The 112770-nt window shown below is 58.1% G+C and carries 113 protein-coding genes, 1 pseudogene and 1 riboswitch (2 of these 115 cut by a window edge); of the genes and pseudogenes, 57 read left to right on the forward strand and 57 right to left on the reverse strand.

All coding sequences use genetic code 11. From position 1 onward, the window contains the following. The 13 genes from hisD to VRY85_RS01170 form a co-directional block, all read right to left on the reverse strand. A protein-coding gene (gene hisD / locus VRY85_RS01110; protein WP_414596751.1) for a histidinol dehydrogenase crosses the window boundary here: on the reverse strand, positions 1 to 284 show its 5' end (the start). The gene continues 1033 nt to the left of window position 1, outside the view; only the first 284 of its 1317 coding nucleotides appear in the window; its start codon is at positions 282 to 284; the stop codon falls past the left edge of the window. Between the two features lie 115 nt (positions 285 to 399). Continuing rightward, positions 400 to 1065: an ATP phosphoribosyltransferase gene (gene hisG / locus VRY85_RS01115; protein ID WP_414596911.1), complete on the reverse strand. Its 666-nt coding sequence runs from the start codon at positions 1063 to 1065 to the stop codon at positions 400 to 402. A gap of 5 nt (positions 1066 to 1070) precedes the next feature. Further along, entirely contained in the window at positions 1071 to 2333 is a 1263-nt protein-coding gene (gene murA / locus VRY85_RS01120; protein ID WP_414596752.1) for a UDP-N-acetylglucosamine 1-carboxyvinyltransferase, read from the reverse strand. Beyond that, entirely contained in the window at positions 2326 to 2577 is a 252-nt protein-coding gene (locus VRY85_RS01125; RefSeq protein WP_414596753.1) for a BolA family protein, read from the reverse strand. The genes murA and VRY85_RS01125 overlap by 8 nt, the downstream gene beginning before the upstream one ends. Before the next feature lie 3 nt (positions 2578 to 2580). Then, positions 2581 to 3375 (reverse strand): ABC transporter permease, encoded by a 795-nt coding sequence (locus tag VRY85_RS01130; RefSeq protein ID WP_414596754.1) that lies wholly within the window; start codon positions 3373 to 3375, stop codon positions 2581 to 2583. Next, complete coding sequence (locus VRY85_RS01135) at positions 3372 to 4160, reverse strand: ABC transporter ATP-binding protein (protein ID WP_414596755.1); 789 nt, start codon at positions 4158 to 4160, stop codon at positions 3372 to 3374. The genes VRY85_RS01130 and VRY85_RS01135 overlap by 4 nt, the downstream gene beginning before the upstream one ends. A 198-nt stretch (positions 4161 to 4358) precedes the next feature. Beyond that, positions 4359 to 4940 carry a phospholipid-binding protein MlaC gene (locus tag VRY85_RS01140; RefSeq protein WP_414596912.1) on the reverse strand — a complete coding sequence of 194 codons (582 nt, stop codon included), beginning with the start codon at positions 4938 to 4940 and terminating at the stop codon, positions 4359 to 4361. 136 nt (positions 4941 to 5076) lie between these two features. Beyond that, positions 5077 to 5883 carry a VacJ family lipoprotein gene (locus tag VRY85_RS01145; protein WP_414596756.1) on the reverse strand — a complete coding sequence of 269 codons (807 nt, stop codon included), beginning with the start codon at positions 5881 to 5883 and terminating at the stop codon, positions 5077 to 5079. 3 nt (positions 5884 to 5886) lie between these two features. Next, positions 5887 to 6348 carry an outer membrane lipid asymmetry maintenance protein MlaD gene (gene mlaD / locus VRY85_RS01150; RefSeq protein WP_414596757.1) on the reverse strand — a complete coding sequence of 154 codons (462 nt, stop codon included), beginning with the start codon at positions 6346 to 6348 and terminating at the stop codon, positions 5887 to 5889. Between the two features lie 20 nt (positions 6349 to 6368). After that, entirely contained in the window at positions 6369 to 7154 is a 786-nt protein-coding gene (gene mlaE / locus VRY85_RS01155; RefSeq protein WP_414596758.1) for a lipid asymmetry maintenance ABC transporter permease subunit MlaE, read from the reverse strand. Continuing rightward, entirely contained in the window at positions 7151 to 7981 is an 831-nt protein-coding gene (locus VRY85_RS01160) for an ABC transporter ATP-binding protein (RefSeq protein ID WP_414596759.1), read from the reverse strand. The genes mlaE and VRY85_RS01160 overlap by 4 nt, the downstream gene beginning before the upstream one ends. Positions 7982 to 8093: 112 nt before the next feature. After that, positions 8094 to 8756, reverse strand: coding sequence for a thiaminase II (gene tenA / locus VRY85_RS01165; protein WP_414596760.1), 663 nt, complete (start codon positions 8754 to 8756; stop codon positions 8094 to 8096). A gap of 86 nt (positions 8757 to 8842) precedes the next feature. Continuing rightward, complete coding sequence (locus tag VRY85_RS01170; protein WP_414596761.1) at positions 8843 to 9727, reverse strand: DMT family transporter; 885 nt, start codon at positions 9725 to 9727, stop codon at positions 8843 to 8845. Between the two features lie 87 nt (positions 9728 to 9814). Between VRY85_RS01170 and gabD the strand changes: the two genes are divergently transcribed. Next, entirely contained in the window at positions 9815 to 11266 is a 1452-nt protein-coding gene (gabD, locus tag VRY85_RS01175) for an NADP-dependent succinate-semialdehyde dehydrogenase (RefSeq protein ID WP_414596762.1), read from the forward strand. Here the strand turns inward: gabD and pgi are convergent. Both pgi and infA read right to left on the reverse strand, forming a co-directional pair. After that, positions 11241 to 12815: a glucose-6-phosphate isomerase gene (gene pgi / locus VRY85_RS01180; RefSeq protein WP_414596913.1), complete on the reverse strand. Its 1575-nt coding sequence runs from the start codon at positions 12813 to 12815 to the stop codon at positions 11241 to 11243. The genes gabD and pgi overlap by 26 nt on opposite strands. 91 nt (positions 12816 to 12906) lie before the next feature. Beyond that, the gene (gene infA, locus VRY85_RS01185) at positions 12907 to 13167 is read right to left on the reverse strand and encodes a translation initiation factor IF-1 (RefSeq protein ID WP_414596763.1); all 261 of its coding nucleotides are present in this window, start codon (positions 13165 to 13167) and stop codon (positions 12907 to 12909) included. 420 nt (positions 13168 to 13587) lie between these two features. On the opposite strand from infA, the gene rfbB reads away from it, so the two are divergent. Then, positions 13588 to 14652, forward strand: a complete 1065-nt coding sequence (rfbB, locus tag VRY85_RS01190; protein WP_414596764.1) for a dTDP-glucose 4,6-dehydratase — start codon at positions 13588 to 13590, stop codon at positions 14650 to 14652. Positions 14653 to 14723: 71 nt separating this feature from the next. Here the strand turns inward: rfbB and VRY85_RS01195 are convergent, their stop codons facing one another. Continuing rightward, positions 14724 to 14915, reverse strand: a complete 192-nt coding sequence (locus VRY85_RS01195; protein WP_414596765.1) for a YjfB family protein — start codon at positions 14913 to 14915, stop codon at positions 14724 to 14726. A gap of 87 nt (positions 14916 to 15002) precedes the next feature. Here VRY85_RS01195 and VRY85_RS01200 point away from each other — a divergent pair, with 87 nt between their 5' ends. From VRY85_RS01200 to VRY85_RS01210, 3 genes are all read left to right on the forward strand, one after another. Then, the gene (locus tag VRY85_RS01200; protein WP_414596766.1) at positions 15003 to 15851 is read left to right on the forward strand and encodes a universal stress protein; all 849 of its coding nucleotides are present in this window, start codon (positions 15003 to 15005) and stop codon (positions 15849 to 15851) included. Between the two features lie 158 nt (positions 15852 to 16009). Further along, positions 16010 to 16615 carry an HdeD family acid-resistance protein gene (locus VRY85_RS01205; RefSeq protein WP_414596767.1) on the forward strand — a complete coding sequence of 202 codons (606 nt, stop codon included), beginning with the start codon at positions 16010 to 16012 and terminating at the stop codon, positions 16613 to 16615. A gap of 229 nt (positions 16616 to 16844) precedes the next feature. Further along, the gene (locus VRY85_RS01210; protein WP_414596768.1) at positions 16845 to 19730 is read left to right on the forward strand and encodes an EAL domain-containing protein; all 2886 of its coding nucleotides are present in this window, start codon (positions 16845 to 16847) and stop codon (positions 19728 to 19730) included. On the opposite strand, the gene VRY85_RS01215 is transcribed toward VRY85_RS01210, so the two are convergent. Then, the gene (locus VRY85_RS01215) at positions 19723 to 20343 is read right to left on the reverse strand and encodes an SCO family protein (RefSeq protein ID WP_414596769.1); all 621 of its coding nucleotides are present in this window, start codon (positions 20341 to 20343) and stop codon (positions 19723 to 19725) included. The two genes, VRY85_RS01210 and VRY85_RS01215, sit on opposite strands and share 8 nt — an antisense overlap. 150 nt (positions 20344 to 20493) lie before the next feature. On the opposite strand from VRY85_RS01215, the gene VRY85_RS01220 reads away from it, so the two are divergent. From VRY85_RS01220 to VRY85_RS01230, 3 genes are all read left to right on the forward strand, one after another. After that, positions 20494 to 20697 (forward strand): SlyX family protein, encoded by a 204-nt coding sequence (locus VRY85_RS01220; RefSeq protein ID WP_414596770.1) that lies wholly within the window; start codon positions 20494 to 20496, stop codon positions 20695 to 20697. Between the two features lie 38 nt (positions 20698 to 20735). Then, positions 20736 to 22133, forward strand: coding sequence for an MFS transporter (locus VRY85_RS01225; RefSeq protein ID WP_414596771.1), 1398 nt, complete (start codon positions 20736 to 20738; stop codon positions 22131 to 22133). Between the two features lie 78 nt (positions 22134 to 22211). Continuing rightward, complete coding sequence (locus VRY85_RS01230) at positions 22212 to 23186, forward strand: LysR family transcriptional regulator (protein WP_414596772.1); 975 nt, start codon at positions 22212 to 22214, stop codon at positions 23184 to 23186. A 42-nt stretch (positions 23187 to 23228) separates the two neighbouring features. On the opposite strand, the gene VRY85_RS01235 is transcribed toward VRY85_RS01230, so the two are convergent. Continuing rightward, complete coding sequence (locus tag VRY85_RS01235; protein ID WP_414596773.1) at positions 23229 to 24146, reverse strand: Bug family tripartite tricarboxylate transporter substrate binding protein; 918 nt, start codon at positions 24144 to 24146, stop codon at positions 23229 to 23231. 197 nt (positions 24147 to 24343) lie between these two features. Here VRY85_RS01235 and VRY85_RS01240 point away from each other — a divergent pair, with 197 nt between their 5' ends. The 5 genes from VRY85_RS01240 to VRY85_RS01260 all read left to right on the forward strand — a co-directional run bounded on the left by VRY85_RS01240 (position 24344) and on the right by VRY85_RS01260 (position 31629). Then, the gene (locus VRY85_RS01240) at positions 24344 to 25705 is read left to right on the forward strand and encodes a DNA recombination protein RmuC (protein ID WP_414596774.1); all 1362 of its coding nucleotides are present in this window, start codon (positions 24344 to 24346) and stop codon (positions 25703 to 25705) included. Between the two features lie 28 nt (positions 25706 to 25733). Next, positions 25734 to 26642, forward strand: a complete 909-nt coding sequence (locus VRY85_RS01245) for a ZIP family metal transporter (RefSeq protein ID WP_414596775.1) — start codon at positions 25734 to 25736, stop codon at positions 26640 to 26642. A 201-nt stretch (positions 26643 to 26843) separates the two neighbouring features. After that, positions 26844 to 27842 carry a TAXI family TRAP transporter solute-binding subunit gene (locus VRY85_RS01250; RefSeq protein WP_414596776.1) on the forward strand — a complete coding sequence of 333 codons (999 nt, stop codon included), beginning with the start codon at positions 26844 to 26846 and terminating at the stop codon, positions 27840 to 27842. A 205-nt stretch (positions 27843 to 28047) separates the two neighbouring features. Beyond that, positions 28048 to 30696 (forward strand): TRAP transporter permease, encoded by a 2649-nt coding sequence (locus VRY85_RS01255; protein ID WP_414596777.1) that lies wholly within the window; start codon positions 28048 to 28050, stop codon positions 30694 to 30696. Next, entirely contained in the window at positions 30697 to 31629 is a 933-nt protein-coding gene (locus VRY85_RS01260) for a pseudouridine synthase (RefSeq protein WP_414596778.1), read from the forward strand. 31 nt (positions 31630 to 31660) lie between these two features. On the opposite strand, the gene VRY85_RS01265 is transcribed toward VRY85_RS01260, so the two are convergent. Beyond that, on the reverse strand, positions 31661 to 33157 hold the full coding sequence (locus VRY85_RS01265) for an RNA polymerase factor sigma-54 (protein WP_414596779.1): 1497 nt from the start codon (positions 33155 to 33157) through the stop codon (positions 31661 to 31663). A 339-nt stretch (positions 33158 to 33496) separates the two neighbouring features. On the opposite strand from VRY85_RS01265, the gene VRY85_RS01270 reads away from it, so the two are divergent. The 3 genes from VRY85_RS01270 to VRY85_RS01280 all read left to right on the forward strand — a co-directional run bounded on the left by VRY85_RS01270 (position 33497) and on the right by VRY85_RS01280 (position 36411). Next, entirely contained in the window at positions 33497 to 33856 is a 360-nt protein-coding gene (locus tag VRY85_RS01270; protein ID WP_414596780.1) for a hypothetical protein, read from the forward strand. A gap of 138 nt (positions 33857 to 33994) precedes the next feature. Next, positions 33995 to 35353: a sigma-54-dependent transcriptional regulator gene (locus VRY85_RS01275; RefSeq protein WP_414596781.1), complete on the forward strand. Its 1359-nt coding sequence runs from the start codon at positions 33995 to 33997 to the stop codon at positions 35351 to 35353. 122 nt (positions 35354 to 35475) lie between these two features. Next, on the forward strand, positions 35476 to 36411 hold the full coding sequence (locus VRY85_RS01280) for a glycosyltransferase family 2 protein (protein WP_414596782.1): 936 nt from the start codon (positions 35476 to 35478) through the stop codon (positions 36409 to 36411). Here the strand turns inward: VRY85_RS01280 and VRY85_RS01285 are convergent. The 3 genes from VRY85_RS01285 to VRY85_RS01295 form a co-directional block, all read right to left on the reverse strand. After that, positions 36405 to 36617, reverse strand: coding sequence for a hypothetical protein (locus VRY85_RS01285; protein ID WP_414596783.1), 213 nt, complete (start codon positions 36615 to 36617; stop codon positions 36405 to 36407). The two genes, VRY85_RS01280 and VRY85_RS01285, sit on opposite strands and share 7 nt — an antisense overlap. A 126-nt stretch (positions 36618 to 36743) precedes the next feature. Then, complete coding sequence (locus tag VRY85_RS01290; RefSeq protein ID WP_414596784.1) at positions 36744 to 38036, reverse strand: Glu/Leu/Phe/Val family dehydrogenase; 1293 nt, start codon at positions 38034 to 38036, stop codon at positions 36744 to 36746. 100 nt (positions 38037 to 38136) lie between these two features. After that, complete coding sequence (locus tag VRY85_RS01295; RefSeq protein WP_414596785.1) at positions 38137 to 38814, reverse strand: Crp/Fnr family transcriptional regulator; 678 nt, start codon at positions 38812 to 38814, stop codon at positions 38137 to 38139. 183 nt (positions 38815 to 38997) lie between these two features. Here VRY85_RS01295 and VRY85_RS01300 point away from each other — a divergent pair, with 183 nt between their 5' ends. The 7 genes from VRY85_RS01300 (at position 38998) to VRY85_RS01330 (ending at position 47480) form a co-directional block, all read left to right on the forward strand. Continuing rightward, complete coding sequence (locus VRY85_RS01300; RefSeq protein ID WP_414596786.1) at positions 38998 to 40971, forward strand: AMP-dependent synthetase/ligase; 1974 nt, start codon at positions 38998 to 39000, stop codon at positions 40969 to 40971. Between the two features lie 2 nt (positions 40972 to 40973). Beyond that, positions 40974 to 41768 (forward strand): ABC transporter ATP-binding protein, encoded by a 795-nt coding sequence (locus tag VRY85_RS01305; RefSeq protein ID WP_414596787.1) that lies wholly within the window; start codon positions 40974 to 40976, stop codon positions 41766 to 41768. 11 nt (positions 41769 to 41779) lie between these two features. Then, a complete protein-coding gene (locus VRY85_RS01310) occupies positions 41780 to 42709 on the forward strand; it encodes a branched-chain amino acid ABC transporter permease (RefSeq protein WP_414596788.1) in 930 nt (309 codons plus the stop codon). Positions 42710 to 42735: 26 nt separating this feature from the next. Beyond that, the gene (locus VRY85_RS01315) at positions 42736 to 43800 is read left to right on the forward strand and encodes a branched-chain amino acid ABC transporter permease (protein WP_414596789.1); all 1065 of its coding nucleotides are present in this window, start codon (positions 42736 to 42738) and stop codon (positions 43798 to 43800) included. 95 nt (positions 43801 to 43895) lie between these two features. Continuing rightward, complete coding sequence (locus VRY85_RS01320; protein ID WP_414596790.1) at positions 43896 to 45227, forward strand: ABC transporter substrate-binding protein; 1332 nt, start codon at positions 43896 to 43898, stop codon at positions 45225 to 45227. A gap of 133 nt (positions 45228 to 45360) precedes the next feature. Then, positions 45361 to 46194 (forward strand): ABC transporter ATP-binding protein, encoded by an 834-nt coding sequence (locus tag VRY85_RS01325; RefSeq protein ID WP_414596791.1) that lies wholly within the window; start codon positions 45361 to 45363, stop codon positions 46192 to 46194. An 11-nt stretch (positions 46195 to 46205) separates the two neighbouring features. Beyond that, on the forward strand, positions 46206 to 47480 hold the full coding sequence (locus VRY85_RS01330; RefSeq protein ID WP_414596792.1) for a phenylacetate--CoA ligase family protein: 1275 nt from the start codon (positions 46206 to 46208) through the stop codon (positions 47478 to 47480). Positions 47481 to 47597: 117 nt separating this feature from the next. Here VRY85_RS01330 and VRY85_RS01335 read toward each other — a convergent pair whose 3' ends face one another. The 3 genes from VRY85_RS01335 to VRY85_RS01345 form a co-directional block, all read right to left on the reverse strand. After that, on the reverse strand, positions 47598 to 47762 hold the full coding sequence (locus tag VRY85_RS01335; protein ID WP_414596793.1) for a hypothetical protein: 165 nt from the start codon (positions 47760 to 47762) through the stop codon (positions 47598 to 47600). Between the two features lie 13 nt (positions 47763 to 47775). Continuing rightward, a complete protein-coding gene (locus VRY85_RS01340) occupies positions 47776 to 48864 on the reverse strand; it encodes a YeeE/YedE family protein (RefSeq protein ID WP_414596794.1) in 1089 nt (362 codons plus the stop codon). Between the two features lie 92 nt (positions 48865 to 48956). Beyond that, entirely contained in the window at positions 48957 to 49901 is a 945-nt protein-coding gene (locus tag VRY85_RS01345; RefSeq protein ID WP_414596795.1) for a sulfurtransferase, read from the reverse strand. Positions 49902 to 50177: 276 nt separating this feature from the next. Here VRY85_RS01345 and VRY85_RS01350 point away from each other — a divergent pair, with 276 nt between their 5' ends. Beyond that, a complete protein-coding gene (locus VRY85_RS01350; RefSeq protein WP_414596796.1) occupies positions 50178 to 51197 on the forward strand; it encodes an amino acid ABC transporter substrate-binding protein in 1020 nt (339 codons plus the stop codon). A 63-nt stretch (positions 51198 to 51260) separates the two neighbouring features. Here VRY85_RS01350 and VRY85_RS01355 read toward each other — a convergent pair whose 3' ends face one another. The 3 genes from VRY85_RS01355 to dprA form a co-directional block, all read right to left on the reverse strand. Next, positions 51261 to 51737 (reverse strand): hypothetical protein, encoded by a 477-nt coding sequence (locus VRY85_RS01355; protein ID WP_414596797.1) that lies wholly within the window; start codon positions 51735 to 51737, stop codon positions 51261 to 51263. An 11-nt stretch (positions 51738 to 51748) separates the two neighbouring features. Beyond that, positions 51749 to 52657: a hydroxymethylglutaryl-CoA lyase gene (locus VRY85_RS01360; protein WP_414596798.1), complete on the reverse strand. Its 909-nt coding sequence runs from the start codon at positions 52655 to 52657 to the stop codon at positions 51749 to 51751. A gap of 94 nt (positions 52658 to 52751) precedes the next feature. After that, positions 52752 to 53996, reverse strand: coding sequence for a DNA-processing protein DprA (gene dprA, locus VRY85_RS01365; protein WP_414596799.1), 1245 nt, complete (start codon positions 53994 to 53996; stop codon positions 52752 to 52754). 116 nt (positions 53997 to 54112) lie between these two features. Between dprA and def the strand changes: the two genes are divergently transcribed. From def to VRY85_RS01395, 6 genes are all read left to right on the forward strand, one after another. Then, on the forward strand, positions 54113 to 54625 hold the full coding sequence (gene def / locus VRY85_RS01370; protein WP_414596800.1) for a peptide deformylase: 513 nt from the start codon (positions 54113 to 54115) through the stop codon (positions 54623 to 54625). Between the two features lie 4 nt (positions 54626 to 54629). Further along, on the forward strand, positions 54630 to 55571 hold the full coding sequence (gene fmt, locus VRY85_RS01375) for a methionyl-tRNA formyltransferase (protein WP_414596801.1): 942 nt from the start codon (positions 54630 to 54632) through the stop codon (positions 55569 to 55571). A gap of 91 nt (positions 55572 to 55662) precedes the next feature. Continuing rightward, entirely contained in the window at positions 55663 to 56211 is a 549-nt protein-coding gene (locus VRY85_RS01380) for a gamma carbonic anhydrase family protein (RefSeq protein ID WP_414596802.1), read from the forward strand. Continuing rightward, a complete protein-coding gene (locus VRY85_RS01385) occupies positions 56204 to 57142 on the forward strand; it encodes a DMT family transporter (protein ID WP_414596803.1) in 939 nt (312 codons plus the stop codon). Before VRY85_RS01380 ends, VRY85_RS01385 begins: the two co-directional genes overlap by 8 nt. A gap of 29 nt (positions 57143 to 57171) precedes the next feature. Beyond that, complete coding sequence (waaC, locus tag VRY85_RS01390) at positions 57172 to 58185, forward strand: lipopolysaccharide heptosyltransferase I (protein WP_414596804.1); 1014 nt, start codon at positions 57172 to 57174, stop codon at positions 58183 to 58185. Positions 58186 to 58200: 15 nt separating this feature from the next. Then, the gene (locus VRY85_RS01395; protein ID WP_414596805.1) at positions 58201 to 59526 is read left to right on the forward strand and encodes a 3-deoxy-D-manno-octulosonic acid transferase; all 1326 of its coding nucleotides are present in this window, start codon (positions 58201 to 58203) and stop codon (positions 59524 to 59526) included. Here the strand turns inward: VRY85_RS01395 and galU are convergent, their stop codons facing one another. Then, entirely contained in the window at positions 59527 to 60363 is an 837-nt protein-coding gene (gene galU / locus VRY85_RS01400; protein ID WP_414596806.1) for a UTP--glucose-1-phosphate uridylyltransferase GalU, read from the reverse strand. It abuts the gene before it with no gap. Positions 60364 to 60528: 165 nt separating this feature from the next. Between galU and VRY85_RS01405 the strand changes: the two genes are divergently transcribed. Beyond that, entirely contained in the window at positions 60529 to 60714 is a 186-nt protein-coding gene (locus tag VRY85_RS01405) for a hypothetical protein (RefSeq protein ID WP_414596807.1), read from the forward strand. A 13-nt stretch (positions 60715 to 60727) separates the two neighbouring features. Here the strand turns inward: VRY85_RS01405 and VRY85_RS01410 are convergent, their stop codons facing one another. Further along, positions 60728 to 61576, reverse strand: a complete 849-nt coding sequence (locus tag VRY85_RS01410; RefSeq protein ID WP_414596808.1) for a type III pantothenate kinase — start codon at positions 61574 to 61576, stop codon at positions 60728 to 60730. Continuing rightward, entirely contained in the window at positions 61573 to 62394 is an 822-nt protein-coding gene (locus VRY85_RS01415) for a biotin--[acetyl-CoA-carboxylase] ligase (protein WP_414596809.1), read from the reverse strand. The genes VRY85_RS01410 and VRY85_RS01415 overlap by 4 nt, the downstream gene beginning before the upstream one ends. Before the next feature lie 99 nt (positions 62395 to 62493). Between VRY85_RS01415 and VRY85_RS01420 the strand changes: the two genes are divergently transcribed. The 11 genes from VRY85_RS01420 (at position 62494) to VRY85_RS01470 (ending at position 72184) form a co-directional block, all read left to right on the forward strand. Beyond that, positions 62494 to 63138: an alpha/beta hydrolase gene (locus VRY85_RS01420; protein ID WP_414596810.1), complete on the forward strand. Its 645-nt coding sequence runs from the start codon at positions 62494 to 62496 to the stop codon at positions 63136 to 63138. A gap of 182 nt (positions 63139 to 63320) precedes the next feature. Continuing rightward, positions 63321 to 64523, forward strand: coding sequence for a D-alanyl-D-alanine carboxypeptidase family protein (locus VRY85_RS01425; RefSeq protein ID WP_414596811.1), 1203 nt, complete (start codon positions 63321 to 63323; stop codon positions 64521 to 64523). Positions 64524 to 64534: 11 nt separating this feature from the next. Further along, the gene (locus VRY85_RS01430) at positions 64535 to 65398 is read left to right on the forward strand and encodes a D-amino acid aminotransferase (RefSeq protein WP_414596812.1); all 864 of its coding nucleotides are present in this window, start codon (positions 64535 to 64537) and stop codon (positions 65396 to 65398) included. 1 nt (position 65399) lies between these two features. Then, the gene (locus tag VRY85_RS01435) at positions 65400 to 65675 is read left to right on the forward strand and encodes a DUF493 family protein (RefSeq protein WP_414596813.1); all 276 of its coding nucleotides are present in this window, start codon (positions 65400 to 65402) and stop codon (positions 65673 to 65675) included. A 7-nt stretch (positions 65676 to 65682) separates the two neighbouring features. Next, positions 65683 to 66330 (forward strand): lipoyl(octanoyl) transferase LipB, encoded by a 648-nt coding sequence (lipB, locus tag VRY85_RS01440; RefSeq protein WP_414596814.1) that lies wholly within the window; start codon positions 65683 to 65685, stop codon positions 66328 to 66330. Between the two features lie 12 nt (positions 66331 to 66342). Then, a complete protein-coding gene (locus VRY85_RS01445; RefSeq protein WP_414596815.1) occupies positions 66343 to 67128 on the forward strand; it encodes an enoyl-CoA hydratase in 786 nt (261 codons plus the stop codon). A 73-nt stretch (positions 67129 to 67201) separates the two neighbouring features. Beyond that, a complete protein-coding gene (gene lipA, locus VRY85_RS01450; protein ID WP_414596816.1) occupies positions 67202 to 68209 on the forward strand; it encodes a lipoyl synthase in 1008 nt (335 codons plus the stop codon). A 107-nt stretch (positions 68210 to 68316) separates the two neighbouring features. Continuing rightward, on the forward strand, positions 68317 to 69450 hold the full coding sequence (locus tag VRY85_RS01455) for a Re/Si-specific NAD(P)(+) transhydrogenase subunit alpha (RefSeq protein WP_414596817.1): 1134 nt from the start codon (positions 68317 to 68319) through the stop codon (positions 69448 to 69450). A 44-nt stretch (positions 69451 to 69494) separates the two neighbouring features. Continuing rightward, on the forward strand, positions 69495 to 69818 hold the full coding sequence (locus tag VRY85_RS01460; protein WP_414596818.1) for an NAD(P) transhydrogenase subunit alpha: 324 nt from the start codon (positions 69495 to 69497) through the stop codon (positions 69816 to 69818). Further along, positions 69815 to 71236 carry an NAD(P)(+) transhydrogenase (Re/Si-specific) subunit beta gene (locus VRY85_RS01465; protein WP_414596819.1) on the forward strand — a complete coding sequence of 474 codons (1422 nt, stop codon included), beginning with the start codon at positions 69815 to 69817 and terminating at the stop codon, positions 71234 to 71236. Before VRY85_RS01460 ends, VRY85_RS01465 begins: the two co-directional genes overlap by 4 nt. A gap of 117 nt (positions 71237 to 71353) precedes the next feature. Beyond that, positions 71354 to 72184, forward strand: coding sequence for an SUMF1/EgtB/PvdO family nonheme iron enzyme (locus tag VRY85_RS01470; RefSeq protein ID WP_414596820.1), 831 nt, complete (start codon positions 71354 to 71356; stop codon positions 72182 to 72184). A 2-nt stretch (positions 72185 to 72186) separates the two neighbouring features. Here the strand turns inward: VRY85_RS01470 and VRY85_RS01475 are convergent, their stop codons facing one another. Then, positions 72187 to 72966: a Crp/Fnr family transcriptional regulator gene (locus VRY85_RS01475; RefSeq protein WP_414596821.1), complete on the reverse strand. Its 780-nt coding sequence runs from the start codon at positions 72964 to 72966 to the stop codon at positions 72187 to 72189. A gap of 202 nt (positions 72967 to 73168) precedes the next feature. On the opposite strand from VRY85_RS01475, the gene VRY85_RS01480 reads away from it, so the two are divergent. Together VRY85_RS01480 and VRY85_RS01485 are read left to right on the forward strand one after the other, a co-directional pair. After that, positions 73169 to 73498: a c-type cytochrome gene (locus VRY85_RS01480; RefSeq protein WP_414596822.1), complete on the forward strand. Its 330-nt coding sequence runs from the start codon at positions 73169 to 73171 to the stop codon at positions 73496 to 73498. 204 nt (positions 73499 to 73702) lie between these two features. Beyond that, positions 73703 to 74563: an N-formylglutamate amidohydrolase gene (locus tag VRY85_RS01485; RefSeq protein WP_414596823.1), complete on the forward strand. Its 861-nt coding sequence runs from the start codon at positions 73703 to 73705 to the stop codon at positions 74561 to 74563. Here VRY85_RS01485 and VRY85_RS01490 read toward each other — a convergent pair. After that, entirely contained in the window at positions 74544 to 75449 is a 906-nt protein-coding gene (locus VRY85_RS01490; RefSeq protein ID WP_414596824.1) for a MurR/RpiR family transcriptional regulator, read from the reverse strand. The two genes, VRY85_RS01485 and VRY85_RS01490, sit on opposite strands and share 20 nt — an antisense overlap. A gap of 101 nt (positions 75450 to 75550) precedes the next feature. Between VRY85_RS01490 and VRY85_RS01495 the strand changes: the two genes are divergently transcribed. After that, complete coding sequence (locus VRY85_RS01495; RefSeq protein ID WP_414596825.1) at positions 75551 to 76876, forward strand: aspartate aminotransferase family protein; 1326 nt, start codon at positions 75551 to 75553, stop codon at positions 76874 to 76876. Between the two features lie 135 nt (positions 76877 to 77011). On the opposite strand, the gene VRY85_RS01500 is transcribed toward VRY85_RS01495, so the two are convergent. Together VRY85_RS01500 and VRY85_RS01505 are read right to left on the reverse strand one after the other, a co-directional pair. Beyond that, a complete protein-coding gene (locus VRY85_RS01500; protein WP_414596826.1) occupies positions 77012 to 77467 on the reverse strand; it encodes a hypothetical protein in 456 nt (151 codons plus the stop codon). Between the two features lie 2 nt (positions 77468 to 77469). After that, a complete protein-coding gene (locus tag VRY85_RS01505) occupies positions 77470 to 78039 on the reverse strand; it encodes a cob(I)yrinic acid a,c-diamide adenosyltransferase (RefSeq protein WP_414596827.1) in 570 nt (189 codons plus the stop codon). Positions 78040 to 78133: 94 nt separating this feature from the next. On the opposite strand from VRY85_RS01505, the gene VRY85_RS01510 reads away from it, so the two are divergent. Further along, positions 78134 to 78433: a copper-binding protein gene (locus VRY85_RS01510; RefSeq protein ID WP_414596828.1), complete on the forward strand. Its 300-nt coding sequence runs from the start codon at positions 78134 to 78136 to the stop codon at positions 78431 to 78433. Positions 78434 to 78436: 3 nt separating this feature from the next. Here VRY85_RS01510 and hslU read toward each other — a convergent pair whose 3' ends face one another. The 5 genes from hslU to VRY85_RS01535 form a co-directional block, all read right to left on the reverse strand. After that, positions 78437 to 79768, reverse strand: coding sequence for an ATP-dependent protease ATPase subunit HslU (gene hslU / locus VRY85_RS01515; protein ID WP_414596914.1), 1332 nt, complete (start codon positions 79766 to 79768; stop codon positions 78437 to 78439). A 35-nt stretch (positions 79769 to 79803) separates the two neighbouring features. Continuing rightward, the gene (hslV, locus tag VRY85_RS01520; protein WP_414596829.1) at positions 79804 to 80337 is read right to left on the reverse strand and encodes an ATP-dependent protease subunit HslV; all 534 of its coding nucleotides are present in this window, start codon (positions 80335 to 80337) and stop codon (positions 79804 to 79806) included. 108 nt (positions 80338 to 80445) lie between these two features. Further along, entirely contained in the window at positions 80446 to 80889 is a 444-nt protein-coding gene (gene dksA, locus VRY85_RS01525) for an RNA polymerase-binding protein DksA (protein ID WP_414596830.1), read from the reverse strand. A 66-nt stretch (positions 80890 to 80955) separates the two neighbouring features. Then, positions 80956 to 82053, reverse strand: coding sequence for a CobW family GTP-binding protein (locus VRY85_RS01530; RefSeq protein WP_414596831.1), 1098 nt, complete (start codon positions 82051 to 82053; stop codon positions 80956 to 80958). A gap of 53 nt (positions 82054 to 82106) precedes the next feature. Next, complete coding sequence (locus tag VRY85_RS01535; RefSeq protein WP_414596832.1) at positions 82107 to 82595, reverse strand: Fur family transcriptional regulator; 489 nt, start codon at positions 82593 to 82595, stop codon at positions 82107 to 82109. 222 nt (positions 82596 to 82817) lie between these two features. Here VRY85_RS01535 and VRY85_RS01540 point away from each other — a divergent pair, with 222 nt between their 5' ends. The 3 genes from VRY85_RS01540 to VRY85_RS01550 are packed head-to-tail and all read left to right on the forward strand — an operon-like array spanning position 82818 to position 85452. After that, positions 82818 to 83558 (forward strand): metal ABC transporter ATP-binding protein, encoded by a 741-nt coding sequence (locus VRY85_RS01540; RefSeq protein WP_414596833.1) that lies wholly within the window; start codon positions 82818 to 82820, stop codon positions 83556 to 83558. Continuing rightward, the gene (locus VRY85_RS01545; RefSeq protein ID WP_414596834.1) at positions 83555 to 84454 is read left to right on the forward strand and encodes a metal ABC transporter permease; all 900 of its coding nucleotides are present in this window, start codon (positions 83555 to 83557) and stop codon (positions 84452 to 84454) included. The genes VRY85_RS01540 and VRY85_RS01545 overlap by 4 nt, the downstream gene beginning before the upstream one ends. After that, entirely contained in the window at positions 84454 to 85452 is a 999-nt protein-coding gene (locus VRY85_RS01550) for a metal ABC transporter substrate-binding protein (RefSeq protein WP_414596835.1), read from the forward strand. Before VRY85_RS01545 ends, VRY85_RS01550 begins: the two co-directional genes overlap by 1 nt. A gap of 20 nt (positions 85453 to 85472) precedes the next feature. Here the strand turns inward: VRY85_RS01550 and xerC are convergent, their stop codons facing one another. The 4 genes from xerC to VRY85_RS01570 all read right to left on the reverse strand — a co-directional run bounded on the left by xerC (position 85473) and on the right by VRY85_RS01570 (position 88994). Beyond that, entirely contained in the window at positions 85473 to 86432 is a 960-nt protein-coding gene (xerC, locus tag VRY85_RS01555; RefSeq protein WP_414596836.1) for a tyrosine recombinase XerC, read from the reverse strand. 2 nt (positions 86433 to 86434) lie between these two features. After that, positions 86435 to 87112, reverse strand: a complete 678-nt coding sequence (locus VRY85_RS01560) for a DUF484 family protein (RefSeq protein ID WP_414596837.1) — start codon at positions 87110 to 87112, stop codon at positions 86435 to 86437. A gap of 101 nt (positions 87113 to 87213) precedes the next feature. After that, the gene (locus VRY85_RS01565) at positions 87214 to 88104 is read right to left on the reverse strand and encodes a lysophospholipid acyltransferase family protein (RefSeq protein WP_414596838.1); all 891 of its coding nucleotides are present in this window, start codon (positions 88102 to 88104) and stop codon (positions 87214 to 87216) included. Further along, a complete protein-coding gene (locus VRY85_RS01570) occupies positions 88101 to 88994 on the reverse strand; it encodes a lysophospholipid acyltransferase family protein (RefSeq protein WP_414596915.1) in 894 nt (297 codons plus the stop codon). The genes VRY85_RS01565 and VRY85_RS01570 overlap by 4 nt, the downstream gene beginning before the upstream one ends. Before the next feature lie 195 nt (positions 88995 to 89189). Between VRY85_RS01570 and metK the strand changes: the two genes are divergently transcribed. The 4 genes from metK (at position 89190) to metF (ending at position 93126) form a co-directional block, all read left to right on the forward strand. Then, on the forward strand, positions 89190 to 90356 hold the full coding sequence (gene metK / locus VRY85_RS01575) for a methionine adenosyltransferase (protein ID WP_414596839.1): 1167 nt from the start codon (positions 89190 to 89192) through the stop codon (positions 90354 to 90356). A gap of 17 nt (positions 90357 to 90373) precedes the next feature. Continuing rightward, positions 90374 to 90454: riboswitch (S-adenosyl-L-homocysteine riboswitch) on the forward strand. 71 nt (positions 90455 to 90525) lie between these two features. Beyond that, entirely contained in the window at positions 90526 to 91944 is a 1419-nt protein-coding gene (gene ahcY, locus VRY85_RS01580) for an adenosylhomocysteinase (protein WP_414596840.1), read from the forward strand. 7 nt (positions 91945 to 91951) lie between these two features. After that, positions 91952 to 92290 (forward strand): phage holin family protein, encoded by a 339-nt coding sequence (locus tag VRY85_RS01585; protein ID WP_414596841.1) that lies wholly within the window; start codon positions 91952 to 91954, stop codon positions 92288 to 92290. After that, positions 92287 to 93126 (forward strand): methylenetetrahydrofolate reductase [NAD(P)H], encoded by an 840-nt coding sequence (metF, locus tag VRY85_RS01590; protein WP_414596842.1) that lies wholly within the window; start codon positions 92287 to 92289, stop codon positions 93124 to 93126. The genes VRY85_RS01585 and metF overlap by 4 nt, the downstream gene beginning before the upstream one ends. A gap of 102 nt (positions 93127 to 93228) precedes the next feature. Here the strand turns inward: metF and VRY85_RS01595 are convergent, their stop codons facing one another. Beyond that, positions 93229 to 93858 carry a 5-formyltetrahydrofolate cyclo-ligase gene (locus tag VRY85_RS01595; RefSeq protein ID WP_414596843.1) on the reverse strand — a complete coding sequence of 210 codons (630 nt, stop codon included), beginning with the start codon at positions 93856 to 93858 and terminating at the stop codon, positions 93229 to 93231. A 27-nt stretch (positions 93859 to 93885) separates the two neighbouring features. Here VRY85_RS01595 and VRY85_RS01600 point away from each other — a divergent pair, with 27 nt between their 5' ends. Beyond that, positions 93886 to 96015 carry a transglycosylase SLT domain-containing protein gene (locus VRY85_RS01600; RefSeq protein WP_414596844.1) on the forward strand — a complete coding sequence of 710 codons (2130 nt, stop codon included), beginning with the start codon at positions 93886 to 93888 and terminating at the stop codon, positions 96013 to 96015. Next, positions 96012 to 97103, forward strand: a complete 1092-nt coding sequence (locus VRY85_RS01605) for a CCA tRNA nucleotidyltransferase (protein WP_414596845.1) — start codon at positions 96012 to 96014, stop codon at positions 97101 to 97103. The genes VRY85_RS01600 and VRY85_RS01605 overlap by 4 nt, the downstream gene beginning before the upstream one ends. Positions 97104 to 97107: 4 nt before the next feature. Here the strand turns inward: VRY85_RS01605 and VRY85_RS01610 are convergent, their stop codons facing one another. The 9 genes and pseudogenes from VRY85_RS01610 to VRY85_RS01650 all read right to left on the reverse strand — a co-directional run bounded on the left by VRY85_RS01610 (position 97108) and on the right by VRY85_RS01650 (position 105737). Next, positions 97108 to 98325, reverse strand: coding sequence for a class I SAM-dependent methyltransferase (locus tag VRY85_RS01610; RefSeq protein WP_414596846.1), 1218 nt, complete (start codon positions 98323 to 98325; stop codon positions 97108 to 97110). Beyond that, positions 98322 to 98525: a hypothetical protein gene (locus VRY85_RS01615; RefSeq protein ID WP_414596847.1), complete on the reverse strand. Its 204-nt coding sequence runs from the start codon at positions 98523 to 98525 to the stop codon at positions 98322 to 98324. Before VRY85_RS01615 ends, VRY85_RS01610 begins: the two co-directional genes overlap by 4 nt. Before the next feature lie 288 nt (positions 98526 to 98813). Continuing rightward, positions 98814 to 100313 (reverse strand): DEAD/DEAH box helicase, encoded by a 1500-nt coding sequence (locus tag VRY85_RS01620; protein ID WP_414596848.1) that lies wholly within the window; start codon positions 100311 to 100313, stop codon positions 98814 to 98816. Between the two features lie 274 nt (positions 100314 to 100587). Beyond that, entirely contained in the window at positions 100588 to 101334 is a 747-nt protein-coding gene (locus VRY85_RS01625; protein WP_414596916.1) for a uracil-DNA glycosylase, read from the reverse strand. Positions 101335 to 101544: 210 nt separating this feature from the next. Next, a pseudogene (locus VRY85_RS01630) lies at positions 101545 to 101832 on the reverse strand (HIT family protein); the annotation flags it as partial. Continuing rightward, positions 101829 to 103322, reverse strand: a complete 1494-nt coding sequence (gene pap / locus VRY85_RS01635; protein ID WP_414596849.1) for a polyphosphate:AMP phosphotransferase — start codon at positions 103320 to 103322, stop codon at positions 101829 to 101831. The gene pap and the pseudogene VRY85_RS01630, both read right to left, overlap by 4 nt. A gap of 12 nt (positions 103323 to 103334) precedes the next feature. Further along, on the reverse strand, positions 103335 to 104126 hold the full coding sequence (gene trpC, locus VRY85_RS01640; protein WP_414596850.1) for an indole-3-glycerol phosphate synthase TrpC: 792 nt from the start codon (positions 104124 to 104126) through the stop codon (positions 103335 to 103337). Further along, entirely contained in the window at positions 104123 to 105154 is a 1032-nt protein-coding gene (gene trpD, locus VRY85_RS01645; RefSeq protein ID WP_414596851.1) for an anthranilate phosphoribosyltransferase, read from the reverse strand. The genes trpC and trpD overlap by 4 nt, the downstream gene beginning before the upstream one ends. A gap of 10 nt (positions 105155 to 105164) precedes the next feature. Next, the gene (locus VRY85_RS01650; RefSeq protein ID WP_414596852.1) at positions 105165 to 105737 is read right to left on the reverse strand and encodes an anthranilate synthase component II; all 573 of its coding nucleotides are present in this window, start codon (positions 105735 to 105737) and stop codon (positions 105165 to 105167) included. Between the two features lie 559 nt (positions 105738 to 106296). Here VRY85_RS01650 and VRY85_RS01655 point away from each other — a divergent pair. Next, the gene (locus VRY85_RS01655; RefSeq protein ID WP_414596853.1) at positions 106297 to 107457 is read left to right on the forward strand and encodes a multidrug effflux MFS transporter; all 1161 of its coding nucleotides are present in this window, start codon (positions 106297 to 106299) and stop codon (positions 107455 to 107457) included. Between the two features lie 44 nt (positions 107458 to 107501). On the opposite strand, the gene trpE is transcribed toward VRY85_RS01655, so the two are convergent. Both trpE and VRY85_RS01665 read right to left on the reverse strand, forming a co-directional pair. Further along, the gene (gene trpE / locus VRY85_RS01660) at positions 107502 to 109022 is read right to left on the reverse strand and encodes an anthranilate synthase component I (protein ID WP_414596854.1); all 1521 of its coding nucleotides are present in this window, start codon (positions 109020 to 109022) and stop codon (positions 107502 to 107504) included. A 280-nt stretch (positions 109023 to 109302) separates the two neighbouring features. Continuing rightward, a complete protein-coding gene (locus VRY85_RS01665; RefSeq protein WP_414596855.1) occupies positions 109303 to 109980 on the reverse strand; it encodes a phosphoglycolate phosphatase in 678 nt (225 codons plus the stop codon). A gap of 433 nt (positions 109981 to 110413) precedes the next feature. Here VRY85_RS01665 and VRY85_RS01670 point away from each other — a divergent pair, with 433 nt between their 5' ends. After that, positions 110414 to 112159, forward strand: coding sequence for a GGDEF domain-containing protein (locus VRY85_RS01670; RefSeq protein ID WP_414596856.1), 1746 nt, complete (start codon positions 110414 to 110416; stop codon positions 112157 to 112159). A 40-nt stretch (positions 112160 to 112199) separates the two neighbouring features. Here VRY85_RS01670 and rpe read toward each other — a convergent pair whose 3' ends face one another. Further along, a protein-coding gene (gene rpe, locus VRY85_RS01675) for a ribulose-phosphate 3-epimerase (RefSeq protein WP_414596857.1) crosses the window boundary here: on the reverse strand, positions 112200 to 112770 show its 3' portion. It continues 128 nt past the right edge of the window; 571 of the gene's 699 nt are visible here — the last part of the coding sequence; its start codon lies off the right edge, out of view — the gene reads right to left on this strand; it ends in the stop codon at positions 112200 to 112202.

The raw sequence follows: 112770 nt of genomic DNA on the forward strand, positions 1-112770 counted from the left end.
GCAGCGGCTTCGAGCGCTGCGCGTTGGTCTTGCGGCAGCTTGTCCAGAGCGGCCAGCCATTCGCTGCGGTCAATTTCCAGGGCGGCGACCGACTCCGCTTCGACGCGATCGAAGCGCCGCGTATATTCAAGCAAGGCGGCGTCACCCTCTTGCTGGACGCGCAAGAGAATTTCTGCGGTGGCGCGCTCTATGGATTCATCCTGCGAGGCATCATAGGCCAGCAGACGGCGCAGTACCGACTGGAAGTCAGCGGCGGAGGTATCGAGGCGATGAATGGACAGCATGGGCGTACAGTGCAGTTTAAGCAGATGGCAAGTGGGCTTGCAGTATTACAGTGTATCCTGTATTAAGCTTTGCTTCTTGCCGGATGCACCATGCTTTCCGTATTTGTGGTTAGCTTCAAGCGCCCGATGCCTGCGCAAAGGTGTTAAGCAAAGGGCGTAGTTCTGCGCCGCGAGTCTTGAGTGCGGCTTGGTTGACGATGAGGCGCGAAGAAATATGCGCGACATCTTCCACTGCCACCAAGTTGTTGGCTTTCAGGGTATTACCGGTGGAAACCAGGTCGACAATCGCATCGGCCAAGCCTACCAGCGGGGCGAGTTCCATAGAACCATAGAGTTTGATGATGTCTACGTGAACGCCTTTCTGGGCGAAATGCTCGCGTGCAGCCCGGACGTATTTAGTAGCGATACGCAGGCGCGAACCCTGGCGTACGGCGGCATGGTAGTCAAAGTTTTCGCGTACCGCGACACATAAGCGGCAGCGGGCAATGTTCAAGTCTACCGGCTGGTACAGGCCGCGGGAGTGTGTGTCGGCATGCTCATAGAGCACGTCGCGCCCCGCAATCCCGAAGTCCGCAGCGCCATATTGCACATACGTGGGGACATCGGTGGCCCTGACAATAATAATGCGCAGATCGGGCCTTGAAGTATCCAGAATCAGTTTGCGAGAGGTCTCCGGGTCGTCTTTGACTTCTACGCCAGCAGCTTCCAGCAAGGGCAGGGTTTCTTCAAAAATGCGCCCTTTTGATAGCGCGAGCGTCAGGGGTTGTGGGGTGCTGGTGATGCTCATCAGGCGTTTCCAGAAAGACGTTCAATGTCCGCGCCCAGGGCGCGCAGTTTTTCTTCCATACGTTCGTAGCCACGATCCAGATGGTAGATACGATCAACCACGGTTTCGCCTTCGGCAGCCAAGCCGGCAATCACCAGACTGGCGGAGGCACGCAGATCGGTGGCCATCACCGTGGCGCCCGACAAACGTGGTACGCCGGTGACGACTGCAGTGTCGCCTTCCACATCAATGCGGGCACCCATGCGCGAAAGCTCGGGTGCATGCATGTAGCGATTCTCAAAAATGGTTTCGACAATGACCGATGTGCCGTCAGCAAGGGTATTCAAAGCCATGAGCTGAGCTTGCATGTCAGTGGGGAAACCCGGGTATTCCTGTGTGCGAAACCCGGTGGCTGTGGGGCGACGGGTCATGCGTGCGCGTATGGAGTGTTCGTGCTCCTCGATTTCCAGCCCCGCTTCGCGAAGTTTGTCGAGGATGGCGCCCATGGTGTGGGCGGCAGTGTTGTGAAGCGTGATGTCGCCGCCGGTCGCGCCCACTGCGCATAGGAAGGTACCCGCTTCGATGCGGTCGGGAACGATGCTGTGATGGGCGCCGCGCAACTGTTCGACGCCGTCGATTACGATGCGGTCGGTGCCGTGGCCCGTTATACGGGCGCCCATTTTGATAAGCAGCTCGGCCAGATCAACCACTTCGGGTTCGCGGGCGGCGTTTTCAAGCACGGTGCGCCCGTCAGCCAGCACGGCTGCCATCATCAGGTTTTCTGTACCCGTGACGGTCACCATATCGGTACGGATGCTGGCGCCTTTGAGACGTTTGGCCCGGGCGACGACATAACCGTGTTCGATGCGGATTTCGGCTCCCATGGCTGCCAGCCCTTTTATGTGCTGATCGACCGGGCGCTGCCCAATGGCGCAGCCGCCGGGCAGGCTGACGCGGGCTTCGCCAAAGCGCGCCAGGAGCGGGCCCAATACCAGGATGGAGGCTCGCATGGTTTTGACCAGGTCGTAGGGCGCTTCGAGGCTGGTGATGCGCGAGGCGTCAAGTTCGACGCGTTCACTCTGGCCATTGCTGTATTTGACACCCAGGCGTTCAAGCAGGCGCAAGGTGGTGCCGATGTCCCGCAGCTGAGGCACGTTTTCCAGAGTAAGGGGTTCGGCTGTCAGCAGGCTGGCGCAAAGAATGGGCAGGGCGGCGTTTTTGGCGCCCGAGATGGACACCTCTCCCCGCAAGGGGCGACCGCCGCGTATGAGTAATTTATCCATTGGCTTGTGCCTGATATTCGGCAGGCGTCAGGGTGCGCATCGACAGCGCGTGGATTTCCGCTTTCATGCGGTCACCCAGCGCGGCATATACGAGTTGATGGCGGGCAATCATGCGTTTGCCTTCAAAGGCAGGGCTGACAATCAGGGCTTCGAAGTGGGCGCCGTCTCCAGCGACTTCAATCACTTCGCATTCGAGGTTGTCAACAATGTATTGACGGACGAGTTCGGGTGTGGGCAGCTGCATGGTTCAGTTCCGTAGTTTATAACCCCTCGCCAGCAGGCGCAGGGTGAAGAAGGACAGGCCGATGAATACCAAGCAGACAACGGCCAGGCTGTGCCATGGAGATACGTCGGATGCACTGAAAAATCCATGGCGGAAACCGTCGATCATGTAGAAGACGGGGTTCCAGTGCGAGACGCCCTGCCAGAATTCCGGCAGGCTGTGAATGGAATAGAAAACGCCGGACAAAAAGGTGGCCGGCAGAATGAGGAAGTTCTGAAAGGCGGCGAGCTGGTCAAATTTTTCAGACCACAAGCCCGCAATAATGCCCAGGTTGCCCATGACTCCGCAGGACAGCACGGCGAAACCCAACACCCAGAAAGGGTTGTTGATGGACAGGTCGGTGAAAAACAGGGCAACCAGCCATACGCCTATGCCACAACATAAACCGCGGGCAATAGCGGCCAGCAGATAGGCGCCGTAGATTTCCAGGTGCGACATGGGCGGCAACAGGATGAACACCAAATTACCTGTGATACGGCTTTGTATCAGCGATGAAGACGGGTTGGCGAAGGCATTTTGCAACATGCTCATCATCATCAACCCTGGAATCAGGAACGAGGTGTACGGCAGTGAGTCATAGACGCTCACACGGCCTTCCAGCACGTGGGCGAAGATCAGCAGATAGAGCAGCGCCGTTAGAACGGGGGCCGCGATGGTTTGGAACCCGACCTTCCAAAACCGCTGCAACTCTTTGCGCAGCAGTGTGGGAAAGCCTGAACCCATGTCGGTGCGGCGCTGGCGAATGGGGGAGCTGCTCATGCCAATTCCTCCAGGCCTTCGGCGTGCATGAAGCGAACAAAAGCGTCTTCCAAGTCGTTTCCACCTACCTGGGCAAGCAGGGCTTCGGTGGTGTCAAGAGCGATGATGCGACCTTGCTTGAGCATGGCAATGCGCCCGCACAAGGCTTCGGCTTCTTCCAGGTAATGGGTGGTGAGCAGAATGGTGTGGCCTTCCTTATTCAGACGCGAGATAAATTCCCACAACGTGCGGCGCAGGTCGACGTCCACACCCGCGGTGGGTTCGTCAAGAATAATGACGGGGGGGCGATGCACCAAGGCTTGGGCGACTAGAACACGACGCTTCATGCCGCCCGAAAGCGCACGCATATTGGTGTCGGATTTATCGCTCAGGCCAAGGTTGGCGAGAATTTCGTCTATCCAGTCGTCGTTATTACGCAAGCCAAAATAGCCCGACTGCAGGCGCAGCGTTTCGCGTACGGTGAAAAAGGGGTCGTAGACGAGTTCTTGAGGTACAACGCCCAGCGACTGGCGGGCTTCGCGGAATTGCTTGGTGACATCGTAGCCACAGACTTCTGCACGGCCTTGGGTGGGCATGGCTAGCCCGGCCAGTATGGAAATCATCGTGGTCTTGCCAGCGCCGTTAGGGCCGAGCAGGCCGAAAAACTCACCGTGCTCGACAGTCAGGCTGACATTGTCGAGCGCCTGGAAACCTTGTTTGCGAGGTTGGCCGGCCAGGGCTTCGGCGAGCTTACGCGGGCGTGGCGCGTAAATCTTGGAGATGTTTTCTAGCTTGAGCGCAGACATTTTCTGGTAATGAGGCCCGGGTCGGGCAGTAAGCAGGCATGAGTGACTGCGGCACGGAAAGATTCGCGCGGCGCCTCAAACCCAACTGCCTATTATAAACGGCGACGGTGAAAGCTTCCCGTAGGCTCAAGAGGAGCGGGATGCTGAGGGGGGAAGCGGGCGCGCCGCCGAAAGAACGGGCGCGGAGTGTGAGAATGCTTACTGGTGGTTGTTTTTGTTCAGCGCGGTAATCAGGCCGTCGATCCCCGATTGTTGGATCTGCTGAGAAAACTGATTGCGGTAGTTTTGAATCAACCAGATGTTTTCGACGTTGATGTCGTAGACCCGCCAGCCATCCGGGGTCTTCTCGAGGCGGTAATCCACGCCGACGGCCGGGCCGTTTTTCTGGGTGATCAGGGAACGTACGACTACATCGTCAGCGTTGGCGTCACCGCGGAAGGGCTGGATATCAATGCGGGAAACATCATCCACACTGGCCAGTGCACCGCTGTAGGTGCGTATCAATGTGCCGCGGAATGCGTCCACCAGGGCTTGCTGCTGTTCCGGGCTGGCCTGCCGCCAATGGCGGCCTGCTGCCAGACGGGTGGTCTTTTCGAAGTTCACATAAGGCAGAATGAGCTCGTCAACCAGCTCGTTAATGCGCTTCAGGTCGCCGCTTTTGACCAGATCATCATTTTTAACTGCCTGCAGAGCATTGTCTGCCACAGCTTGGACGAAATCGTTCGGCGCCGCTTTGGGGTCTACCGGTTTTTGGGCCAAGGCAGACAGGCTGAACATCATGGCAGCCAACAGTAAGGCGGCACTCGCCCAACGGCGAGCGTAGCGGGGAAAATCAGAAAACGTTAGAGGGGTGTGCATATACATCCTTTTTCTATCCGAACTGTCAGGGGAAGGCGTTTGTCATGCCTTCCCGGCCTTATTGCGCCGCCGTGTCGGAGTCGTCGTCGGAATAATCGGGCAGTTCATCATCGGAGTAGTCGGGGGGAGAGCCGCCATCCGCCCTGCGCTGGTTGACCATAGCGTCGCGTTGTTGCAGATAAGCGTCGCGGATGAAGCTGTAGCGATCCAGAGCCGTTTCATCGACCAGTTTGTCTGCATCCAGCAGGCTTTCGCGCAGATCCACCGCGTAAAGCCCCAGTACTGAATTTCGCAACGGGATATTGTCGATTTCAAAGATCGGTGTGAGTGGGGAAATGTCAGCGGCCATGGAAGTCAGAGTGGCTGTGCCGTCGCGTAGGGTGCTGGCGCCCATGAAAGGTAACACCACATACGGGCCGCTGCCCACGCCCCATACGCCCAGCGTGGTGCCGAAATCGTTGGGGATTTTATGCGCGCCGTTCATGGACGCGACGTCGATACAGCCGCCCAGCCCCATGGTGGAGTTGAATAGCACTCGGCCCAGCGTGTTGAAGAAGTCGTGGCCGCGAGCTTGCAGCATGCTGTTCAGTGCCGACCACATATCGCTGAAATTGCCAAAGATATTGTGGATACAGGAACGCATCGGCTGAGGCGTGAGGTCGCGATAAGCGTAGGCAATGGGCTTAAGCAAAGCACCGTCTACGGCTTCGTTGAACGCGAACGTGCCGCGGTTGAAGTTTTCCCACGGGTCGCGCGGGTTGGTGGGTTCGACCGTTGAGGCGCAACCGCTTACGAAAACCGTGGCGGCGACGGCGGCGGCCAACCCGAGGTGGCGGCGGGCGGTGGGGCGGACGTTATTATTCATTGCTTAATCCTGGCTGCTGGCTGAGCTGTAGAGGAACTTGCTGATGAGTTCTTCTAGTACGACTGCGCTTTGGGTGTATTGGACGGTACTTCCTTGCGTGAGCATTTTATCTTCTCCGCCAGGGGTGATGCCGATGTACTGCTCACCAAGCAGGCCGGAAGTGAGAATGGAGATGGAAGAATCCGTAGGGAATTCATACTTGGACTCAAGGTCAAGGCTCACGACGGCCTGAAAACGCTCGTTATCAAAGGAAATGCCGGAAACCCGCCCGACGACGACGCCACTGCTCTTGACGGGCGCCCTCACCTTAAGGCCGCCGAGGTTATCGAAATAAGCCTGCACCTGATAGGTGGGTGCGAAGGAAAATGAGCTCATGTTTCCGGCACGCAGGGCCAGAAAGACCAGAGCAATGGCGCCCAGCAAAACAAAGAGCCCCACCAGGAAATCGGTTTTTTCGCGGGTCATGTGTGTATCCATTGAATCGATTAGCTGAACATCAGGGCAGTCATGATGAAATCCAGGCCTAGTACAAGCAGGGAACTGGTGACGACCGTTCGGGTGGTGGCGCGCGAGACGCCTTCAGGGGTGGCGCGGGCCGTCCAGCCCGCATGCAGCGCGACAAGCGTGACGGCAATGCCAAACACCACGCTTTTAATAAAGCCGTTCAGGACGTCGTTGATCACGTCTACGCCTTCTTGCATCTGTGACCAGAACGCGCCGGGGTCAATGCCGATGAGCTGCACACCGACGACCCAGCCGCCGATCACGCCCACCATGGAAAAGACCGCTGCCAGAACGGGTAGGGCGATCACGCCTCCCCAGAAGCGTGGCACCAGCACGCGGCGGATGGGGTCTACAGCCATGACCTCCATGGCGGCAAGCTGCTCGCCCGCTTTCATCAGGCCGATTTCTGCGGTTAGTGATGTGCCGGCCCGCCCGGCGAATAAGAGCGCCGTCACGACCGGCCCCAACTCGCGGGTGAGCGACAGAGCGACAAGTAGCCCCAGAGCTTCTTCAGAACCATACCGGCTGAGCGTGTAATACCCCTGCAGGCCCAGCACGAAGCCGACGAATAGCCCCGAGACCGCGATAATGAGCAGGGAATGATTGCCAATAAAGTGCACTTGTTGGGATACCAGACCGGGGCGACGCAGTGCGGCGCCACTGCGAGCCAGTATGGCGCCCGCCAGACGCATGAAAGCTCCCAGGCCGGTTACCCAAGTGCGAACCTGCGAGCCCAGTTTGGCGATGGCATTGAAGGGCGTCGTCATGATCGGCGTCCTTTGCGTTGTTCCAGCCACCGTGTGTAGGCGGGTGAAGCAGGGTAGTGGAAAGCGATGGGGCCATCGGGCTTGCCATCAAGGAATTGCCGCACGTAAGGGTCTTGCGATGCGGATAGTTCGGCAGGAGTGCCTTGCGCAATCAGCTTGCCTTGTCCCACCATATAGACCTGATCAGCAATGCGGAAAGATTCAGCCACATCGTGGGTAATGAGCACCGAAGCGCAGCCGAGCTTGTCAGTCAGGCTGCGGATCAACTCGGCCGTGATTCCCAAGGAAATGGGGTCAAGGCCGGCGAAGGGCTCATCGTAAAGAATGAGTTCAGGTTCCAGCACAATGGCGCGCGCTAATGCGACACGACGTGCCATGCCGCCGGAAATTTCCGAAATACGCAGGTGGGCGGCAGCCTTGAGACCGACGGCATCAAGCTTTTCCAGTACGCGCTCGCAAATCTGGTTTTCAGAAATGCGAGTGTGCTCGCGCAGCGGAAACGCGACGTTCTCGAAGACGTTCAAATCGGTGAACAAAGCCCCTTGCTGGAACAGCACACCCATGCGTTGGCGCAATTGTCTCAGCGTTTCACCAGATAGGCGGGCGATATCCTGACCGAATACGGCTACCCGGCCCTGTTGCGCCACGATTTGCGCAGTCGCGGCGCGTAATAGCGTTGTCTTGCCCGAGCCAGAGCCGCCCATCAGGGCAACCACCTGGCCCTTTCGGGCTTCAAGGCTAATTCCGCTCAACACGGTGAAGTCGCCATAGCCGAGCGCGACCTCGTCGAATTGCAGAATCGTATCTGTGGACGGTGCAGGAGTCATAGGGATGCGGTTAAGAATCTCGCCGTCATTGTATCGTGCACCAAAAAGCAAACCAGCCCAACTCGCATCCCTCGTAACCTGACAAACACCTTAAACCGGGACAGACCCCATTTTAGGTGCGATTCAAGCCCATGCTCCAGAAGTCGGCTTCGAGGCGGGTGGCTTCTGAGAATGTGCGGGCGAGTTCGCGGAAGCGGGCTTCACTGATGTCTTGCATGTTGGCGTTAATCCAATCCACTTCAGCTTGGGCGGCTTGTTGGAACTCTTTGGAGGTGTACATGTCGATCCAGGAGCCATACGGGTTGCCGTGGCGCACGGTGAAGCGTTGGTCCACCAGCCAGTTGCCGATTTCAGCGTAGCCCACAATGCAAGGCGCCAGAGCGATGTGCAAGTCGAGGATATCGCCACGGTTGCCGGCTTCGAGCACATAACGGGTGTAAGCCAGAGTGGCGCGGGATTCGTCCAGCGCAGCCAATTCGCTTTCGCTGATGCCCCATTCTGCACAATATTTCACGTGCAGGTCGAGTTCGATGTCGATAATAGCCTTGAGCGAATCGAGCGATTGCCTCAGTTGACCGATGTCACGGCTTTTGTAAACAGCCAGGCCCCAGGCGCGGCCAAAGTGGATCAGAAAAAGATAATCCTGCTTCAAGTAGTGCTGGAAGGATTCCATGGGAAGGGTGCCGGCCCCCAGCTGTTTGACGAATTCATGCTCGCAGTATGCGCGCCATTCGGCCATGCAATTTTGTTTTAGACGCTCGAATGGTGTGGACATTGCTTTGATATGCCTCCGGAACAAAGGGTTGTGGGAATTGGCAGCCAGCCGTTCGCAGACAATACACATGGGGCAACTCTCCTGCTTCAGCGGGCGTTTTTTTGCTTGCCGGCTCCTATGAAACCGGTGGCCAACAGTGTACCCAAGAGCACGATGGCCGTTCCTGCAAGCATGCGCAGACCAAGGGGCTCGTTCAAGATGACGACGCCCCAGAAAATGCCGAATAGCGGTACGAGGAATGTCACGGTAATACTGCGGGTGGCACCCACCCGGTCGATCAGGCCGTAGTAGATCAAATAGGCCAAGCCGGTACACAGCAATGCTAGAGCCAACGCAGAGCCCCAGGCTGTGGCAGAAACAGGGGTGGTGGGCCATGTATAGATGGCTAGCGGTAACAAGACCAAAGCCGCCGCCGTGACGCTGCCGGCAGCCAAGGCAAGCGGGTCCACACCTTTGAGGAAGCGGGTGGTATAGCTGGCCGCATAGCCATAACTGAGCGAAGCGGTCAGACAAATGAGGATGCCGGTTCCCATACCTCCAGCGTCGAAGGACAGATCATTCCAGACAAGAACAACAATGCCCGTGAAGCCGATCATCAGGCCGACAATGCGCCAGCGTGTGAGTTGTTCCTTCAGCCAGATTCGCGCAATAAGGGCGCCAAACAGCGGGGTAATGGCGTTGATGACGGCCATAAAACTGGCCGGTACAGTTTGTGCTGCGATATTGAAGCAGAGAAACGGCAGGCCGGCGGCGAACACCCCCATAATGCTGATATGCCTGAGATGTCGCCAAATCACGTTGAGCCGACCCCTCAGGCAGGCAAAAATCATGAGAAAAACAGCACCCAGACCGAGGCGCACCTCCACCAGGGCAAAGGGGCCGAACTCTCCGACGCTCAAATGCATGAACAAAAAGGAGCTGCCCCAGATTGCGGCAAGGATGAAAAGATCGCGGTAGTCTTTGGCTAGCATGTGGGAGGTGTCTGCACGGGTGGGGAAGGGCGGTACAACGGAGTAAGATATCCGTGATTATCGTCTTTCAGACTAACGAGGTGGCAAGTGCAGGAATTGAAACATGCAGCGCTGTTCAAGCAGCAGTGTTATATCGACGGTCAATGGCAGGATGCCGATAACGGCGAAACAATTGCCGTGACTAACCCGGCTACAGGGCAACAGTTAGGAACCATCCCCAAAATGGGAGCGGGGGAAACCCGCCGCGCCATCGAGGCGGCTAACGCTGCGTGGCCTGCGTGGAGAGCAAAAACAGCCAAAGAAAGGGCCGCCATTTTGCGCCGTTGGTTTGATCTGATGCTCGCCAATACCGACGATCTTGCCCGCATCATGACGCTTGAGCAAGGCAAGCCGCTGGCGGAAGCGCGCGGTGAGATCGCCTACGCGGCGTCTTACCTGGAATGGTATGCTGAAGAAGGCAAGCGGGCTTATGGCGACACCATCCCCACGAACTCCCCGGCACACAGGGTTGTGGTCTTGAAAGAGCCTGTCGGTGTGTGTGCGGCGATCACACCTTGGAACTTCCCGTCGGCCATGATCACCCGCAAGGCCGCCGCCGCGCTGGCAGCTGGCTGCCCCATGGTGGTCAAGCCTGCGACCCAAACACCTTATTCGGCCCTGGCGTTGGCTGAACTGGCGGAACAAGCCGGCGTGCCTGCCGGCGTGTTTTCGGTGGTTACGGGCTCAGCTTCGGCGATCGGCGGCGAAATGACCAGCAACGATCTGGTGCGTAAGTTGAGCTTCACCGGCTCCACGGAAATTGGCCGCTTGTTGATGGAGCAAACGGCTTCCACCATCAAGAAAGTGTCGATGGAACTGGGCGGAAATGCCCCCTTCATCGTGTTTGAAGACGCTGATCTCGACGCGGCCGTTGAAGGCGCCATCGCCAGCAAATACCGCAACAGCGGCCAGACCTGCGTATGTGCGAATCGCATCTACGTGCACGACAAGGTCTACGACGCCTTTGCCGAGAAGTTCGCGGCGGCTGTTGGCAAGCTGAGGGTAGGCGATGGTACTCAGGAAGGCGTGACGCTTGGGCCGCTGATTGACGAACATGCCGTCAGGAAGGTGCAGGAACACATTGACGACGCCTTGGAGCAAGGCGCGCAGGTACTGGCTGGCGGGCGTGTGCACGAATTGGGCGGCCAGTTTTTTGAACCCACGGTACTGGTCAATATGACGCCTGCAATGCGTGTGGCCAAGGAAGAAACCTTTGGCCCGCTGGCGCCGTTGTTCCGCTTCAGCAGCGATGAGGAAGTGGTGGCCATGGCCAACGATACGGAGTTCGGCCTGGCGGCGTACTTCTATAGCCGTGACATTGGCCGAGTCTGGCGAGTGGCCGAAGCATTGGAGTACGGCATGGTTGGCATCAACACCGGTATTCTGTCAAACGAAGCCGCGCCATTTGGCGGTGTGAAACAGTCCGGCCTCGGGCGTGAAGGCTCACGCCACGGGCTGGACGACTACATGGTGGTCAAGTATCTGTGCATGGGCCTTTAAGGCGTTCGACCCAGTGGCGGGTGGATGCATCGTGATGCGTGCTAGTGGCTTTGGTGCCGTTCAGTTCCTGCGCCAAACCACTGGCCAAATGCTTCCCGTATTCCACCCCCCATTGGTCGAAGGGGTTGATGCCCCAAATTACCCCCTGCACGAACACTTTATGTTCGTATAAGGCCAGCAAAGCACCCAATGTGTAGGGTGAAAGGCGTGGCAGCACAATAAGGTTGGAAGGCCGCCCACCGCCGTAGACACGATGGTGGGCCAACCACTGGGCACGATCTTGCGGCATACCGGATTCCAGGCATTGCTCCAGTGCGGCGTCGTACGATTTGCCTTGCAATAGCGCTTGCCGCTGGGCGAGGCAGTTGGCAAGAAGAATACGGTGGTGATGCGGCCAGCCATGGTCGGCCTGCGCGGCAACGATGAAGTCCACTGGTGCGCCGTCGCTGCCTTGGTGCAGCCACTGAAAAAACGTGTGCTGGGCATCGGTGCCCGGCATGCCCCACACCGCTGGGCCCGTGGGTATGTCGACGGGAACACCGTTCAAGTCGACTGACTTCCCCAGGGATTCCATTTCAAGCTGCTGGATGTAAGGCACCAGATTAGCCAGCCTGAAATCATAAGGGGCGATGTTCAGCGAACCGTAGCCCAGGATGCTTCGATTCACAATGCCCGATAATGCCATTTGCACCGGAGCGTTTTCGGCGATGGGCGCCTCGGCGAAGTGTTTATCCATGGCGGCAGCACCCATTTGCATACCGGCTATGACATCGGCACTGACTGCCAGGGCGGTTGTCATGCTGACTGCCGACCATAGCGAGAAACGGCCGCCGACCCAATCCCACAGCTTGAAGATATGGGCGGCTGGTATCCCCCAGTTCAACGCAGCTTCAGGCCGTGCAGTGATGGCAACGACCTGTTTGTAAGGCTCGGCGACTCCCGCCGCCCGCAGCCATTCCAGCGCGCGCTGGCCGTTTTCCATGGTTTCGGCGGTGGTGAAAGACTTGGACGCCATGACAATGAGCGTGTCATGCGGGTCGAAACCCGCCAAGCCGCCCTGGATGGCGTGGCCGTCAATGTTGGCAACGAAATGGACGTTGCGCCAGGTGCCAGCGTAGCCGAACGCTGCGACAGCCAAACGCACGCCCCAATCGCTGCCGCCAATGCCAATATGCACAATATTGCGCCATTTGCGTTGAGAGTCGGCTGTGTGGATGAACTCAAAAAGACGTTGCCGTTCCGCAGCGATTTCGGGTTGCGCGGCTGGCGCACGCAAGGCGGTATGCCAGGCAGCGCGGTCTTCGGTGACATTGACTATGCCGCCTTCCAGCAGCAGATCACGCTGCGCATTGAAGTCGCGGGCTTCCAGAAGCGCAGCCCCCGCCTGCTCGAGGGCAGGCGAGGCATATTGCCCGCTAATGTCCAGGTCGATGCCTGCGGAATTGATGACGGCAAGTCGAGACGGATCGATCTTTGCGTTTCGGGCTGCATGCTCGAATTCAGCCCATTCCGGCAAGGCAGTCAGGCGACCAGGCGAAGCGCCGTTCATGGGGGTGTTCTGAGTAGGGTATTTCACACATGCTCCAAATGCGAGGCAATTTGAGAGCAATTGTAATGCCGCGCCCTATCGCGGCGTAGGATCAGCGGCGGCGACGCTGAGCGGAGGCGCTGGCGGGGCGGCCCGTCAGGTGGCGGTATGTGATGCGTGCCTTACCGAGATCGTAGGGCGACATTTCGAGGGAAACTTTATCACCCGCCAGAATGCGGATGTGGTGCTTGCGCATTTTGCCACCCGTGTAGGCGATGACGGGGTGACCGTTGTCGAGGGTGACGCGGAAACGGGAATCGGGCAGCACTTCGGTTACCAGACCACCCATTTCGATGAGATCTTCTTTAGCCATGTGTTCTCCTTGTGTGAATCGAACAGGATTCCATAACCGCGTGTGAGCGGCTGGAACGGCAACATTCATGACCATCAGGCCGAATGTTGTAATGATGCGTTCAGAGGAACGGATCGGGGCGGGTGCCGGGACGGCCTGTGAAAGGCTTTGTTGCTGCGCCACGTGGGCGTGTACAGATGTGCGCGAAACCGTAAGAAGGTTGACTGAAATTGCGCGTTGGAAACTGCCGGACTGCCGCTAGAGCGATGAAACTGTTGGCAGAAAATCAGGGCACCTGCCTGAATAACATTGACATTGTAACATGTTTGAGTGCGAATGACTAGGGTTTTCCTCGATGGATATACAGGGGCTAAGTTGAGTAATGCTCACGGGCAAACATGCTATCTTCTTTTTCTTCCCCTCTTCCTTTTTCCGCGTAGCATGAAGATACTCGTCACTGGTGGCGCTGGTTTTATAGGTTCCGCCGTAGTCCGCCATCTTGTCCTGAATACCTCCGACACCGTCATCAATCTCGATAAACTCACCTATGCGGGCAATCTGGAATCGCTTGCCAGTGTTGCGAACCACCCGCGTCATACGTTCGAGAAGGTCGATATTTGCGATGCTGCTGAGGTCGCAAGGGTGTTTCGCGAACACCAGCCGCAGGCTGTCATGCATTTGGCGGCAGAATCTCATGTGGATCGTTCCATAGACGGCCCCGCCGCATTCATTCAGACCAACATCGTCGGCACCTACACCTTGCTGGAAGCTGCGCGCGAATACTGGCGCAGCTTGCCCGAAGGCGAGCGCGACGCTTTCCGCTTTCATCATATTTCCACCGACGAAGTCTACGGCGACTTAGAAGGCCCGGAAGATCTCTTTCTGGAAACCACGCCCTATGCGCCCAGTTCGCCGTATTCCGCCAGTAAAGCCAGTTCCGATCACTTGGTGAGGGCTTGGCGGCGAACCTTCGGTCTGCCGACTCTGGTCACGAATTGCTCGAACAATTACGGCCCTTATCATTTTCCGGAAAAACTCATTCCACTCGTGATTCTGAATGCGCTTGAGGGCAAGCCGCTGCCGATATACGGCAAGGGCGATCAAATTCGTGACTGGCTTTATGTCGAAGACCATGCCCGCGCCCTGTGTCTGGTTCTAAAGCAAGGGCAAGTCGGTGAAACCTACAACATTGGCGGGCACAATGAAAAACGCAACATCGAGGTGGTGCGGGCCATCTGCGCCTTGTTGGAAGAGTTGCGCCCCGAAAAGCCTGCGGGCGTGGCGCGTTACGAAGACCTGATCACGTTTGTGGCCGACCGCCCGGGTCACGATTTACGCTACGCCATTGACGCCGGGAAGATACAACGTGAACTGGGTTGGGTGCCTCAGGAAACCTTCGAGACCGGCCTGCGAAAAACGGTTCAGTGGTATTTGGATAACCAGCCATGGTGCCGCCATGTGCAGGACGGCAGTTACCAGAGGGAACGCCTGGGTTCAGGTGATTAAGCCGACGCAGAAAAAACAACAGTGTGTCGCCGATGTGACGACACACTGTTGTGTTGTAGGGTGCGACTTGCTTACGCGTAAGTATTGACGTTGGTGCCGAGGTGGCCGCTGGTGGCCAGTTTGGGTGTAGCCGCTTCTACGATTTCGGTTACGGTACGGGCCTGCGTATCGAGCGTTTCGCGTAGCAGGTTCATTTGTGCCGATTGGTGGGCATTGAAGTTTTCGAGCGCCAGTGCTGCGCCGACGGTTGCTTCGATGGACATGCGGCCTCCTGAATTATCAATACGGACAGTTTACGACTGGAAATACTTTTGCGCTAGCATGGATCCCGTATCAATCAGGAGCCAGAAATGAGCACATGGAAAAGTATTGCGGTTTTCATTGACTACGCCGATCCCGACTACAGCATTCTCGATTACGCGGGTTGGCTGGCCCAGCAATGCGACGCCCACTTGATCGGCATGTTCAATATGGGTGCCATGTCGGTCGGGGCTGAGGGCTACACCCGGGTGAGGGGGAATGCCGCCATTCAGGAAGCCATTGCCCGGCGTCGTGAACGTGAGCAACGCGCCGTTTTCGAAGCCGGCCAGCGCTTGGCTGAAACAGGTAAACAGCGCGGCGTGTCAGTTGAATTCCGGGTGTTGTGGAGAGCCAACGAAGAAGAAGAGGCCGTGCTCAGCTCTCTGCATTGCGACCTGGTCATCATTGGTGATAGGCGCGAAAGCTGCCTGCCCGAAGGTGTAACGCCTGAACGGGTGGTGTTTGAAGTGGGAGTCCCCGTCATCGTGGTGCCGGAAGGTTGGAAACAGAAGGAAGAGGTCACACGCGTGGTGGTGGCTTGGAATGCCACTCGGGAAGCGCGACGCGCCACCACCGACGCTTTGACATACATCACCATGGCAAAAGAAACGCTGTTGCTGGTGGTCGACCCAGACAAGCAAGCTGCCTCGCAGGGTAATTTGCCCGGAGTCGATGCCGCGCATCATTTGGCCCGTCATGGAGGCAGTATTCACGCGATCACGGAAAATTCTTACGGGCGTCCGATTAATGAAGTCATCTTGTCTGTAGCCGGCAGAGAGGGCGCCGATCTGATCGTAATGGGTGCTTACAGCAAGCCCCGGCGCCGCCAGCTTCTGTTCGGTGGCGTAACGCGATCCATGCTGTCCAACATACGTTATCCGCTTTTAATTTCACGTTGAAGGGCGGCGGGCCACTTCTCGGGGAGCAGGCGGGGTTGATTAGCCAGGCCTTCCTTCCCGTGAGCGGCGGCAAGGAAATTCAAACAGAGCAGCCGTTCTTCGGGGTTATAGTTGGTTGACGAACCTGCGCTACAAATTGGGCTATGGGGAGATGACACATGAACAATCCGAATGATCCTAACCGTTCGAGCAACAACCCCGCCGACTGGCCGGGCAACACGATTGCCGACGCATTGACTCACCTGCAAGCGCGCTGGGGCTGGTTTGTCGGCCTGGGCCTTGTGCTTCTGGTGTTGGGGGTGCTGGCTTTAGGCTATGTTTTCGCAGCGACTTTGGCCAGCGTGCTGTTCGTCGGCGCGATGATGGCTATTGCCGGCGTCGGCCAGTTAGTTCATGCCTGGCAGATCAAACAGGCGCACGGCTTCATTTTCTGGAGTGTGAGCGGTCTGTTCTACTTGGGCGCGGGCCTGTTCGCCATGTTTTACCCTGTTCAGGGGGCTAGCATGCTGACCCTGCTATTTGGCGCCATGCTGATTGCCGTAGGCGCTTTGCGCACTTGGTTATGGTTCAACAACCGTGGCCAGCGTGGTTGGGGGTGGTTGGGAATCTCCGGTGTGCTGACTTTTCTGGTCGGCCTGCTGATAGCCGCGAACTGGCCCGGAAACAGCGTCTGGGTGTTGGGTACTTTGCTGGCGATTGACCTCTTATTCCAGGGGTGGTCGGCTTTGTTCCTGGGGTTTGTACTGCGCCAGCGGGGCCGTTGACCACATGCTCGAGCGCAACCATTAAGCGTCGCCTGAATCTGGTCAATTAGAACTTGACTTGTCGTGCGAGGTATTGCACGATGCACGCTCACATGCTAGTAATATATCTAAATGTAAAAAATGTAGTGGTTATTTAACCGCCAAAGGAAGGCGGTTAAATGATAGCCAGGCGTGTGAACGATGCTTCCGAAAATCTTCCCATGACTCTAACGATAACGTGATTGTGCAAATGCCGACTCGTCTCTGGCGTGCTGCGCTCGATATGGGCCTTCGTAAGAAGGTCGCTATTGTGTTTATCGGCATGCTGACGTTGGCCGCCTTGAATCTCGGCCTTTTGCATCGCATGCTGCAAGAGTTCAACGGCGTGGCAGCTACTGCAACGGTGGCCGGAAAGATGCGCATGCTGGGGCAGAAGTTGGCTTACGAAACGCTGTCCGTCAGTAGCGGCCTCTCCGACGATTACGAGGCCCTCGAGCATGACCTCATCGATTTCGAAGCCGCTTATCTGGTGTTGCGCAGTGGCGGTACAGCGTTTAACGAGGTTGTTCATCCTCTGGCAGCCGATCATGATGTCGCTTTGGGAGCCGTCTGGCTGGCCTGGCGACAATATCGCAACCAAATCCGTTCCATACTGACTTCTGTCGGTCAGGTTAGTCCCTCTGTAGTTGTCGAACAACAAAAAACCTTGGCGACAGCCTCTGCGGCGTTGCTTGAGCAAACCGACCATCTCATTCAAGATCTGTTAGGGGCTACACAAGCCACTCAGCAAGACATGCTGGGCCGCATGTACACGCTGCTGGTTGTGAATTCGCTGATTCTGATCGCAGCCTATCTGGCGATGAGCGCCCAGATTGTCACGCCCCTGCAGCGTTTGGCCCGATATTGCCGGGAACTTGCCAAAGGCCGGTATGGCCAGCGGATTCAACATAAGCCTCAAGACGAAATTGGCCAGTTGACGCGTGCGCTCAATGAATCTTCTGCGCAGATTGGCGAACTTATGAGCGCGATAGAGCATGAGCGCAAGGAACTCTACCGCACCAGCGCCATGTTTCGCGGCCTGGCCCGCAATGCTGTGACAGGCGTGTTCGTTGTTGATGGCGATATGCGCTTTCGTTATGTGAATAGCAAACTGGCGCAGATGTTTGGCTATCAGCCGGACGAAATGGCCAGCAATCTCACCGTTCCCGACTTGCTGGTAGAAGCAGATTTGAACGGTGGCCGCTGGCAACGCAGCACAGGTGAAGACGGGCAGCGCAGTAACGGCTCTGCCACGTCTCATTATGAAACCCGGGCGCGGCACCGCGACGGCTCTTTCCTGGACCTTGAAATTTTTGCTTCGCGCATGGTGTTGGATGGCGCTCCGGCCATTATCGGTATTGCGTTGAACGTCACCGAGCGCAAGAAGGCGGAAGCCTCTATACGGCGCGCGGCGTTGGTTTACGCTAACACCAGTGAAGCAGTCGTGGTGACAGACCCCAACGGCATTGTGGTCGACATTAACCCTGCGTTTACCGCCATTACAGGGTATGCGGCGCAGGAGGTTATCGGCCAGCCGATCAGCCTGCTATCGTCAGGGCGGCAAGATGCTGCTTTTTACCAGGCCATGTGGCGCAGTTTGCTCGAAACCGGCAAGTGGTCAGGTGATATTTGGAACCGCCGCAAGGATGGCACGGAGTATGCCGAACGCCTGACGATTGACACCTCCTATAACGAAGATGGCACAGTGAACTGCCGCATCGGCGTGTTTTCCGATGTCACTGCAGAGCGGTTGAAAGAGGAAACTGTCTGGCACCAGGCAAACTTTGATCACCTCACAGCCTTGCCAAACCGCCAGATGTTCCATGATGAACTTCAGCGGGCGATGGAGCAGGCAGACAAGGCCGATCACAGTCTGGCGCTCATTTATCTTGATCTTGACCTTTTCAAGGAAGTGAACGATTCCTTGGGGCATGACATGGGCGATGAGCTGCTCAAGCAGGTGGCTAAACGCTTACAGCAGGCCATTAGGGGAGACGACCTTGTGGCTCGCCTGGGAGGCGATGAGTTTGTTCTTATTCTTAACCATGTCAAAGATCTCAAGCACGTAGAAGAGGTATGTCATCGTGTGCTCAAGGCAGTGGCCGAGCCCTATATGTTGCGGCATAACGTCGCCACGGTTTCGGCCAGCCTGGGGGTGACACAGTATCCGCACGACGGTAGCAATGTGGTCGAGCTGCTGCAAAATGCTGATCTCGCCATGTATAGCGCCAAAGATGCCGGGCGCAACCAGTATCGCCACTTCTCTCCGCTCATGCAGCAGGAAGCGCAAGAACGACGCGAACTTCTGCGCCATCTGATGCGAGCCGTAGAGCACGAAGAATTCGAGCTCTACTTTCAACCCATTGTCGAGCTATCCACACGCAAAATTAGTAAGGCCGAAGCACTTATTCGCTGGCATCATCCTGAACGCGGCTTGGTTTCGCCTGCTGATTTTATTCCACTGGCTGAAGATTCCGGTTTGATTGTGCCGATTGGCGACTGGGTGTTCCGTCAGGCAGCGGTGCAGGCGGCCAAGTGGCGCCGATACTTGGGCCGTGACTTTCAGATCAGCGTAAACGTTTCTCCCGAACAGTTTATGTCTGAGGAACTTGAACCCGCATCATGGTTGGCCTATGTCAACAGCCTTGGTATGTCAGGCGCGGCAGTGGTGGTGGAAATCACTGAAAGGGTGCTGATGAAGGTGGAAGACGACGTCAAGCGCAAACTGCTGTCTTTCCGCGATGCGGGCGTGCAGGTGGCGTTGGATGATTTCGGTACGGGTTATTCGTCGCTGGCCTACCTGAAGCGCTTTGATATTGATTTCATCAAGATCGATCAGCTGTTTGTGCGCAATATCACCACTGACGCCGATGATCTGGCGTTATGTCAGGCCATGATTGCCATGGCCCACAGGCTGGGGTTGAAAGTCGTGGCAGAAGGGGTGTCTGATGAAACACAGCATGCTCTGCTGGCGCAGGCGGGGTGCGACTACGCGCAGGGGTTCTTGTATTCCAGGCCGGTGCCGGTGGCTGCGTTCGAGCAGTTAATGGAACAGGGGCTTTCCGCAGCCTCCCAGCACAGCGTAACGCTTAATTGAGTTCCAATACCTTACGGATGTCCTCGACGCTTTCCTCCGGCGTCTGCTCATAGCGCAACGCCATGCGCAGTGTGCCTTCGCGGTCGAATACATAAGTCAGGGCGGTATGTTCCATGGTGTAGGTATTGCCGGTAGGGACTTTGGCGTAATACACCCGGTAAGCCTTGGCAACGGCGGCGGTTTCTTGAAGGTCGCCATACAGGCCGAGGAAGCTGGGATCAAACGCTTGTGTGTATTCTCTCAAGACTTCGGGAGTGTCGCGTTCCGGGTCTACGGTCACGAACAGCACTTGCAGCTTATCGGCGTCAGCGCCCATCAGGGACTTGATCTGGGTGGCATTCACCAAAGCGGTGGGGCAGACGTCTGGGCACTGTGTGAAACCGAAGAACATCAGTACGACCTTGCCTTTGAAATCTTCCAGTGTGCGTACGCGGCCGTCCGGATCCTTGAGCTGAAAACCGTCGCCGAATGTGGCGCCGGAGAGATCGATACCATTGACATCCTGCAGGCTGGCTTCGGATTTACCGCAAGCCGTCAGCGCAACAGCCAAGAAGGTGGCGCTGAAGATGGCCAGCAGCGTTCTGCGAAACGAGGAGAAACGAAACAATCGCATGTGTGCTCCAGACAAACATCAAACATTGAAACTCAAAGCTTACCTCAAAGCCTGCACGCTTCCTTGATCTAAGCAAAGGCAGGGCCAATTGGGGTTTACACTCACCCCTGTCTTTATCAAGCTAGAGCGAGTCGGCAATTGGATGAACGAATGGAACAGCGTTTTGTAGAGATAGAACTCAAACTCGTCGGTCTGGAAGACACGGTGCAAAGCCTTAACGAGCAAATTTATGAGCAGGGCCGGCAGTTGGACGAATTGCGCGCGCTCTGCCGTATGCTGGTCAGGCGTCTGGATGACTCAGAACAGCCGGGCGGAGCGCTCGCGCCGGGGGATGAGCGGCCTCCGCATTATTGATTATTTTTTGGCGTAGTTCTTCACGAGAGAATAGGGTAATGGCCCAGAAACAAGGCGGCTGGTCGGAACTGTTGTCAGGCCGTAATGGCTTGCGCTCACTGGCGTTGGCGGGTGGTGTCGCGCTGCATGCGATCAATGTTTATATGGTTACCACCATTTTGCCGTCGGCCGTCAAGGACATCGGCGGGCTGTCTTATTACGCCTGGAACATGACTTTGTTCGTGGCTGCGTCTATTTTTGGTTCAGCCGTGACGCCCCGTTTATTGTCCAGTATGGGGCCAAGGCAGGCGCTTCTGGGGGCGATTGCCATTTTCTCGGCGGGCAGTGCGGCGTGCGCGTTGGCACCGTCCATGCCTTGGATGCTAGCGGGGCGCAGTGTGCAGGGTTTGGGCGGCGGGTTGTTACTGGGGCTGAGCTATTCCTGCGTGCGCTTACTGTTTGAAGAGCGCCTGTGGTCGCGCGCCATGGTGCTGGTTTCCAGCATGTGGGGCGTAGCCACCTTGGCCGGCCCGGCTATCGGCGGCATATTTGCCCAGACAGGCTATTGGCGTGGAGCATTCTGGGCCATGCTGCCGTTTGCGGCTGGGTTGGCGGCGTTGGTGGTGTCGCAGATTTCTGTGAAGCAGCGGGGTGGCGATCACTCGGCGCGCGCGCCGTTTGGCAAGATTGCCGTGCTGGTGCTGACCGTCTTGCTGGTTTCAGTGGGCAGTCTGTCGCCCTTCTGGCATTGGAACGTGCTTGCCATTGTGGCAGGGGTGGCGCTGACCCTTGTCGTCGCCCGTGCTGACAAACATACGCAGCGGCGCCTGCTGCCGGAAGGTTCCTACGAGCGCGGTTCGGCGCTAGCCAGCTTGTACGCCTGCATCGCCCTACTTAGCATCGGCGTATGTACAGAGATCTATATTCCCTACTTCTTGCAGACGATTCATGAGCAGTCGCCGTTGCGGGCGGGGTACTGGATGGTTTTGATGTCGGCCGGGTGGACGACAGGCTCATTCATTAGTTCAGGACGCAGAAAACCTTTGGCTGACAGCCTGATGTTCTGGGGCCCCTGGCTGTCTGCTCTGGGTCTGGCGGCACTAGGGCTGATGATGCCCCAAGGGTCTGGAGGCGGCATCGTCTGGGCCATGATTGCACCGTTGTTTCTGGTGGGGGTGGGAATCGGTTTTTGCTGGCCGAATATGCTGACCCGCATTTTCAAGGCAGCGCCAAAGGGGCAGGAAAACATCGCTTCCGCAGCCATCACAACCTTACAGCTTTATGCGATTGCGCTGGGCTCCAGCTTGGCTGGCTTGGTGGCGAACCTAGGCGGTTTGGCTGACCCAGGTGGCGAGCAGGGTGCGCGGCAGGCAGCGTACGCCTTGTTCCTGGTATTCGCGCTGGCTCCGGCTGGCGCAGGGTTGATGTCAAAAGGCGGCCGTCGGGCCAATGGTTGATATTTGTAAAAAAGGTTCCTGTTTGTCAGGGTGACGTCGTCTCTGCTATTGTTTAGCGGGCACCTTTGGGCATCTAACATGGAAATTCGTCAATTCGAGGCTTTTGCTGCAGTACATGCTTCTGGCAGTGTGACTGCCGCGGCCCGATTGTTGGACCGCTCGCAACCCGTTGTCAGCCGCCAGATTCAAGATCTTGAGCAGGAACTTGGCTTTACCCTGTTCACCCGGACCCGGCCACAAGTCACATTGACCGAACAGGGCCGGCAATTCCTCGAAGAAGTGCGCAATGTGCTGACCGGTTTGCAGCAGTTGGAAGAGCGTTCGCAGGAAATCGCGGCAGGGCGCGTACGCCCTCTACGCATAGCCACGTCCTTATCTCTGAGCAACAGCCTGGTGCCCACTGTGCTGGCGGACATGTTCGAGCAGGACCCTACCTTCCAGCACAAGCTCTACATGGATGTCATGCCGTCGAGCCATATCGTCCCTGCTTTGCTCAGTGGCGACAGCGATGTGGCCTTTACCAGCCTGCCTCTCGAACTGGAACGCTGTCAGCTGCATTGGTGTGCACAAGCTCCGTGCCAGGTCGCATTGCCTGCCACGCATCCGTTGGCAGAGCTGCCGTCCATCAGTGCGGCGCAGTTGGTAAATGACACGCTGATCACCCTGTCGAATGCATCGCGCATGCGCCATCGCATGTCTACGGCTTTGCTACACCCGGATCGTTCGCGTCAGCAGCGTCGGGTGACCACCAGTTCCACCATGAGCGCCGTTATGATGGTCCGTGCGGGGATGGGGGTTGCCCTGGTGGACCCCTGCCTGGCTTTGCATATTCAGCCTGAAGGGGTTGTTTACAAGGCATTGGATGCGTACGTACCTTATACCTTTGGCGCAGTGACTCATCGCGGGCGGCCGCTGTCTGACGAAGCGCTGCGCATTATCAGTGCCGTGCGCGACTACGCATTCAAACATATCCCGCATATCGCTGAAGCCGACGTCTCGGGTGTGCCGGCACTACCCTATCCCCAAGACCTGATTGTCAGCACCGAGGAATAGGTTGCAGCGGCTTGGCCTTCGGCTTGCCAAGCCTGCAACGGTTTAGCGTGGCTGCAGGTGGGCTTCGCCAATAGCCTTGTTCCACCTTTTGGTTTCCGAAGCCAGGAAATGCTCCAGTTCTTCAGGTGAGCCGCCCAACGGGGTGGCGCCCGCCTCAAGCAGCCGTTCACGCAGTTCAGCCGACTCAAGCACCGTATTCAGGGCCGCATTGTATTGATCGATGACTTCCCGGGGCGTGCCGCTGGGCGCCAGCAATGCATACCATTTGGTTGCCAGTAAGTCGGGGTAGCCCGCTTCAGCCATGCTGGGGACGTCAGGCAAGGCGGGGCTTCGTTCTTTTGACATGACAGCCAGCGGGCGGATTTTTTCTGTGCGCACGTAATTGAGTACGCCGGACACCACCTGGAACATGGCCTCGATATCGCCACTGACCAGATTGTTGGTAGCGGGTTCCGCCGCACTATAAGGAACATGCACCATATTGGTTCCGGTTGCGCTCATATAGGCTTCGCCAGCCAAATGAAGCGCACTCCCGTTACCCGATGAGCCAAAATGCACCATGCCCGGGTATTTGTCGATATATTCGGTCAGTTCTTCTACGGAATAGACAGGCAGCTCGTTGTTGACAACCAGTATGTGCGGGATTTCGGCAACCAAGCCGACGGGAGTAAAGGCTTCCAGAAGTTCGAAGTGTGAAGAGCGTTGCAAGCCGGGTTCAATCACCAGGGTGTCTACGGTGGCGAACAAGAGTGTATGGCCTTCCGTGCTGGCTTCCAACGCGGAGAACATGCCGGGGAAGCTGGTACTGCTCGTGACATTTTGCAGCACGACCCGGTTGCCCAGTTGTGCCGAAAGTGCTTCAGTAACCGTGCGGGCGATAATATTGCCCACGCCCGTGCCTGCCTGAGTGGGCACAATAATTTGTATGCTGCGATCGGGGTCGGTTAGCCGCGGTGCCATGGAGGCGACCGTCGACGATGTCAGGAAGAGGAGCAGCCCGAGCGCGCCGGATGCCAATCGCCGCATATCCATGCCAATACGTGTCGTTTACAGTAGGAATGTATCATGCTTGCCAGAGAGGTTCGGGGTAAGGGCTGATGGTGCATTTTGCCAGGCCATCGCTCGCCATGCCAGAATTTCAGATTCTTGGAGATAAGATGCAAGCCCTGTTGCAATTTCCCGCCATTTATTATGTGACGGCAGTCATGGTTCTTAGCTGTCTGGCTATTGTGCTGGCGGCCAAGCTGCGAAGCGCGGGCCGTAGCTTGCGTGCGCTTGAATACGATGCACAAACCTGGCAGCAGGCTGAATCTGCCGCACAGGAAGAAGCAGAAAACCACAGACGACGCTGCGAATCTCTACAAGCGGAAAATCACGCAATGCAATTGGAACTCGCTCGCTTAGAAGCCGCGCGGGGTGAGCGGGAACGTGCGTTTCAGCTGATGAAAGAAGAGCTGAACGATTCCCGTGAACGGCTCAAAACGGAGTTTCAGAATCTGGCCTCCCAGGTTTTGCAAGAAAGAGAACGCCATTTCCACTCATCCAGTCAGGATGCGATGGGAGTCCTGTTACAACCGTTTCGCGAACAACTGCAAGCCTTTCAGCAACGCGTGAATCAGGTGCACGATGAATCCTTGCGCGGCAATGTTTCTCTGGCGACCGAAGTGCGGCGGCTTTCTGAAGTGGGTATGCAAATGAGTCGCGAAGCGGAAACTCTGGCCATGGCGCTGAAAGGGGACAAAAAGCTCATGGGCAGTTGGGGGGAAGTGCAACTTGAGCGCAGCTTGCAGCTGGCGGGTCTGGAGCGTGACGTGCATTACGAGGCGCAGGCGCGTTTCAAGGATGTTCACGGAGATGTTCGCCTGCCGGATTTTCTCCTTAAGTTGCCCGACGGCAAACATGTGGTGCTCGACAGCAAAGTGTCGCTGGTTGATTACGACCGGGCCCTATCCGCTACGACCGATGCCCAGCGCAGCGCTGCTCTGGATGCGCATGCGCGGGCGGTTCGCAACCACATTGACGACTTAGCGCGCAAGGATTACAGCGCGCTGCCCGGCATAGGTAGCCCCAATTTTGTGTTGATGTTCATGCCGGTGGAAGCTGCCTATATCGAGGCCCTGCGGCATGAGCGTGATTTGTTTGATTACGGCTGCCGGCAGAACGTGATTCTGGTTTCACACACGACCCTGATGCCGGTGCTGAAGACCGTATCCAACCTCTGGATGCTGGCTCGCAGTAATGCCCAGGCACAGGCTTTGGCAGATCGGGCGGGAGAACTTTACAACCAGGTCGCCATGGTGGCGGAACGACTCAAGAAACTGGGTGATTCCTTGGACACGGTCAGCCGCCATTACAATCACACCGTTACGGCAGTGGCAGGGCAACAGGGACTGTACGGCAAAGTCAGCCGATTTCGGGACGTATCGTTGCGGGCCAACCGCAAGATGCCGGATTTACAACCGCTGGCAGCTGATATCGATAGCGAGAAGCTCGCTCTCATCACAGATAGCTTAGAATAAATTTTCCCAACCATTCGGGAGCCGCCTAGTGTCCACTTTATCGAGCCGCGAACCCTCTCACTCGCTTTCACATCCTCAATTTTCCAGGTGGCTGGTCCTGGCGATTGCGGTGGGTGTATCGCTTGTGCTGGGCGGTGGGGTTTATGCCGCCATACAAGGGGATATGCCGGCGTTGCTGGGGGCGATTCTTGGTGGCAGCGCAGCGGCGCTGGCCACGGCGGCAGGTACGCTGCCAGTACTTTTTTCCTGGCAGCCTCCGCAGCGGGTACACGATGCAATGTTGGGTTTTGGTGCGGGCGTCATGCTGGCGGCTTGCGCGTTCTCCCTTATTATTCCGGGCCTTGATGCCGCAACACAATTAGGCGCGGGTAAATGGGGCGCCAGCGGAGTCGTCGGGCTGGGCATTCTGGTTGGCGCGGCGGTGCTTTTGCTGGTTGATCGTCTGCTGCCGCACGAGCATTTCATCAAAGGCGTGGAAGGGAGTCGTTCACGGCTGATCAAGCGAGTCTGGCTCTTCGTGATTGCCATCGCTTTGCATAATGTGCCGGAAGGGCTGGCGATTGGCGTGTCCTTCGCAGGAAGCGATGTCCATGCGGCGCAGGCTCTGGCTATCGGCATTTCTCTGCAGGACATTCCCGAAGGGCTGGTGGTGGCGCTGGCCATGCGCTCAGTGGGCTATGGGCGGGCGGTGTCCGTGGGCGTGGCGGTGTTTTCAGGGTTGGTGGAACCTTTAATGGCCATGCTGGGCGTGCTGGTGGTGGGCGTGTCCGCCGTGCTGCTGCCCTGGGGGCTGGCCGCCGCTGCTGGCGCGATGTTGTTCGTGATCAGTCACGAAATTATTCCAGAGTCGCACCGACAAGGTCACGAATCGTGGGCAACCGGCGGTCTGATGATAGGTTTTGTCCTGATGATGTTGCTGGATACGGCGCTGGGTTGATCCGTTCCATTGCTGTAGTGGCTGAAAAACCTGGGGAAAACGCTGTTTCTACGGGCAAACCCCAAGAAAAAAGCAGCTCGCGAAGGGCCTGCAAGCTGTAGGATATTTGGGTTCATTACAGTGAGCGCAAATCCATTGATGCGGTTACCCACCGTCAGTGAAGCTCTGGAAATAAAACGGGTTAAGCCTAAGGAGTCAGGTATGCAGAAGAAGTTCAAGTCTCATTTCGGCAATCGGTTCGCCGTGAGTGCTGGTGTAGCAACGTTATTTGCTGCGATGATGGCACCTGTGCCGGCTGCTGCGCAGCAGAGCTTCGTGAGCATTGGCACGGGTGGTGTTACGGGCGTTTACTACGCTGCCGGTGGCGCCATCTGCCGCCTCGTCAACAAAGATCGCAAAGATCACGGCATTCGCTGTTCGGTCGAATCCACAGGCGGCTCGGTATTCAATGTCAACACCATCAAGGCGGGCGAACTCGACCTGGGCGTCGTCCAGTCCGACGTCGGCTTCAATGCCTATAACGGCGAAGGCCAGTTCAAGGACGCCGGCAAGTTCGATAAGCTCCGTTCAGTGTTCTCTTTGCACCCAGAACCCTTCACTGTGGTGACCCGCAAGGAAGCCAATATCAAGAGCTTCGACGATCTCGGTGGCAAGCGTTTCAACGTTGGCAACCCCGGTTCGGGCACCCGCGCTTCCATGGAACAATTGCTTTCGGCTCAAGGTCGCGACATGAGTTTCTTCTCGCTGGCCTCGGAATTGCGCCCTGACGAACACGGCAGCGCATTGTGCGACGGCAAGATCGACGGCTTCTTCTATGGTGTCGGCCACCCCTCTGCCAATATCCAGGACCCTACCACCAGCTGTGGCGCACAACTGGTTTCGCTCACGGGCCCGGTAGTCGACAAACTGGTTGAAACCTACCCCTATTACGCCAAGGTCACCATTCCGGCAGGGCTGTATCCCAACAACCCGCAAGAAACCGAGTCCTATGGTGTGCTGGCGACATTCGTCACCTCCGCCGATGTACCCGAAGACACCGTATATACAGTTGTGAAGGCTGTGTTCGAGAATTTCGACGACTTCAAGAGGCTGCATCCGGCGTTCGGCATTCTTGAAAAAGAAGATATGGTCAAGAATGGCTTGTCCGCCCCGCTGCATCCGGGCGCTGAAAAATACTTCAAGGAACAAGGTCTGCTCTAACGAGGGCTTTCCGGTTTCTTAGATACGCTGGCATGCCACAAGACACAGTCGGTGGCATGCCGTTTTTGTTCAGCCCTTGTCATATTCAAGTGGCTTGAGCCGGTACCAAAAGTGCCGCTTTTTGTTTTATCCGATGTATCACCCTCGTCGTTGATGAACCTCCTGTCGAGGGCACATTGGTTCGCTTCTCTCTTGGGGAATACGCATGACCTCGAATTCGGAGCTGTCGCAAGAACAGCTGGCAGCAAATGCTGAGCTTGAACAGTTGGTCGCCGACGTCGATCGTGGAGGCCGAACGGTAGGTGGGTTTACCGGCAGTGTCTTGTTTATAGGCGCGCTGCTGTGGTCCCTGTTTCAGCTCTGGTATGCGTCGCCGCTGCCCTTCACGCTGAATTTCGGCATATTCAACGATACCGAAGCCCGTTCGCTGCATGTGGGCATCGCGGTATTCCTGGGCTATCTTGCCTATCCGTTCAGCAAGCGTTCGCCCCGCGACACCATGCCGCCGCAGGACTGGGTATTGGCTCTGGTCGGCGGGTTCTGCGCGTCATACATCTATATTTTCTACGCTGAATTGGCGATGCGTCCCGGCATCCCTACCACCATGGATGTCGTGTGTGCGGCGGTGGGCCTGATTCTGTTACTCGAAGTCACGCGCCGCGCGCTGGGCGCGCCCATGGCCATATTGGGCACAGTGTTTGTTGCTTATGTCTTCCTGGGCCCCTGGCTGCCGGAAGCCCTGGCTCACCGTGGAGCTTCCATCGAGCGCCTGGTGTCACACATGTGGCTGACGACCGAAGGGGTCTATGGTGTGGCGGTCGGCGTTTCAGTGTCGTACATTTTTATTTTCGTGCTGCTGGGCTCGCTGCTGGATCGCTGCGGAGCAGGCAATTACATGATGCAGGTGTCGTTTGCCCTGCTAGGCCATTTGCGTGGCGGCCCGGCCAAGGTGGCGGTGGTGAGTTCCGCTGTGAACGGCATTGTCTCGGCGTCGTCCGTCGCCAACGTCGTCACGGGTGGTATCTTTACCATCCCCCTTATGAAGAAAGCGGGTTATGGCGGGGTGCGAGCCGGAGCCATTGAAACCGCTTCATCGGTGAACGGGCAGATCATGCCGCCGGTGATGGGGGCGGCAGCCTTCCTGATGATCGAATACGTTGGTATTCCCTATACCGACATCATCCGCCATGCGCTGTTGCCGGCCACAATCTCTTACGTGGCTCTGTTCTACATCGTGCACTTGGAAGCCCTCAAGCTGGGGATCAACCCCATGATGTCCGCGGGCGAGCCAAAAACACCCCTGCAAAAAATCGCGGGTTGGGGCATGGCGATCGCAGGCACACTGGTCGTGATGGGCCTGGTGTATTGGGTAGGCATGGGTGTTCGCTCCGTGGCGGGTAATGCCGCAACTCCAATACTGTTGGTTCTGTTGCTGGTGCTTTATGTGTGGCTATTGCGTATTTCAGCGCGTCACCCAGATCTGCCTACCGATATCAACGTCACCAATCCGGTACGCCCGGAAGCCTGGCCCACCGTACGGTCTGGCCTGTACTACTTGATTCCCATCGGTATTCTGGTGTGGTGTCTGGCGGTCGATCAACTCTCGGCAGGGCTGTCGGCTTTCTGGGCTGTGATGGCTATGCTGTTCCAGATGGTCACCCAGCGCCCACTCATTGCCTTCTTCAGAAAAGAATCCATCATTCAGCCCCTGATGCAGGGCTTTTATGAGGCCGTGGTTGGTCTGCAGGAAGGCGCGCGCAACATGGTGGGTATCGCCATTGCTTGCGGTACTGCGGGTTTGATTGTTGGAGCCATTACGCTGACAGGCCTGGGCCTGCGCATGACAGCCTTTGTGGAACTGGTATCCATGGGCAATGTGTTGGTGATGCTGTTCTTCACCGCAGCGGTTTGTCTGGTTCTTGGCCTGGGCATGCCTACCACGGCCAACTATATTCTGATGGCCACTCTTATGGCCCCGGTTGTAGTTGAGTTGGGCGCGCAAAGCGGCATGGTCATCCCACTCATTGCCGTGCACTTGTTTGTGTTCTATTACGGCATCATGGCCGACATTACGCCGCCGGTGGGGCTGGCAACTTTTGCTGCAGCGGCGATTTCAGGAGAGAGCCCGCTGGCGACGGGGGTGCAAGGCGTAACCTATGCTATGCGCACGGCTGTTTTGCCCTTTATGTTCATCTTCAACCCCATGTTGCTGCTGATTGATGTCTCAGGCTGGGTTGAACTCGTACTAGTGGTGGTCGGTGCGACATTCGCTTCCTTGACGTTCGCAGCGGCCACCATGGCCTGGTTCCGTAGCAAATGCACGTGGCTGGAAATAGCCCTGTTGCTGTTGGTGACATTTGCGCTGTTCCGGCCGGACTGGTTCATGAACCATCTGGCGCCCAAGTATGAAGCGCGACCTGCAACCGAAATCTACAGCATCGCGGCCAACTTACCTGAGAACGGGCGGTTTGTAGCGGTGCTTTCGGGCATGAATATCGAAGGGGATGAACTTCGTAAGACGGTTGCGGTTGCAATTGCCGACACCCCTGAAAATACAGAAGCCACCGGTGATGATCTCGGCCGGCAGCGTTTGTCCGATTCGGGCCTGACATTCATGGCAATGGGTGACTTTGTACAGATATCCGCTGTGCGCTTTGGCAGTTCGGCTCGCCGTGCTGGTTGGGAACAAGGGTGGGATGTCGAAGAAATCCTCGTGCCGAATACCAACCGGCCTTCCGAGTTCTGGGTTTATATTCCGGCGTTGACTTTGCTGATCTTGATCTGGACGTTGCAAGGGCGCCGCATGCGTAGGAGCGGTACAGGGGTTGCGCCCAGCACTGCGGCAACCACTTAAATGCCGCTGCCTGAACGTGACGGCATACCACCCAGCCGGGTGTATTTGCCGGAAGGGCCTTGGGAGCGCTTGCTGGATTTTCTCAGCGAGCGTTTCCCACGCATGCCGCAGGCGCTTTTGCTAAGCCGCCTGGAGGCGGGCGACATTGTCGACGAATACGGCGTGGCGCAACGTGCCGATACACCTTACCAAGCGCGACGCTGGCTCTGGTACTACCGCGAAGTGCCCGACGAAGTGCCGGTGCCTTTCGAGCTACCCGTGCTGTATCGAGATGCACGGCTGGTGGTAGTGGACAAGCCGCATTTCATGGCAACCACGCCTTCCGGCCGTTATCTGCGTCACACCGCTTTGGTGCGCCTGCGAAACGAACTGGGCTTGTCTACGTTGTCTCCGATTCACAGGTTGGATCGCGAAACCGCGGGAGTCCTCGTGTTTTGTGTTGATCCCGCTTATCGGGGCCGTTATCAGGCATTGTTTCAAGCGCGTGAGGTAGGCAAAGAGTACGAGGCCGTGGCCAGGCCCCCAGCGGGTTTCGAGTTTCCCTTGGTCTATCGCAGCCGCATGGAAGAAATGCTCGGACGCTTCCTCATGCACGAGGTGGCGGGCCCGGCGAACAGCGAAACCCGTATCGAATTGCTTAGCTGGTTGGGCGATAACGGGTTGGCGCATCTGCGACTCGAGCCGTTGACAGGGCGTAAGCACCAGTTACGTGTCCACTTGAACGCGTTGGGTATGCCCATAGTGAACGATAGTTTCTACCCGCCCGCGCCTTATGATGAGAACAACGAGACACGGGCAGAAGAAAGTTTCCAGCGACCTTTGCAGCTGCTGGCGCGTGCCATCGAGTTCCGTGATCCTGTCGATGGGCGCACGCGCCGTTTTGAAAGCGTGCGCACGCTGTCTTGCGTTGAGTCCGGCGTGCCGGAGTGCTGAGGCAACACAACGCAGCGTCGCGCATTCATTGCTAGGCTGCTGCCGGGCGGCGGCGCTGTTCCGCGGGGGGGAACTTAATTTGCGCACGATACTTCGACACTGTGCGGCGGGCAACCTGAACGCCTTCTTGCGCTAGGCGTTGAGCCAGCATAACGTCGGAAAGCGGCTCGGCCGGGTCTTCGTTTTCAATCATTTCCTGGATCAGTGCACGTACCGCTACGGCTGAGCAAGTGCCGCCCGAATGGGTGGCTAGCTCTCTCGAGAAAAAATACTTGAATTCAAAAATTCCCTGGGGAGAGGCCAGATATTTGTTGCTGGTAGCGCGTGAAACCGTAGATTCATGCATGCCCAGCTCTTCGGCGATTTCGCTCAGCATCATGGGGCGCAAGGCGACGTCGCCATAATCGAAAAAGGTTTGCTGGCGCGCTACAATGGCTTGCGCAACCCGCGTAATGGTGTGGCTGCGTTGCTCCAGGCTGCGCATCAACCAACGCGCTTCCTGCAGGGCCTGCGCCATCAGCGGCCGCTCATCATAACGGCTCTGGCGAAACAGCTGCGCATATACCGTGTTGATCCTGGCGCGCGGTATGGCGCTGTCATTGGCGGTGGCCACCCATAAGTGCCCGACTTTTCTCACATAGACATCGGGTATGACATAGCACGATGGGTCTACGCTGCTGAAGCGCGCGCCGGGGCGTGGCTCCAAGCTGCGGATCAGATCGCATGCCTGATGGATTTCAGACTCTTCCGCCTTCAGGCTGCGAGCCAATCCGGAATAATCACACCGCCCCAGGCGCTCAAGGGCATTTTCCACAATCCGCAGTGCCAGTTGTCGCCCCTCCGTTTGCTCCGGCAAAGCCGTCAGCTGAAGGCTCAGACATTCCTGGAGGTTGCGTGCACCGATGCCGGCGGTGCCCAGATGCTGTATCAACTGTAATGCGGTTTCCCATTCGCTGATTGAAGGCATGGGTTCTAGCTGGCCCGGCTTAATCAGCTCGTCGAAAGGCGTGCGCAAATAGCCGTCGCTGTCGAGTGCTTCAATAATGACTTCCGTCAGGCACAGATCGCGTTCACTGAGCGGATAGCTGAACAGGTCTTTACGCAAGGAATCTTGCAAGGACGTTTCGCTGCGGGCCCATTGCCCAATATCGGTTTCGGGCTGATCCGGGTGGCGGGTGGTGGGATAGTCGCCGGAGTATCCGCTACTGAATTCTGCGCTGGCATCGTAATCAGCCTGTACAACCTGGTCAAAATCTGCGCTGTCTGCGGTCGATGGCGAAGCCGGAATCTCGCTTAGCAGTGCATCAGGCTGCTGCGCTTGCTCTGCAAGATGGCGGGGCGTGTCGGCAACCCTTTCTTCAGTGGACAGCCCTTCTTCGTCGTCGAGAAAAGGGTTGTTAGCAATGGCTTCGGCCACTTCCCGGCTGAAATCCAGCGTAGACATCTGCAGAAGCTTTACAGACTGTTGAAGTCGGGGCGTCAGCGTGGTTTGCTGTTTGGCCCTCATTTCATGAATTAGTTGCACCACAACATCTCCTTCTGAGGGGTTCGTCGACAAAAAGGATTGACGCAATGACCATGCCAGTTCCGTGTAACCGGACCTGGGAAATGTTTCGGCATGTGTGAACCTAGACGGGCTGCTGCGCTGCGGCGCTTTTTCTGGATTTGTCAGCCTTGCCCTGTAAGGGGTTCTGCTTGTTTCCAGAGGAATGGCAGTGCGCACCGCGTGATAAGTTTTGCTCCGACTTTGTAAGATCTACAGTGCGGTTAGGCGGTGGCGGCACAGAGCTTGCTCAATCAGGAAGATGAAAGGCCGGCGTAGGCATAACGATGATGTCGGCAATGGGCAAGCTTAAGGAGAGCAGTCATGCGGCAGACCGACAGGGAAGAAAAACGCAATCAGGACAAAGGCATTGGTGCGGGAACGGCGCAAGTGAAAGATGCGCAGCGGGACGTTACCGAAGGTGTCCAGCACATGCCTCGCCATTGGCAGGCGAGTGGCGGGCGCGGGGAGACGGCGGATCAGACGCCTCCCGATCCCGATACACGTGAAGTGGCGCGTGGAAATCAATATGGCCGCGCAGGGCGGATTGCTAGTCGGCAAGTACGTGAAGAGCTGACTGAGCATGGCCAGCAGCCCCCACCTCAAAGGCGCGATAACGAGCAATTACCCAAGCGTCCGGGTGAGCGGGAGAGTGACCACCCCACCCCGGATAAACCGCGCTGAGGAAGGAAGTGGCGGCATATCCTCGCTGCTGATTTAATTGGTATATCGTTGCAAATGAGACGCTTTCTTACCTAGAAAATGGGTGGAAACCCTGTAACATGAATCAGGCAGTGGCTTTTCAAACCCTTTGAGGTAACTATGCCGCATCTACTGATTACCGACGATGAGCAGGCCACCCGTGAGCTTATTGCCGAAATTGCAGTTGAGGAAGGGTACACCGTGGCTCAGGCCGGAGACATCCGCCAAGCCCGTATCCAGATTGAACGGCATAAGCCAGACGTGCTATTGCTCGACATGACGTTGCCTGACGGCAATGGTATTGAGTTATGGAAACGCCTGGCATTGGATGATTGCCAAGTGGTGTTTATCACAGGGCATTCCAGCGCAGACAGTGCGATTGAGGCGCTACGTTGCGGGGCGGTGGATTATCTGACCAAGCCCATTAGCCTGCGCCGTTTGAAAACGATTCTTGCCGATCTGAAAACCGCCGCGCCTGCTGCGAAGAGGCCGGCGGCGGAGCCCGGTAAGGATGCTTTCTCCCGCATCGTGGGCTCGTCTCCAGCGATACAGCTTTTTTGCGCTTACGTAGAAAAAGTGGCGCCGACTCAGGCGACGGTATTGCTTGTTGGGGAGAGCGGCACCGGGAAAGAATTGGCAGCCGAAGCCATTCACCTGTCTAGTACACGGCGTGACCAGCCTTTCATGGCCGTGAACTGCGGAGCCATCTCTCCCAATCTGATTGAAAGCGAACTCTTTGGCCACGAAAAAGGCAGTTTCACAGGCGCTGACCGGCAGCACAAAGGGTATTTTGAGAAAGCGCACGGCGGCACCTTGTTTCTGGACGAAATTACCGAAATGTCCATGGAGATGCAGGTCAGGCTGTTGCGGGTGCTGGAAACCGGCCGATTCATGCGAGTGGGTGCCCACGAAGAGATCGTCACCGATGTGCGAGTCGTGGCCGCCACTAATCGCAACCCCGAACAGGCTGTTGCCAAGGGCACGCTGCGCGAAGATCTTTACCACCGTCTGAGTGTCTTTCCGCTCGTTCTTCCGCCACTGCGCGAGCGTGAGAATGACATTCTCTTGATCGCCGATCATTTCCTCCAAGCGTTGAACAAGGAGTACGGAACAACCAAGCGCTTTGCTGAGGAAGCAAGGCAGGCCATGGTCAGTTATGCATGGCCGGGCAATGTGCGAGAACTGCGTAATTACGTGTATCGCAGTTATATCCTTGCCGATGACGTCATTGAAGGGAATTTCAATTCTTTCTCTCTTGAATCCCATTCTACGGGCTGGGGGTCGGAAATCACGGTGCCTGTGGGGGTGCCATTGGCCGACGCCAACCGCCAACTTATATTAGCGACGCTTAAACAGTGTGGCGGAGTAAAAAAAGCGGCGGCGGAAATGCTGGGCATCAGCCTCAAGACACTCTATAACCGGCTTGAAGAGTACGACGCCCATACGGATGTGGATGAGTCTTCGTCCAGCGTAAGATAGTCGACGCTCCCTCCCCGGACGGTGAAGGGCCCAATGGGCTGAGCCGCCGGGGGGCAGCAGTAGGGCGCGGCACGGAATATGCTGGTTATTAGCAGGTCAATTCGTCATTCCAATACAAGCCCATGAAAACTATAGAACGAGGTACGGTTGTGGTGCTCACTCACAACCGTAAAGGGCGCTTACAGCAGACGCTGAGCGCTTTAATGCGCGCGACTGAGCGTTGGTCGATTATTGTGGTGGATAACGGGTCTACGGATGGTACTGCCAAGTTAGTGGCGCAAGAATTTCCCTCTGTCATGCTGATTCGATGCCGGAGAAACTTAGGCGCAGCCGCGCGTAATATTGCTGTCGCCTATGCTCATACGCCTTATGTGGCATTCTGTGATGAAGACACGTTTTGGTTGCCTGGCGCGTTGCAGCGGGCGGCACGGATCTTGGACGAACACCCTAATATAGGCGGAGCCAGTGGCTGCATTGTAGAAGCCGGGGCGGGTCGTGTTGATCCAGTGTGCCTGGAAATGGCAAGTAGCCCGCTTGACCGCGAAGATCTACCCGGCCCTCAAGTATTAGGCTTAAAGGCAGGCGCCTGCATTGTCCGTACTCGCGCGTTCTACGAAGCGGGTGGCTTCTGGCCCCCGTTTTTCATTGGTGGCGAAGAAGCCTTGCTCGCTCTGGATATGGCTGATCGAGGATGGCGCTTGGTCTATCTTGAGGATGTGCTTGCGCAGCGCGTGGTTTCCTTAGCCGATGGGGCGGCAAGCCAGCAACGCCGTGAGTGGCGAAATGCAATATGGGTCGCATGGATGCGCCTGCCATTCAGGTTCGCTTGGAAAGTTACATTGGAGCAACTGCGTTCCGCCGCTCGTGATCGACAGCTGCGCTCTGTGTTGATGCTGGTGATGGCAGGGTTTGCACGCGTGCTGAAAAAGCGCCGGGTCGTTTCACCTCGGGTGGCTGCAATGTGGAAGCATGTGTACGTGGATCGGAGCGCGATGTCTGCCGAAGGGGAAACAGCCGCGCAAATGCAGCAGCGGTCGTTACATGGCCTGAATCAGTGAATAGGTGGGGGCGGCGACTGTGGATCGGGTTCGGGTGCACCATTCGGCGGCGTGTCCCCAGGCTCGCGCACCTCTTCTGGGTTTTCGAGCGGAGGTAAATCGATTTCTTTGCCGGGCTCTTCACCGGGAGGGGTGAAGGGGGGCTCAGGGGTATAGCCAGGTGGTTCGGGGACGTGTAAGCGCAAACTAAGAGAACCTGAATACATGCCGTGCTCCTTACATTAATCGCCCGCCCTTGAGCGGGAAGTCGTTACCCGCAGCAAGAGTCGTGCCGGCGCTAACCCTTGGAACGGCTGCGCCAGCGAAATGTCAGGAGTCGGATCAGACAAGCATCAGGGATACAAACCCCGGACTTCGCGAGCTTGCAGGATACGCGAGCAGGCAGCGATAAAGGCGGCCGTACGCAGCGACACCTTATGCTGTGCCGCCACCCCTGCTACCGACGCATAAGCCCGATGCATCATGCGCTCCAGGCGCTCGTTGATTTCATCTTCGGTCCAGAAAAAGCTGGAAAAATCCTGGACCCATTCAAAATAGCTGACAGTCACGCCGCCCGCGTTAGCGAGAACGTCTGGGACGATAAGCGTACCTTTACTGGTGAGGATATCGTCTGCTTCAGGCGTGGTCGGGCCATTGGCGCCTTCAATAATGATACGTGCGCGAATTTGATCGGCGTTTTTGACGTTGATCTGGCCTTCGAGCGCGGCAGGGATGAGGATGTCAGTTTCCAGCCCCCAGAATTCGTCAGCTTTCAGCGGCTCAGATTCAGGGGCGCCCGCAACGCCGCCGGTTTCCTCCACGTGCTTGAGGAGGCGCAGGACGTCCAGGCCATTGGCGTTATGAATGGTGCCCGTGTGGTCTTGGACGGCAATAACTTTGGCTCCGGCTTCGTAGAACAGGCGGGCTGCAGTGCCACCGACGTTACCAAAACCTTGGACACAGACGCGTGCGCCTTCGATGTCCAGGCCATTGTCGCGGGCGGCGGCGCAGCCGACTACGTAAACACCACGCCCTGTGGCTTCGACACGGCCCAGGCTGCCGCCCAGCGAGATCGGCTTGCCTGTGACAACACCGGTGGCTGTGGTGCCGTTGTTCATGGAATAAGTGTCCATCATCCAGGCCATGGTCTGAGCGTTGGTGTTGACGTCAGGGGCGGGAATATCTTTATGCGGCCCGATGATGATGCCGATTTCGCTGGTGTAGCGGCGGGTGATGCGTTCAAGTTCCGCAGTGGAATAATTGCGCGGGTCGATACGGATGCCGCCTTTGGCGCCGCCAAAAGGAAGGTCGACCGCTGCTGCCTTGACAGACATCCAAGCGGCCAGCGCCATCACTTCCGACAGTGTGACATCTTGGTGATACCGCACCCCACCCTTACCCGGGCCCCGCGATACGTTGTGCTGCACGCGATAGCCTTCGAAGTGGGCAATGGTGCCGTCGTCGAGTTCGACAGGAACATCCACAACCAATACGCGTTTTGGACGCTTGAGCGTCTCCACCCATTTTGCCAGGTGACCCAAATAGGGAGTGACTCTTTCTACCTGCTCTAGATAAATACCCCAGGGCCCGACATCGTCGGGGTTCAGGTATGAGGGAAGTGCGTGTGTGGTGTGTTGTTGTGACATGTTCCGGTCTCGCCGAGTTTTCTTTTGAGGCTTTTTTATCCGCCCATCATGGGAGGGTTAACCCCCCAAGCTTACTACGTCCCTCTATGCGAGTCAGGCCTTATTGACCGTATTCTGCGAGCCCATCCGTATCGAGGATATGGATGGCGCCGTATTCCACACTAATAAGCTTGTTCTCTTCCAGATTACGAAGCGCCTGATTAGCGCGTTGCCGGGAAATTCTTGCCAGATAGCCAATTTCTTCTTGGGTGATATCCAGGCGTTTGGTGGCTGCGCGTGTGAGCAAAGTGGGATTGACGAGTTCTAGTAGGCAGCGTGCTACCCGGGCTTCGGGGTCAAGCAGGCGATCTGATTCCGCCCTGCCGATGAATTGCCCGGCGCGTTCATTGAGCTGGTCGAGTAGGTAGCGGTTAAAAGGGCGGCTGCGATCGAGCAGCCAGTTGAAGGTGGCTTCCGGCATGCGCAGGATGGTCGTGGCGCGTAGAGCGACAACGTCATACTTGCGTTTTTCGTGTTTAAGCAGCGAACCTTCTCCGAACCAGCTCCCGGCGGGCATGCCTGTCAGAGATGCCAGTTTGCCGTCGGGGTTGCCCACAGAGACTCTTGCCAGGCCCTGCTGTACGCCGAGCCAAGAGGTGGCGAGTTCTCCTTTGCGCTCAATCATGGCGCCCGGCGCGTAGTGGGTACTGTGCAAGTCGCGCAATACCCGCTGTTGCTCTTCGGGCTCCAGCACAGGAAACCAAGCGGTAGTAGTCAGAAGGGACTGCTCAAGACTCATGAGGAATTACCCCTAGGGTGTAATCGAATGTCGCAACAGCGACAGTTATACCTGATCTGAAGCGATACCTTATACGCATCGGACATGTACGGCATGGGCCAATTCATACAAATAGTAACGTGTCCGGCCAAATACAAAACGCTTCGCTAATGACGAAGCAAGGCTTAGGCTGAAGGAGACAAGGTGGCACATCAAACACCGACCCCATCGTCGGGTTTGCCGACGACTTTTCCTGCGTGGGTGGAATACCATGCGCAGCATCGCGGGCAACGGCCTGCCATGCGTGAGAAAGATCTTGGCATTTGGCAGACTATTACCTGGAGCCAGGTGGCGCAGCAAGCCGTTGAGCTGGCCAACGGGCTGGCGGCCCTGGGCGTGCGTAAAGGCGCGCACGTCGCCATAGTGGGTGAGAACCGGCCCCGCCTCTATCTCGCAATGATAGCAGCCCAGTATCTGGGTGCGATACCCGTGCCTCTCTACCAAGATGCCATTGCGGCTGAAATGCTGTACGTGCTGCAGGATGCCGAAATCCAGGTGGCCGTGGTGGAAGACCAGGAACAGGTCGACAAAATGCTTGAGGCTCAGGCAGACTGCCCGGAGTTGCGTCATATTGTGTATGACGACCCGCGCGGCCTGCGCAACTATACCGATGAAGGCCTGCTCAGCTTCGAGGCGCTGGTCGAAGAAGGACGCAAGTTCCAGTCCGCCCATCCCGATCACGTTGCCCAGGCGACGGCTAACGTAGGGCCCGATGAGGCGGCCGCCATGTTTTATACCTCGGGCACAACGGGTAAGCCCAAGGGGGTGGTGCTCACGCATCATGCGCTGATCGATCGCGCCCTCGCCATTCAGCAGCTCGAAGGCCTGACGGAAAACGAAGACGTTCTAGCCTACCTGCCGCCCGCATGGATAGGCCAGAACATGTTTTCGTATACACAGTTTCTGGTAACGGGCTTTACCGTCAACCACCCTGAGTCCCCCGAGACGGTGTCAATCGACATGCATGACATCGGCCCGACTTATTACTTCGCACCGCCGCGTGTGCTTGAGGGCTTGCTCACTCAGGTGATGATACGCATGGAAGACGCCAGCGCGCTCAAGCGTAAGCTCTACCATGCTTGTATGAACCTCGCCAAGCGTGTCGGCACCCACATTCTCGATAAAGACGGCACCGTGGGCGTTTGGGATCGCTTTCTGTACCGCATCGGCGATATCCTCATCTACGGCCCCTTGCGTAATGCTCTGGGCATGAGCCGTGTACGGGTTGCCTATACCGCCGGCGAAGCCATCGGCCCTGATCTCTTCGAGTTCTATCGTTCCATCGGCATCAATCTCAAGCAGCTGTATGGCTCAACCGAGACCTCGGTGTTCGTGTGCGTGCAAACCGACGGTCATGTGCGGGCCGATACGGTGGGGCCGCCTGTGGCCGGGGTTGAGATTCGTGTGGCCGAGAACGGCGAAATCCAGGTCAAAAGCCCGGGGCTGTTCAAGGAGTATTACAAAAATCATGATGCCACGGTTGAATCCTTCACCCCTGACGGCTGGTATCACACGGGCGATGCGGGTTATCTGGATACCGATGGTCAGCTCAAAATCATTGACCGTGCCAAAGACGTCGGCAAGCTTGCTGATGGCAGCCTGTTCGCACCCAAGTACATCGAGAACAAGCTCAAGTTCTTCCCCTTCATCAAAGAAGCGGTTGCGTTTGGTGACGGCCGCGATGAAGTGTGCGCCTTTATCAATATTGACCTGGAAGCAGTGGGCAACTGGGCGGAGCGGCGTGGCCTGCCCTACGCGGGCTATACCGATCTGGCTGGCAAGCAGGAAGTTCTGGAGCTCATTCGCGACTGCGTTGAACAAGTCAATGCCGATCTGGCCCAAGACCCCAAGCTGTGCGCGTCGCAGGTAGCTCGCTTCCTCGTGCTGCACAAGGAACTTGACCCCGACGACGACGAACTGACCCGCACTCGCAAAGTGCGGCGCGGTTTCATCGCTCAAAAATACGGCGTGTTGGTTGATGCGCTCTTTGAAGGGCGCGAGAGCCAGTTCATCGAAACTGAAGTCAAGTTCGAGGATGGCCGTACCGGTCGAATTTCCGCTGACCTGCGCATAATCGGCGCCAAGGTCTTTCCCAGCAACACACAGAAGGCGGCTTAACCATGATTCCAAGTCGTGAGCAGCGAATCGGGGACGTCATTCTCGATCTACAGAATATCTCGCTGTCTTTTGGCGGGGTGAAAGCCCTGACCGATATTTCCTTCAACGTACGCGAGCACGAGCTTCGCGCCATCATCGGGCCTAACGGCGCGGGCAAAAGTTCGATGCTTAACGTGATTAACGGTGTCTATACGCCGCAGGAAGGCTCCATCACTCTCAAGGGGGAGCAATACACCCGGATGAATCCGCGTCGCGCTGCCGAAGCCGGCATTGCCCGCACGTTCCAGAACCTGGCCTTGTTTAAGGGCATGAGCGTGCTGGACAACATCATGACAGGCCGCAACCTGCGCATGAAAAGCGGTGTGCTGGCTCAGGCATTCCGCCTGGGCTCGGCTGAACGCGAGGAAATCCGTCATCGCGAATATGTTGAAAACATCATTGATTTTCTAGAGATTCAGGCCTATCGGAAAGTGCCTGTGGGGCGTCTGCCGTATGGTCTGCAAAAGCGTGTCGACCTTGGGCGCGCCCTGGCCATGGAGCCTCGCATTCTGCTTCTGGACGAGCCCATGGCCGGCATGAACATCGAAGAAAAGCAGGACATGAGCCGCTTTATTCTCGATGTGAACGATGAGTACGGCACCACCATTGTGCTGATCGAGCACGATATGGGAGTGGTTATGGACATCTCCGACCGGGTCGTGGTGCTGGACTACGGCAAGAAAATCGGTGACGGCACACCTGATGAGGTGCGCAACAACCCTGAAGTGATACGCGCCTATCTTGGCGCCGGCGAGTAAGGACGACGGACATGGGTTTTTTTCTGGAAACAGTATTCGGCGGCCTGATGTCGGGCATGCTCTACGCACTGGTCGCGTTGGGTTTTGTGCTCATTTTCAAAGCGTCAGGGGTCTTCAACTTTGCGCAGGGCGCCATGGTGCTGGTCGCAGCCTTGGCCATGGCGCGCTTCTCTGAATGGATTCCGATCTGGCTTGGCATCGAAAGCAAGCTGTTGGGCAATGTTCTGGCCTTCATCGTTTGCGCAGTCTTTATGTGGCTCATAGCCGTACTGATTGAACGCTATGTGTTGCGATACCTGGTGAATCAGGAAGGCACGACTTTGCTCATGGCCACGATTGGTATCAGCTACTTCCTGGATGGCATTGGTCAGACCTTGTTTGGCAGTAGCGTGTATTCCATTGATGTCGGCATGCCCAAAGACCCGCTCTTCCTCTTCGAAAGCACTTTCGAAGGTGGCGTGCTGGTCAGCATGGAAGACCTCACCGCAGCGGTGGTCGCAGCTGTGCTGGTTGCTGCCCTGGCCTTCTTCTTTCAGTACACCTCTGTGGGGCGTGCCCTCAGGGCGGTGGCGGATGATCACCAGGCCGCGCAATCCATCGGCATCCCGCTTAACCGCATCTGGGTGGTGGTCTGGACGGTCGCCGGCCTGGTGGCGCTGGTTGCAGGCATTGTGTGGGGTTCGAAATATGGCGTGCAGTTCACCCTGTCTACTGCAGCGTTGCGGGCACTTCCTGTGGTCATCCTGGGCGGGCTCACATCCGTGCCTGGCGCCATCATCGGTGGGTTGATCATCGGTGTGGGCGAAAAGCTGTCCGAAGTGTATTTGGGGCCATTCGTTGGCGGGGGGATTGAAATCTGGTTCGCCTATGTGCTGGCACTGGTGTTTCTTCTGTTCCGTCCCCAGGGCTTGTTCGGTGAAAAAATCATCGACCGGGTGTAAAGAGTCATTCTTGGTAGGTAGATACTATGTATTATCGTGAGAACGGTCAGTTCAAGAGTTCATACAGGGCTGACCAGCAGATCTTTCCCATCCGCCAAGATCGCGCCTTCATCATTGGCTTGCTGTTGGTGGCATTTCTGGTGATTCCGTTCGCGGCATCGAACTATTTCCTTCAGGCCATCCTGATTCCCTTTCTGATTCTTTCTTTAGGGGCGATCGGGCTGAATATCCTGGTGGGTTATTGCGGTCAGATTTCCATCGGGTCCGGCGCTTTCATGGCAGTCGGGGCCTATGCCGCATGGAACTTCGGTGTACGTATTCCCGAACTCCCGTTGCTGTTTCAAATTTTGTTAGGCGGGGTGTTTGCCACATTGGTCGGCGTGGTGTTCGGTATTCCCAGTTTGCGTATTCGTGGGCTGTACCTGGCGGTGACAACACTGGCTGCGCAGTTCTTTGTTGATTGGGCTTTCCTGCGTATCCCGTATTTCACCAACTACTCGTCGTCAGGCAACGTCTCGGTGCCGGCTCTCGAATTTTTCGGTTTGCCTGTCCAGACGCCCGCTCAACGCTATGTGTTTGTGCTGTGTTTCGTCGTGGTGTTTGCATTGCTGGCCAAAAACCTAGTGCGCGGCGCTATCGGCCGGCAGTGGATGGCCATACGCGATATGGACGTCGCGGCGGCAGTGATCGGTATCCGGCCCGTTTACGCCAAGCTCACAGCTTTCGCGGTCAGCTCGTTCATTATTGGCGTAGCCGGCGCTTTGTGGGCCTATGTGCACCTGGGTTCCTGGGAGCCACTGGCCTTTGACCTCAATCGTTCCCTGCAGTTGCTGTTCATCGTCATTATTGGCGGCTTGGGTTCCATTGTTGGCAGCTTCTTCGGCGCAGCGTTCATGGTGCTGTTGCCGGTCTTGCTGACTAACATCCCGACTATGCTGGGCTTGCCTCTGGCAGTGGATACAGCGTCTCATATTGAACACATGGTGTTCGGTGCGCTGATCGTTTTCTTCCTCATCGTCGAGCCGCATGGCTTGGCACGACTGTGGAGCATAGGCAAGGAAAAAATGCGTATTTGGCCTTTCCCGCACTAATTCAGGCGTGGGTAGGCAATTTATCGGCAAAACGGCGCCGACTCTTTCGTCGGCATGCCACATAAACGGTGCATAGACACCAGGAGGACTCGGAGATGAAAAACACAATCAAATTCGCCGCTGCGATGGCTGCCGTCACGGCTGCCATGGTGGGGACGGCAGGCCCGGCTTTCGCCGCAGAAGAACAGTTCGTGCCACTACTGACTTATCGCACGGGTTCGTTTGCACCGCTGGGCATTCCATGGGCCGATGGCAAGCAGGATTACCTCAAGCTCGTTAATGAGCGTGATGGCGGGGTGAACGGTGTCAAAATCGTTTACGAAGAATGTGAAACCGCATACGCCACCGACCGCGGTGTGGAATGTTATGAGCGCATGAAGGCAACGCGTGGCGGCGCCTCGGGCTTTGATACGCAATCGACCGGCATTACTTTTGCTCTGTCGGACCGCGCCATTGTCGATGGCATTCCCATCGAAACCGTGGGTTATGGGCTGTCTCAGTCTGCCGATGGCACGGTGTTCAAGTGGAACTTCCCGCTGCTGGGTAACTACTGGACAGCCGCCGACGTCATGATTCAGGATATCGCCAAGAAGGAAGGGGGCGAAGACAAGCTCAAGGGTAAGAAAATTGCCCTGGTCTATCACGACTCTCCCTATGGTAAGGAGCCCATCCCCCTGCTCGAGGCCCGTGCCAAGGCTAACGGCTTTGACTTGCAGCTTTATCCTGTGACAGCTCCCGGTGTGGAACAAAAATCCACCTGGCTGCAGATCCGTCAGCGCCGCCCGGACTACGTTCTGCTGTGGAGCGCCGGCATCATGACGCCGACCGCCATCCGCGAAGCACAGGCCGTAGGCTATCCACGTGAAAAAATGTATGCCATCTGGTGGGCCGCTTCGGAAACCGACGTTCAAGACCTCGGCGCTATCGCTAAGGGCTACAACGGCATCACGATTCACAACAGTGCCGACGAAGGCCGCGTACACGAAGACCTCAAGAAATATGTGTACGACAAGGGTCAGGGCACCAGCCCGGGCGCAGCCACTGTTGGCTCCATCGCCCACACACGCGGCATGATTATTTCCATGCTGCAGGTCGAGGCCATCCGCGCTGCCCAAGAGAAGTTCGGCAAAGGCAAGCACATGACGCCTGAGCAAGTGCGCTGGGGTTTCGAGAACCTCAACCTCACCGCTGAGCGTCTTGAGGAACTCGGCTTCTCCAACATCCTGCGTCCGGTGCGTACCTCGTGCGAAGACCACATGGGCGACGACTGGGCACGCATCATTCAGTGGGATGGTTCCAAGTTCGAAATCGTTTCCGACTGGTATCAGTCCAACCGCGATTTCGTTGACCCGCTGGTGAAGGAATACGGCGCTCGCCATGCCGCCGAGAAGAAGATCGAACCGCGCGATTGCTCGAAGGAAAGTTAATCGTCACGGGGCAGGCCCTGGCGCGCACTCAGGCACACGCCCGGGTGCGTGCCAGGCAAAACAGCGCGGCATGCCGACCGCTAGGTGGATAAGCGTCGGGCTCGCTGGCCCGGCATAGATAGGTGCACAATCAATGAATACCAATGTCGAGACGCGGCAAGACGCCAATATATTGCTGAACGTCAATGGGATAGAGGTGATCTACAACCATGTGATCCTCGTTCTCAAAGGGGTGTCGCTGGTCGTTCCGGAGGGCCGCATCGTGGCTTTACTGGGCGCTAATGGGGCGGGTAAGACGACGACCTTGCGGGCGGTGTCAAACCTGCTCAAAGCAGAGCGCGGCGATGTCACCAAGGGCTCCATCGATTATCGGGGCGAGCGCATCGACCGCCTGACTCCGGCAGATCTCGTCAAGCGTGGCGTCGTGCAGGTCATGGAAGGGCGGCATTGTTTCGCTCACCTCACGGTTGAGGAAAACCTGCTGACTGGTGCATACACACGTAACCTGGGGCGGGCTGAGACACAGGCGGCTCTGGAGCGGGTGTATGAGTATTTCCCGCGGCTTAAGCAGCGGCGGAGCAGCCAGGCGGGCTATACCTCGGGCGGTGAGCAGCAAATGACAGCTATTGGCCGTGCGCTCATGGCTAATCCCAACATGATTTTGCTGGATGAACCCTCTATGGGGTTGGCTCCGCAGATTGTGGAAGAAATTTTTGAAATTGTTCGCGACCTCAACCAGCGCGAGAAAGTCAGCTTCCTGCTTGCCGAACAAAATACCAATATCGCGCTTCGCTACGCGGATTACGGCTACATCCTTGAAAATGGTCGCGTCATGATGGATGGCGAAGCCCGGGAGCTGGCTGAGAACGAGGACGTCAAGGAATTTTATCTGGGCGTATCCAGTGGTCAGCGCAAGAGCTTCCGCGACACCAAGTTCTACAGACGACGCAAGCGCTGGCTCGCATAGAGGGTTCAATCATGACAACATATTATGAGCAACGCGAAACTGCGAGCGTTGCCGAACGCGAGAAAACGCTGTTCTCGCGGTTGCCGGAGGCATTACAGCAGGCGCGGCAGCGCGCATCGGCCATCGCCCAACAATTGCAGGGTGTGGAGCCGGGTGATGTGCGGGATCGTGCGTCGCTGGGCCGCATTCCCGTCATTCGCAAAAGCGAACTCTTGCAAGCCCAGTTGAGCAAGCGCCAGGCAGGTAACGCTTCCGAGATGTCTGTTCAAGATCGCTTGTTCGGTGGCTTTTCGACAATAGGCTGGGGGGAAGCCGCTCGCGTGTTTGCGTCGCCCGGCCCTATTTACGAGCCTGAGAGCCGCCGTGCCGACTACTGGGGCTTTGCACGCGCTTTATACGCAGCAGGCTTTCGCAGCGGAGATCTCGTCTACAACTGCTTTTCGTACCACTTCACTCCTGCGGGCTCCATGATGGAGACCGCCGCGCATGCCTTGGGATGCACGGTGTTTCCAGGAGGCGTCGGGCAAACCGAACAACAGTTGCAGGCCATGGTGGATTTACAGCCGACGGGCTACACGGGCACGCCAAGCTTTTTACGTATTCTGCTGGAAAAAGCCGAGGAAACCGGGGTGCCTATTACTTCGGTGAAGCGGGCATTGTTTTCCGGCGAGGCGTTTCCCCCGTCTTTGCAAGCCTGGTTTAAGGAACGAGGCATAGACGGCTACCAGGCCTATGGAACCGCTGATCTTGGCATGATTGCCTACGAGACCGAGGCGCGTGAAGGGCTGGTGGTCAACGAAGACATCTTGCTGGAAATCGTGCGGCCAGGGACGAATCAGGCCGTTGCAGAGGGCGAGGTGGGTGAAGTGGTTGTGACCACGCTCAACCCCGATTACCCCCTGCTGCGTTTTGGCACGGGAGACCTGTCCGCTATCATGCCAGGGGCGTCGCCTTGCGGGCGTGGCAACCTGCGCATTCGCGGTTGGCTGGGGCGGGCCGACCAGACAACCAAGGTACGAGGCATGTTCGTACACCCTGCGCAGGTGGCGCAGGTGGTGGCACGTTACCCCAACGTACTGCGTGCCCGCTTGGTGGTGGCAGGGTCGGTAGGGCGCGACAGCATGGTGCTGCGTATTGAAGTCCCCGAAGTGGCGGATGGCCTGGCGGAAAGCGTGGCCGATACCGTGCGAGAAATTACCAAGCTGCGTGCCGAAGTGGAGTGCCTCGAACCTGGTGCTTTGCCGAACGATGGCAAGGTGATTGAGGATGTGCGCGACTACGAATAAGAATTACAAGGCCGGCTGTGGCACACCGGCAGCAGCACATAATAAGGCCTGCAGTAACAAATAATAGAAAATAAAAAGGCCGCGCTTCGTTACAAGCACGGCCTTTTTGACTTTAGTTCAGAATGCCGAGCAGTGGCCTCCCGTGGGAGCTTGCCCCGAACCGGCGGCGAAAAGAGGCGGTTCATGGCGATGGTTGATGTCGGCGGAACTCACCCAGTCCCATCCCAGAAAGAGAGCCAATGCGAGCCAGAATATGGCCAGAGTGGTGTGACGAATGCCCATATTTACTCTCTCCTCAGAAGCCGAAACGACGACGCATGCGCACGCCGATCAAGGAACCGCAGAATGCCAGGGCAACCCAGATCCAGCCGTGCAGGCTGCCGGTTGAAATTCCGCTGACCATGGCGCCCACGTTGCAGCCGAAAGCCAAGCGTGAGCTATAGCCCAGCAGAAAACCTGCCAACAAGCCGATAACCCACTGGCGACCCGTAAGGGGCGCCGGGCTCAATGTCTTGCGGGCTGAAATCCACAAGGCACCTGCCAGTATGCCCAGGTTAGTGATGGTTGTGACGTCCAGGAAGACGGTCTGGCCAAGTGCATTGAAGTTGCCGGGCTGGCTCCAGAAAGCATTGGCAGTTGGGTCAAACAGGCCGGCTGTCGTAGCAATTTTGGCGCCCCACAAGCCGAAGCCGTACACCACGCCCCAGGGCTGACCGGCCAGCAGTAAGTTCAGCACGGCCAGCAACGCCAGCCCAGCGCCTGCGATAAGCAGGCGTCGGTCCAGCCAGCGTGGCGTATCTTGGTTGCCACCACGGCTCCAAGCCAGTGCGAGCCCGCCAATAACGACCAGGCCTACCAGCGTCAGGCCGAAGGCACCAAGTGGGCCGACCTCATTGACCAGCCCCACAGGCGGGGTGGCGCCCAAGGACAGCCACCTGTCCAGATGCGCCGAGCCCAAGAAGCTGCCAATCACAAACATGGGAAGAATCGCCATGTTCAGGGGGATGCCCATTCCCGCCTTATAAAGTGTGCCGGAGCCACAGCCGTCGGCGATCTGCATGGCGGCGCCGAACACGAAGGCGCCGATCAGCAGGCTGACGCTAGGTGGGCCGAGCGCAGCCATCAAATCGTTTGGAAAATATGCCAGCAGCGGCATGGATATGGCGGCGGCAACCGCCAGCAGACCCAGTTGTGCGACGACGCCTGAGGCGTCGCGCTGCTCAATCAGGCGGCGCCAGCCGGTGGTGAAGCCGAAACGGGCGCCGGCGAGAATGCCGCCCATTCCTACGCCGACAAGAAAGAGTGCGGACTGGCGTAATGAAACAAACCAGGCTAGGGCCAGAACGCTAAGAGCGATGGTCAGAGTGAGAGGAAGACGGGACATGGCCTACAGGTGGAATAAAGGAACGGCTGCAAGGGTCAAGGAGGCGGCGCGCTGCGTGGACAGAGCGCCCGCCGATAGCTTGCAGAGCCTGTTTAGTTGAAAGTAAAAGCGCCCTTGAGTTTTTCCAGCAACTGGGCACTGCGGCTTGGCGTGTTATCCATAGGCAGCGCTTCGGCAGTGTTGGTCCAATCGGCCAGAGATTCAGGATACATGCGCACATTAGGCAGCCCTGCGAGTTCCGACAGGGCGAACCAGTCGGTGGCTGCCCAGTGGCCGGTATTGCAGAATGCGATTGTGTCATCGACCAGTTCCGGGAAGCGCTCCGCAGCAATTTGCTTGGCTTGAGCGGCAGAAACGATTTCGGTCGAGTCGGGCTTGAACCACACACTGTGTTCAATATTGACCGCATTGCGAATAGTGCCGGGTACGGCAGCGGTAGGAGCTTTGACTTGGCCGGTAAAGAAGGCGGTGGGGCGAGCATCGACCAATCGAGCTTTAGGGTTGTCGATCTGGGTCAGGATGTCAGCCCGGGTGGCCAGAATGTCCGGATTCACGACGGGTTGATACGTGGAGGGTGCGACTTGCGCCGCCGCCTGGTCTTCGGGCAGCTTTGCTGACCGCCACAATTGCATGCCGCCATTCAAGATGGAAAGCTGCTCAAGGCCAAGGTATTTCATGGTCCAGTACACGCGGGCGGCAGCACCGAAATCGGTTGTGTTCTCGCCCGTGGATACCACGACGGCATGGGTGTGTTCGTCCAACCCCAGGCGTTGAACCAGTTTGGCCAGTTCGGTGAGTTCGGGTAATTGGCCAGGGTTGTTTGCTGGGCCGCGCCACGCTGCATACGGGGCAGACAAGGCACCTGGAATATGGTTTTTCGCGTAGAGATCCGCAGGACGGATGTCAATGATGCGCACATTGGGCGCAGTGCGTAAATGTTCCAGCTCTTGTGGCGCCACAATGGGAGAGACGCCGGCTTGCGCTGCGGAGGATGCAGCAGCCAACGCCAGGGTGGTGGCGAGGAGAAAGCGCTTCATGATGTTGAGTGAGAGACGGGTAGATACCCGATTTGGATGTGGGAATAAGAATAATACTGCTCCTTAAATTTCTTGGAGTAATAAAGATATGGGTTTCAAATAGGAAAACTGTTCTCAGTGAGTGCTGTGGTGGCGCCCGAGATCGCGCTTTGTGTTGCACGTGCCAGGGCTTGCCAAGGCAATTGCTGTCATTTGTGGATTGCTACGGCGGCAGGCTGCTGTAACATGTTCTGATTGATCGCTGATTCCGTTCATACCGTCTTTGTGGAGATGCCCATGTTCAAGTTGAAAACCCTCTTTGCAGTCGTGCTGGCTGTGGCCGGAAGCGTGTCTGTCGCGCAGGCCGATACCTTGGAAAACGTCCGTGAGCGTGGTGTGCTGCATTGCGGTGTCACCACCGGTTTCGCTGGCTTCTCGGCGCCTGACAGCAAAGGAGAATGGGTGGGCCTGGACATCGATGTGTGTCGTGCAGTCGCTGCCGCCGTATTTGGTGATGCATCGAAGTTCAAAGCAGTTTCGCTCAATGCGCAACAGCGTTTTACGGCGCTGCAGTCCGGAGAAATCGATCTTCTGGCGCGTAACACCACGGTGACGCAACAGCGCGACACAGCACTGGGCGCCATTCACGCAGGTATCAACTTTTATGATGGGCAGGGCTTTTTGGTTTCCAAGGAACTTGGTGTCAAGAGCGCCAAGGAATTGAATGATGCTTCAGTGTGTATGCAACAGGGCACAACCAACGAAAACACCATGGCCGACTGGGCGCGCGGCCATGGCATCACCTATAAGCCTGTGGTGTTTGACCAGTTTAATGAAGTGGTGAGCGCGTTTGCAGCAGGGCGCTGCGATGTATTCACTACCGATGCCTCAGGGCTGGCCTCCATTCGCATTTCCCGCCTTGAAAACCCCGATAACTACGTTGTATTGCCTGAGATCATCTCCAAAGAGCCTTTGGGGCCGTTTGTGCGGCAGGGTGATGACGCTTGGCTGAATGTGGTGAAGTGGACGCTGCATGCCATGGTAGCCGCCGAAGAGCTTGGCGTGACGTCGGCCAATGTCGATGAAATGCGAAAAAGCGCCAGCCCCGATGTGCGTCGTTTATTGGGTGTGACCGAGGGCGCGGGTAAGAACATGGGCCTGGAAGAAAACTGGGCTTACAACATCATCAAGCAGGTGGGTAATTACGGTGAAAGCTTTGAGCGTAATGTTGGGCAGGGCAGTCCGTTGAAAATTCAACGCGGCCTGAACGCCTTGTGGACGGAAGGCGGCCTGATGTACGCGCTGCCGATACGATAAGCACCGCGCAATAAGTACTGCGCGATAAGCACCGCGAGGTAAGCGCCCCACGGTACCGCCGGTTCAGCGCCGGCGGTACACGAGGGCGATGCGGGCGAAGGCGATTTCCAGTTCCCGGCTGCCCGCCTGGAACGTGACAGGCCGACCTCGGGCAGTAAAGCAAATCAGTTTCTTTGATGCGATCAGCGGGACGAACTTCACAAACGAGATTTCTTCCCACTGGATGGTGCGGCGGCTGATCCACGACTGTTCAATGCCTTGCTCGGTAATGCGCGTGACCGATGTCTGCATGGCCCGTGCGAGCAGGGCCAGGCCCAATACGCAAACCACCAGGCTGATCTTGATGGCTGGGCTGACCATTTCCCCAGCAGGGCTGGCGGCAGTCTGAGCCAGCCGCACCACGACCACAGCCAAGATCAGCCAGGCAGACCATTTGACCCAGCGGCGGCATGCAGGCCCTTCCAGGGGGAGAGGGCCGATTTCTGCAAACAGCTGTTGTTGTTCTTGCTTACTGGGTGGGTTCAGGCTGCCGATAACCATGAGTGCTCCGTTTAAGCGGCCTTGCGGGCGGCCAGTGCATTGCCTGCGCGACTTGAGCCTTTGCGGCCCAGGTGGCCGGCAATCCATTGGCCGATATCAATGACGGCATCTAGATCAACGCCTGTTTCTATGCCCATGCCATGCAACATGTACAGCACGTCTTCGGTGGCGACGTTGCCGGTAGCGCCTTTGGCGTAAGGGCAGCCGCCCAAGCCTGCGACCGAGGCATGGTAGGTGGAAATGCCTGCTTGCAATGAAGCCAGGATGTTGGCTAGCGATTGACCATATGTGTCGTGGAAATGCCCAGCGATGCGCGAGGGGTCGACGATTTCTGTAACGGCTTTCATCACGCGATCAACCCGCACGGGGGTGCCCACGCCAATGGTGTCGCACACGTCGATTTCATCGCATCCGAGTTCCAGATAGCGCCGTGCAACATCCACCACCGAGGCGATTTCGACTTCGCCCTGATACGGGCAGCCCAGTGCGCAGCTAATGCTGCCGCGCAAACGCAGCCCCGCCGCCTTGACGGCTTCCGCGACGGGTTCGAAGCGGGCAATGGATTCAGCAATGCTGCAATTGATATTGGCTTGTGAAAAGGCTTCGCTGGCCGCGCCAAATATCACGATTTCATCGGCGCCCGCTAACAGAGCGGCATCGAATCCGCGCATATTGGGGGCAAGCACCGAATAAACAGTGCCCGGCTTGCGGTTGATGGCCGCCATCACTTCAGCGCCGTCAGCCATTTGCGGCACCCACTTGGGGGAAACGAATGAGGTGGCCTCAATGTTGGAAAACCCGGCCTGGGTCAGCCGATCGACGAGTTCCACCTTGATTTCGGTGGGGACAAATTGTTTTTCATTTTGCAGACCATCGCGCGGTGCGACTTCGACGATCTTCACTTTGCTGGGTGTGGTCATGTTGTCTCCTGATTCGCTCAACCGTAAATGATAACTTGACGGCGGCCATTGAGTCGCGTTGCCGCAAGAGTTGTCAGTGGACAAGCGTTTGGGGTCAGAGCAGTTCTTGTTGCCGCCTCTGGTAGCGGCCGTCGTCCATGCGTTGGACGATGTCGTTGAGTTCCAGTTCCGTCAGAATGGCGGCAATTCTTGAAAACTCCAGACCGCTGCGCCGGCAGAGCTGGTCGGCATCAGCGGGATCATAGCCTAGCGCAGACAGAACGCGCCCCACCGTGGGGTCTTTCAGTATGCGCGAGGTCGGCCGGCGGCCTTGAGATGGCGGGGTGCTTTGAACGTTGCCCGTTGTGTTGGTGAAGGGCTGGGCTGCGTGGGGCGGCCTGTTTTCGTAACTGGTGAACGTGGGGGCTTGAGCTTGCCCTACAGCTTGGGGAACCGGGCCCGTCCTGAGCAATTCTTCTTCGATATCACTGCCTTGTTCGACCAGCTTTGCGCCCTGTCGGATCAGGGCATGGCAGCCGCGCGACAGCGGTGCATGGATGGAGCCCGGAATGGCAAAGACTTCACGGCCATATTCCCCGGCCAGACGGGCCGTCAGGAGTGAACCACTCTGAACCGCAGCTTCCACGACCAGGATGCCGCGCGCCAGCCCCGCCACCAGGCGGTTGCGATCGGGAAAGCGGAAGGGCTGGGCGGGCGTGCCGGGCGGGTACTCGGTTACCAGGGCGCCATGGGCGGCGATGTCCTCGGTAAGCTTGCCATGTTGGCGGGGGTAAATGACGTCCAGCCCGCTGGCCAGGACGGCGATAGTGCCGCCCGCAGTCGGCCCCGCTTGAAGCGCGCCTTCGTGGGCGGCCGCATCAATACCGCGTGCTAAACCGCTGATAACGGACCAGCCCCGCCCTGCCAAGTGGCGGGCGAAAGCACGGGCGTTGTCCTTGCCGCCTTCGGTTGCATTGCGAGCACCGACAATGGCCATGGCGGGCTGATGCAGTAATTCCGGCTTGCCCCGCACATAGAGCAGCACGGGTGGGTCGCCGGTATCAAACAGGGCGGTGGGGTAGGCAGCGTCAGCTAGCGTAATAAGGTAGTGATCCGGCTGGGCCAGCAGCCGCAAGGCTGTGTCAATGACGGCCTGCACTTCAGGCGAAGCCGGTGCTTGCAGGCGTGCAACGATATCCTGAGGCAGATGGCGTGAGAGAGCGGCGGCTGAGGCTGAAAGGATGTGCTGAGGCAGCCCCAGCTCCTTCAGCAGATGGCGGATGACCGCCCGGCTCAGGCCGGGCTCCGCCGACAGGCGCAGCCAACCGACAAGTTCTTCGTGAGAGCGATCATTGACCATAGGCGTAGTGTGCCACGAGCCTGCTTGTGTGGGGCGGCTGATAGGGCACGATTGTCCGCCCCGCGCTTTAAACGTTTTATAATTAGGGACTTAACGTCTCGATTTTGGAAGCTTCAATGGCCTTACTCCCCATCCTTCGATACCCGGACCCGCGCCTGCACAAGGTGGCCGAGCCCGTCCGTGAGGTCGATGACCGCATCCGCCAGTTGGTGCGTGACATGGCGGAAACCATGTACGACGCCCCGGGCGTGGGCCTGGCTGCCACCCAGGTCGATGTGCACGAACGTGTCATTGTGATCGACGTCTCGGAAGACGGTAACGACCTGCGCGTCCTCATCAACCCTGAAATCATCTCCAGAAGCGATGATGTTCAGGTCTATGAGGAAGGCTGCCTGTCTGTTCCCGGCATTTACGATAAGGTTGAGCGCGCGGCTCGCATCCGCGTGCGCGCCCTGAATGAAAACGGTGAAACATACGAGTTCGACGCCGACGGCCTGCTGGCTGTCTGTGTTCAGCATGAAATGGATCACCTTATGGGCAAGGTGTTTGTTGAATACCTTTCGCCCCTGAAACAAAACCGTATTCGCAGCAAATTGCGCAAGCAGGAACGCGAAGCGTTGCGCGCCTGACCCCATGCGTATTGTTTTTGCAGGCACGCCGGAATTCGCCGCGGAAGCGCTGGACGCCATCATTGGCGCCGGCCATGAGGTTCCGCTGGTGCTGACTCAACCCGATCGCCCCTCGGGCCGTGGCATGAAATTGCGGCCCAGTCCGGTGAAGGCGCTAGCACAGGCTCACGGAATAGAAGTCGTTCAGCCTCGCAGCCTGCGGCTGGATGGCAAGTACCCGGAAGAAGCGCAAGCTGCGCAGCACGCTTTGCAGCAGGCGGCGCCCGATCTCATGGTGGTGGCCGCCTACGGGCTGATTCTGCCCAAATGGGCATTAAGCCTGCCCACTTATGGATGTTTCAATATTCACGCCAGCTTGCTACCGCGCTGGCGGGGCGCGGCGCCCATTCAACGCGCCATTGAAGCGGGCGACGACCGAACCGGCATCACCATTATGCAGATGGACGAAGGCCTGGATACCGGCGACATGCTGCTGGTGCGCGAACTCCCCATTACTGACACACATACCGCATCTCGCTTACACGATGAGCTCGCCGGCCTGGGGGCTGAAGCCATACTCGAAGCGGTGGCCTTGCTAGAAAAAGCTCAGCTGCAGCCGCAGCCACAGCCCGACGAAGGCGTGACTTACGCTGCCAAGCTCGATAAGGCCGAAGCGGCGCTGGACTTTTCCCGACCTGCCGTGGAACTGGCCAGGCGGGTGCGGGCGTTTGACCCCGTTCCGGGCGCTACGGTGCGTCTGCCGGGGCTGGACCAGCCCGTTAAGGTTTGGTCGGCGCAAGCGTTAGCCATTGCTTCGGATGCCGAGCCCGGAACCCTTTTGAACGTCTCTCCGGAAGGCGTGGACATTGCAACTTCCGACGGCATTCTGCGCGTGTTATCGCTGCAAAAGGCCGGTGGTAAGCGCCAGCCTGTGGCGGCTTTTGTGCAAGGCTGGAACCGGGCTTAAAGGGGCGACCGTGCGTCTATACTACGCTTAAGCAGCCGTTATTTAGCGGCATCAAAAACATACACAACAGATTCAGGACAGCGGAAACACCATGACCCGTTATCGTCTCGGAGACAAATCCCCCTCCATTGATGCAAGCGCTTATGTAGCGCTTGAGGCCGCCGTTATCGGCGATGTGCATTTAGCCGCCGACACCAGCGTATGGGCTTGCGCCGTTCTGCGCGGCGATAACGAACCCATTGTGGTGGGAGAAGGCAGTAATGTGCAGGAAGGCGCGGTCATGCATACTGACCCGGGCTGTCCGCTCACCGTCGGGCCAGGCGTCACCATTGGCCATCAAGCCATGCTGCATGGGTGCACCGTAGGTGAAGGTTCGCTGATCGGCATTCAGGCTGTGGTGTTGAACCGCGCCGTGATTGGCAAGGAATGCCTGGTAGGAGCGGGCGCCGTTGTCACCGAAGGCAAGGTGTTTCCAGATCGTTCGCTTATCCTTGGCGCACCCGCCAAAGTGGTGCGCACACTCACTGATGAAGATGTCGCCAACCTGCGGCGTAATGCGCAAAACTACGTAAAGCGCGCGGCATTGTTCAAGTCCGAACTGGTCGCTCTTCCGGAACCCGAATCCGCTGAAAATGCCTGACCCCGGGCGCCGGCCCGCTGTGGCGCCAACGTTTTCCGCATTGGGTGTCAGGCCGCTGGCAGGCATAGTCACGCTGATCTTGTCCACCTGGGCGTTGTCGGGGCTGGATGCCGCTGGCAAATGGGTTATGGCCGCCGGGGTGTCCCTGTGGGTGTTGTGCTGGGTACGGTACTCAGTCCATCTGCTGCTGGTGTTGGGGGTCGTGCTGCCGCTACGCGGCCCGCGAGTGTTGCGTAGTGTCAGGCCGCGCGCTCAGCTGTTGCGTGGCTCTGTCATGTTGTTGGCGACCTTGTGTTTCTTCAAAACGCTTAGCTATCTGCCCCAGGCGGAGGCCACAGCCATCAATTTTCTGGCACCTTTGATGGTACTTTCCCTGGCCCCCTGGCTGCTGAAGGAGCCACCGCGTATATCACGCTGGGTGGCGGCAGGGGTAGGCTTTTTGGGTGTTCTCATCATTATTCGTCCCGATGCCGGGCTGAACCCTGTAGGGGTTGCATGGGGGTTATTGACTGCCTGCATGTTTGCAGGGCAGTTCATGGCCACGCGCCGAGTGGCCGTGGATGACCCCCTTACTACGCTTGTGTGGAGCGGTGCGGTAGGTACGGTGGTGCTCAGTATCTCCATGCCAGTGCTGCTGCCTCAGGTGCTGCCTGTGTTGCGTGAATTTCAGCTTTTGCACTGGGTTGTGCTGCTGGCCACAGGCGTTTTGGGCGCTCTGGGCCACTTATTACAGATCCAGGCATATCGGTATGCTCCGGCTTCCTTGTTGGCTCCATTCGTCTATATACAGATTGTGGCCGCCGCCACGCTAGGTTGGCTGGTGTGGGGGCAATTCCCTGATGCGCTGAGCTGGCTGGGGATTGCAGTGGTCTGTGGCAGTGGTGCCAGTCTGGCTGCATGGGAATGGCGCAGAAGGCCCACTCGTGCATAATGCCCGGTCTTTGTCTTTATAATTCCGCCATGACGAAGAAAATCCTGATCGTCCGCACCTCGTCTCTTGGCGATCTGGTGCATATGTTGCCTGCTATCAGCGATATCGGGCGACACGTTCCTGGCGCCAGCATTGATTGGATTGTGGAAGAGAACTTCGCCGAAGTCCCTTCCTGGCATCCTGCTGTCAATGAAGTCATTCCCGTCGCCCACCGTCGTTGGCGCAAGAGCTGGTGGTCGGCGCAAACGCGTGTCGAGCGCGCCGCTTTGCGCCGTAACCTGGGGGCCAGGCGTTACGACATCGTGCTGGACATGCAGGCCCTGATGAAATCCGTATGGCTGGTGCGGCAGACGCATGGCGAACGTCACGGCCTGGACCGTCGCTCGGCACGCGAGCCTTTGGCATCGTTTTTCTACGACGTGCGGCATACGGTGGAATTTTGGCAGCCGGCCATCATCCGGCAGCGTAAGCTTGCTTCCCTGGCCTTTGGCTATGAGTACGAGGGCGAACCCGATTTCGGCTTGGGGCGGTTTACTGAGCATGCTCAGGTGCAGCCCTACGCTGTCATCATGCCTTCCGCCAGCCGAGACGACAAACTCTGGCCCGCCGAAAACTGGCATATCGTGTTTGACCATCTCAACCAGCAAGGCTTGGGTTTGCGTCTGCTGGCCGGGAACGAGCGTGAGGCGGAGCGTGCCCGGGAATTGGTTAAGGGGCGTGAAAACGTTGAGGTCATGAGCCGCATGTCGCTGGAAGCGGTGGCGGAGGTCTTGGCATCTGCGCGTATCATGGTCGGGCTGGACAGCGGCCTCACCCATCTCTCAGCGGGTCTGGGCCGCCCGACTATTGGTATCTACAAGGCATCTACACCCGTGCGTACGCCATTGCAGGGCCCGTCCTATACGGCGAGCCTGGGCGAGCGCGGTGCCGAGCCTTCTGCGCAAACCGTATTAAGCGCAGTTGAGCAGGCTTTGGCTTTTGATGCCGGGCGAGCCCCCTTGTTGACGGGGTTGGACGGCCCGGACATCTCCGCTGAGCATTAAGCTTCAAGGTTAGTTTTGAACCGATTTTTCTATTCTCTGTCACTGCGTTGCCTGTCGCCATTTCTGCTGGCATGGATGGGGCTGCGAGCCCGCCGGGCGGGAGGCGATTGGGGGGTGGTGTCGGCAGAGCGTTTCGGTCGCCTGCGCAAAGCGCCTGTGCTGCCTAATCTTGTCTGGGTGCATGCCGTCAGCCTGGGCGAAACCCGCGCGGCGCAACCGCTGGTACGTGCGCTGTTGGAGCGCGGTGAGAATGTGCTGCTTACGCATCTGACGGTGACGGGCCGAGAAGAAGGGGCGCGCGCCTTCGCACGCGAGATTGAGCAAGGGCGGCTGATTCAGCAGTGGCTGCCTTATGATTTTCCAGGCGCTACCGCACGTTTTCTGGATCACTACAAACCGGTTACAGGCATATTGATTGAAAGGGAGGTCTGGCCCAACCTGCTGGCTGCGGCCCGCCGACGCAATGTGCCCATGATGCTGGTCAGCGCCCGTTTTTCCGATAATGCGTTACGTACTGTGCTGCGCGCGGGCAAGGTGCTGCAGGAAGCCTACGCGGGGCTGTCTGTGGTCCATGCGCAAACCTTGCAGGATGCCCAGCGTCTCGAACAAGCCGGTGTGGCCGCTGTGCGGGTGTCTGGGAATTTCAAGTTTGATGTGCGAGTGTCTGCCGAGCAGGTCGAGAAAGGCCGGGAGTTTGTGGCCGTACTGAATCGCCGCGTTATCACCATCGCCAGTACGCGAGAAGGTGAGGATGAAATGTTCATCCAGGCCATTCAGAAGCATGTGCGACGCATGCGCTCACAGGGACAGGATCTTGAGGAAACCGCCGTGTTCAGGCTAGTGCCGCGTCACCCGCAGCGCTTCGAGGCTGCCGCACAAATGCTGGCAGAAGCGGAGCTGCCGTTTGTGCGCCGCTCAGCTACGTTGCAGTACGGTGACTGCAGCGCCAGTGCGGTGCGAGAGGCGCAGAATGCGATGGTGCTGTTGGGCGATACAGTGGGGGAAATGGCGCGCTATTACGCATCCAGCCATGTTGCCATTGTTGGCGGCAGTTTCGCTCCGCTGGGAGGGCAGAATCTTATCGAGGCCTGCGCGGTCGGCGTGCCTGTGATTGTCGGCCCCAACACGCATAACTTCGAGCAGGCGGTAAGTGACGCCATTCATGCCGGCGCTGCCTTGCGGGCGCCGGATGCCGAGGCCGCTTTGCAACTGGCCCTGCAACTTCTGGACGACCCCCGGCGTCTGGCTCAAATGAGTGAGGCCGGGGTGGATTGGGTGTTGCAGCACACTGGCGCAGTACAACGCGTTATGGACAGCTACCAGGCGCTGCGGGGCGAGTAATCAGGGCTCCAGGCCATGGTATTTACGGCCGATTTCCAGGGTGGCGCGGAAGAAACCTTCTTTGCTGCCGCAGTCGTAGCGCACGCCTTCGTACTCCACGCCATAAACACCCCGGGTTTGCATCAGGCTGGCGATGCCATCGGTCAACTGAATTTCACCACCGACACCGGCCTGCGTTCTGCGCAGGTGGTCGAAAATTTCCGGCTCCAGCACATAGCGGCCTACTACAGCCAAGTTGGATGGCGCATCGGCGGCCGAAGGTTTCTCAACAATGCTTTTGACTCGGGTGGTTTTTTCATTGACCGGGTCGCCTGAGATGATGCCGTAGCGGTCAGAGTGTTCGGGCTGAATGCGCTGAATAGCCAAAACGCTGCCATTGTGTTCATGAGCCGCTTCGACCAATTGCTGGGTGACTGAGGAGCGAGAGTCGATCAAGTCGTCTGCCAGTAAGACGGCAAAGGGCTCGTTGCCCACGATGGGGGCGGCGCACAGCACGGCATGGCCCAGGCCCAGCGGGGCAGGTTGGCGAGTGTAAATGCAATTCACATGGGGAGGCAGCACATTACGTACGATTTCAAGCAGGGCGGATTTGTTTTTCGCTGCAAGTTCCGCTTCAAGCTCGGGGATGGAGTCGAAGTGATCTTCAATGGCGCGCTTATTGCGGCCCGTGATGAAGATAAGGTCGGTAATGCCGGCAGCAACCGCTTCTTCGACCGCATACTGAATCAGCGGTTTGTCCACAACAGGCAGCATCTCCTTGGGCATGGCTTTGGTGGCAGGTAGAAATCGGGTTCCAAGGCCCGCTACGGGGAAGACCGCTTTGCGTATGGGTTTCATTGTTCGTGCGAAATATGTTCAAAAAGGGCCTAGGTTTGCGCAATAAAGCAAACATCATGCCGGGATCAAAGTAATGTACCAAATCTCGGAATTGGATGTATCAGCTAGCCTGTAGTCGTTCCAGTGTGCATTACACTCCAACCATCGTTTTATTTCCGAGCGGATATGCGTGTTCTGTTTTTTCTCGTTCTGCTGGCCAATGTGGCCGTACTGGCTTATGGGCAGGGGTTTATGGGGACCCCGCCCAGCGAACAAGGGCGCACTCCCCGCCAGCTGTCGGAACGCAATCAGCATATTGTTGAGTTGGGTCAGGCTCGCTTGGTCGACACCGTGCGGCAGGCTGGCGGTTAGTTGCCTGGCTGGTTCAGGGCAGTGTCTGCCCGGCCAGAGCAGCCAGGCCGTCCAGAACGGGCGCGTCCAGCCAATGGGGTGCGCTGGGCGGCAAACCGTTGTCGGCCTGAGCGCGCCGTAGGGCGGCCTCGACTTCATCGGCAACCAAAGGCCAGCCGCCCCCGGAACAATACACCGTGGGCGCTACTCCCAAGGTGTCGAGAGCATAGCGCCATTGCCGAATGACGGCTCCGGCCTGAGCGGCGGCGATGCCGCTGCTGATGGCCGTATGAGTATTGCGTGGGAACGCAACGCTGGCGCCTTGTGCGTAAGGCAGTCCGGCGGTGCCGTTGGCCAGGGATTGACGCATGAGTTCCGGCCCGGGCAAGATCAGGCCGCCTTCAAAACGGCGGCTTTCCGTTTGTTCATCCAGATCGCTCAAAGGCGCATGTTCCGCAGCCGACAACGGGCCCAGGGTATCGACTGTGGTCGCTGTGCCAAAGCTGGCCAAAAGAGCCGCAGAGCGCGTATGGCCGCCCAGGCCGATTAGTGCGATCCAGCGGTCATTACCCAGTTGCTCCGGGTGGTCATAAAGGTTCATAACTCCGGCGGCATAGGCGGAGCTACGCAGCCAATGCATGGTGATGGAGGGTTGCAGCGTGTGCTCGATCAAGGTGGCGACCGCTTCGCTGGCGACACATACGCCTAAGGCGGCGTCCGGCATGCTTGGCAGTTGGGCCAGCCATTGGGGCAGCTGACTCAGTTCAGCATGGCTCAATGCCAGGGTGTCCGGGCTGCGCCGGTTTTGCCCGCGACGCAGCCAGCCAAACTTGATGCGGGTATTGCCTGCGTCGACAAGCAGGATGGAAGCATTTCCCTTCATACCGCCCTCGCGGAAACTTCACCCACTGAAATGGCGTGCTCGCCGTCGGGACAGCGTAGCAGCAATTGCCCCGCCTGATTCACCCCCACTGCGTTGCCGCTACGCACAATACGATCGTTCTCCAGTATGTCGATCTTTTGGCCCAGCAGCCCGTCGACTGCTGCATAGCGTTCCGGCAATCCTTCAAAACCTTGCGACGTCAGCGCTGCGAAATTTTCATACCAGGCACGCGCAATGCGCATCACGATTTGCTCGGGGCGGACGCGGGCGGCAGCGCTGTCGGCACGACTGACTTCCGACCAGTCGGCGATCCGGCGGTTCAGTGACGTGCTGAGAGCGCGGGCATCATCCAGATTGATGCCGATGCCCAGTATCGCGACATGGTGATCGGCAGACTGCCGTGCGGTACCCGCCCGGGTGACTTCTACCAGAAGGCCGGCCAGTTTTGCGAAGCGCCACTGCAAGTCATTGGGCCATTTCATCGTGAGCAGCGGCCGGTTGGCGGCTGTCAGCATGCTGCGCAAGGTTTCTGCGACGATCAGGCCGCCGAAGGGCGACAGCGTGGGCAAGGAAGCGGGCGGTAGGAAGATATCGAAGGCGCAGGAAAACATCAGGTTGGCGCCCGAACGATTCTGCCAGCTGCGGCCCGAGCGCCCACGCCCGCTTTCTTGTAAATGGGCGCCCAGCAACCAAGGGCGCGCCAGGGCGCCGGCCTCGGCACGGGCGCGTTGTAGCAGATCAGCGTTAGTGGATGTGGTGCGCCCCACCCATTCAATGCTATGGAACTCCGGCAAGCCTTGCTGGAGCAGGTTTTGCATGCGCTCCGGCATAGGGAGAGGTAGTTGCGGCAAGGAAGACATAGGGTGTGAATGGGTAGCGTAGAATGAACCGGTTCCCGTTATAACTCATTTGAAAACATGCAGGTTCGCACTGAAATTCTTTCCTTTGAAGGTGAGGTCGGCAACATTGAGTGCGCGCTGGATCGCCCTGCCGGTGAAGTCCGGGGCTGGGCGCTGGTGTTGCACCCTCACCCTTTGCACGGCGGGGCGCGCAATAACAAGGTCGTGACCACCATTGCCCGCGCTTGCACCGAACACGGCTTGGTGGCGCTGCGGCCGAACTTTCGGGGCGTGGGGGATTCAGCCGGGGAGTTCGACCAAGCCCGCGGCGAAACCACCGACATGCTGCGCCTGGTCGGGCAGTTTCAGGAACGCTACCCCGAAATTGCCGCCGGCCAATGGCTGATGGCGGGCTTTTCGTTCGGCACTGCCGTTGCGGCTCAGCTTTATTCTGAGCTTGCCACACAATCGTTGCGTACGCCAGACCGCCTGATTCTCACCGGCACTGCGGTTGAACGGTTCCGCTTCCGAGATGTGTGCGTTCCCGAAGACACGGTACTGGTGCATGGCGAAGCCGATGAGGTCGTTCCGCTATCCGAAGCCATGGAATTCGCCCGTGGTCATAAGCTGCCCGTGGTGGTCATTCCAGACAGTACGCATTTTTTCCATGGCCGTTTGCTAATGTTGCGACATGTGGTGCAGCAGAGCTTGCGGGCGCTATAACGCTTTTAGGGTGTGCCTGCACGATGTACCGCAGGCAACGATGATGTTACTAAATTTGACATGATGCGGGTTTTCTGTTCGGTTTAACTCAGAGGTTCCCCAGCTGCTATTGCGTCTGTCATAATGGGTGCTGCTCTCCTGTTCGTCTTTTCTGCACGACGAGTCCCGAACCAACGATACCGATGACTTCTCGCACACGTAAATTTATTTCATCTTTTGCCGCCGCTCTGGCGCTTGCTTCCGCTTCTTTCCTTTCTCATGCGCAGGATGCCGCTCCGGCTCCGGTGGCGCCAGCCGTATCTCTGGTGGGTAGTTTATCCAGTGTGCCCGCTCCAGTCTTGGGCGCGCGCGCCTGGATGAGCATGGATCTGAATAGTGGGCAGGTGATCGCCGCCGAGAACCTTGATGAGCGGATCGAACCCGCCTCGCTGACCAAAATCATGGCAGCCTATTTGGTGTTCGACGCCCTGGAAAGCGGCCGTCTCACTTTGGAGCAGACCGTTCACGTATCGGAAAATGCCTGGCGTACCGAAGGGTCGCGCATGTTTATCAAGCCCAATTCCCAGGTGTCGGTGCACGATCTCCTGCAAGGCGTGATTGTGCAGTCGGGCAACGACGCTACCGTGGCATTGGCCGAAGCCATTGCGGGCAGCGAGTCCGCTTTCGTGGCGCTGATGAACGAGGAAGCGGCGCGTCAGGGCCTGAACGACACGCATTTCACAAACTCGCCGGGTCTGCCGAACGAAGCGCACCTGACTTCGGTGCGTGACATGGGCATGCTGGCTGCCAACCTTATCAACCGTTTTCCGCAGTATCTGCACTATTACAGTCAGAAGGAATACACCTATAACGACATCAAACAGAACAATCGGAACCGTTTGCTGTGGGCCGATGCGACGGTTGATGGCTTGAAAACGGGCCACACCAAATCTGCCGGCTACAACCTGATTGCCACCGCGCAACGTGATGGCCGGCGGGTCTTAACAGTTTTGGTAGGCGCCTCCAGTGATTCAGCCCGTGCTGAAAACAGCCTTAAGCTGTTGAACTGGAGCTTCCAGAATTTCGACACAGTCAAGCTCTACGACAACGAACGTGCCATGGTCACCGCTCGCGTTTGGGAAGGTGCGGCCGAAACCGTGGGTCTGGGCTCCAACGTTCCGGTGTGGGTCACCGTGCCTCGTGGCAAGGCCGATCAAGTCCGCCCCGTGGCCCAGTATGAACAGCCTCTGCTCGCACCGCTTACCAAGGGTGCACAGGTTGGCGAAGTCTCGCTATCGCTTGACGGCCATGTCCTGCGCACCGAGTCGCTGCATGTTCTGGATGATGTCGCTCAGGCAGGCTTCTTCGGCCGCGTCTACGACAAAATCCGCCTGCTGTTTGAGTAATGGGCGTTGTTATGATTCCTGACGTAGACAACGATAGTCTGGTTTATCTGAACGGCGGGCTGGTGCGCTTGGGTGACGCCAAGGTGTCCGTGCTCGATCGTGGTTTCATTTTCGGCGACGGCGTATACGATGTCGTGCCTGCTTATGGCGGCAAACCCTTCCGCATGGATGCTCACTTGGCGCGTCTGGAACGCAGCCTGGCGGCCATCGGCATTGAGTGCGACCTGCAGCGCGAAGATTGGGAACGCATTGTCCGCGATCTCATCCAGGGCTCCGGTCTGGGTGATTGCGTGGTTTACATTCAGGTGACACGTGGTGTCGCCAGGCGCGACCACGGCTTTCCCGAAGGGTTAGAACCCACCGTGTTTTGCATGGTGTCGCCTTTCAAGCGTCCGGACGCCACTCTGCGCGAACAAGGCCTGAGCGCAATCGGGGTACCCGATGAGCGCTGGATGCGTTGCAATATCAAATCCATTTCCCTGCTTGGTAATGTGCTGGCTCGTCAGGCGGCGATTGAAGCCGGTGTTGACGATGTCATCCAATTTCGCAATGGTTGCCTGACTGAAGGGTCGGCGGCAAACATCTGGGTAGTCAAAAATGGTGTGCTGTTGGCTCCGCCGCGCGGTAAGCTAATTCTCGAAGGCATACGCTATGGGCTGATGGAAGAGCTGGCGGCCGAATGCGGTATTCCCTTCGAGGCGCGACCCATCACAGAAGACGAAGTGTCGGCGGCTTCAGAATTGCTGCTGACCTCCGCTACCAAAGAAGTGTTGCCCATTACGCGCTACAACGGCCAACCCGTCGGCGATGGCGCGCCGGGCCCGGTTTATACCCGCCTGAGGGCGGCTTACGATGCGGTGATTGCCGCCTTGTGACATGAAAGAAATACCACCAGAAGAATCTCTGATCGAATATCCCTGCGACTTTCCCATCAAGGTCATGGGCAAGTCGCATCCCGAATTTGCCCAAACCCTCACAGAGGTTGTATTGCAATACGACGCGGGCTTTGAGCCGGCGACGGTAGAGCTACGCGCCAGCAAAGGGGGCAATTATGTCAGTGCGACGTTTACGGTGCGTGCGACTTCGCGTGAACAGCTCGACAACCTATACCGCAGTCTGCATGGGCACCCCATGGTGAAAGTGGTTCTGTAGGTCTGTGATGGAATATCGTTGGCTGCCCGGCCATGTGGCCTATACGCCGGTGTGGGAGGCCATGCGCGAATTCACCGAAGCGCGGGATGCCTCCACTCCTGATGAAATCTGGCTGGTGGAGCATGCGCCAGTCTACACGCTGGGCCAGGCCGGCAAGCCGGAACACTTGCTGAACCCCGGCGGCATTGAGGTCGTGAAGTGTGATCGCGGCGGCCAAGTTACCTACCATGGGCCGGGTCAGGTGGTGGCTTACTGTTTGTTCGACCTCAAGCGCCGTGGGCTGTTCGTCAAAGAATATGTGGAAAAGCTCGAAGATGTCGTGATCGGCACCCTGAGCGATTTAGGCCTGCCGACGGCCCGTCGCATGGCCGGCGCTCCTGGGGTTTATGTGCCTTACAACGGGCAGCAAGGCCGTTACGACCCTCAGGGCGAGCTGCTGGCAAAGATCGGCGCGTTGGGCATCAAATTGCGTAACGGCAGGGCTTATCATGGCCTGGCCATCAATGTGGATATGGATCTCGCACCGTTTGATGGCATCAACCCTTGCGGTTATGCGGGCCTGCCTACCGTGGATTTGCGCCGTTGCGGCATCGCCAGCAGCGTGACGCAAGCCGGTGAGCAACTGGTGGCCAACTTGCAAGCGGTATTCGATTAAAAAGGAGACGACATGAGCATGCAGGAACCCCCGGTTATCAGCCAGTTATCGCAGGGCGTGCTGACCTTGACATTGAATCGTCCTGGCCAATTCAATGCCCTGTCTGAAGAAGTGCTGACTGCGTTGCAGCAGGCGCTGGACAGTGCCGCTGCAGATGAGTCCTTGCGCTGCGTCGTGTTGGCTGCCGAAGGCCGGGCGTTTTGCGCCGGCCATGATCTCAAACAGATGCAGGCCAACCGTGATCACGGCTATTACCTGCGGCTTTTTCAGCAATGCGGCTACGTTATGCAGTCCATTGTGGGCTTCCCTGTGCCGGTGATAGCCAAGGTGCAGGGCATTGCCACCGCCGCTGGTTGCCAGTTGGTGGCCAGTTGCGACCTTGCGGTGGCGGCTGATACCGCCAAGTTCGCCGTATCCGGCATCAACGTCGGGCTGTTTTGCTCAACGCCTGCTGTGGCGTTGTCGCGCAATGTCGGTGCAAAAAAGGCCTTCGAGATGCTGATCACTGGCGAATTTATTAGTGCTGAGCAAGCGGCTGAGTACGGGCTGATCACTCGGGTGGCCGTCGCGCAGGAACTGGATACCGCCGTCAATGCCCTAGTGGCCTCCATCTGTGAGAAGAGCCCGGTGGCGGTACGTACGGGTAAGGCGATGTTTCATAAACAGCGCGGCATGGCCTTGGCCGCCGCCTATGATTTCGCAGCGGCTACCATGGCCGACAACATGATGGCCGAAGATGTTCACGAAGGCATCGAAGCCTTCATGCAAAAGCGTCGCCCTGTCTGGAAAGGCCGTTGATTTTTTCGGGCATTCAGGGCCGATTCGCATGGCGCGTTAAAATGCCCTTTACCATCCCGTAGTCAGGAAGCGTATGTCCACACCCAATGAGCCGGTCGCTGAGCGTAAACCTACTGTACGCCCGGCTGCCTATGACCCTACCGCCAAGCAGAAGTCTGCCGACAAGACTTCCCTCCTTCCCATAAAAATTGTCCAGACCGAGCGCCTGAAGAAGCCGGAATGGATTCGTGTGAAGGCCGCCGCTCCGGGTTCGCGTTTTCACGACATCAAACGCATTTTGCGTGAAAACAATATGTTCACGGTCTGTGAGGAGGCCTCCTGCCCGAATATCGGCGAATGTTTCGGCAAGGGTACGGCCACCTTCATGATCATGGGCGATAAATGCACGCGGCGCTGCCCTTTTTGCGACGTCGGTCATGGTCGCCCCGACCCCCTGGATGCCGATGAGCCGGCCAACCTGGCGCGCAGCATCGGTGCCATGCGGCTGTCGTACGTAGTGATCACTTCGGTTGACCGCGATGATCTGCGCGACGGCGGCGCTGCGCATTTTGCGGAATGCATTCGCGAAGTGCGGCAACAGTCGCCCAACACGCGTATTGAAGTCCTGGTGCCCGACTTCCGTGGCCGTTTGCAGCGCGCGCTTGATATCTTCGAAGTCGAGCCGCCCGATGTGATGAACCACAACCTGGAAACCGTGCCCCGGCTGTACAAGCAGGCACGTCCCGGTGCGGATTACATGCATTCGCTCAAGCTGCTCAAAGAATTCAAGGCGTTGTGCCCCGACGTTCCCACCAAGTCGGGCCTGATGGTTGGGCTGGGCGAAACCGACGAAGAAATCCTGCAGGTCATGCGCGATATGCGCGAGCACGATATCGAAATGCTCACCATCGGCCAGTACCTGCAACCATCGCCTCATCACCTGCCCGTCACCCGCTACGTGCATCCCGATACGTTCAAGATGTTCGAGCGCGAAGCCTATGCCATGGGCTTTACCCATGCCGCTGTGGGGGCTATGGTGCGTTCTTCCTACCACGCCGACGAGCAAGCCAGCGCTGCCGGCGTCAACCCCGAAACCGTCTGAAGCCTCGGTATCATCAGCGATTGACGCCTGTCCCCAAACCCGTGTAAATAATCAGATGCACGCACTGGCGCTCGATATGCGCCAGTGCGATAACTGGAGAGAGGGACATGCAGATAGGCGTACCTGCCGAAACGGCGGTTGGAGAAACCCGGGTGGCGGCAACGCCTGAGACGGTTAAAAAGCTTGTGGCCCAGGGGCATGTTGTGCATGTGCAGTCCGGCGCGGGGGTGGCGGCCAGTGCGGTCGACGACGCCTATCGCGCGGCAGGGGCCGAAATTGTCGATGCGCAAACGGCTCTTGGTGCAGATCTCGTCCTCAAAGTACAGGCGCCCAGTGTTGCAGAACTGTCTGCCATGAAGTCGGGCGCAACGCTGGTCGGCATGCTTAACCCTTTCGATGCCGAAGGGCTGCAACGCCTCGCCACTGCGGGCCTCACCGCTTTTGCACTGGAAGCCGCGCCGCGCACGACGCGGGCGCAGAGCATGGATGTCCTATCCAGCCAGGCCAACGTGGCCGGCTACAAGGCAGTCATGCTGGCAGCCAACGAATACCAGCGCTTGTTCCCCATGCTTATGACAGCCGCCGGCACCATCAAGGCTGCACGGGTGGTCGTACTGGGGGTGGGGGTGGCCGGTTTACAGGCCATCGCCACGGCCAAGCGCCTGGGCGCGGTGATTGAGGCCTCAGATGTGCGCCCGTCCGTTAAAGAACAAGTCGAATCGCTGGGCGGCAAGTTTATTGATGTTCCCTACGAAACCGATGAAGAGCGAGAAGCGGCTGAAGGCGTGGGCGGTTATGCGCGCCCCATGCCGCAAAGCTGGTTGGACCGCCAGCAGGCGGAAGTGGCCAAGCGTGTCGCCCAGGCCGATGTGGTGATTTCCACCGCGCTGATTCCTGGTCGTGCGGCGCCGGTACTTATTTCCGAAGACATGGTGAAGTCCATGAAACCCGGCTCGGTAATCGTGGATCTTGCAGCGGGTCGGGGGCCTGAGGGGGTGGGCGGTAATTGCCCGCTCACAGAAACGGGCCAGGTCGTGCGCAAGCATGGCGTCACCCTCATTGGCTATACCAATCTGCCCGCCATGGTTGCGGCAGACAGCTCCAGCCTTTATGCGCGCAATGTGCTGGATTTCCTCAAGCTGGTGTTACCAGCCGAAGCTACTCAGATTCAACTGCCCGCCGATGATGACATCGTGACGGCCTGCCTGATGACACAGGAAGGGAAAGTCCTCAGAGCCTGAACCATTTCAATCAATGCATGCCGTCTGGCTGAAGGGACCAAAACATGGATGCGATCTCCCCCCTCTTGCTGAATTTCATCATATTCGTTCTGGCGATTTACGTGGGGTATCACGTGGTCTGGAACGTGACTCCTGCTTTACATACGCCACTTATGGCGGTGACCAACGCGATTTCGGCCATTGTCATTGTTGGCGCCATGCTGGCTGCAGCCCTGACAGAAACCTCTCTGGGCAAAACTATGGGAGTGTTGGCGGTCGCGTTGGCGGCGGTTAATGTTTTTGGCGGTTTCCTCGTTACCCGGCGCATGCTGGAGATGTTCAAGAAGAAAGAGCGTAAAGCGCCTGCCGCCCAAGGAGACGTCAAATGAGTATGAATCTGGTCGTCTTTCTGTATCTTGTCGCCTCAGTATGTTTTATTCAGGCGCTCAAAGGCCTGTCACATCCCACTACGTCGATACGGGGCAATATATTCGGAATGGTCGGCATGGCCATCGCCATGTTCACCACAGCGGGGCTTATCATCACGCTGGCGGGCTCGGCGTTGGGCTTGGGCTGGGTGTTGCTCGGGTTGTTGGTAGGCGGCGCCATCGGCACCCTTATGGCCCAGCGTGTGGAAATGACAAAAATGCCGGAGCTCGTGGCATTCATGCACAGCATGATCGGCCTGGCGGCGGTATTTATCGCGGTCGCCGCCGTGGCCGAACCTTGGGCTTTCCAGATTGCGGAGCCGGGCGGCTTGATTCCGGGCGGCAACCGTATCGAACTCGCTCTCGGGGCTTTTATCGGCGCCGTCACTTTTACCGGCTCCGTTATTGCTTTTGGCAAGCTCAGCGGCAAGTACAAATTCCGATTATTTCAAGGAGCGCCGGTGCAGTTCAAGGGCCAGCACCTGCTCAATGCGGTGTTGGGCCTAGCCATGCTGTTCTTCATTTTCGGCTTCTGGCATTCCCAAAGTTGGATGGACATCGTGCTGGTGATTGCGCTGGGCTTTGCTTTGGGGGTGTTGATCATCATCCCCATCGGCGGGGCGGACATGCCGGTGGTGGTGTCCATGCTCAACAGTTATTCCGGCTGGGCGGCGGCAGGTATCGGGTTCAGCCTGAATAACTCCATGCTCATTATTGCGGGTTCTTTGGTGGGCTCGTCGGGCGCCATTCTGAGCTACATCATGTGCAAGGCGATGAATCGCTCGTTCTTCAGCGTGATACTGGGTGGCTTTGGTGGCGAGGAGTCCACGGCCGCAACAGGCGATGGGCAGCAACGCAGCGTTAAGAGCGGCAGCGCGGACGATGCCGCCTTTATTCTTGGCAATGCTGAAACCGTAGTGATCGTGCCCGGTTATGGTCTGGCCGTGGCGCGCGCCCAGCACGCGGTAAAGGAACTGGCTGAAAAGCTTCAGGAGCTTGGTGTGAGTGTTCGCTATGCCATTCACCCAGTGGCCGGGCGCATGCCAGGCCACATGAACGTGCTGCTGGCCGAGGCGGAAGTGCCTTACGACCAAGTCTTTGAAATGGAAGACATCAACAGCGAGTTCGGCCAGGTGGATGTCGCCATCGTGCTGGGGGCGAACGATGTCGTTAACCCCGCCGCCCTGCAGAAGGGTTCTCCTATTTACGGCATGCCCATTCTTGAGGCTTACAAGGCCAAGACCGTGATCGTTAACAAACGCTCCATGGCTGCAGGCTATGCCGGCCTGGATAACGAACTGTTCTACATGGATAAAACGATGATGGTGTTTGGCGACGCCAAAAAAGTTGTGGAGGACATGACTAAGGCCGTAGAGTGAAGGAGCGAATGCTTCATTCTTGAACTTGTGCTGGCGCAAAGTCGTCTTACAAGGCTTGTGGTCCAATGAATTCGTAGCGGGTCGCGTAAGGTGGCCCGCAAGAAGACAAGGACTGTCATGCGCTTGTTAGCACCTCGTTTCTCTTTCCTCCGTCAGGCTCTTCTAGGCGGTATTGTGGCGCTTGCCCTGCCCGGTGTGCATGTGGCCGCTGACAGCGTGCCCGACCATCTTGCCCTGATCGCTCCGGGCGAAGTCGAGTACTACACCACTGATGGCGGCCTGGTCGATGGCCAGCCCGCCCTCCCGCATCGTGTGCGAGCCAGCTTCGATAAACCGCTTCTCGTTATGAAGCGGCAGGTCAGCCAGGCCGAATACGCACAGTGTGTAAGCGAAAACGGCTGCCGTCCCCTACACAAAACTATACGCAACAATGTTGCGCCGGACATGCCTGTAGTAGGGGTAAGCTGGGAAGACGCCCATGATTACGCACGTTGGTACAGTGGGCATACCGGGCGGCTCTACAGGCTGCCTACGTATGCAGAATGGGTGCTGATTGCCGGAGAGCTTTTTTCTGAAGACGAACGCTTGGATATCTACGATTCCAGCAACCCTGCTCAGCGCTGGCTGGCGGAATACGCGCTCGAAGCACAGCGTAAGTCTGCCTCAGACCCTAATCCCAAACCTTTCGGAACCTTCGGCACGACCAAAGCAGGCGTGCAAGATATAGGCGGTAATGTGTGGGATTGGACCGACACCTGCTACGTAGTGAATTACCTTGACGCGCAGGGTAATGAACTCATGCCTTCCATTGAGAACTGCGGAATCCGTGTCGTGGGCGGCTCGCACCCCAGCCTGATTACCAACTTCATGCGCGACCCCAAGGCGGGGGCCTGTTCGGTGGGCATACCACCGGCCAACCTCGGTATACGGCTGGTGGTTGATGAATGAGGCTACAGAGGCTGCACGGGTTTGGTCCGTGTGGCTGGCTTATTGCCGCTGTCAGATAAATTGCCTTCAGCCAGGCGGATGAGGTCGTCCATCTTGCGTACGGTTACGCGCTTTCTGCCTGTGTTGACCATGCCGCGTTCCTTCCAGGCGCTTAACAAGCGGCTGACCGTGTGCAGTGTCGTGCCGGTCATTTCGGCAATTTCCTGGCGGGTAATCGGAAAGCTGATGGCGATGCCGTCTTCAGTTTTTTCGCCGGAAGAATCGACCAGCCTGAGGATGCAACGCGCCACCCGTTGTTCAACTTCTTCAGTGGAAAGCTCTTTGATGCGGGTTTGAGCGTCTTGCAGCCGCTGGCCAACCGCTTGCAGGGCGTTGGCCGCGAATTGCAGGTTGCCTGTAACGAAGCGATCCCACTCGGCAGAAGGCCAGGCGAGAACCACACTTTCCTCGACCGCGACACAGGTGGCCGGGTAGGTAGGGCGGCGCATGGCTTTGGCAATGCCGAAGACTTCGCCTGGAATGACGTAGCGAACCATGACCTGCTCGCCTTCGGGCGTAGTTTGAACGACTTTGAGGTGGCCGTGCAGCAGAATGAAGAATTGCTCGGCGTTCTGCCCTTGCTGGAAAACCGTGTCTCCGGTGATAAGACGCATTGGCCGGGCAATAGCAAGCACGGCGTCGAGATCTTTTTCGGGAACGGCGCGAAAGAGATCAAGATCCTTGACTAGAGAACGAGGGATGCTATGGCTCATTGCAGGGTCGATCAGGTTCGGGGTAACCATTCTATCACTTGAAACCCCTATCCCTAATGTGGGTGTTGGCGACCGTACGACGGTCTGATGGAATAGACAGGCCGGGTAAACCCGACAAATCGTGTCGGGAATTTGCTGTAGAACAAAGAGGCGCTGATCCGTTTGCGGTGAAATACAAGCTATACGAGATCGGCACAGGCCGATACGGACAAATCAGGCACAGGAGAGCCATATGTTCAAACGTTCGGCAAAATTCGCATCGGTTGTTGTTTTAGCAGCAGGCATGATTCCCGCACTGGCATCCGCAGCGGGCGAAGCCGTGGACCCGGCTGGGGAAAAGCTGTATAAATCGGCCTGCTTGGCCTGTCATATGGCAGGTGTGGCGGGCGCCCCGAAACTGGGCGATAAGGCTGCATGGGCCGCCGTGACGGAAAAAGGCATAGACGCGATGATGGAAATCACCGTCAATGGTAAGGGCGCTATGCCGCCGCGCGGGGCGACGCAGGCAGATGAAGCCACCTTGCGAGCTGCGGTGGAATACATGATTGCCAAATCGAAATAAGCCACCCGCGCATCGGTTAAAGGGCGGCCCGGGAAAATACTTATCTTGCAGCGCCGTCAGCCTCGTTACACTGGCCTCATGCTACATCGGCATGGGGCTTTGTGCTGTGTATGGATCCAATGCTGTCAAGGCAGGAATTCTTCGCAGGCATGCCAATCGCTGCTGTGAAATCTGATTCCACTCATCGCACGGAGGCTGTGATAAATGAAGTTCGCAGATTCAGAATTCGAGCCCTACCGGTTGCTGACACCAACAGTCGAAGCCATCCCCCTGGTGTGCGACTCCCCCCACAGCGGTTGTATCTACCCTCAAGACTTCCAAACGATTCTGCCTGTTTCAGTTTTGCGCTGGGCGGAAGATGCCCATGTCGATGCATTGTGGGCTTCGGTTCCACGCCAAGGCGGTACGCTGTTGTGCGCGGAATTTCCTCGTAGCTATATCGACGTTAATCGTGAGCTGGACGATATCGACCCGAACATTCTGGCCGAGCCCTGGACGAGCGATGTGCACCCGACAGAAAAATCACGGTTGGGCTATGGCCTGTTCTGGCACAGTGTTAATGGTCGACCCATGTACGACCGCAAGCTGTGGGTGGGAGAGCTGGAAAACCGCATCAGCACGTATTACGAGCCCTATCATCAGGCGCTCTGGCGTCAGGTTAACGCCGCAGTAGAGCGTTTTGGCATGGTGTGGCACCTGAACCTTCACTCTATGCCATCGAACTCGTATGCGGCGCTGGAGCAAGACGGCGGCAAACAACTGGCGGATTTTGTGTTGGGCGATCGCGATGGAACAACTTGCGACCCAACGTTTACCGGAATTATCGAAGATTATCTGCGTAGTTGCGGCTACAGCGTAGCCCGTAACGACCCCTTCAAGGGGGTGGCGCTGGTGGCGCGAGTGGGGCAGCCTTCAGAGCATCGCCACAGCTTGCAGATTGAGCTGAACCGCAAGCTCTACCTGAACGAAAGTACGTTTGAAAAAGCAGAGGGTTTCGACGCCTTGCAGCGCGACCTCACGGGTTTGCTCGCGCATTTACGCAAGTTTATTCAGAGCTTGTTGTAGCAGGGGTGGGCTCCAGGTAAGCGCCGCTGCGATGTAATTGTTCTTCTGCCAGACCCAGAGCGTCGATGGCTCGGGGGCCGGCCTTGCTTAACAGGCGGCTGGCCAACACCTCCACCAGCACCATGGCGGAGGCTGATGAGGGAAAGAAGCCAGGCGTTTCAGTGGAGAACAGCAAAGCGGCTTCGGCATGACGGGCGACAGGCGCCACTTCGCTGTCGCAAATAGCGATAATCCTGCAGCCCCTTTCTTGAGCGGCTTCCGCTACCCTCAGACCTTCCCGTGAGTAGGGCGCGAAACCAATAATGACCACGGCATCGCCGCGTTGCAGTGAACGCAGTTCCATTTCAAGCAAACCGGCATCCCCGCGCAGTAAGGAAACGCTGTTGCGAAACAGGCGGTACAGATAATGCAGCGTATACGCAGGAGCATGTGAGGCGCGAAAGCCCGCGATGTGGACATGGCGGGCGCGTTGCAACACTTCGACTACGACGGATAGCTTTTCATTGTTCTGCTCTTCAAGCAGGCGCAAATTTCCGACCTGAGCCGTTACATGGCGCCCGAGCGCGCCCCGTGTGCTGCGCCGCCGCACCACCTCCTGAGCCTGTTCAGCGTAGCGTCGCGGCATCTGGTGCATGCTGCGCACGAATACCTGCCGCATGTCGTCCCACCCCTCATAGCCCAATGATTGCGCCAGTCGCACCAGCGTGGCCGGTTGCACGCCGGCAGCAGTGGCAATGCGCCGCATGGATTGCACGGGCACATCAGCCGGAAAATCAATCAAGTGGCGTGCGCCGATTTGGAATTGGGGGCTCATTGCGGGGAAGCGTTCCCTTACCAAGGCAGTCCATTCATCCAGCTTGCGAGGTGGTTGTGGTTTCTTTGCCATGCTTGACCATGAAAAAGGTTCAAATCGAAAGATTATATTGATTTGGGTGTTGCATGGAGATAGATTAATGAAACGATTGTTGAATACATGCACAGTGAACCATGACACACGTTTTTCATCGAACCCCGCGACAAACCCTTGAGTTAGCCGTGCGCGGCGAAGGCGTTAGGCTTTTTGACGGGCAGGGCCGTGCTTATATCGACGCTTCCGGCGGCGCCGCAGTTTCCTGCTTGGGGCATGGCCACCCCGACGTCATTCAAGCCATCAAAAAACAGCTCGACGAAGTGGCGTACGCTCATACTTCATTTTTCACCACGCAGGTGTGTGAGGATCTAGCTGATTTTCTCGCCGCTCGTGCGCCGGGCGATCTGAATCGCGTGTATTACGTGTCTGGTGGTTCGGAGGCGATTGAAGCCGCCTTGAAGCTGGCTCGTCAGTATTTCGTGGAGCAAGGGCAGCCATCGCGCCGTCATTTCATTGCCCGCCGCCAGAGCTACCATGGCAACACTCTGGGTGCGCTGGCCATTGGCGGCAATGTGTGGCGCCGTGAGCCGTTTCTGCCCTTGCTGATCGAGGCACACCATGTGTCGCCTTGCTATGCCTATCGTGACCAGCGCGCAGACGAAACGCCTGACCAATACGCCCAGCGCCTGGCCGACGAGCTGGAAGCCAAAATTTGCGAACTGGGCCCGGAAAATGTGGCCGCTTTTGTGGCCGAAACCGTTGTGGGTGCAACAGCCGGGGTGTTGCCGCCGGTTGGGGGCTACCTGAAGCGCGTGCGAGACGTGTGCAACAAGTATGGGGTGTTGCTGATTCTTGACGAGGTGATGGCGGGCATGGGCCGCACCGGACATCTTTTTGCCTGCGCCGAAGACGGTATCACGCCGGATATCATCGCTATCGCTAAAGGTTTGGGCGCGGGCTACCAACCCATTGGCGCCATGGTAGTAAGCGACCGCATCTACGACGCCATTTTGCAGGGCAGCGGCTACTTCCAACATGGCCACACCTATATGGGCCACGCTACGGCATGTGCGGCAGCACTGGCGGTACAGCAGGTGATTGAACGCGACGGCCTGTTGCAGAACGTGCGGGCACGGGGTGAGCAACTGCTTGCAGCCTTGTGGCGCCAACTGGGTGACCATCCCAACGTGGGAGATGTGCGGGGGCGTGGCCTGTTTGTGGGTATCGAGCTGGTGGCGGACAAGGCCAGCAAAGCGCCGCTGGACCCGGCTCGGCGCGTGCATGCAAGCTTGAAAAAGCAGGCGATGGAAAACGGCCTGCTCATGTACCCTTCAGGCGGAACGGTGGATGGTGTGCAGGGGGATCATATCCTGCTGGCGCCGCCTTTTATCTGCACTGAAGCGGATATCGAAGAGATTGTTGGAAAGCTGGCGGCTACGCTTCAAAGTGTTCTGCCCGCTTAGCTGTTCAGAATCTTGCCTGGGCCATGCCCATACCTGTGCGTATGAGCGCGCCGTGTCTTGTGTCGCCTGACTATCTGGTGCTAGGAGGCCCAGTTAGACAGGCGGCGAGTACCGGCAGTCGGGCTATTTGTGTGGCTATTCTTGGGGCTGTGGCGGTGTTTCGTACCACACCGTCACGTTGCCTTTAACATGCAAGGGTGCAGGGCTGCCGCGCAGCGCCCGCAGGCGATGTACCAGGTACAGGGGCTGGGCGGCGTCTTTTCCATTGAAGGCGCGCGTGCTGATGGAGCGGCCGATGATGTCTACGCAATGATGTGTGCCGCTCCAGCATAAGGAGGTTTGCACATCGGCCTGGCCGGTGTAGTCGCGGGCGGCATACACCTGGGTGATGACCGCGCCCCTGGGCAGGTCTTGAAAGGGTTTATAGGTAACGGTTACTTCATGATTCACGCTATGCAGGCCGCTGCCGACATTACTGGACGTCCAGGCATGCTTGCTGGTCTGGGCATTCGCTTGTGCCGCGTAAGCCAGAAGTACGGCCGCTACGATGGCCGGGCTGAATCGCCTTACGCCGGGGGGGCGGGCTGTCATGTTCAGGATTCCCGGCGCTGCCACAACACGTTCGCTACGCCCAGGCTATGGTTAATTGCTCGGGCGAGAACAAAGAAAAGGTCGGAAAGACGGTTCAGATACTGCCGCACCAGGCTGTCCGGAATGACAGATGCACCTTGCTCGGCATCTTGGCATTCCATTGCGACCACAGCCCGTTCAGCGCGCCGACACACGCTACGCGCCACATGTGCCAGAGCCGCCGCACGGCTGCCTCCGGGCAGGATGAATTCCTGCAGCGCGCCAAGATTGGCGTTGTAGTGGGCGATGGCCTCATCCAGGCCCGCGATATGCTCCGTGTTGACCGCGGTATGGCCGGGTATGCAGAGTTCCGCGCCCAAGTCGAAGAGCTGATTCTGGATGCGGCCAAGCAGCGTGTCGATCTCCTCGGGCAGGGGCTCGGTGCGCAGTAAACCGACAAAGCTGTTGAGCTCATCGACTTCGCCTATCGCCACAATGCGGGTGTCGTGCTTGGCGACACGCGTGCCATCACCAAGGCCGGTGGTGCCGTTGTCGCCGCCGCGAGTAGTAATGATGGAAAGTCGTGTGGCCATGGAGAGTAAGCGTAGTGAATCGGGGTATGCTAACAAACCACTGATTCAATGTTTCAGAAGTTTCTTTTAGCAAATATTTTCGGAGAATTATCGCATGCTCAGTTCATCACGGATCCGATCCGGGCTGGCTGTGGCCTTGGCTGCAGTGGCCTGTTACAGCATTCCCGCCCAAGCCCAGGAAGGCAGCGGCTCGGGTGAGATCCGCCGTATTGATGCAGAGGCGGGCAAAATAACGATTAAGCACGGCGCCATTGTCGAGCTAGAGCTGCCAGCCATCACGCTGGTTTATCAGATAGACCAGGCATTGCTTACCGGCTTAAAACCCGGCGACAAAATTACTTTTATCGCCCGCCGCGTGGACGGGCAATATGTTGTGGTGAAAATTTCCAAATAAAGCTTATAAAACGTACCGTGCAAGGTCTTCGCTGGCAGCGGTTTCCTTGAGCTTATCTTCCACGTAGGCTGCATCGATTTTCACCGTGCCTCCTTCGTGGGCGGTGGCGTTGAATGCCAGGTCTTCAAGCAGCTTTTCCATCACGGTATACAGGCGCCGTGCGCCGATGTTTTCAGTGCGCTCATTCACCGAGAATGCCAGCTCTGCAAGGCGGCGGATGCCGTCCTCGGTAAAGTCCAGGAAGACATTTTCGGTAGCCAGCAGGGCATGGTACTGCTTGGTCAGTGAGGCGTCGGTTTCGCACAGAATACGGACAAAATCGTCGGCAGTCAGGGAATCGAGTTCAACCCGGATCGGAAAGCGCCCTTGCAGTTCGGGGATAAGGTCTGAAGGCCGCGACAAATGGAAGGCGCCTGACGCAATAAACAGGATGTGGTCGGTGCGCACAACGCCATACTTAGTGTTGACTGTCGTGCCTTCAACCAGGGGCAGCAGGTCGCGCTGCACGCCCTGACGGGAAACATCGCCGCCGCTGTGCTCTTGGCGGGTGGCGATTTTGTCGATTTCATCCAGGAAGACAATGCCGTTCTGTTCGGCATTGGCGATAGCGTCTGCACGCAGTTCCTCTTCGTTGATGCGCTTGGCGGCCTCTTCCTCGGTGAGCAGCTTGAATGCCTCTTTCACCGACATCTTGCGTTGTTTCTTTTTGTCCTGCCCCAGGCCGGCGAACATGTTGCGCAGCTGCTCGGTCATTTCCTCCATGCCGGGAGGCGCCATGATTTCCATATGGGGCATGACTTGCGCGACTTCGATTTCGACCTGCATGTCGTCGATCTTGCCTTCGCGCAGCCGCTTGCGAAACACTTGGCGTGCGCTGTTTTCCTCGCGCTCTGGTTCACCCTGGGCATTGCGGGAAGGGGGAACCAAGACATCAAGGATGCGGTCTTCGGCAGCGTCTTCGGCCTGAGTGCGCACACGTCGCATGGCAACTTCGCGGGTGAGCTTAACCGAGGCATCGACAAGGTCGCGGACAATGGTTTCGACATCGCGGCCCACGTAGCCGACTTCAGTGAACTTGGTAGCTTCGACTTTGATGAAAGGCGCGTTGGCGAGCTTGGCCAAGCGGCGGGCGATTTCTGTCTTACCCACGCCGGTGGGCCCGATCATGAGAATGTTCTTGGGAACGATTTCGTGGCGTAAGGGCTCTGGCACCTGCTGGCGGCGCCAGCGGTTGCGTAGCGCGACGGCCACGGAGCGTTTGGCTTGTTGCTGCCCGACAATATGCTTGTCGAGCTCGGAGACGATCTCTCCGGGAGTCATGTTGATGGCGGACATGGCAATAAGAGAATCTGGCAAACCGGCGCCGGGCGTTACAAAATTTCGACGACGTGGTTCTGGTTGGTGTAGATGCAAAGGTCGCCGGCAATGGCCAGGGACTTGCGTACGATTTCTTCGGGCGAGAGCTCGGTATTTTGCAGCAAGGCCAGCGCGGCGGATTGCGCGTACGCGCCGCCGGAGCCGATAGCGGCAATCCCGTTTTCAGGTTCAAGAACGTCGCCGTTGCCGGTCAGCACCAGGGTGTGGTCTTTGTCGGCCACAATTAGCATGGCCTCAAGGCGGCGCAGGACGCGATCTGTACGCCAGTCCTTGGTCAGCTCTACGGCAGCGCGCATCAAGTTGCCTTGATGCTTTTCGAGCTTCGCTTCAAAACGTTCCTGAAGAGTGAAAGCGTCAGCCGTGGCGCCAGCAAAGCCTGCCAGGATGCGGTCCTGATAAAGCCTGCGGATTTTGCGGGCAGTACCTTTGATGACGATGTTGCCGAGCGTGACTTGCCCGTCGCCGCCCAGGGCGACTTGATCGCCACGGCGAACGCACAGAATGGTGGTTGCGTGAAATTGTTCCATGGAATCTTCCTGTTGAAATCTTCACATGGGGGCGCCGGCTTCATTTTCAAGTGAAGAGGCGAAAAGAGAAAACGGGCCGCATTCAGGTGCGACCCGTTGAATGGAGGATTAGTCGCCGTAGAGCTTCTGGCGCATTTCGCGCCGTTCTTGCGCTTCAAGGGACAGCGTGGCGGTGGGGCGAGCCAGCAACCGTGCGATGCCGATGGGTTCGCCAGTTTCTTCACACCAGCCATATTCGCCGGAATCAATGCTGGCGATGGCTTGTTGCACCTTCTTGAGCAACTTGCGCTCGCGGTCGCGGGTGCGAAGTTCGAGCGCGTGTTCTTCCTCGATGGTGGCGCGATCGGCCGGGTCGGGGACGAACTGCGTTTCACGCAGGTTCTCGGTGGTGGCCCCGGCGTTATTGAGGATTTCCTGCTCGAGTTCTTTCAGGCGATTGCGAAAGAAGGCAAGCTGGGCCGGATTCATGTAATCGGACTCCGGCATGGCCAGGAGCTCTTCTTCTGTCGGAAGTTGTTCCGAAGTCGCGGTGTTGGCTGTTTTGCTAACCATGTTGCATCCTCTTTCTAGTATGAGTCAGGGAGCTGCGCGCGAATGGTTTTGTGCGCGAATGCAAGCTCAAACCAGACACTGTTCCAGGCCCTTCGTAAAAATCTCTTGGGGCAGTTTACGTCCTATGAATACCATTTTGGTATTAGGCTTTTCACCCGAAAGCCACGGTTTTCCGGGCTCGGCACCCATCATCATGTGAACGCCCTGGAACAGCATGCGGCGATTGAAGCCCTTGATGAAAAGAATGCCTTTGTAGCGCAGCAAGTCAGGCCCGTAAACCTGCACAATGCCGCCAAGGAATTCTTCCAGGCGTTCCGGGTCGAATGCCCGGTTGGATCGGAACACGAAAGCACCGATTTCGTCCTGGTGGGCCGGGTGGTGATGATGAGCGTGATCGTGGTGGCCGCAGTGTTCGCCGCATTCGCCATCATGGTCGTGATGGTGATGCGCGTGGGCTGCGTCCGGATGTTCTTCAGCAAGGAATTCTGGGTCGATATCCAGAATGGTGTTCAGGTTGAAGCCGCTGATGTCTAGCAGTTGCTTCAAGTCGGTTTCGCCGAAATGCACGGGCGTGATCGGCGCGCGCGGATTGATGCGCAGCAGCCGGGCGCGCAGCGCCTGGTATTCGTCTTCGTTGACGAGATCCTTTTTGGAGACCAGGATGCGATCTGCGAAACCCACTTGCTTCTGAGCTTCTTCCTGATTGTTCAGGCTGTCCATGCCGTGTTTGGCATCTACTACAGTGACGACGGCATCGAGCTTGTAGTAGTCGGCGATCTCGTCGTCCATGAAGAACGTTTGGCAGACAGGGCCGGGGTTGGCCATGCCGGTGGTTTCGATAATGACGCGTTCGAAATTCAGCTCGCCCGCCTGTCGGCGCTGACGTAGCTCGTTGAGCGTGCGCATGAGGTCGCCACGCACGGTGCAGCAGACGCAGCCGTTACTGAGCTCAACGATTTCTTCGTCGGTGTCTTGTACGAGCAGGTCGTTATCGATGCTCTCCGGGCCGAACTCATTTTCAATGACGGCAATGCGCTTACCGTGGTATTCGCTGAGTATGCGCTTTAACAGCGTCGTTTTTCCGGCGCCAAGAAAGCCGGTCAGTATGGTGACAGGCACCATATCCTGGAGGCGTGATTTTCCAGCGCGTTCGGCTTGGCTCATGCTTGGTCTCTCAAGGTTTACCGGCCTGGGACCGGGTAAAATTTAGTCTGCGATTACATCACAGAGGACGACTTAGGGCAAACATCTCCGCAGGCCCTGCAAAGTCCGCGTAACTCTGTTTCGTGGCCAGAGAGCCGAAAGCCGGCTCCGGCGACTTTGTCAGCCAGGCTTTGCGTCAGGGCAGGGTCGCTGAGCTCCGCCACGGAGCCGCAGCGGGTACAGACTACGAGCAGGTCGTGGGGGTCGCCCCCCACATCGTGGCACGCCGCCCAGGCATTGATGGCATCCAGACGATGCACCAGGCCCTCTTCCACGAGAAAATCCAATGCCCGATAAACGGTGGGCGGTGCGGCGGCTGCTTGATCATCGCGAATCAGCTCAAGCAATTCGTATGCCTTGACGCTGCGCCCCTGTTGCAACAGGATTTCCAGCACGCGGCGCCGTATGGGCGTCAGGCGCCGGCCACGCGATTCGCATAAGGCGTGCGCGAGGTCCAGTTGTTTGGTTACCTGATCGGCTGCGCACGAGGATGGGGCGTTCATGATCGACCTCGGACTGTTCACTACCTGCGAGATGTTATAACATAACGAACTCTGAGGTTTCCCCTTTTCAGCCATGACACCCATCGTCCCGCTTTCCAATCCCCGTAGTACTGACAGGAGGGGGTCTCTCCTGCTTGCATCCTGTGGAGTACGCATGGCTGTTGCGCTGGTGCCGGTGGCGCTGATCTGGTTGGGCACGGCGTGGGCCTTGGGATGGCTGTGATGGCTGCTAGTTCAGCCGCTACTACGCCTGCCCCGGCTATTGAACTGGAAGAGGTCTGCCTGGGGTGGCGCGACAAAATGGCCGTAAGGGATTTGAGCGGCCGGTTCGACAAAGGTTCGCTCACCGCCGTGGTCGGCCCCAATGGGGCGGGGAAATCTACCTTGTTGCGGGGCATTATGGGTTGGGTCAGCCCGCAGGCGGGGCATATTCGCCTGGCAGGCGGGGGCGAGCAATCTCCCGCCTTCATGCCGCAGCAGGGGGATTTTGATCGCAGCTTCCCCATTAACGCACGAGATTTCGTGGCCATGGGCGCCTGGCGTCGGGTCGGGCCGTGGCGTGGCTTTGGCGCCGCTGAACACGATCGGTTGGATGCGGCGCTACATGCGGTCGGACTGGCCGATTTCGGGCGTCGCCCCCTGGCTACCTTGTCTGGCGGGCAGTTGCAGCGAGCCTTGTTCGCCCGCCTGATGCTGCATGATGCCGATATCTATATGCTGGACGAGCCTTTTTCCGCGGTTGACCGAGCGACAACAGAAGATCTCATGAGATTGTTGCTGGAATGGAATGGCAGCGGGAAAACCGTCATCGTGGTGCTGCACGACCTGGATCTTGTGCGCCGGCATTTTCCTCAGACCTTGCTTTTGGCTGGCCAAGGCGTAGGTTGGGGGGAAACCGCCAAAGTGTTGACGCCTGAAAACCTTCACCTTGCGCGTCACCTCTGTGCAGGAGATTATCTGTGAGCGTCATAGATATGCTGTATCTACCCTTTTGGGAGTTCGGCTTCATGCGCCGCGCGTTGGCCGGCTCTATGGCGCTGGCGCTGGCGGCCGGGCCTTTAGGGGTGTTTCTGATTCTGCGACGCATGAGTTTGATGGGCGACGCCATGGCGCATGCTATTTTGCCGGGCGTGGCAGTCGGGTTTCTGACAGCGGGCCTGTCGCTTACTGCCATGACCATCGGCGGCATGGTCACGGGTGTGGTTGTGGCGCTGTTGGCTGCCGCCGTGTCGCGCCTGACGCCGCAGCGGGAAGATGCCAGCTTTGCCGCGTTTTATTTGGTGTCGCTCGGTGTGGGCGTGCTGTTGATCTCCTTGCGTGGCGGTAATACCGAGCTGATGCATGTGCTGTTCGGCACCGTATTGGGCTTAGACGATAGCGCTTTGTTACTGGTGTCGGTCACATCAAGCATTACGCTGCTGGCCTTAGCCGCTATTTTCCGGCTTCTGGTGATTGAGTGTGTTGACCCATTGTTTTTGCGCAATGAGAGTCGCATGGGGCCGGTTGTGCATGGGGTGTTCCTATTGCTATTGGTCATGACGCTGGTGGCAGGCTTTCAGGTGCTGGGAACGCTGATGGTGGTCGGTATCATGATGCTGCCTGCCGCTTCTGCTCGTTTCTGGGCCGTTACGGCAATCGGCCAGATGGCTCTGGCCGCTCTGGGAGGAGTGGCGGCATCGTATGCAGGGCTGTTGTTTTCGTATTACGGCAATGTTCCGGCTTCACCGGCAATCATCTTGTCTGCCGGCGTTGTGTATTTCATATCTGTTGTTTTCGGCGTGCAAGGGGGCTTATGGCAGGTAGCCCGACAAGCACGCGCCCGCAGCCTGCGGCTATCCCGAATTTCGGAGCAAGACTGATGTCTTTGAAAAAGTTTCTCTCACCCTATCCTCATTCCAAGCGTCGTCGCAGATGGCTGGGCATGGCGGTGGGAACCGTGGCCCTGGGAGCATGGTCGGCGCGAGCCATGTCTCGTGACCCCCTGCCGGTGGTGGCGACGTTCTCGATACTCGGCGACATGGTGAAGGAAATCGGCGGCGAGCGCGTGGCCGTGACCACGATTGTGGGGTCGAATACCGATACTCATGGTTTTGAGCCGACCCCGCACGATGTCAAGGCATTGCAGGAAGCCAAGGTGCTGGTGCTCAACGGGCTGGATTTTGAAACGTGGCTGCCTCGCCTGACCCAGGCGGTGGGGTTTGAGGGCCAGCGTGTGGTGGCCAGTGAGGGCGTGACGGTACGTTATTTGAGCGGGGCTCATGGGCATGATCACGACGAGGAGGATGGCCACGACACACACGGGCATTCCGCCGGTGATGCCGACCCGCATGCTTGGCAGGATCTCGCGAATGGCATGATTTACGCACGGAACATCGCTGCGGGTCTGGCCAAGGCGGATCCTCGCAATGCCAGTTATTACGAAACTCGGGCCGCTGGGTATGTGGCGCGCATGAAGGCTTTGGACAGCGAGATCCGCGCAGCCCTTGCGGCGATTCCTCCCGAGAATCGCCGCGTTATTTCCTCGCATGATGCTTTCGGTTACTTCGGTGACGCCTACGGGATTGAGTTTATTCCCGTTGCGGGGTTTTCCAGTCAGGCGGAACCATCAGCGCGCGATGTTGCGCGTATCGTGAAATTAGCCCGCGAAGCCCAGGTGGGCGCGGTGTTCATTGAGAATATGAGCAGCCCGGTTATGGCGCAACAGATTGCCCGAGAAAGTGGCGCCATTATGGGCGGCACGCTGTATTCCGACGCCTTGGGTCCTGCCGATGAACCCGCCGCGAGTTATTTGGGCATGTTCAGCTGGAATGCCGGGCGCTTGGTATATGTGCTTAAACGCAGCCTGCAGAATCAGTAAGTAAAGCGTAAACGGGAGGTTTACGATTCCGGCTTGCGTCCGGCCCGCGGGTGGGCCTGGTCGTAAGCTTGGGCCAGGTGCTGAAAATCAAGCCGCGTATAGATCTGAGTTGTGGAAATGTTGGCATGGCCCAGCAGCTCTTGCACCGCGCGAAGGTCTTGCGCGGATTGCAGCAGGTGGCTGGCGAAGCTATGCCGCAGGCTGTGCGGGTGAACATGCACGGGTAAGCCCGCTTTGACGGCCAGGTCAGCCAGTTGTTTCTGTACGACCCGGGGCGAAATCCTTGCGCCGCGCACACCCAAGAACAGGGCTGCTTCGGAATCGGCGTCGACAGGCGGGCTGCGTTTGAGTTCGCTGCGCAGCGCCAGCCATTGCTTCAGGGCTTCGATCGCTTTGCGCCCCAGTGGGGCGCTACGTGTTTTATTACCCTTTCCCAGCACGATGGCTTCACCATTTTCCAGGTCGAGCCAGCTTTGTGATTCGTAGCCGGGCTGACGGGTGTGACGCACGTCGAGGCTGACGAGTTCAGACAGGCGCAAGCCGCTGGAATACAGCACCTCAAACATGGCTTGGTCACGCCACTGCACGGCATTGGCGGGGGCCGGCATGCCGCTGCGATCAAGCAGCGATTGGGTCTGGTCGACGGATAGGGCTTTGGGCAAAGATCGGGCCGCCTTAGGTGCCCGCACGCCTGTTACGGGGTTGGCCGCCAGCCCGATGCGTGGCGCCCACCAGGCGTAGAAGCCGCGCCAGGCCGACAGCATGCGCGCCAGGCTGCGGGGGTGGTGGCCTGTGGCGTGCAACTTGGCTACGGCCTGGCGTATATGGCCCTGCGCAAGATGTTCCAGGGGGCGGCCGCCCGTGGTGCTGCAAAGCAACAGAAGGTCGCGACGATAGCCGGCCAGAGTGTGGGGCGAATAGCGTCTTTGGCTGCCAAGGAGATCCAGCCATTGTTCCATGGGCTGTGGCAGCGCGCTCATGTTCAGGCCAGATCGGCCGCCACTTGATCGGGCAGGCGCTGCAGGCTTGCTGAAGCCAGCCTGCCTATGGTGGCAAGAAAGTCGGTGCCCATGTCGCTGGTGAAGCGGCCGGCATCTTCTGCGCCCAGTACCAGCATGCCAAAGGCGTTAATACCGCCTTCCGGGCGCAGAGCGATGCAGGCCAGTGACTGTGTTGAGGCGTCCAGCCACTCGGTTGCGGGGCTGTCGGCTGCGGGGCCGCAATAAGGTGTGGTCAGGGCACTGGCATAGTGTTTGACTGCATCGCCGACATCTTGAACGTAGGGATTCGGGCCTTCTTTGTCCCACAGGCGCAGAACGACGGCAGGCAGCTCGAAAATGTTTTGCAGCCGCTCGACGATGAGTGCGGGAATGGCTTGTGGGTCGTTCTCTGCCAGCATTTCGCAGCACCATTGCATAAGTTGCTGGCTGATGCGCTCGTTGCCGCTGGCATTGTGGAGCAGGCCGGCGAGCTTCCATTCGAGTTCTTTGCAACGGCTGCGCAAGGTCAGGATCTGCCGTTCTCCCAGAGAGATGGCGCGCGTTTCGTGGGGGTGAGGAACACGCAGCTCAGCGAAGACCTGGGCGTGATCCTGGAAGAAGTCCGGGTTCGCTTGAAGAAAGAGGGCGACGTCCTCAGGAGTAGGCGTCTGGCGGGTCATGGATTGTGATCCTTCATGAGGGTAGATCGGCCGGGGCCTGTTCAGGAAGGCCCATATCACGCCAGGCATTATACGAAGCGCAAGGTAGGGCGGGGTAGGGGTCAGTAGATCCGGGCCTCCCCCTCGGGGCGGGTTTTGTAACGGCGATGCACCCAGTAATACTGCGCTGGGTCTGGCCGCACCCAATCCTCGATCAGGCGGTTAACGCGTGCGGTAGCTTCTTCCAGGCTGTCGTCTCCCGGGAAGTCCTCAAGGGGTGGCATCACGGTGACGTGATAACGGCCGGTGTCAGCATCCAGGCGGCTCATGATGGGAACGACGGCGGCATCGAAATTGCGGGCGATCTGAGCGGTGGTGAGCAGGGTGGCGGCAGGCACATTGAAGAACGACACAAATGCGGCGCCACTCAAGCCCCAATCCATGTCTGGAAGGTAGTAGATGGGTACGCCTTTGCGCAATTGGCGGATCAGGCCGCGCACCCCATCGTGACGGCTGACCAGATGCACGGTGTTGAAGCGGCCCCGCCCTTCGCTAACCAGCTGGTCTACCGCCGGGTCGCTCTGGCGCGTGTACATGGTGGCGGATTCTTTCAGGAACAGCGTCAGCCGGGTGGCGGAAGCGTCCAGCCCGATGAAGTGCGGCGCCAGCAAAATGATGCGGCGCTTGGCTTGCAGCAGGGCATCCAGATGTTCCAGCCCCTCAATGGGCACACTGTCGAAAATGTCTTCGGGCGGGCCGAACCAGCACAGTCCGCGGTCGACGACAGACTGAGCAAGCAGGTGGAAATGGCGCTGCAGCCAGCGTTCGCGTTCGGTGGCGGGGGTGTCGGGGAAGGCCAGCCTGAGATTCGTGCGGACAATGCGCGCGCGCGAGCGCATCAAGCGCGGTGCCAGCCAGCCCAGGGTACGCGCCCAACGGCGGCGGACAACAAAGCTGCTGCGCCCGAAATAGGAAAATAGCGCCCGCAGCAGGGAAAGCTTTTTTTCATTCATGTGAAGGAGTCTGGCAGCGGGGGGGCGTCAGACGGTATTTTGTAGCGGTTGTAGCTCCACAGATATTGTTCTGGAAACCGTTGAATCAAGGATTCCATGCTGGTGTTGATCAGCTTGGCAAGCGCTTCGGGCTCGGCTGGCAGGGGTTCCGGCAAGCGCAGATAATGCATGCGCCAGCCCTGGCCGCGAGGCAGGCGCTCACCGGCCAGCATGATAACGGCGACACCGGTCTGGCGGGCCAGTTTACCCGCCAAAGTCATGGTAAGCGCCGGGCGCCCGAAAAAAGGCGCCCAGACGCCGTCGCCGCTGCCCGGAACCTGGTCGGGCAGCATGCCAACGGCTTCATCGCGTTTGAGCGCCCGCACGAATTCGCGCACCCCTTGCATCGTGGCCGGCACGGCGCGCAACCCCGGCATGTTGCGGGCGTGTTCCATGGCCGGTTCCAGCGCGGCATAGCGGGGCGGGCGGTACATCACGGTGAGCGGCCCATAGCGCACCAAGTGGCGCGCTGTGATCTCGAAGCAGCCCAGATGAGGGGTGAGATACAGAATGCCGCGCCCTTCGGCCAGAGCTTCTTGAACCACATGTTCTTCATGGCTGGATACGCGTTCCAGACATTGAGCCGTATCCAGCCAGATTTTTGGGGTTTCGAGAATCATCGCTCCGGTTTCAGCAGCGGCCCGCCGTGCGAAGGCTGCATCGGTATAACCCGCTTGGCTCGCATTGCTGCGCAGCCGTTCGCGATAGCGACCGGGAAAAGCGTAAATACAGCGGCCCAGAAAGCGGCCTAAGCCATGAAGCACCGGAAGCGGCAGCTTGGCCAGCACCCGGATCAGCGCCAATACCATGTATGCGAAACCCTGTTGCGTGTGTGGTGAGTGGTGGAAAATATCTATTTTCGCTTAAAATGCCGTCTATCGCTGAGTTAACCGACAACTTGCGGAGCGATGGTGCCCTTACAGGGTACGAAACAAACCGCTAAAGCGTCGCGCCAAGAATGTTCCGTCCTGCAGGTCGGAGAGGTGCAACGCAACCGACCAATCTGTGCCGGTTTCATCCCGGCACCTCTTTGCAGGAAACTCCCTGTGGCAAAAACCAACGATTATCTCTTCACATCTGAATCCGTCTCAGAAGGCCATCCCGACAAGGTTGCCGATCAAATCTCAGACGCCGTCCTTGATGCAATCTTCACCGAAGATCCCAATGCACGTGTCGCTGCCGAAACGCTGTGCAACACCGGCTTGGTCGTGATGGCGGGTGAAATCACCACCACGGCAAATGTTGATTACATTCAGGTGGCGCGCGATACCATCAAGCGCATCGGCTACGACAACACCGAATTCGGCATCGACTACAAAGGCTGCGCCGTGCTGGTGGCCTACGACAAACAGTCGCCTGACATTGCCAGGGGCGTGGATCGCAGCCCCGAAGAGCTGCTTAACCAGGGGGCGGGCGACCAGGGCCTGATGTTCGGCTACGCTTGCGACGAAACCCCCGATCTCATGCCTGCACCCATCTGGTATGCCCACCGTCTGGTGCAGCGCCAGAGCGAGTTGCGTAAGGACGGCCGCCTGCCCTGGCTGCGCCCCGACGCCAAATCTCAGGTCACCTTCCGCTATGTGGATGGCCGCCCCGTCGAAATCGACACCGTTGTGCTGTCCACGCAGCATGCCCCGGATATTTCCCAGAGCGATATTCACGAAGCCGTCATCGAGGAAATCATCAAGCCTGTTATTCCCGAAGGCCTGCTGACCTCCAACACCCGCTTCCTGGTCAACCCCACGGGTGTATTTATTATCGGTGGCCCGCAAGGGGATTGCGGCCTGACCGGGCGCAAAATTATCGTCGATACCTATGGCGGCGCCTGCTCGCACGGCGGTGGCGCGTTCTCGGGCAAAGACCCTTCCAAGGTCGACCGTTCCGCCGCTTACGCAGCCCGCTATGTGGCTAAGAACATAGTGGCTGCCGGGCTGGCGCGTCAGTGCCAGGTACAGCTCAGCTATGCGATTGGTGTGGCTGAGCCGATCAATATCACGGTATACACCGAAGGCACGGGCGTCATTCCCGACGAGCAAATCGCCCGACTGGTGCGTGAAAACTTCGATCTGCGCCCACGGGGCATTATCGAAATGCTCGACCTGCTGCGCCCCATCTACACCAAGACGGCGGCCTACGGCCACTTTGGGCGTTCGGAGCCCGAGTTCAGTTGGGAAGCCGTGGACAAAGTGCAAGTGCTGAAGCAAGCGGCCTAATACGTTAAAATAAGGGAATTCCCGAGGGGCGCTGCAACGGTGGCCACACCGCTAGGCTCGGGAATCTCTCTCCACAGTTTCAACGGCGCTCATCCTCACCCGTTTACGGGGAAGATGAGCACACCGCATCCTGCTTCCTCCGTCACGGGTTCATTTTGGATTGAACATCATGAACTCTGTTGCTGACACGAATTTCTCCGATTACAAAATTGCCGATCTCTCCCTGGCTGATTGGGGGCGTCGCGAGATCGCTATCGCGGAAACCGAAATGCCCGGCCTGATGGCTGTGCGCGAAGAATACGCCGCCGCCCAACCTTTGAAGGGCGCGCGCATCGCCGGCAGCCTGCACATGACGATCCAGACCGCCGTGCTGATCGAAACGCTCAAAGCCCTGGGCGCAGACGTTCGCTGGGCATCGTGCAATATTTTCTCCACGCAAGACCACGCTGCGGCAGCGATTGCAGCAGGGGGCACGCCGGTATTCGCTATCAAGGGCGAAACACTGGAAGACTACTGGCAGTACACCCACGAAATTTTCAACTGGCCGGGCGAAGAGCAGGCCAATATGATTCTCGATGACGGCGGCGATGCCACGCTGTTGCTGCACCTGGGCGCGCGCGCCGAAAAAGACCTTTCCGTGTTGGATAACCCGGGCAGCGAAGAAGAGCGTGTACTGTTTGCTTCTATCCGCGCTCGTCTGGCGACTTCGCCCGACTGGTATTCCACCCGTTTGGCGCAAATCAAAGGCGTGACGGAAGAAACCACGACGGGCGTGAACCGCCTGTATCAGATGTCCAAGAAGGGCGAGCTGGCTTTCCCTGCCATCAACGTTAACGACTCCGTCACGAAATCCAAGTTCGACAACCTGTACGGCTGCCGCGAATCCCTGGTCGATGGCATTAAGCGTGCGACCGACGTCATGGTGGCTGGCAAGATTGCTGTTGTCGTGGGCTTTGGTGATGTCGGTAAGGGTTGCGCTCAAGCGCTGGCCGCCTTGCGTGCCCAAGTGTGGGTTACCGAAATCGACCCGATCTGCGCCCTGCAAGCATCGATGGAAGGCTATCGCGTGGTCACCATGGAAGAAGCCGCCGACAAAGCCGACATCTTCGTGACCGCCACCGGCAACTACCATGTCATTACCCGCGAGCACATGGAGCGCATGAAAGATCAGGCCATCGTCTGCAATATCGGTCACTTCGATAATGAAATCGACGTGGCGGGCATTGAGGATCTGCAATGGGAAGAGATCAAGCCCCAGGTCGATCATGTCATTTTCCCCGATGGCAAGCGCATCATCCTGTTGGCCCAGGGCCGGCTGGTGAACCTGGGCTGCGCCACAGGCCACCCATCTTTTGTGATGTCGGCTTCTTTCACCAACCAGACCATTGCGCAGATCGAGCTGTTCACACGCGGCGATCACTACAAGCGCGGTCAGGTATACGTTTTGCCCAAGCATCTGGATGAAAAAGTGGCGCGCCTGCACCTGAAAAAACTGGGTGTACAACTGACTGAACTGCGTCAGGATCAGGCCGACTACATCAACGTGCCGGTCGAAGGCCCTTACAAGCCCGACCACTACCGCTATTGAGGTTGCCATGACTTTATTGCTTGTCTGGATACTTAACGCCGTCGCCCTGCTGATCGTCGCGTATCTGTTGCCAGGCATCACGGTGGCGTCGTTTGGCGCCGCTTTGATTGCCGCGCTGGTGCTGGGGCTGTTAAACACCCTGGTCAAGCCCGTGCTGGTGCTGTTGACTTTGCCGATTACGGTTGTGACGCTGGGCCTGTTTCTGTTGGTGCTTAATGCGCTGGTGTTCTGGTTCGCTGGTTCTATCCTGAAGGGTTTTCAGGTGGCCGGTTTCTGGTGGGCGCTTGCAGGCGCCATTGTCTATAGCCTGATTTCCGGGCTGCTTTCAAGGTTGTTGGTGCAATGAGCGGTGGAAAAACAATAAGTCTGGAGTTTTTTCCTCCGCGTGAAGAAGCCGCACGCGACAAGCTTGCCCAGGCTGCGCGCGAGCTGGTGGCGCGCCGGCCTGCCTATGTCAGCGTCACCTATGGCGCAGGGGGTTCCACCCGCAGTGGCACAGCCGACACCGTCGAGCTGATGCAGTCATTGGGCATGGATACCGCGCCTCACCTTTCTTGTATTGGTTCAAGCCGTGCTGAGCTGCTGGAAATCCTGGACGGCTATCGCGCTCAGGGTATCCGCCGCATTGTGGCACTGCGTGGCGACCTGCCTTCGGGCATGGGCCGTTACCCCGGCGAAGTCCATTATGCCAATGAGCTCGTCAGCCTGATTCGTGAGCACAGCGGCGATTGGTTCCACATCGAAGTGGCGGCCTACCCCGAAGTTCACCCCCAGGCTGCCGGCGCGGCCAAAGATCTTGATCACTTTGTGGGCAAGGTGGAGGCGGGGGCGAATGGGGCGATTACCCAGTACTTCTTCAATGCCGACTCTTATTTCGATTTTGTCGATCGGGTAAGGGCGCGCGGAGTAGACATCCCCATCGTGCCGGGCATCATGCCGATCACCAACCACAAGCAGCTGGCGCGCTTTTCCAAGATGTGTGGGGCGGAAATCCCGCGCTGGCTGGAATGGCGTTTGATGGATTTCGGCGAAGATCGCGCGTCTTTGCGCGCGTTTGGTGCGGATTTCGTAGCGGACTTATCGCAGCGCCTGTTGGATCAGGGTGCGCCGGGCCTGCATTTCTACACCCTCAATAATGCTGAAGCCACCTTGGCGGTGTGGGATAAGCTGAACGTAGGCTAAAGCCAGAGGGCTGCCCGCATTTTGGTGTCGGGCGGCCCCAGCGGCGCTGCTGCCGTTTCGCTTCCCTGTGGCAGCAGTGCTGCCGCCCGGGTAATCGGGGCTTTAAAGTTCTGGCGCCGGCACGGCCCAGCCTTTGTCTGTCAGAATGCCATCCAGCCTTACGTCGTGTGGCTGAGGCTGGTAGTTTGTGCCACTGAGGTCTCCGGTTGCCCAAGCAATACCAATGGTCACAAAAGAATGCCCCGATTCCTTCAGGGCCGCCAGTGTGCGATCATAGTAGCCGCCACCGTAACCGACGCGGTCGCCGGCCCGGGTATAGCCAAGGGTGGGCACCAGAATAATGTCGGGCTTGGGTGCGGGGCCGCTGACAGGCTCTTGTATGCCGTAGGCACCATCGCGCATGGGCGCGTCAGGCGCCCAATTATGGAATTCCAACGGGGCGTCGGCGGCCGCTACCACAGGCAGCGATACCTGATAACCGTCTTCTTCCACCCATTGGCGCAGCAGGGCAGCTAACTGCGGCTCTTCCGGCATGGACCAGAAAGCGGCGATGTTCTTGGGTACAGGCCTGCCCTCTTCACGCAGGCGGGTGGCATTGGTGGCCAGCCAGGTATACAGGCGGCCACGAATTAACAACCCGCCGCGATTGCTGTCGAGTGGGTTCTGCGCAGCCCGCAGTGTTTTGAGTCGCTTACGCAGCTCGACTGCGTTATTCTCTTTGTTCTCGTTCATGGCGGTGTCAGGTAGGAAGGACGTAAGATGATAGCCAATAGCCCAATGTACCGGCAAACAACAGCAGCCCGGCAGGGATACACCATATCACGCAAGTTGGGGCTGGCTCTTTCTGCCTGCCTGCTGGTTTTGGCGGGGTGTTCAGGTTCTAGCGCCGAGCCCAAGGCGCAGCTGAGCGAGGCTATACAGGAAGTGGATCTGCGCCAGACGCTGGTTGCTGATGCCTCGTTGGTGGTGAAAACGCCAGCGCCCGAACCCGAACCTGTACGCCTTATCGTGCCACCCGAAGCTCGTGAAGCGGTCATTCAGGCAAGAGCGGCCATGCAGGCGAAACAATGGGATCGCCTGCGCTCTTTCATCCCACAAGCCGATCGCGATCCTGTGCTGGGCTCGTATGTCCGCTATTGGGCCCTTAGCCAGGCCTTGCAAACGCCGTCCCAACCCATTCCCGAACAAGAAATCCAAGAGTTTTTCGAACGCAACCAGGACGCCTATCTGGCTGATCGCCTGAAAAGGGAATGGCTGATAGCCGCCGGGCGTGCGGGAGGCTATCAGCAGGTGTTGGAACTGGCGCCCGTTGTGGTTGAGAACGCTGCCTCGCGCTGCACAGTGCTGATGGCCGAACACATGAGCGGGCGCAAAGTTCGGCCAAGCGACGCGGTTGACGCTTTCGAGCCCAATGCTGCGTGTTGGTCTATGCTAGACCAGTTCTACGAGCGCCGTGTGATGGGCTGGTCGGATCTGCAAGGCATGTTGCGGGCGTCGTTGGAAACCAATCGCCATGGCAATTCGCGCCGGCTGGCGGCCATTATGTTTGATGGCGCACAAATGCGCGATTACTCGGCCATTATGGACGACCCGCGCAAATGGTTGCAGAACAATTCCAAGCCGGCGCGCAACCCGGCGAGCATGGAACTTACCGCTATCGCTTTATCGCGCCTGGCCTACGGCCCACAGCGGGTGGAAAACGCGGGCTGGGTTGAGAAAAACTGGCAAGATGCCCTGCCCAAGCCTTATATGGAATGGGTGTGGAGCCAGTTTGGCCTGGTGGCGGCATTGAACGTGGAGCTAGACGCCGCCCGCTGGTATCGCAAATCGGGCAATTTCCGCATGACCGACTACAACCATGCCTGGCAGGTGCGGGCCGAGTTGCGTCAGCCGGCCATAGCCTGGGATCAGGTTGCCAAGGCGATACGTCGTATGTCGGCACGCCAGGCGGCTGAGCCAGTGTGGGTGTATTGGTATGCGAGGGCCTTAAGTGCCCTGGGTAATGAGCAGGCGGCGACCGACCACTACCGCAGCATTGCGCACGACCTCAGCTTTTACGGCCTGCTGGCCAGTGAAGAACTGGGTCAGATTCAGCCCTTGCCCCCCAAGCCTGCTCCGGTAACCTCAGCAGAGCTGGCCGCCGCGCGCAACCACGCAGGGCTGCAGCGAGCCATCGCCTTGTTTGAGCTGGGCTGGCGTCCGGAAGCCGTGCCGGAATGGAACTTCAGCCTGCGTGGCATGGATGACCGGCAATTACTGGCGGCGTCTGAGTTAGCGCGCGAAAAGCATATTTACGATCGTGTCGTGAACACATCATTGCGTACCGAAAAGGAAATCGACCTTTCTCAACGCTTTATCGCGCCGTTTGCGGGGCAGGTATCGGCAAAAGCCAACGAAATCAGCCTGGACCCAGCCTGGGTTTATGGGGTGATACGGCAGGAGTCCCGCTTTATTACCGATGCGCGGTCCCGCGTAGGAGCGTCGGGGCTGATGCAGCTCATGCCGGCCACAGCGAAGTGGGTGGCGCGTAAGATCGGCATGAAGGACTTCCACCCTTCCAAAGTCAATGATTTCGAAGTGAATACAATTTTGGGCACCAACTACCTGCGCATGGTGCTGAGTGATCTGAATGGCTCCGAAGTGTTAGCCACCGCAGGCTACAACGCCGGGCCCAGGCGCCCGGTGCAGTGGCGCTCCAAACTGGCGGCACCGGTTGAAGGCGCTATCTTTGCAGAAACGATCCCGTTCACTGAAACCCGTATTTACGTCAAAAACGTGATGTCTAACGCCATTTACTACGCCACGTTGTTTACGGGGCAGCCGCATTCACTGAAAGAAAGGCTGGGCACGGTGGCACCCGCCGAAAACCGCAAAGTGGCCTTGCCTTGAGCCGTATTGATCCTGCAATAGACGGCCTGCAGGCCTATGTGGTGGGCGGCGCCGTGCGTGACGCCTTGCTGCAGCAGCCTGCAGGCGATCGCGACTGGGTGGTGGTGGGTGCGACGCCTGCTGAAATGGAAGCACGTGGCTTCATTCCCGTTGGGGGCGACTTTCCGGTATTCCTGCATCCGCGCACCAAGGAAGAATTCGCCCTGGCCCGCACGGAAAGAAAATCCGGGCGCGGCTACAAAGGGTTTACCTTTTATACGGGTACCGACGTCACGCTGGAAGACGACCTGCAGCGTCGCGACCTCACCATAAATGCCATCGCCCGGCATGCGGACGGCACACTGGTTGACCCCTGTGGCGGGTTGGCCGATCTTCAGGCTGGAGTGCTGCGCCATGTTGGCGCGGCGTTTTCTGAAGATCCGGTGCGGCTGTTGCGGCTGGCGCGGTTCGCCGCCCGTTTTCCCACTTTCACGGTGGCGCCCGAAACGATGGAGCAGGCGGCCCTTTTGGTGGAATCTGGCGAAGTGGACGCTCTGGTGCCGGAACGGGTCTGGCAGGAAGTCGCCAAAGGTTTGATGACAGAGCGGCCAGGCCGCATGTTTGAAGTGTTGAGCCAGAGCGGTGCGCTGGCGCGGGTCATGCCCGAACTGGTGTATGGGGACGAAATCGGCATTGAGCTGGCCAAGGCGCATCGTCAAGGCCTGTCCTTGGCATCGCGTTACGCCATTCTATGTCGATTGACGCCGGAGTCTGATGCGCTCAGCCGCCGCGTACGTGCGCCTTCCGAGTGTGCTTCACATGCAGTGTTGCTGCGCGAAATGCTGGCCGGCCTTGATGCGCAAGACGCCGATACAGCCTTGAGCTTAATGGAGCGTTGTGATGTGCTGCGCAAGCCCCAACGTTTTAAAGAGCTTCTACAGGCTTGTGCATGCGTGCGCGAGGTCGATCAAAGCGCCTGGCATGCGCGGTTGCAGGCAGTGTGTAGCGTTGATGCCGGGGCGATTGCGCGAACGTGTGAAGACCGCAGCAATATTCCTGCAGCGGTGCGGGGAGCACGGCTGCAGGCCCTGCAAGCATTGTTTTCTTAAGTTGCTACAACGTATCTCTTTTGTCGCCGCGCATAAAACCGATTAGGGGCGGCTCCACGCCACGCCCTACGGCCAACACCTTGAAGAGTTCCCCCATTTCGGCTTCTGAGACCAGTTTTTGTACGGCAGACAACGTGGCTTGCATGTCCGTGGCCTCTGGGCTGGCCATGCGGGTTTGAAGCAGATCGGGCAGCCCGGCATTCAGCAGAAAGCGCGCCTGGTTGGTGTAACCGAGCACATCCAGCCCGCCTTCAAGCGCGGCATCGGCCATGGCGGTGAAATCTATGTGGGCGGTGATGTCTTGTATGCCTGCCAGCACCAGCGCCTGGTCGTGGCTGTGGTGGCGAAAGTGACACATCAGGGTGCCAGTGAGGCGTTGTGGGTGGTAGTACTCGCGCTGCGGAAACCCGTAGTCGATCAGCAGGGCGGCACCCGCTTCGAGCCAATTACCCAACTGGCGCACCCAGGCTTCGGCTTGCAGGTTGATTTCGGAACGATAGCCGGGCAATGCGGGCATGCGCTGCGAGACAGCGGCCGATAGCTCTGGCCCCGCGGGGCGTTCCGCCCAGGTAAAGGGTGGGGTTTCGCCGGGCCGCGCCAGCACACCGAGTTCCATGAGTTCACCCGTTTCATTCCAGCGAAACAGGGCCGCAGGCATGGCGTCTAGCACTTCATTGGCGACGACACAGCCTTTGAAGGCGGTCGGCAGGGTGTTCAGCCATTGCACTGAGCCGGCCCAGGGGGCGAGCCGTTGCGCCTGGCGCTCTGCCAAATCGGCTGAAACTTCCAGAATATGGTAGTTCACGTCGATGCCAAGTTCTCGTAGCGCGGGGATCAAAGATGCCGCGAGCGCGCCGGTGCCGGCACCGAATTCCAAAACGGAATCTGTGCCGGTCATTTGCAGAACTTGCGCCACTTGTCGCGCCAAGACTTCGCCAAAAACCGGTGTCATTTCAGGAGCAGTGGTGAAGTCGCCGGTGGGCAGGCTGGCGCCGAATTTGGTGTTGCCCGCCGCGTAGTAACCCAGCCCCGGAGCATAGAGCGCTTGAGCCATCCACTGTTCAAAGGGTAGAAACCCCCCGGGCGCCATAGCAAGTTGTTGCAGCAGGTGCTCCTCCATATTCCTGCTGTGTGCCGCGCTGGCGGCGTCTACAGCTGGCAAGCCGGAAGGCATGGTGTCTGGCGGCAGAGGGGAAGGGGTGGAGCCTGCGTGTGAATTCATTCAATATCCTCTGATGACTGGCCTGACCGCCGCTCGGCGGCTTTCTTGCGGTTGAGAACACGTAGGGCGCGGACCATCGATAGCAAGAACGCGACCAATAACGCCGCGATAAAAGCCACGATGTAGTTGCCCAGCAGCATCCACAGCGGCACGGACAAAATCAGGGCAAGAAGGAAGGGGTGGTTCAAGAGCTGTTTCATCGACCCGTACTATAACGCGCAACCCCAGCAGGACAGTGGCATTGCTCTTACGATGAAAATATCGTGGGTCGTACCGGCGGGACTCGGCATGGCCAGTCGAGTGACAGCTGCTTTGCAGTGGTCGTGCATGCAGCAGATCAACTCACGCACGCGTCAAGACGAGCAGTTTGCAAACAGGAGTGCAGCCTGGTCTTGGTAGGGCGGGTATCAGGAGTGGGTAAGACTAAACGCGCTGGAGGCCGCCCCGTTTTTTTACAGTGGCGGCCTCCAGGTTTAAGCCATTACGTTTTAGAAGCGCGCGGCACCACGTTGGCCGCGGTCGGAACGCTGCGGGGCAGCGCTGCGTGTGCTGCTGGGCCGGGCCGGGCGACGGGCGCCGTCAGCTTGCGGCTTGCGCTCGCTCCAGCTCGATTTGCCGCTGGCTTTCCATTCCGGCTTGCCCTCACGCTTGCGGCTGGGTTGCCATTCGCCGCGTGGCTCAGGCTTGCCTTCCGGTCGGGCGTCCGACTTCCACTCCGGCTTACGGTCGCTTTTCCATTCGGGTTTGCGGTCTGCATAGGGGCGGTTGCCGCCTTCACGTCGTGCGCCGGGAGCGCCACGGTAACCACCACCGCCGCCGGGGCGCTTGCCAAAGCTGCGCTGCGGCTTGCGTTGCGGTTCAAGACCCGCGATTTCATCCATGGGGATGCTGCGGCCGATGAAGTGTTCAATACGGCGGACCTTATGGCGTTCGGAATGCATGGCCAGCGTGTAGGCTTGGCCGTTGCGGCCGGCACGGCCTGTGCGTCCGATGCGGTGGACGTAGTCTTCAGCCTGCATGGGCAGGTCGTAGTTGAAAGCATGGCTAATGCCTTGTACGTCGATGCCTCGTGCAGCTACGTCGGTAGCGACGAGAATGCGAAGCCTGCCGCGTTGCAGCATGCCCAGGGTACGGGTGCGTTGGCGTTGGTTCATGTCGCCATGCAAGGCCGCAGCGGCATAACCTTGTTCGCTCAGGTAGTCGGCCAGATCGTCGGCGCCACGTTTGGTGGCGGTGAACACAATGGCCTGATCCAGTTCAGTATCGCGCAGCAGATGATCAAGCAGGCGCAATTTGTGCGAGCTGTCGTCGGCGTATAGCAGTGTCTGGGCGATATTTTCGTGACGCTCTTTCTGGCCAGCCAGCTCCAGGCGAGCGGGATTGCGCATCATGCGCATGGCTAGTTGGGCAACGCTGCCATCCAGAGTGGCGGAGAACAGCAAGGTCTGACGTTCTGCCGGAGTGCGGGCGATGATGGATTCGATTTCTTCAATAAAGCCCATGTCCAGCATGCGGTCGGCCTCATCCAGTACCAAAGTTTGTACGGTGGAGAGGTTGACACGCTTGGCTTGCAAGTGGTCGATCAGGCGGCCCGGGGTGGCTACCAGCACATCGACTCGGCGGGACAGCGCCTTGATCTGCGCGCCATAGGGCATGCCGCCCACAACGGTTGCAATGCGCAGGCCATTGATATTGCTGCCGTAAATCTTGGTCGCGTCGGCGACTTGCAGAGCCAGTTCGCGTGTGGGTGTCAGGACCAGTACTTGAACGCCACTACCCTTGTTGGAAGCCAGCCCGGCGATGCGGTTCAGCAGGGGCAGCATGAAGGCGGCAGTTTTGCCGCTGCCAGTTTGCGATGAGACCATCAGATCCTCGCCAGTCATGGCGCGGGGGATGGCGGCAGCCTGTACCGGAGTAGGCTGAGTGAAGCCGGCACGGTCGAGCGCCGACACCAGGGTCGGGGAGAGTCCCAGAGATTCAAAAGACATGATTACCTTTGCCATGAGAGGCGGTATTTGCGCGCAAGGCCGGTTGGCGGCGATCAGGACGCGCGGTTGATGTGGATCATCGTGCCGACCCAATCAACCTGGATGCACGGTTTTTTTTACGCGTGCGTTGCGCATGATGGCAAAAGGTACTGGAAGGTCAGGGTGCGATGGTGTGCGGCTTCTGCGGTTTGTTTAATGCCGACACTAAGTAGAATGCAGCCTTCCATTATATATGGGAAAACCCTAATAAGGAAAGCTGTGTTGTGAATCAGCCTCAAAGCCAGTCAATAGCGGGCTGGCCCATGCTGTTGAGCCACGTGTTGGCTTGGGTGAAGTGCCCGCAGCCAATGAAGGGGCGAGGCGGGCGTAAGGCGGAAAGCGGCGAGGGGTGGTTGGACTTGAACACCTTGCACAGGCTGCCGTGCGCTTCCACAGCGGCTTGCTTGCTTTGCGCGTGGTTGCCCCACAGCAGAAAGACCTTGGGATGGGGCGAGCGGGCCACGGCGTCGATCAGTGCGTCGGTGACGGCTTCCCAACCCTTGCGGGCGTGAGAGCCGGCGGCCCCTTGCTCTACTGTGAGGCTGGTGTTCAGCAGCAACACCCCCTGACGGCTCCAGTCAGATAAGTCATTCTTGCGGCGCGGGGGCTGGTCTGGGTATTCCCGCGCCAATTCATTGAAGATATTGCGCAGGCTGGGTGGCGCAGGGCAATCGTCAGGCACCGAAAACGCCAGCCCCTGGGCTTGGCCCGGGCCGTGGTAGGGATCTTGACCGAGAATCACGACCCGCACGTCTTCAGGGGCCAGTGCTTCCAACGCACGAAAAATGTGTGCGGGGTAAATTGTGGCGCCATCTTGCAGCCGCTGTGCCAAGAATTGGTCGAGCCGGGCCAGTGCCTCGCGGGCCGTGGGCGTATCCAGGGCGCTTTGCCACCCCGTGTGCAGCCGGGATACTTGCTGGCTGGGGAGTTCGCGCAGGCGGTTATCGGCTGAAGCCGCCTCAGCGGTGGTAGAGGGCTGGATATCGGGCCGGCGGATTGGTGCGGCGTTCTGAAGGGACGGCCCAAAACTTTGTTCCAGCCTTACTTTCAGCGCTGCTGCATACTCGCCTTGCAGGATAGCCAGAGTTTCGTGGTGTTCCCGCCAGCCCGCCAAGCCAGCTTCGTCTCTTGGGCGGCGCGGCGCCCAAATACTATCGGGAAACCACGGGTCGCTCTGCCAACGGGGCATGATGTGCCAGTGCAAATGCGGCGTCATATTGCCCAACGAGGCGAGGTTGACTTTATCGGTGCGGAGGATCTCTCGCTGTACGCTTTCCACCACAAAAACCACTTGCATGAAAGCCTGTTGGTCGGCGGCGGAAAGGTCGCTCATTTCCTTGATATGCGTATTCCAGACTACACGGGTATAGCCCGGCAGATCAGGGTCTTCTACCAGAACAACGCGTAATTTCTGGTTGCTCCAGACCATGGTGCCGCCGGTTTCGATGCACAGCGTGCAGGGGGTGTGAGTAGGCTTCATGACGACAGTTTTTCATCGAGGGCCGTGACAATGCGCTCCAGAACGGCAATGCGGGCATGCCTTTTGTCGTTAGAGGAAACGACGTTCCAGGGGGCGTGCAGGGTGTCGGTGAGTTCAAGCATGTCGTTGACCGCCGTGGTGTAGGCGTTCCATTTTTCGCGGTTGCGCCAGTCTTCGGGGGTGATTTTGAACGACTTGAAAGGGGAACGTTCGCGCTCGCGGAAACGTTCGAGCTGCACATCTTTGGTGATGGACAGCCAGAATTTCAGCAGCAGAATATTGCTGTCGGCCAGCTGGGACTCGAACTGGTTGATTTCTTCGTAAGCCCGGCGCCATTCGGCCGGTTTGGCGAGTGTTTCCACACGCTCCACCAGCACGCGCCCATACCAGGAGCGGTCGAAAATGGTGATGTTTCCCGGTGCTGGAAGCTCGCGCCAGAAGCGCCACAAATAGGGGCGTGCCAGCTCGTCTTGGGTGGGGGCGCTAATCGGTACGGCACGATACTGCCGGGCATCCAAGGCGTGGGTGATACGCCGTATGGTGCTGCCTTTGCCTGCGGCATCATGGCCTTCGAACAGCAGAACCAGTTGCTGTTTCTGGAACGCCTTGCTGCGTACCTGACGCGCCAGCCGGCCGCGCCAATGCGCAAGGAGATCATCGTATTCGTTTTCCCCCAGCGTGGCGCTGTAATCGATTCGAGAAAGGGGGCGTTTTCCGCCGGAACGGCTGGCGGCAGACGCGCGATAGGGTTGCGCGCCGTTACGCGGAATGGGGGCCTGCAACGCGTTGAGAATGGCTTCTCCGGTGGAGATGGCACGCATGCGTTCGTCGGCGCTGGGAATGACCCGCCAGGGTGCCAGCCTGGAGTCGGTCAGCATCAGCATGCTGCCGGCGGCCTCGCGCACGCGCTCGAAGTTTTTTGCCACCAAGTGGTCTTCCGGGTGAACCATCCAGGCGGTATCGGGATCTTTCGAGAGCTTGGCCGTGCGTTTTTTCTGGGCCTTGCGTGACAGGTGATACCAGAGCTTCAATATTTGCACGCCATCGCGCGCCAGCAGTGCTTCGAAATCTTTGATGGTGCTTGTCAGTTGTTCGATATCCGCCCGCTTCGGGTCTTTGCTTATCAACAGATTGAACAGGGGGGCGTACCACGAACCAAACACAATGCCGGTGCGGCCCTTTGGGGGAAGTTCACGCCAATAACGCCACAGCAGCGGGTATTCTTGCTCTTCTTTGGTGGGTGGGTTGAAGGCCAGGGTGCGGATATGGCGCGCGTCCATCCACTCGTTGATGAGGTTGATGGTGGCGCCTTTGCCGGCACCATCAATGCCGGCCACGACAATCAACAGGCTGCGCTGCGGTTTTTCCAGACGGGCGTATTGCGCTTTGAGCAAGGCGCTGCGCAACTCCGCGATCAGAGGTTTGGCGGCTTCCTTGGGAATGGAGGGGTCGCTTTCGGCTTCTGTGAAGCGTGTCGTGGTCTGCGCCATGGGTGGACGGCCTCAGGAAAAGAACAGTCTTTTCAGGGCGGCGCCCGGGTCGTCTTCACGCATGAAGGCCTCACCCACCAGGAAGGCGTGCACATCGTGGCTGCGCATCAGTGCGACGTCTTCAGGCGTAAGAATTGCGCTTTCTGTTATGACACGCTTGCCTTCGGGAATCAGGGGAAGGAGGTCGATCGTGTTCTGTAGCGAGGTCTCAAAGGTGCGCAGGTTGCGGTTATTGATACCCAACAAGGTGGTTTTGAGTTCCAGAGCGGCTTCCAGTTCGGAGCGATCGTGAACTTCCACCAGCACATCCATGCCCAGTTCCATGGCGAGCGCTTCAAACTCCTTGAGCTGAGATGCGCTAAGCGCAGCAACAATGAGCAGGATGCAGTCGGCGCCAATAGCGCGTGAATGGATGATCTGGTAGGGATCGACGATGAAATCCTTGCGCAACACGGGCAGTGAGCAAGCGGCGCGTGCCTGGCGCAGGTAATCGTATGAACCCTGGAAGTACTGCACGTCGGTCAGCACCGACAAGCAGGCAGCGCCGTGGGCGGCGTAAGCCGCAGCGATGTCGGTGGGGTTGAAGTTTTCGCGAATCACCCCCTTGGAGGGCGACGCTTTCTTGACCTCAGCGATCACGCCGGGCTTGCCCTGGGCGATTTTGTCTTCAATGGCGCGTGCGAAACCGCGAAGGTCCTGACGGCTTTTTGCTTCGCGCAGCAAATCGGATTCGCTGCGCATTTGGCGCGCCGTGGTGACTTCGGTTTTTTTGGTTTCAAGGATTTTGGCGAGAATGTCGTTCATGCGGACAGCTTCCCCGTGTAGGTGCGGAATTCTTCTAGTTTGGCGCGAGCCGAACCGTCCCGCAGGCATTCGTTTGCGATTTTCAAACCTTCCTCGATAGAGGAGGCCTTGTTGCCGGTGTAGATAGCCAGACCAGCGTTCAGGGCAACGATATCACGCGCAGGGCCGGCTACGTTATTGAGGGCTTCCATGACTAACTGGGCGGATTCTTCGCGGGTGCTGACCTTGATGCTGCGGTTTGACACCATAGTCATGCCGAAATCCTCTGGGTGGATTTCGTATTCGGAGACTTTGCCATCCTTGAGTTCGCCCACCATGGTGGCCGCACCCAAAGAGCCTTCATCCATACCGTCTTTGCCGTGCACAATCAGCACATGTCGTGCCCCGAGGCGTTCCAGTACGCGTACTTGAATACCGACGAGATCGGGGTGGAAGACGCCCATCAACTGGTTGGCGGCATTGGCCGGGTTAGTTAGCGGGCCAAGAATGTTGAAGATGGTGCGCACGCCGAGTTCTTTGCGCAGGGCGGCGACGTTTTTCATGGCGCCATGATGCGCCGGTGCGAACATAAAGCCGATGCCCAGCGTATCGATGCATTCAGCGACTTGCTCGGGTGACAGGGAGATATTGATGCCTAGAGCTTCAAGCACGTCGGCGCTGCCCGAGGATGACGATGCGCTGCGCCCGCCGTGCTTGGCAATTTTTACACCGGCGGCGGCCGCTACAAACATGGCGGTTGTGGAAATGTTGAAGGTATTGGAGCCGTCGCCACCGGTGCCGCACATATCCAGCAGATCACCGGGGTCGGACACGGGTACGGGCAAGGCGAATTCACGCATAGCTTGGGCAGCGGCGGTGATCTCACCCACGGTTTCTTTCTTAACGCGCAGCCCCATGATGAGCGCTGCGGCCGTTTGCGGGGGGACTTCTCCACGCATCAACTGACGCATCAGGTGCAGCATTTCGTCGTGAAAGATTTCGCGATGCTCAATACACCGCGTCAGGGCTTCAGTCAGGGAAATAGTCATGGGGGATCTTTCAGGCTTGGATATTCAGAAAATTCTGCAACAAGGCGTGGCCATGTTCGCTGAGGACGGATTCCGGGTGAAACTGCACGCCGTAGATGGGCAGCGTTTTGTGGCACAGGCCCATGATTTCACCATCGGCAGTTTCAGCAGTGACTTCCAGGCAGTCCGGCAGGCTGTCGCGCGCAACGGCCAGTGAATGATAGCGGGTGACCGTGAAAGGGGAAGGCAGGTCGGTGAAGATGTCACTGCCTCGATGTGTGATCTCGGACACTTTTCCGTGCATGATTTCACGTGCGCGAACCACCTCGCCGCCAAATGCCGCGCCAATCGCCTGGTGCCCCAGGCAAACGCCCAGAATTGGCACTTTGCCACCGAAATGGCGAATGACTTCAAGCGAGATGCCTGCTTCAGCGGGTGTGCAGGGGCCGGGCGAGATGCAGATGCGGTCGGGTTGTAGTGCTTCGATGTCTTCCAGGGTGATCTGGTCGTTGCGGTGGGTGTGGACGTCTTCGCCCAGCTCGCCGAAATACTGCACGAGGTTATAGGTGAAGGAGTCGTAATTATCGATCATGAGAAGCTTCATTGAACGTGTCCTTCCAAGGAAAATAAACCCGTGGCGAATGCGTGATTCCGCCCGGCGTCGGCCACGCGCGTGCAGGCGGAGTTGCTGCGCCTTGCGTGCAGTATAGATGTCGTGCGTGAGGGGATATGTATGAATTGCATCGGCTGTTCTCTTTTTGGAGCCGCCGCGCCGGAGAGCAATTTGACCTGACCTTGTCTACCGGTACGGCGACAAGGTGCGGTTTGAGACCGCAGCAACATGCCGCTTCCTATTGGAAGCGCCACCACAAAATAACGGAGGTTGCTGCTATACGGTTCATGAAAACTGGGAAATAAACTGTTAGTGCAGTTGCGTTGCGTGCTTAGTATTGCACAGCCCGTATGCGCAACCGTTTATTCGATTGATTCTACCATGTGAAGTGTTCTCGGGGCGGAAAATGCGCAGCGCTCAATTGGCCCAATGTTCTGGCGTGCCCTAGAATCAGTATCTTGGATAGATTGGTGGTTTCATGGGCGACAACAGGCAGAAAAATACGAACTCAACCCCTGCAGCAGGGGGCAAAACAGCGGAAACGTTCACTATGACGCGGCGCTTTCTTGCCATGCTGATTGCGGTTGCAGCTGTGAGCCCGCTGGGTATCAATCTGTACCTGCCTTCTATGCCGGGCATGGCAGCCGCATTGAACGTAGATTACGCTGCGGTGCAATTCACCCTGTCGCTCTATCTGGCGGCAGTGGCGCTGGGTCAACTGGTTATCGGGCCTATTTCAGACCGCTACGGGCGTCGGCCGGTGCTAATGGGCGGCCTCATCATGTTTGTGGTGGGGTCGCTGCTATGCATGCTTGCGCCTAACATTGCCGTGCTCAATACCGGGCGTGTCATACAAGCTCTGGGGGGCTGTGCAGGCATGGCCTTGAGCCGGGCGATTGTTCGCGATATGTACGACCGCACGCAGGCGGCCAGCATGATTGCATACGTCACTATGGGCATGGCGGTGGCGCCAATGCTGGCGCCCACCATTGGCGGCGTGTTTGAGGCCTGGCATGGCTGGCGGGCCTCCTTTGCTTTTCTGGCGTTATTCGGCCTTGTCACGATAGGCGCTGTGCATGTGTTGCTGCACGAAACCAACCCATGGAGAGAGGCTGCGGGCGGCCTTGGCCAACTGCTTAGAAGCTTTGGGCAATTGCTGCGCATGCCGGTGTTCTGGGGCTTTTCGCTGACGGCGGGGCTTGCTTCCGGCACTTTCTTTGGTTTTGTGGGCGGCGCGGCTTACGTCGTCATCAATCTGATGGAACGCACGCCGGTTGAATATGGCATGTATTTCGGGCTGGTGTCGCTAGGCTACATTTTTGGAAATTTTCTTTCGGGCCGGTTTGTCAGCAAGATCGGGCCACAGAGAATGATCCGCCTGGGTGTATTGCTGGCCATGTGCGCCATGCTGCTGATGGCCGGCCTGTATGCGCTGGACGACATGCAGCCCGCCTTTCTGTTTGTGCCAGCTATTTTCTTAGGAATGGGCAATGGTTTGGTGATGCCCAGCTGTATTGCCGGTGCAGTGAGCGTTAAGCCCGAAATCGCGGGGGCGGCATCGGGCTTAGCAGGGACTTTGCAGATCGGTTGCGGGGCGATTGTGGCGCCCGTGGTTGGCGCTCTGGTGAGCGCCACTGCCTGGCCGATGATACTGGTCATGATGCTTTGCGCGGTCTTGTCCGCGCTTAGCATGTTGTTAGTTTCCCGGTAAGCAGTGGGCGAGGTTCGGGCTAACTAAAACGGTTTGTCCCGGCCTTAAATCGGCTCGTCCAGGCCGTTCTGAACCTGCTCTGCTGCGCGCAGTACCGCACGGGCCTTGGCCTCAGTTTCCAGCCATTCTTTTTCTGGGTCGGAGTCGGCCACAATGCCGGCTGCCGCCTGAACGTACAGCATGCCGTCCTTGATGAGCCCGGTTCGGATAGCAATCGCCACATCCATTTCGCCCCCGTAGCTCATGTAGCCAGCAGCGCCGCCGTAAATGCCGCGTCGCACCGGCTCAAGCTCGTCGATGATCTCCATGGCCCGCACTTTGGGCGCCCCCGTCAGGGTGCCCGCCGGGAACGTGGCACGTAACACGTCCATATTGCTCATATCGTCTTGCAACTCACCCGCTACGTTGGAAACCAAGTGCATAACATGGGAGTAACGTTCAATGCTCATGGTGTCCGTCACCTCAACCGTGCCGGTTTTCGCCACGCGTCCCACATCATTGCGTGCCAAGTCGATCAACATGACGTGTTCGGCTCTTTCTTTGGGGTCGGCGATCAGCTCTTCCGCCAAGCGCACATCTTCTTCCGGTGTGGCGCCCCGCTTCCGGGTACCCGCCAGTGGCCGGATGGTGACCATGGTTTTGCGCTCCTGCTCTTTTTCGACAATTTCCTGACGCACCAGAATTTCCGGTGATGAGCCCACTACATGGAAGTCGTCGAAGTTCCAGTAGTACAGATAAGGCGAGGGGTTTAGAGAGCGCAATGAGCGGTATAGCGACAGTGGGGAGTCGCGATAGGGCTTGGCGATAACCTGGCCGACCTGCACCTGCATGACATCCCCTGCGGCAATGTATTCCTTGGCCTTCAGAACGGCAGCGATGTAGTCTTCCTTCGCAAAATCACGCCGTTCCTGCGTCTGCATGCTGGCATAAGCGTAGGGGATGGTCAGGGGCGTGCGCAGTTTTTCACGCAATTGTTTCTGGCGTCGCTTGGCCAGAGAATAGGCCTCGGGCTCGGCCGGGTCGGCGTAGACCAGAATATAGGTGCGGCCAGCCAGGTTATCGACGATTACCAGCTCATCAACCTGTAGCAGCATGATGTCGGGCGTGCCCCCTTCCTGACCGGCGGGAAATGGCTTGGTAGCCGCACCGAGCCGGGGTTCCATGTGGCGCACGGTGTCATAACCGAAGTAGCCGGCGAACCCGCCTGCGAAACGCGGCATACCGGGGCGCAATGCTACTTTGAAGCGCTGCTGGTAGGCCTCAATGAAGGCCAGAGGGTCGCCTTCGTGAGTTTCAACAACTTCACCCTTGTGCACGACTTCCGTGGTAGTGCCGCGTGAGCGGATCACGGTTTTAGCAGGCAGGCCGATGAAGGAATAGCGCCCGAAGCGTTCGCCGCCTACGACGGATTCCAGCAGGCAGCTGTTGCGGCCGCCCTCGGGGCCGCTGTGCGCCAGTTTCAAGTAAATGGCTAGTGGTGTGTCAAGGTCGGCATAGGTTTCCGCGATCAGCGGTATGCGGTTGTAGCCTTGGGCGGCTAGAGCGTTGAACTCGATTTCTGTCATGAGTGCCTCTTGCATTGTGATCTTGAGGCCGGGACAGATAAAACAAAAAGCCCGGCCATTTCCTGGTTACCGGGCTGCGTGGTGTGTGTTGCTGGCCGGAGAACCACGGATACATTCGTGGCGCGCCGGAAGGGGGTATGAATTTACCGCGACCCGGATGACATGTACCACCAGCGCCAATAGGCGCCAGGAACGATGTACGAGTTGCGGGAAATGTTCATGATGATTTGACTAGTGTTCCGTTGCCGAAAAACGCGGGCCGTATGCCGGGCTGCGATGGTTAATGCGCGGATTTGAAGGCCCACTTATATGCGTCTTCGATTCCAAAAACTATACCATCAATGTCTAGCGTGTGTATATCGCGGCCCTCGTTGTAGCCGTAAGGCACGGCGAGCACGGTGATGCCTGCGGCGCGCGCGGCCAGCGCGTCGTTAATGGAATCGCCAATGGCCAGAGCCTCGGCCGGGGCGCAGCCCAGCAGTTCGCAAGCATGCAGCAAAGGCATGGGGTCGGGCTTTTTACGTGAGCACGTGTCGCCGCAGACCACGGCGTCGAACCAAGGCTCCAAGCCACTGTGCTTGAGCAGGGGCATTGTGAACTCAGTCGGCTTGTTGGTTACCACCGCGAGCTTCACACCTTGCGAGCGGAAGGCGTTTAAGCCTTCTTGAACGCCCGGGTACAGACGCGCTTCGCGCCCATTGGTTAAGTGGTAGTGACGGTTGAAGATATTAAGCGCAGAGGCTACTGAAGCATCGTCAGCGGGCAAGTTCACCCGCGAGTCAGTCAGGCAGCGCCACACGAGGTGGGCCGTGCCCTTGCCGACAAAGGTGCAAATATCGTCGATTGGCAGTTGCGGCTTGCCGATTTCAGCCAACATGGCGTTGGCTGCAGCAGACAGATCGGGAATGGTATCCAGCAGGGTGCCGTCAAGGTCGATAAGAATGGCGTGGTAGGGCATGAGGCGAGTCTAAAAGTGGCTGTCGTTCTGGTACAGATGTTCTCATAAAAGCCTCGTGTCGGGAGGGAGGTATCCCGTCGCCGTGTCTAATTCTCTAAACGGCATCCCGGATCACGTTCCGGAGCATCAAACCATGATCCGCACGCTTTGGGCCATCACTTTGCCCAGCCGTTATACTCCTCCCCACGTCAGGGCGTTCATCGCTTTTTTAAGGGCGCAGATTCGGGAAAATCACCCCGAAGGGCTTATGCCTTGCCCTTCGCTTTGACTAACACTCTGGAGGAACCACATATAAATGCTGCGTGTCGCATGCCGCTTGTGCTGTGCTTCCTTAATCGAACTGTCACTTCCGGCGTTTATATTCCGTATTTGTATTGAAAGGATTACCGCTTGCCTGAAGTGATGGGTATTGTGGGTAATACGGACGCAGGCCATGCTTAATTCCATCTTGCAGGACAACCGGCTCATCCCCTTGTTTCAACCGGTTGTTGATCTTAATGGCGGCGGAATCATCGGCTATGAAGGACTGATACGCGGTCCTATGGATTCACCCTTGCATTCTCCTATCGCGCTGTTTGACAGAGCGCGTCGCGACGGGCGGGTGGCCGAGTTGGAAACGCGTTGCCATACCACGCATATTGAAAGTTTTATTCAGCTTGGGCTTGAAGGAAAGCTGTTCCTGAACACGAGTCCCGGTGTCATGATCGGTGCTTATTTGGGAAACGCGATTCCGGTGCCGGGGCAGGATGCGGGGGTGGAAGGGCAGATCGTCATTGAATTCACCGAAGGGATGGGCGGCATATCCTATGATCGTTTGCGCGACGCCATTACCCTCTATCGAAAGCAAGGTTTGCAACTGGCGCTGGATGATATCGGTGAAGGGTTTTCCAGCCTGCGCCGTTGGTCAGAGCTGCGACCAGAATATGTCAAGATCGATAAGTATTTTGTGGAGGATATTGACCGCGACCCGGTGAAGCGGCAGTTTGTGCAAGCGATGGTGGAAATCGCTTTGCAGGCGAATGCCACCGTTATTGCTGAAGGCATCGAGACGGAGGCCGAACTTGAGGCGGTGCGCAGCCTCGGTGTGAAGTGTGGTCAGGGCTACTTATTGGGCTACCCTTCAGCCCGACCTCTGCGGCAGGTGGAAGGGCGTGTCAAGGGGATGCTGGGTGTGCAGCGGCGGCCAAAGAAAAGCGCGCCGGCCCGCCCCGGCATCGCCACTGCTCGTAAAGTGTTGCGTGAGGTGCCGACAGTGCTGAATACGGTGCCCACCAACGAGGTCTATTCGATTTTCGAGAATCAGCCCGATTTACAAGTGCTGGCCGTCTTATGTGATGGCGTACCGGTTGGCTTGATTCACCGTACGCGAATGCTCGACAGGCTGGCCCGGCCTTACCAGCGAGAGCTCTATGGCACCAAGCCCTGTTCGCATTTCATCGAAAACGAGCCGCTGATTGTGGATCACAACACCAGCTTGCAAGACCTGGCGCACCTGTTTACTGAGAAGAACCCGCATCACCTGTTTGAGGGCTTCATCATTACTGCCGATCAGGCCTTCATCGGTGTGGGGACAGGTTTTGACCTGCTGCGAGAAATCACTCAGATGCAGATAGAAGCTGCACGTTACGCCAACCCGCTTACTCAGCTGCCCGGCAATGTGCCGATTAACGAGCATCTCGATATGCTGCTGGAAAACGGCGAGGCCTTTGCCGTGTGTTACGTCGACCTTGATAATTTCAAGCCGTTCAACGATCTATATGGTTATCGCAATGGCGATGAAGCCATACAGCTGACTGCCAGATTACTGAGCGAACATATAGATGTTGAGCGGGATTTTCTCGGGCATATCGGTGGTGATGACTTCATCATCATCTTTCGCAGCGGCGACTGGAAGCGGCGCTGCCAAGCCGTAGTCGACGGTTTTCCTCAGGCCAGCCGGTTTCTGTACCAGCCCGATCATCTAGCGGCAGGGGGCTATATGGCACTGAACCGGCAAGGCGAGGAAGTCTTTCATCACTTACTGAGCATTTCGCTGGGTGTAGTGCGGATGGATGGCCAGCAACGGCTGCCAAGCGCACAGGTTGCGGAAATGGCTACAGCGGCTAAGGCCCAGGCCAAGAAGATGGCCGGTAATGCCCTGTTTGTAGAGCGCAGGGCATTATTTGAGTGTGTGCATTAAAGCTGTGCGTATTGCCGCCTAAGCCTCAGGCAGCCCCGCTTCATACAGCCTGCTTTCCCGCTTTAAGCACTTCAGCGCGCATGGCGTCGATCACGGCGCGGTAGTCTGGGGCGCCAAATACCGCTGAGCCCGCCACAAAAGTGTCGGCGCCGGCTGCGTAGATCGCGCCGATGTTGTCGACCTTCACGCCACCGTCGACTTCCAGGCGTATAGATTGCCCGCCCGCTTGTTGCCAGGCATTGATGCGTTGCCTGGCTTCACGCAGTTTGTGCAGGGTATTGGGGATGAATTGCTGGCCGCCAAAGCCTGGGTTAACCGACATCAACAACACGATGTCCAGTTTGTCCATGACATAGTCCATCCAGCCAAGCGGCGTGGCCGGGTTGAACACCAGCCCCGCCTTGCAGCCGTGGTCGCGAATCAGGGCCAGTGTGCGGTCGGGGTGACGTGACGCTTCGGGGTGGAAAGTGATGATATTGGCACCCGCTTTGGCGAATTGCGGGATAATGGCGTCGACAGGTTCCACCATGAGGTGAACGTCTATCGGCGCTGTGGTATGCGGCCGTATGGCTTCGCAAACCATGGGCCCTATCGTCAAGTTGGGCACATAA

This window comes from Achromobacter sp. F4_2707, from assembly GCF_047501535.1.
GTDB lineage: Bacteria > Pseudomonadota > Gammaproteobacteria > Burkholderiales > Burkholderiaceae_B > Yanghanlia.

Coding starts and splice junctions, on each gene's coding strand:
- trpE (WP_414596854.1), bottom strand. CDS start 109,022: ATGACAGAAATCGAGTTCAACGCTCTAGCCGCCCAAGGCTACAACCGC.
- VRY85_RS01280 (WP_414596782.1), top strand. CDS start 35,476: ATGAAAACTATAGAACGAGGTACGGTTGTGGTGCTCACTCACAACCGT.
- VRY85_RS01310 (WP_414596788.1), top strand. CDS start 41,780: ATGGGTTTTTTTCTGGAAACAGTATTCGGCGGCCTGATGTCGGGCATG.
- fmt (WP_414596801.1), top strand. CDS start 54,630: ATGCGTATTGTTTTTGCAGGCACGCCGGAATTCGCCGCGGAAGCGCTG.
- VRY85_RS01360 (WP_414596798.1), bottom strand. CDS start 52,657: ATGACCACACCCAGCAAAGTGAAGATCGTCGAAGTCGCACCGCGCGAT.
- VRY85_RS01510 (WP_414596828.1), top strand. CDS start 78,134: ATGCTCAGTTCATCACGGATCCGATCCGGGCTGGCTGTGGCCTTGGCT.
- VRY85_RS01585 (WP_414596841.1), top strand. CDS start 91,952: ATGACTTTATTGCTTGTCTGGATACTTAACGCCGTCGCCCTGCTGATC.
- trpD (WP_414596851.1), bottom strand. CDS start 105,154: ATGACTATTTCCCTGACTGAAGCCCTGACGCGGTGTATTGAGCATCGC.
- VRY85_RS01495 (WP_414596825.1), top strand. CDS start 75,551: ATGACACACGTTTTTCATCGAACCCCGCGACAAACCCTTGAGTTAGCC.
- VRY85_RS01290 (WP_414596784.1), bottom strand. CDS start 38,036: ATGTCACAACAACACACCACACACGCACTTCCCTCATACCTGAACCCC.
- waaC (WP_414596804.1), top strand. CDS start 57,172: ATGACGAAGAAAATCCTGATCGTCCGCACCTCGTCTCTTGGCGATCTG.
- infA (WP_414596763.1), bottom strand. CDS start 13,167: ATGGCTAAAGAAGATCTCATCGAAATGGGTGGTCTGGTAACCGAAGTG.
- VRY85_RS01405 (WP_414596807.1), top strand. CDS start 60,529: ATGCGTGTTCTGTTTTTTCTCGTTCTGCTGGCCAATGTGGCCGTACTG.
- VRY85_RS01200 (WP_414596766.1), top strand. CDS start 15,003: ATGAGCACATGGAAAAGTATTGCGGTTTTCATTGACTACGCCGATCCC.
- lipB (WP_414596814.1), top strand. CDS start 65,683: ATGGAATATCGTTGGCTGCCCGGCCATGTGGCCTATACGCCGGTGTGG.
- VRY85_RS01475 (WP_414596821.1), bottom strand. CDS start 72,966: ATGGTTACCCCGAACCTGATCGACCCTGCAATGAGCCATAGCATCCCT.
- galU (WP_414596806.1), bottom strand. CDS start 60,363: ATGAAACCCATACGCAAAGCGGTCTTCCCCGTAGCGGGCCTTGGAACC.
- dksA (WP_414596830.1), bottom strand. CDS start 80,889: ATGGTTAGCAAAACAGCCAACACCGCGACTTCGGAACAACTTCCGACA.
- VRY85_RS01430 (WP_414596812.1), top strand. CDS start 64,535: ATGATTCCTGACGTAGACAACGATAGTCTGGTTTATCTGAACGGCGGG.
- VRY85_RS01460 (WP_414596818.1), top strand. CDS start 69,495: ATGGATGCGATCTCCCCCCTCTTGCTGAATTTCATCATATTCGTTCTG.
- VRY85_RS01615 (WP_414596847.1), bottom strand. CDS start 98,525: ATGAAACAGCTCTTGAACCACCCCTTCCTTCTTGCCCTGATTTTGTCC.
- VRY85_RS01465 (WP_414596819.1), top strand. CDS start 69,815: ATGAGTATGAATCTGGTCGTCTTTCTGTATCTTGTCGCCTCAGTATGT.
- hslV (WP_414596829.1), bottom strand. CDS start 80,337: ATGGAACAATTTCACGCAACCACCATTCTGTGCGTTCGCCGTGGCGAT.
- VRY85_RS01385 (WP_414596803.1), top strand. CDS start 56,204: ATGCCTGACCCCGGGCGCCGGCCCGCTGTGGCGCCAACGTTTTCCGCA.
- VRY85_RS01210 (WP_414596768.1), top strand. CDS start 16,845: ATGCCGACTCGTCTCTGGCGTGCTGCGCTCGATATGGGCCTTCGTAAG.
- VRY85_RS01425 (WP_414596811.1), top strand. CDS start 63,321: ATGACTTCTCGCACACGTAAATTTATTTCATCTTTTGCCGCCGCTCTG.
- VRY85_RS01530 (WP_414596831.1), bottom strand. CDS start 82,053: ATGAGCCAAGCCGAACGCGCTGGAAAATCACGCCTCCAGGATATGGTG.
- VRY85_RS01225 (WP_414596771.1), top strand. CDS start 20,736: ATGGCCCAGAAACAAGGCGGCTGGTCGGAACTGTTGTCAGGCCGTAAT.
- VRY85_RS01195 (WP_414596765.1), bottom strand. CDS start 14,915: ATGTCCATCGAAGCAACCGTCGGCGCAGCACTGGCGCTCGAAAACTTC.
- VRY85_RS01550 (WP_414596835.1), top strand. CDS start 84,454: ATGTCTTTGAAAAAGTTTCTCTCACCCTATCCTCATTCCAAGCGTCGT.
- VRY85_RS01315 (WP_414596789.1), top strand. CDS start 42,736: ATGTATTATCGTGAGAACGGTCAGTTCAAGAGTTCATACAGGGCTGAC.
- hslU (WP_414596914.1), bottom strand. CDS start 79,768: ATGTCCGCCATCAACATGACTCCCGGAGAGATCGTCTCCGAGCTCGAC.
- VRY85_RS01240 (WP_414596774.1), top strand. CDS start 24,344: ATGCAAGCCCTGTTGCAATTTCCCGCCATTTATTATGTGACGGCAGTC.
- VRY85_RS01135 (WP_414596755.1), bottom strand. CDS start 4,160: ATGTCTGCGCTCAAGCTAGAAAACATCTCCAAGATTTACGCGCCACGC.
- trpC (WP_414596850.1), bottom strand. CDS start 104,126: ATGAACGACATTCTCGCCAAAATCCTTGAAACCAAAAAAACCGAAGTC.
- VRY85_RS01220 (WP_414596770.1), top strand. CDS start 20,494: ATGGAACAGCGTTTTGTAGAGATAGAACTCAAACTCGTCGGTCTGGAA.
- VRY85_RS01420 (WP_414596810.1), top strand. CDS start 62,494: ATGCAGGTTCGCACTGAAATTCTTTCCTTTGAAGGTGAGGTCGGCAAC.
- VRY85_RS01505 (WP_414596827.1), bottom strand. CDS start 78,039: ATGGCCACACGACTTTCCATCATTACTACTCGCGGCGGCGACAACGGC.
- VRY85_RS01235 (WP_414596773.1), bottom strand. CDS start 24,146: ATGGCACCGCGGCTAACCGACCCCGATCGCAGCATACAAATTATTGTG.
- VRY85_RS01595 (WP_414596843.1), bottom strand. CDS start 93,858: ATGAACGAGAACAAAGAGAATAACGCAGTCGAGCTGCGTAAGCGACTC.
- VRY85_RS01340 (WP_414596794.1), bottom strand. CDS start 48,864: ATGTCCCGTCTTCCTCTCACTCTGACCATCGCTCTTAGCGTTCTGGCC.
- VRY85_RS01490 (WP_414596824.1), bottom strand. CDS start 75,449: ATGGCAAAGAAACCACAACCACCTCGCAAGCTGGATGAATGGACTGCC.
- VRY85_RS01160 (WP_414596759.1), bottom strand. CDS start 7,981: ATGACTCCTGCACCGTCCACAGATACGATTCTGCAATTCGACGAGGTC.
- lipA (WP_414596816.1), top strand. CDS start 67,202: ATGTCCACACCCAATGAGCCGGTCGCTGAGCGTAAACCTACTGTACGC.
- VRY85_RS01445 (WP_414596815.1), top strand. CDS start 66,343: ATGAGCATGCAGGAACCCCCGGTTATCAGCCAGTTATCGCAGGGCGTG.
- VRY85_RS01275 (WP_414596781.1), top strand. CDS start 33,995: ATGCCGCATCTACTGATTACCGACGATGAGCAGGCCACCCGTGAGCTT.
- def (WP_414596800.1), top strand. CDS start 54,113: ATGGCCTTACTCCCCATCCTTCGATACCCGGACCCGCGCCTGCACAAG.
- metF (WP_414596842.1), top strand. CDS start 92,287: ATGAGCGGTGGAAAAACAATAAGTCTGGAGTTTTTTCCTCCGCGTGAA.
- VRY85_RS01540 (WP_414596833.1), top strand. CDS start 82,818: ATGGCTGCTAGTTCAGCCGCTACTACGCCTGCCCCGGCTATTGAACTG.
- xerC (WP_414596836.1), bottom strand. CDS start 86,432: ATGAGCGCGCTGCCACAGCCCATGGAACAATGGCTGGATCTCCTTGGC.
- VRY85_RS01620 (WP_414596848.1), bottom strand. CDS start 100,313: ATGTCTTTTGAATCTCTGGGACTCTCCCCGACCCTGGTGTCGGCGCTC.
- VRY85_RS01415 (WP_414596809.1), bottom strand. CDS start 62,394: ATGCAAAACCTGCTCCAGCAAGGCTTGCCGGAGTTCCATAGCATTGAA.
- VRY85_RS01130 (WP_414596754.1), bottom strand. CDS start 3,375: ATGAGCAGCTCCCCCATTCGCCAGCGCCGCACCGACATGGGTTCAGGC.
- VRY85_RS01330 (WP_414596792.1), top strand. CDS start 46,206: ATGACAACATATTATGAGCAACGCGAAACTGCGAGCGTTGCCGAACGC.
- murA (WP_414596752.1), bottom strand. CDS start 2,333: ATGGATAAATTACTCATACGCGGCGGTCGCCCCTTGCGGGGAGAGGTG.
- VRY85_RS01470 (WP_414596820.1), top strand. CDS start 71,354: ATGCGCTTGTTAGCACCTCGTTTCTCTTTCCTCCGTCAGGCTCTTCTA.
- VRY85_RS01565 (WP_414596838.1), bottom strand. CDS start 88,104: ATGAATGAAAAAAAGCTTTCCCTGCTGCGGGCGCTATTTTCCTATTTC.
- VRY85_RS01435 (WP_414596813.1), top strand. CDS start 65,400: ATGAAAGAAATACCACCAGAAGAATCTCTGATCGAATATCCCTGCGAC.
- VRY85_RS01600 (WP_414596844.1), top strand. CDS start 93,886: ATGATAGCCAATAGCCCAATGTACCGGCAAACAACAGCAGCCCGGCAG.
- pap (WP_414596849.1), bottom strand. CDS start 103,322: ATGGCGCAGACCACGACACGCTTCACAGAAGCCGAAAGCGACCCCTCC.
- VRY85_RS01305 (WP_414596787.1), top strand. CDS start 40,974: ATGATTCCAAGTCGTGAGCAGCGAATCGGGGACGTCATTCTCGATCTA.
- VRY85_RS01285 (WP_414596783.1), bottom strand. CDS start 36,617: ATGTATTCAGGTTCTCTTAGTTTGCGCTTACACGTCCCCGAACCACCT.
- VRY85_RS01535 (WP_414596832.1), bottom strand. CDS start 82,595: ATGAACGCCCCATCCTCGTGCGCAGCCGATCAGGTAACCAAACAACTG.
- dprA (WP_414596799.1), bottom strand. CDS start 53,996: ATGGTCAATGATCGCTCTCACGAAGAACTTGTCGGTTGGCTGCGCCTG.
- VRY85_RS01500 (WP_414596826.1), bottom strand. CDS start 77,467: ATGACAGCCCGCCCCCCCGGCGTAAGGCGATTCAGCCCGGCCATCGTA.
- VRY85_RS01455 (WP_414596817.1), top strand. CDS start 68,317: ATGCAGATAGGCGTACCTGCCGAAACGGCGGTTGGAGAAACCCGGGTG.
- rfbB (WP_414596764.1), top strand. CDS start 13,588: ATGAAGATACTCGTCACTGGTGGCGCTGGTTTTATAGGTTCCGCCGTA.
- VRY85_RS01655 (WP_414596853.1), top strand. CDS start 106,297: ATGACGCGGCGCTTTCTTGCCATGCTGATTGCGGTTGCAGCTGTGAGC.
- mlaE (WP_414596758.1), bottom strand. CDS start 7,154: ATGACGACGCCCTTCAATGCCATCGCCAAACTGGGCTCGCAGGTTCGC.
- ahcY (WP_414596840.1), top strand. CDS start 90,526: ATGAACTCTGTTGCTGACACGAATTTCTCCGATTACAAAATTGCCGAT.
- VRY85_RS01260 (WP_414596778.1), top strand. CDS start 30,697: ATGCCGCTGCCTGAACGTGACGGCATACCACCCAGCCGGGTGTATTTG.
- VRY85_RS01270 (WP_414596780.1), top strand. CDS start 33,497: ATGCGGCAGACCGACAGGGAAGAAAAACGCAATCAGGACAAAGGCATT.
- VRY85_RS01145 (WP_414596756.1), bottom strand. CDS start 5,883: ATGAATAATAACGTCCGCCCCACCGCCCGCCGCCACCTCGGGTTGGCC.
- VRY85_RS01205 (WP_414596767.1), top strand. CDS start 16,010: ATGAACAATCCGAATGATCCTAACCGTTCGAGCAACAACCCCGCCGAC.
- VRY85_RS01295 (WP_414596785.1), bottom strand. CDS start 38,814: ATGAGTCTTGAGCAGTCCCTTCTGACTACTACCGCTTGGTTTCCTGTG.
- VRY85_RS01350 (WP_414596796.1), top strand. CDS start 50,178: ATGTTCAAGTTGAAAACCCTCTTTGCAGTCGTGCTGGCTGTGGCCGGA.
- VRY85_RS01560 (WP_414596837.1), bottom strand. CDS start 87,112: ATGACCCGCCAGACGCCTACTCCTGAGGACGTCGCCCTCTTTCTTCAA.
- VRY85_RS01320 (WP_414596790.1), top strand. CDS start 43,896: ATGAAAAACACAATCAAATTCGCCGCTGCGATGGCTGCCGTCACGGCT.
- VRY85_RS01355 (WP_414596797.1), bottom strand. CDS start 51,737: ATGGTTATCGGCAGCCTGAACCCACCCAGTAAGCAAGAACAACAACAG.
- VRY85_RS01140 (WP_414596912.1), bottom strand. CDS start 4,940: ATGATGTTCAGCCTGTCTGCCTTGGCCCAAAAACCGGTAGACCCCAAA.
- VRY85_RS01335 (WP_414596793.1), bottom strand. CDS start 47,762: ATGGGCATTCGTCACACCACTCTGGCCATATTCTGGCTCGCATTGGCT.
- VRY85_RS01325 (WP_414596791.1), top strand. CDS start 45,361: ATGAATACCAATGTCGAGACGCGGCAAGACGCCAATATATTGCTGAAC.
- VRY85_RS01665 (WP_414596855.1), bottom strand. CDS start 109,980: ATGCCCTACCACGCCATTCTTATCGACCTTGACGGCACCCTGCTGGAT.
- VRY85_RS01380 (WP_414596802.1), top strand. CDS start 55,663: ATGACCCGTTATCGTCTCGGAGACAAATCCCCCTCCATTGATGCAAGC.
- VRY85_RS01410 (WP_414596808.1), bottom strand. CDS start 61,576: ATGAAGGGAAATGCTTCCATCCTGCTTGTCGACGCAGGCAATACCCGC.
- VRY85_RS01485 (WP_414596823.1), top strand. CDS start 73,703: ATGAAGTTCGCAGATTCAGAATTCGAGCCCTACCGGTTGCTGACACCA.
- pgi (WP_414596913.1), bottom strand. CDS start 12,815: ATGAACGGCGCTTCGCCTGGTCGCCTGACTGCCTTGCCGGAATGGGCT.
- VRY85_RS01255 (WP_414596777.1), top strand. CDS start 28,048: ATGACCTCGAATTCGGAGCTGTCGCAAGAACAGCTGGCAGCAAATGCT.
- VRY85_RS01170 (WP_414596761.1), bottom strand. CDS start 9,727: ATGCTAGCCAAAGACTACCGCGATCTTTTCATCCTTGCCGCAATCTGG.
- tenA (WP_414596760.1), bottom strand. CDS start 8,756: ATGTCCACACCATTCGAGCGTCTAAAACAAAATTGCATGGCCGAATGG.
- VRY85_RS01650 (WP_414596852.1), bottom strand. CDS start 105,737: ATGAAGCTTCTCATGATCGATAATTACGACTCCTTCACCTATAACCTC.
- VRY85_RS01215 (WP_414596769.1), bottom strand. CDS start 20,343: ATGCGATTGTTTCGTTTCTCCTCGTTTCGCAGAACGCTGCTGGCCATC.
- VRY85_RS01670 (WP_414596856.1), top strand. CDS start 110,414: ATGCTTAATTCCATCTTGCAGGACAACCGGCTCATCCCCTTGTTTCAA.
- VRY85_RS01230 (WP_414596772.1), top strand. CDS start 22,212: ATGGAAATTCGTCAATTCGAGGCTTTTGCTGCAGTACATGCTTCTGGC.
- VRY85_RS01345 (WP_414596795.1), bottom strand. CDS start 49,901: ATGAAGCGCTTTCTCCTCGCCACCACCCTGGCGTTGGCTGCTGCATCC.
- mlaD (WP_414596757.1), bottom strand. CDS start 6,348: ATGACCCGCGAAAAAACCGATTTCCTGGTGGGGCTCTTTGTTTTGCTG.
- VRY85_RS01480 (WP_414596822.1), top strand. CDS start 73,169: ATGTTCAAACGTTCGGCAAAATTCGCATCGGTTGTTGTTTTAGCAGCA.
- VRY85_RS01125 (WP_414596753.1), bottom strand. CDS start 2,577: ATGCAGCTGCCCACACCCGAACTCGTCCGTCAATACATTGTTGACAAC.
- VRY85_RS01610 (WP_414596846.1), bottom strand. CDS start 98,325: ATGAATTCACACGCAGGCTCCACCCCTTCCCCTCTGCCGCCAGACACC.
- VRY85_RS01250 (WP_414596776.1), top strand. CDS start 26,844: ATGCAGAAGAAGTTCAAGTCTCATTTCGGCAATCGGTTCGCCGTGAGT.